Genomic DNA, 115,343 nt, shown 5'->3' on the forward strand with positions numbered 1-115,343 from the left:
ACGGCAAACGTAAAATTGACGTGGAGCCAGTTTTCGGATTTTTGAAGGCTAATTTAGGTTTCACTCGTTTTTCCGTTCGAGGAAAACAAAAGGCGACAAATGAATTAGCCTTTGCATTAATGGCGGTGAACTTGAGGAAGTTCACCGCCAAAAACTCCAAAAAAATAAATAACGATGATAAATTTCTATCAAAAAAGAATCCAAGCCGCATTTTAATGACTTGGATTCTTTTTTTATATTATACTTCCACAATACAATGAAAACTATTTATGTGAGGCTATGAATGAACACTCTGAAATTCAGAAAAAAATCGTTCGATAGAAAAAGCTGCCATTCCAATTGCAGGAGAATATACGTTCAACTCAGAAAAATCCAGTTTTAAATTTTGATGCTGAAATCCAATTCTTTCATTTTCTATCCTATTTGTTATAGATTCAACAATCCAATCTTTGGCAAAGACCATGCGATTACCAATTATTATTTGTTCGGGATTAAATATATTTATGATATTATTAATTCCAGTTCCCAAATCATCACCGATTTTTTCAAAAAGCTTAATAGACTGTTTATTTTCGTTTTTCGCAAGTAATATAAGATCATCAAGTGAAATTTTGTCATTATTTTCTTGGTTAACGATGACCTTTTTTGCATTATTAATAAGAGCTTTTTCAGAAGCGTAGAGTTCCCAGCAGCCTACATTTCCACAACCACAGCCTTCACCATCATCTTTTATTGTCATATGACCTAGTTCACCAGAGAAACCATTATATCCTTTAAATAGCCCACCATTTAAGATCAATCCTACTCCTATACCGATTCCTACACTAACGTAAATAATATTATTTGCATCTGCTCCCAAACCAAATTTCATTTCACCAAAAGCACCTGCATTTGCCTCGTTTTCAATAGTGACCGGCAAATCAAACTTTTGTTCAATGATATCGATGAGATCTACACTTTTCCAATTTAAATTTGGTGCTAACAGTAACATCCCTCTATTGTTAACGATTCCTGGAACTCCTACGCCTACTCCGATTATTCCATAAGTGCTTTGTGGAGCAGAATTAATTAACAGCTCGATTATTTTAAATAACTTTTCTTTTACCACTGGAAAGTGAGTCTCATTTAATGTGATAGCTTCCTCTAAGATTACGTTTCCGTCTAGGTCGGTTAGAACGCCTAGTATATAATTCACGTCCAAATTAATGCCAATTGAGTAACCGGCAGTTTTATTGAATAACAACATCACGGGTCTTCTACCACCGCTTGACTCTCCCGGGCCAGATTCATAAATGAGGTCTTCATCTATTAACTCAGAAACTAAAGATGAAACAGTTCCTTTGTTAAGACCTGTCATGTTGGCTATACGGGCTCTAGATATGGGAGATTTTTTTTTAATTGTATTTAAGACAATTCTTTTATTTTCTCTTTTCACAATTTGTTGATTCCAAGTTTTAGTCTTCATCACAATTCCTCCTTAATAATTATTGTAACACAAAAAATAGTCTAAATACTTTGATTATCGAATAGACAAACTAAGATATGTTTGCTATAATCAAATAAGAGCGCTTACAAAAAGGTTAGGTTATGACTTTGATTGTAAGGTTTCATTTAAAAATTATAATAATCAAGAGATGAAAGAATACAACTTTGTGTATTGGTTAAATGAACTTATGTAAAGTTTTCAGATTTATTCAAAAATAATGCACTCCATAGATAATCCTAAGGGGGTTGGTAATTTGTGAATAGAAAATGAAGGTAATGAATGATTACGGTAGGGTTATACAAAAAGGTCAATATTAAAAAGAATGGGGGATTCATTTATGAAAATTAATTGGAAACAGGTGAAATTGCCAGATTTTAGTGTTTCAGATGACATGCCTAGAATACCTAAAGAAATTTATGAGGCAAGAGCAGATGAGTTCTACAAACAGGCTAACCAGAAATGGTTAGTTGTTTATGGAGACAGAGAACATTTTGCAAATTTATATTATTTGACAGAATTTGATCCAAGGTTTGAAGAAGCTATTCTCATTCTTGGTCCAGATAAAAGTAGATACCTACTTGTAGGGAATGAAGGATTAATGTACAAAAGTGTAATGAAGTTAGATGCTGAAGTTATCCTAAATCAATCCTTTAGCCTAATGGGACAAGATAGGAGCAAATCTCCTAAACTAACAGAAATATTGGAGGAAATCGGGATTTCAAAAGGCGATAGTATAGGTGTTTGCGGTTGGAAGTATGCGGGAGATAAAACCAAAGAAGACTTTGTAGAGTTTTATGTCCCTGCATTTTTAATAGATTGTATGAAGCATGTAATTGGTGGAGCTGAAGGTATTGTAGATATTTCATCCGTTCTCATGCATCCCGTAGAGGGATTGCGAGCATATAATGAGCTGGAACAAATCGTCGCTTTTGAATGGGCGGCAGCGAGGGCTTCTGCAGCGTTGTTAAGAATTGTCAATTCAACAAAAGAAGGCATTTCTGAATTTGAAGCAGTTTCAAACATGAAGTATGCCGGTGAACCTTTAACCACACATGTAATGTATGCTTCTGGAAAAAATAATTTGGCGGGATTACGTAGTCCGAGTTCAAAGATAATAGAGAAAGGTGATGCTATCTTCACAGCGTTTGGATACCGTGGAGGGTTGAGTGCGCGTGGTGGGCTTGCAGAAACAGAGAATCCGCAATTTTTAGATGAATGGGCTATCCCATATTATAAAGGAATTGTTGCATGGTACGAGTCAGTTAAAGTTGGTTCAATCGGTGGGGAGGTTTATAAACATGTTTTTGATGTCCTGGAGCAGGGGGGATTGCAACCTGCATTAAATCCTGGACATCAAACTAGTGCAGATGAGTGGTTACACAGTTCATTCAGACCTGGTAGTCAAGAGAAAATTAGTTCAGGAATGGCTATTCAATGTGACATAATTCCCGAACCTATGCCAGAAGGAATTAATTTAAATTGTGAAGACTCTGTTGTAATCGCTGATGCAGGGCTAAGAGAGGATATTGCAAATAAGTATCCAGATGTATGGGAGCGAATAAAACGAAGACAAGATTTTATGAGAAATGAACTGGGCATCCAACTAAGCGATGATATTTTGCCGATTTCGGCAACACCTGGTTACTATGCACCTTTATTTTTATCACCTGATTTCGCTTTAACTAAACTTTGAAATATAAAAAATAGATTACCTTATTAAGGAGGAAAGCATATGAAAGCTATTAAAAGAGGAATGATAGTACTAGTTTTAATCGTGGTGTCAACTCTTGTGGTGGCATGTGGACAAGATGCAGCTAGCGAAAATGAAGGCACTTCAAGTGGCGACTCAGATACATCATTAAAAATTGGACTATCTGTAGTGGATTTAACATTAGAACGCTGGCAACATGATAGAGATATTTTTATAGAAAGGGCAGAAGAGCTAGGAGCTGAAGTAATCGTCCAATCAGCTGATGGAGATGCTGATAAACAGTTATCACAAATAGAAAATATGTTATCTCAGAATGTGGATGTTCTTGTGATTATCGCAGCGAATTCAGACGCGCTCGCCCCTATAGTCGAACAAGCAAAAGATCAGGGTGTGATTGTAGTCGCACACGATCGTTTAATTAATAATGCTGAAATTGATGCTTATGTTTCTTTTGATAATGAAGGTGTAGGAGAAATGCAAGCGCAGTATTTAATTGACAGGGTACCACAAGGTAAGTACTTCTTGCTGGGCGGAGAGCCAAGTGACCATACCGCACATATGTTCAGGCAAGGTCAGATGAATATTTTACAACCACTTATCGATTCTGGTGATATTGAAGTTATTGGGGATCAATGGGCAGACGGTTATAGTGGAGAACAAGCGTTATCTATCATTGAGAACGCTTTAACTGCAAACAATAACGATATAGACGCAATTGTAGCTCCGAATGACAGTACAGCTGGAGGAGCCATCCAGGCATTAGAAGGACAAAGTCTAATAGGAGAAATATTGGTCACTGGACAAGATGCCGACTTGGCTGCAGTTCAAAGAATAGCTGAAGGCAAGCAATCTATGACAGTATATAAGCCGATAAAAGAGATTGCAACAACAAGTGCGGAAGTTGCTGTTAGGTTGGCTGAAGGAGAGGAACTAGAAGCGGATGTGACAATAGATAATGGAATCAAAGAGGTTCCATTCGTACAATTGACTCCAATTAGTGTCGATAAAGATAATTTACTTGAAGTGATTGTAGAGGATGAATTCCATTCATATGAAGACGTCTACAAAAATGTACCGGAAGATGAAAGACCTGCAAAACCTTGATCTAATTTTTATTCGTATAACTCCAATCATAAACTTGTAAATAACTTTATGAGAAAGGTTAAGGCTAACCTTTCTCATAAAGCACAAAAGGAGGAGAAATTTGTGGATCGTAAATTCGCGTTAAAAATGATGAATATCACAAAGGAATTTCCAGGTGTTAAGGCTCTAGAGAACGTGAATTTAAAAGTGAAAAAGGGAGAAGTACATGCTTTATGTGGCGAGAATGGAGCCGGAAAGTCTACTCTTATGAAAATATTAAGTGGCGTATACCCCTTTGGTTCTTATATAGGAGAAATCTTCATTAATGATAGAGAAGTTCAATTCCTTGATATTAAAGCCTCGCAGGAGGCAGGTGTAGCTATTATTTACCAAGAGCTTGCATTAGTTCCGGAAATGACGGTTGCAGAAAATATCTTTCTCGGCAGTGACCTAATGAGAAGCGGCATTATAAGTTGGGAAAAGCTATATGCTGAATCACAAAAATGGCTTGATATGACTGGATTGGATATCGACCCACAGATGAAATTGGGAGATTTAACCGTTGGTAAACAACAATTAGTTGAAATTACAAAAGCACTTACTAAGAATGCGGATATTTTAATACTAGACGAACCGACTTCAGCATTAACTGAAAGTGAAGCTGAAGTGTTATTCAGCATATTGGCCAGATTGAAGGAAAGAAATGTTACTTGTATCTATATATCTCACAAATTAGATGAAGTTTTAAAAATAGCCGATTCAGTGACAGTATTACGAGATGGTCAAACGGTCAGTACTGATCCAATCAGTAATTTAACGGAAAATGATATTGTTTCCAAAATGGTAGGTAGGGAATTGACCGAGTTTTATCCGTTTGAAGAACGACCTTTCGGTAATGAGATTTTTCGAGTTAATAACTACTCTTTTTACGAAAATGAAACTCAAGAAGAATTGGTTGCTAATGTATCTTTCAATTTGAGAAAAGGAGAAATCTTAGGGGTTTCAGGTTTAATGGGCGCGGGGAGAACTGAATTGTTCATCAGTTTATTTGGAGGCTATAACGGAAAGAAGACTGGAGAAGTTTACCTGGAAAATGAACTTATAAGTATTAATAAGCCAGCAGATTCTATTAAGCATGGAATAGCATATGTTTCAGAAGACCGGAAAAGATATGGTTTAGTACCAGAAATGAATATCATAAAAAATACTACTCTCGCATCGCTTGATAAGGTGAAGAAGAACCGTTTGTTAGATGCCGACATGGAACTTGAAAAAGCGGAAGAGTATGCGAAAAAAATGAATCTTAAGTCACATAGTTTGGAAGCATTTATGAGTCAACTGAGTGGTGGAAACCAACAAAAAGTAGTACTCAGTAAATGGCTGCTAACAAATCCAAAAGTTCTCATTTTAGACGAACCAACAAGGGGTATTGATGTTGGGGCGAAGTTTGAAATATATAAGGTTATCGTTGAACTGGCAAAAGAAGGGGTTGGGATTGTTCTAATATCCTCTGAATTACCAGAAGTCTTGGGTATGTCTGATCGAGTGATGGTAATGTCTGAGGGTAGGATAACCGGAGAATTGCCTCGAACAAAGGCGACGCAAGAAGAAATTATGAAACTGGCAACGATAGGGAGTGATATATAATGACCACCAACAATGAAAATAAAAAAACAAAAGAGAGTAAAATTAGCTTTAAATTTAACGCTCAATCGTATGCACTAATAATAGCTTTAGTATTAATAGCGGTGTTATTTGCCGTGCTAACTGGCGGCGAGTTTTTATCATCGAGAAACTTATCAAACCTGTTTACTCAGATGACTGTTATATCTGTTCTGGCTATTGGGATGACTTTTGTCATAGTGACAGCTCACATCGATCTATCTGTTGGATCATTGGCAGGTTTAACTGGTGGTATAGCTGGGATATTACATGTTTGGTATGACTGGAATACAGGAATTGTAGTTTTGGCTGCGGTAATGGTTGGGGCTCTACTGGGATTGTTTCAAGGTTGGTGGGTCGCATATAGGGCAGTACCTGCGTTTATCGTAACCCTGGGTGGAATGCTCATTTTTAGAGGTATATTAGTGGGTATCACGGGCGGACAAACAATTGCTCCCATGGATCAAAGCTTTAGATCCATAGCAGGGAGTTACTTGCCATTCTCATTAGGTTATATATTAGCCGTTTCAGGGATAATTCTATTATTCTTCTTTACCATCAGAAGAAGAGCTAGAAGAAGAGAACTTCAATTACAATTACCTTCCCCGTTTATGGACTTTGGCAAAATATCTTTGTATGCGGTTGGTATTTTACTAGTTACATATATATTGAGTCGTTACCAAGGGATTCCATTACCATTAATAATCGTAGTAGTGCTAGGTGGTATATTTATATTTGTTTCCTCGAAAACGGCGTTTGGAAGAAGCATATATGCAATTGGCGGAAATAAGGAAGCTGCAGCATTATCTGGCATAAACATAAAAAGAAATACATTTTTAGTCTTTGGCTTAATGGGGGCTCTTGCAGGTATTGCTGGGATCATACTTACAAGCAGATTAAATGCGGCAACTACTGGAGCGGGAGATATGTATGAATTAGATGCAATTGCCGCTTGTGTAATTGGTGGAACTAGTCTAGCGGGCGGTAGAGGATATATCGTTGGTTCAATAATTGGTGCATTAATTATGGTAAGTATAGATAATGGAATGAGTATGATGAATATACCTACATTCTGGCAGTATATCGTTAAAGGTTCAATCTTAATTGTGGCTGTATGGGTAGATATTGCAAGCAAGAATAAAACATCTGCATCTGTAGCTTAATAATAAACTGGAGGTAAAAACCTAGATACGATTGTAGCGCTGATTAAAGCTCTTACATGAAAGATAGCAATACTAAGCTTTTGTGGAATACAGTGAACAACTTCTTCCAGTCGCGTTTTCACGGGGCAGCTTCATCCAACGATGCAGATGTGTTTGCTTATGCAGCTGCAAAAGTGAAAAAAGGGTTGGAAGTCGGAAAAGAGTTAGGATCTAAAAACTATGTGTTCTGGGGAGGTCGTGAAGGATATGAGACTCTCTTGAATACGATATGAAACTGGAATTAGATAATCTTGCACGGTTCTTCCAGATGGCTAATGATTATGCAGAAGAAATTGGCTTTGATGTACAATTTCTCATTGAGCCAAAACCAAAAGAGCCGACTTCTCACCAATATGATTTTGATGTAGCGAGCGGCTATGCATTCTTACAACATTATGACTTAGAAAATATATTCAAATTTAATATTGAAGCAAATCATGCGACACTTGCTGGGCATACATTTGAGCATGAATTACATTATGCAAGAATCTATAATATGCTTGGATCAACAGAATAGAATATACTTTTGAAATGCAGTCCGTACGATTGAAAAATGTGGCTGGAACACAAGTATTATACAATTTCCGAACGATACCTTACATTTATTCGGATTTTGTATAAACTCTCGATATCCTTATTTTTGGATCGTGCAAAGTACGTCGTTTCGGAATATTGTTCATTAGGAGGAGTTTATGGTGATATACAAACAACTTGGTAACACGAATTTAAACATTAGCACACTAAGTTTTGGAACATGGGCAATTGGCGGCGCATGGGGAAAGGTGAATGACACAGAGGCCTTAAAAGGCTTAGACTGTGCGATGGATGCAGGTGTGAATTTCTTTGATACAGCAGATGTTTATGGAGATGGACATGCAGAAGAGCTTTTAGCAAAAGCAACGAAAGGGAAGGAGACGGAAATACATATTGCTTCAAAGTTCTGTCGATCAGGCGATATTTCCGATCCACAAAATTATTCGAGAGAACAGGTGAGTATATATCTGGATAATACGTTGAGACGATTGAATCGTGATACGCTTGATTTATACCAAATCCACTGTCCGCCACTAGAAATTTTAAAAGATGGTAGTGTGTTTGAAGTACTGGAAAAGCTAAAGGAAGAAGGAAAAATCCGTTATTATGGTGTGAGTGTAGAAACAGTGGAAGAAGGATTATACGTCCTTGAAAACTCAAACGCAAGTGCGCTACAGGTCATTTTTAATATTTTTCGTCAAAAACCGTTGGAGGAGTTATTTCCAAAAGCAATGGAAAAAGGTGTCGGGATTCTTGCTCGAGTACCACTTGCAAGTGGATTGCTAACAGGTAAATTCAGTAAAGATGCAACCTTTGAAGAGGATGATCACCGCCACTTCAATAAACAAGGGCAATCATTTAATATAGGAGAAACCTTTGCTGGCATTGAATTTGAAAAGGGTGTAGATCTAAGTCGCCAGCTCGAGTGGATTGCAGAAGGAAGAGGGAATATGACCCAAGCCGCATTAAAATGGATTCTCGAACAAGAAGCCGTAACGAGCGTGATTCCAGGATTCCGTAATGTGAAGCAGGTCGAAGATAACTTAGGTGCCCTTAACGTCAAGGATTACACGCCTGAAGAACAAGAGCGTTTGGTGAAATTCTATGAAGATCATGTTAGAGAATATATTCGAGGAGCATATTAATACAACGCTGAGAACGCTATTATTAAGATGAGATTGAAATACAAAGAGGAGCCACAGGCCATATAATTGTAACGAAAAAAGATATGATTTCCGTAGAAAACTGGAAATCATATCTTTTTTGGACGTTTGGTATTGTCGGTCCTCTTAGTTGCGTTTTTAGCGAGATATATAATAACCCACTAGCGTCGCATTAAAAAATAAAAGTATAGAGTAAAATACTGAATTTTCTTTAACTATATTTTTCCATAAAAAAATCCTTTATAATGGGTTTAGTAGTAAACTATCCAAATCCAATATAAAGGACATACACATGGATAAGTTTACACGAAAAACATCATTTGAACAATGGTTTTCACCGATTTCGACTGAACTTTTTAAGGAAATGGTTGAAAACCTTCGATTAGATTACTATACAAAGAAGCTTTATATGGCTCCATTCATGAAGTTAATACTGTTTGCGCAGCTTCATGGCACCGAAAGTTTACGGGTGTTAGCTGACGCTGTTTTTTCAGATGATCTTCAAAAAGCGGTTGGGTTTGAATCCATTAGCTTTTCACAATTAGGCAGAAGACTAAATGAAGTGCCTACTTCTTTTTTTGAAGCCATCTTCTTAAATCTAGTAGCGCAAATTCATGAAAAAACAGACTTTCAGCACAGAAGAAAAATGTCTACACCTTGGATGTTGATTGATTCTACCACATTACCTTTAAATTTAACGAATCACAGATGGGCTGAATTCCGAAAAACAAAGTCTGGCGTAAAGCTTCATCTGCGCCTTGTATTTATGGAAAAAGGCCTGTCTTATCCAGACAAAGCAGTCATGACGAACGCAGTAGAACATGACCGCGGACAGCTAGAAATATTTGTCAATGATAAGGAATGCATGTACGTCTTTGACCGTGGTTACTTGGATTACGAACGTTTCGATCGCATGACAGATGACGGCTATTTCTTTGTATCACGTCTCAGAAAAAACGCTGTTGTTCGGGTGATTGAAACGTTAGAAGTTCCACCTAACTCATCAATTTTATCTGATGAAATGGTCGTTCTTGGTTCGACTCAAAACCGAACAGAACACGTTTTTCGCAGAATCAAAGTACTGGATGATAAAGGTAAAGAACTCACGTTAATTTCAAACCGATTTGACATCAGTGCAGTTGAAATCGCCGATATTTACAAGTCAAGATGGGCAATTGAACTCTTTTACAAATGGATGAAACAACATCTCTCGATCAAAAAGTTCTACGGGCATAGCGAACAAGCAGTCCATAATCAAGTGTACGTGGCAATGATTGTCTATTGCTTAAACGTACTTGCGCAGCTAAACACAAACAGCCCGCGGACTTATCTCCAAATTAGTCGCTATTTAAAGGCTGCGATTTGGAAGTCGGCCCATATTTGAATTCGTAAAATCAAAGGAAAAGGTGTCCCGTAAAGTTTTTAAATTTTTGTCGTACACGTCTTAGGTTATAGTCAAAAGAAATGGATGTTTACTACCTTTGTTTAGGTGCTTTCAATTTTTTCTTTAAAACCAGAAATGTAGTTCAGAACATTCTGTATTTATTTATGCGACGCTAGTGATAATAACCATATTTATAATATTGCACTAAAGCGGGAGTTCTACGGACACGAGATAGCGGGTATCAAGCTGCATGCTGCCATTGACGTACAAATATACGAAAATCGTATTCATGATTGTTCTTTAGGGACTTGGTTAGATTGGCAAACACAAGGAACTAGAGTTAGTAAAAATATCTATTATCGAAATAACCGTGGCTTGTTTGTCGAAGTTAGTCATGGTCCCTACTTAGTCGATCATAACATTTTAACTTCCGAGTATGCTTTAGATAATCATGCTCAGGGCGTGGCTTAAGTGAACAATATAATCGGTGGAAAAATGGTTCATCGGAAAATGCTTGACCGATCAACACCATATCATGTACCTCATAGCACAGAGGTTGCAGGGTTTGCTGTTACTTACGGAGGAGACGACCGCTTTTACAACAATATATTCATCGGTGACAGTTCTTTAGAAGATGTAGGAACTGCTCATTACAACGGTTACACTAAGTCACTAGAAGAATATATGGAGACTGTTAATGAAGAAATTGGAGACTTGGAAACATTCCTAAAGGTGGAGCAACCAGTTTATATTAACAATAATGCCTATTTAAATGGGGCAGTTCCCTTTGAGGATGAGAATGAAAGGATAGTAGTCAATCATTTTAATCCCGAATTAAGGATAGTAGAAGAAGGGAATGAAGTATACCTCTATTGTGAGCTCCCCGAAGAGTTCGAGAGAATATCTGGTGAGATTCAAACTACTAAAACATTAGGGAAGGTAAGGATTGTTGATGCAGACTTTGTAAATCCAAATGGTGAAGAACTGGCTGTAGATACCGATTTCTTAGGGGGAAAAAGGTCAGAAAACAGTGTGCTTGGCCCAATCGCGGATTTACAAAAAGGCAAAAACCGTGTGAAAGTTTGGGAGGGAATGGGAATTCACTCTAAAATAGAATCACATTTGACTTATTGAGGGGGCGGTAAATTTACGATAGTACACCGCATCATGCAATTGATGCAGATGAGCGTAAAGCAGGTTAGTTATGAAAGGTCATTGCCAATTAATCCGCCGGGGGTATTAAATGTCGTTACCGGTTATGGGGAAGCAGTTGGAGCAGTATGGGGAAATAATCATCTCCACTAGTCAGCGAAATGCCTCATGGTGGCTCTAAACTATCTGGATATGGGAATGAAAAGCTAGCGTTACATTAACATTAAGCTGAAACAAACCCAGTAAATAAAATTAAGGCGTTGGAGTATACATTGAAAAACAGTGTAAGCTCCAACGCTTTTTTAAAAAATTATCGTGTTCATTGTAGAGATATCCCTTATTCACAAAATAGGGCGCCACTTTTATTCTTGATAAGATCAAACACTCGGCTTATCTTAAATAGATAATGCCATTTCAATTAGATATTTTATCAGTAGAATAAAAAGTTAATATTATTGTATTATTGGGAAAATTATGTATTATTTAATTATAATAAGAAACAGGGGGGATTATCGATTGACGACTGAACTTGCTTACAAATCACTAAAAGAGTTATCTGAGTTAATCAAGGATTTGAAACTATCACCAGTTGAGCTGTTAGAAAAACCAAATTAAACGTATTGAAGAAAGAAACCCTAGTATTAATGCATTTGTTTTTACTGATTTTGAAGGGGCACGCGAAAATGCCAGACAAAAAGAGAAGGATATTCTTGATGGAAAATATCGAAGTGCTTTACATGGTATTCCAGTGGCCATGAAAGATTTATTTGATTTTAAACCAGGCTGGCCGACAACCTTTGGTGGCATTGAATTATTTAAAGATAATATTGCAGATCATTATTGTGTATTTGCTGAACGTACCGAAACAGCAGGTGCAAACCTTATTGGTAAAACAAATAGTCCCGTTTTTGGGGCGAGAGGCGTTACGGATAATCCCCTATTCGGACCGACCCGGAATCCATTTAATATCGCCAAAAATAGTGGCGGCTCTTCGGGGGGGAGTGGTGCAGCAGTTGCAGATGGTTTAATAACACTGGCTGAAGGTACAGATGCAGGCGGCTCTATTCGAATTCCTGCCGCTTGGTGTGGAATTTATGGGTTTAAGGCTTCGTTTGGTAGGGTTCCTTTTGTAAGTAGACCAAATGCGTTTAAAGCTGCAAATATTTTTATCCATGAAGGGACAATGACAAGAACCGTTGAGGATGCTGCTATTGCTCTTAATTTAATTACGGGAATGGATCACCGGGATCCATTTAGTGTAAGTGATAAATTAGACTATCTATCTGCGCTTGGACGGCCTTTAAAGGGAATGAAAATCGCATATAGTCCAAACTTGGATATTTATCCAGTAGATCCGGAAGTTGCTTCTGTTATCGATTCAGCAGTTCAGTTGTTTGAACAAGCAGGCGCAATAGTCGAAGTCGTATCTTTAGGTTTAAAACGAACCCATAAAGAATTAAGTGATTTATGGCACCGTTTAGTTGGTTTGTCAAATGCTGAACTTTTAGAGGGATTAAAAGATGCTGGATTAGATATATTAAAAGATCATCCAGATGCTTTACCTTCAGAAATAGTAAATTGGGTGGAAAAAGTAAAACGACTAGGTGCAATGGATGTGCTTAAAGATCAACAAATGCGTACAGAAGTATACGATACGATTCAACATGTATTCCATGACTATGATCTCTTAGTCACGCCAACCGTCGCAAGCCTGCCTGTAGATAATAATAATAACCGTAATACAGTAGGCCCTACAAGTATTAATGGGGAGGAAATCGATCCATTAATCGGCTGGTGTATGACTTATTTTACAAATTTCTCGGGTCACCCAAGCGCATCGATTCCAGCAGGGTTATCTTCCACTCAATTGCCAGTAGGTATGCAAATTATTGGAAATCGTTTTGCAGATTTAGATGTAATAAAGGCTAGTGCTGCTTTTGAAAAATTAAAACCATGGCATGATATTTATAAAATAGTTGAGAACCGAACATTAGAAGTTCAGAAGGTATAATGCTACCGTAAAACTTTAGGTAATATAATAGATAGATTAACTGCCATCTTCCGTGTTTAAAGTATGAAAAAAAGGAAAGATACCAGTAGGGACGTTTTCTTCTACAGAAGAATTAACCTATAAAAAACTCGGAGGTGTAGAAAGATGGCAGACAACACATTCAAAACAGGTGAAAAAGCGCCGGAAAGCGGTGAATTTAAGGTGGATCGTTTAGTGGATGGTGGATCAGCAAATAACGATAACACAACGATCACAATCGAAAAAGGGGAGCAATTCCCGCCATCCCCTTCCAGTAATGAAGCAGCTTATTGGGTAAAAGTATAAACATACAAACAAAGCGGACCCTCTTGGATTTTTTCAAGAGGGTTTTGATTATGGGAATGGGGCTTTTTAATAGAAGATGGAGGAGGGAAAAGATGCCGCTTTTTCCTAAAATAAAAACAAAGGAACAAGGGAATCAATATGATTTGGAGATAACATACGGCAGATTCAGACTTTACATCATTAAAAAATATGACAGCATTCAATTAATAGGGGATATATTGACTGGTATATCTTTTGTATCGGGAAGTATTTTAAATTTAACAGGAGCGCCTAGTATGTATGGTCAGATTCTTTACTTAATCGGAAGTTTGGCACTTACGGTTCGACCAACGATCAAAGTTATTCGCAGGTCTAAATTAAATAAGGATAAGTAGTGATAATGTAATAGTGAAATGCTGAGAAGATATGAGAGCGATTACAGAGGTTGAACTGCCTATCCACTCGAGATTCCTCGAAAAAATCAAATTTGAATAACAAACTAGGAACGATGTAGATGAAAACCACTGGTGCTCCTAGTTTTTTCTTTGCTTCAATCAACAAGAATGAATTTCATAATTACCAAAGTCGGCTATTCCATCACCATATGTAGTTGGGAACGAACCAACTCAACTACATATGGTGATGGTAAAGCATTATATACGTATTATGAAATTTATTAAACAAAAGAGAAAATTGATAATAAAGGATTCAACTAGCGAGTAGTAAATGAAAAGTTGAAATTTTGTATGTAAAGACATTGGAACGGCGCTGAGTTACGGTGCAATAAAGGGAATTCCGAATAAATCATGCTAACGAATCTTGCTTACTTCCATTCTATAAGCTCCTCTTCTCATTCAGATTTAATAGACCCTAGCGGAATAGAGCAGATTCATAAGCGCATCACACTCCTCTCCTAAAAAATGAAGTTTGCAAGTTAGCCAATTGGGTATAGTCTACCGGAAGTGGTATAAATTTCTAGGGGAGGTTTTATTATCAAACGTTTTTCTTATCTATTCACATTTTTTATTGGTTTTCTATGCTTAGCAGGAACCGTTTCCGCTGAAAAGGACCATACGGTATTGCCGGGAGAGAGTTTATTTCGAATTTCCCAACTCTATCAGGTGGATAGGAATACATTAATTGCGGCGAACTCGGAGATTACGAACCCGTCAGATATTAAATTTGGACAGACGATAAAAATACCGGATGGAGATGGTGTACCATTTCGAGTAACGGCATACACAGCAGGTTATGAATCTACGAAAAAACGCCCAGGGGATCCTGGTTACGGAATTACAGCTTCAGGAGAAATTGTTCAAGAGAATCACACGATGGCATGTCCACAATCCTTGCCATTCGGTACAAAAATACATATTCCAGCATTGAATGAAACCTATGTCTGTGAAGACCGTGGAAGTGCGATTACGAATGGACGCTTGGATATTTATATAGCAGACTTGGATGATGCATTGGAGTTTGGGGTGCAGGATTTGGAGGTTAAGGTTTGGACCTATTAAATAGAGGATACTTTTAGATAAAAAAGCAATAGTTATTTTTTTTAGGCGAACTCGTCACCTTTCGTGTTTAAATGATGAAAAGAAGGAAAGACACTAGTTAAGGAGCGTTAACTTATAAACTCGGAGGTGAAGGAAGATGGCAGACAACGCATTCAAAACAGGTGAAAAAGCACCCGAAAGTGGAGCGTTTAAGGTGGATCGTTTAGTAAATGGTGGATCGGAAAATAACGATAACACAACCATTACGATGGAAAAGGGGAGCAATTCCCGCCATCCCCTTCCAGTAATGAAGCAGTTTATTGGGTAAAAGCATAACCATACCAACAAAGCGGACCCTCTTGGATTTTTCAAGAGGGTTTTGATTATGGGATGGAACTCATTTAATAGAAGATAAGGGAGGGGAAATATGTCATTTCTTCCTATAATTAGAACGAAGGAACAAGGGGATCGATATGATCTTGAGATAACTTACGGCAATTTCAGGCTATAAGTCATAAGAAAGTATGATAGCATTCAATTAATAGGAGATATATTGACCGGCATATCTTTTGTAACGGGAAGTATTTTAAACTTAATGGGAGCACCTAGCATGTATGGCCAGATTCTGTATTTAATTGGAAGTCTTGCCCTTACGGTTCATCCAACGATAAAAATTATTCGAAGAACTAAAATAAATAGAAATACGTCGTGATAGGTTTGAAGGAGCGTATATCTGGAAGGAAATGTAAAAACTTTTCATCGCATAGGCTATCTTATAGAACATTTCTTGTTTTAAAACGGCGAAGAAATTCTTCCTAGAGACATTTGGAAGAGCTTAGAAAAATTTGAAATCGGTTATAAAAATTGGATCTGCTTGTCACCACACAAAATCATAGAAATGGAAGGGATCCGTCTCTAACTAAATGTTAGCAGGGATAGATCCTTTTTAATAATTTCATTTACGAATGCTGAGCAGGCTTCCCGTCTATTTCTATGCCCGGTTAAACGCTACATCATCGCTCATAAATCCGTTCACTGTAGAGAACAAACTGAAACCATTCAATCTGCCGCTCGGGAGACATTTTCCTTTATTAATAAAGCCAGTTAGCTGCTCAGAATCTCGTTAAAAAATCAATCTCTCTATGTAAAAACTTTAATTTAAATTGAAATAATTCAATGAAACTGTTATTATTTTCGATGTGTCTATTATTTTTTATGGACTTAAAAGTGAAAATACAATAGAAACCTGCCTGAGATAGGAGTACGGTGGAAAATAATATAGTTTCATAGGTCCTCATTCAGGAAGAAGAGGAATGAGGGACTCCCTTAGCTTTTTAGGTTATAATTTTCACAATATTTTAGCGTGTAGGAGGGAAATGTTGTATGGCAAAACAGAAAAAGGGACTATTTCTGCGCTCTTTGGATAGAATTGAATTAGCTGGAAATAAATTGCCACACCCAGCTACTTTATTTGCAATTTTGGCTCTTTTAGTTCTTTTACTATCTGCAGCGTTACAGCCGTTGGGGATCAGTGTAGAGCATCCCGGAGAAGAAGGAACAATGGTAGAGATTAAAAATCTATTGAACTCAGAAGGAATTCAATATATATTCACGAGTATGACCGATAACTTTATTGGCTTCGCACCTTTAGGTGTTGTTCTTTTAACAATGCTTGGGATAGGAGTCGCTGAACGGACTGGACTGATCAGTGCGTTACTTAGATTGTTCGTTTTATCCATACCTAACCGATTCATTACGCTAGGATTGGTTACTGCAGGTATTATGTCTAGTGTGGCAACGGATGCGGGATATGTTGTATTGCCGCCACTTGGAGCCTTAATTTTTGCAGCACTTGGCAGACATCCATTAGCAGGACTCGCAGCGGCATTCGCTGGAGTATCTGGAGGGTTTAGTGCCAACTTATTAATATCGGGTACAGATGCCATGCTTGGAGAGATGACAATTGCAGCCGCGGCGATTATCAATCCTGCCTACGCAGAAAATATGAACATTGCAATGAACTGGTTGTTTATTGCCGTTTCTGTATTTGTATTAGCGGTGATTGGTACCTGGGTGACAGAAAAAATTGTAGAACCTCGCCTTGGATCCTATAAAGGTGAGCACAAAGAAAAACTCGAAGGGCTTGAAGCAATAGAGAAAAAAGGTCTTATCTGGGCTGGAGTAGCAACAGTAATTGGTGTTGTACTTGCTTTATTGCTCGTATTGCCTGAAAATGCACCATTGCGTGGTACAGAAGGCGATGCAATGTTCCAAATTGTCCAGTCTCCATTTATGAGTTCATTGGTGCCAATTATCGCGATTATATTCTTTATTCCTGGTCTTGTTTATGGAATGGTCACGAAATCCATTCGAAGTGATAAAGATGTAGCAGCTCAAATGTCGGATACGATGGCCTCCATGGGAACCTTCATTGTTTTGGCTTTTACGGCAGGGCAGTTTGTCGCATACTTTAATGAAAGCAACATGGGGTTAGTGTTAGGTGTATATGGAGCGGAGTTATTAACGAGTGTTAAATTAACAGGTATCCCATTAATCTTACTATTCATCTTGATTACAGCATTTATTAACTTATTTATTGGAAGTGCTTCAGCAAAGTGGGCGATGATGGCGCCGGTTTTTGTACCGATTATGATGCAGCTTGGATATTCTCCGGAGCTGACTCAGATGGCTTATCGAATTGCGGATTCTTCCACAAATATCATTTCACCATTAATGACCTATTTTGCAATCATTATTGCATTCGCCCAGAAATATGATAAGAAAATGGGGATTGGTACCTTGATTTCTACGATGGTGCCATATTCGATGTTCTTCCTGATCGGTTGGACAGTGATGTTGATTATTTGGATGCTGCTTGGTATTCCTTTAGGGCCAGGTGGGCCGTTGATTTATCAGCCGTAAATTATTAAGAGCTGGCAGCGGATGCTTCAAATTCCATTAAATTCGGTGCGAAAATACATATCCCGGTATTGGGTGAAACGTATTTCTATGAAGGCCGCAGAAGTGCTATTACAAATGGGGGCCGGTGTATAGTATCAGTTCGAACCCATTGGCAGATTAGTCACGAAGTATAATAAAATGCAGTCTCTAATTGAAGGGACTGCATTTCTATTAGATTCGAAAAGTGCAGGAAGCTTTTGTGCAACGTTTTTTTATTTAAATAACTTTTTAATCAAACCGAATATACTAAATGACGTTTTCTTGTAAACTTTATTATAAGCCGCTTTCCTGGGATGACGTGCCCAGCCTGTTCCTTTCTTACCGTATACAGGATTGATAGCGGATTTTACCCTACGTTTCACCTTGCCAGTTGTTCGTGCTTTAAAGCTCTTTTTTAGGCTAGGTTTTCTCACTCCGAATTTCATGTAATGCTCCTTTCATTATGCTAAGCGTGTAGATTTACCTTAACCGGGGTACTTAATAACAAGTATCCAAAGGGAACCCTTAGGAATTTGCTTAAATCTGTCAGTTGATTAAAAGTCGGACTCAATTCATTGTTAATCCACTTGTTAAATGTTTTAAACCTTTTTTCCACATCTTCCATACTTCGGTTAGACTTAGAAATAGCATCAAGAATAACTTCAGGGTTTACATCTACCCTAATGGTACTCATTATTTTCCCTCCTTTTCTAAATGTGTTTAATTCTATTCAGTATATGCTATCTGTAGGTAAATTCTGACATAAATACAGAACTAATGGTCTTAAGTTCGCATTAATCGCCCTTTGTTTATAAAAATGCGGTTAAAGGTGGTAAAAGGGGCTGGTTGTTATAACCAAGCTCCCTTATCCGTATTATTAACCATGTATATTTTAAGAAGACAATCGAAGTAGCAGTAACCGCTCTCTAGTCTCCATCCACTTAAACCTCAACAGAAAAATTATCCGTCACCCTCGCTTCAATCATCCCCCGCTCCTCTATGTAATTACTAATCAACTCCACCATATCCTGCTGAATCTCTTTTACAACCGGTTTATCTTTAAACATATCAAAATCGCCGCCCCCGCTTGCACGGTAATTATTCATGACAACATCGTAACTCTCTTCCATATCGAGCGGTTTCCCTCTATATGTAATGCTTTCCACTTTACTTCCTTTAGGATTCGATACACGAATGGAATACTCGATACCTTCCCACATATCATAGTTATAATGCTCAGGCTTCGGAATGAGATAATCTGGATTTACGGTCATATCTCCATTCGCGTCCAGCGTGAAATATTCCGCACTTTTTTCTAGGGCTTGTTTGATATCCTCTCCAGTTAACGAAAGAACGACGAGTGTGTTTGGGAACTTATAGTTTGTAACGATATCACGCATGGTTATCTTGGCAGGAAAGCCGGTTGCTTCATTACCAAGGAGAGCGGTAACTGAAATAGCTGCACCTGACGCGTCCATTTGCACTTTTTGAACCAACTCAATAAAAGGATGCTTTCTCACTCTCGCTTGGAATGGATCGCGAATAATCATATCGCCTTGTATTTCTCCGATTGGTTCGTCCAGCCAATTTTGCGTGGATTGCTCTAATTCTTCCATTTCTTTTAAAATAATAGGATCCGCGGGTACACCTTCTAACGTTTTTACGTTTGCTTGCTTCGTTGCTGTGACCCATCTGTCTTCCTCCCATCTGAATGTCACATCAATTTCTCCATAAGCCTCGCCATTATTTCCTGGCTGAATGACGAGACAATCACGAATTGTTCCCGTTACGTTGCGGTGTTGATGGCCGGTTAGAAGAATGTCAATCCCATCAATTTTATCTGCCATTTCATACGCTTGATTCTCACCCGTTAAGTTTTCCGTTACTTCTCCTGTTTCCATATCCCTTTCGAAACCACCATGGTAGAGGGCAATAAGGAGATCATAGTCTTCATTAGATTGTATTTCTTTTACGATCTCTTTTAGAGTGGTAAAGGCATCGGCGAACTGAATGCCTTGAATATGCTCCGGTGTTTCCCAGTTTGGAACGTAATGCGTGGTCACGCCGGTAATGGCTACTTTAACCCCATTACTTAATGTTTTGATGATATAGGGGGAGCCAAAATAGGGTTTACCCGTTTTTTCATCTACTATATTAGCGGATAACCATGGATAGTTCGACTGATCGACAGCGTCCTGTAAAATAGCTTTTCCGAAATTAAATTCATGATTGCCGGGGACACCTGCATCGAGACCAATTTGATTCATAATCGCAATCATCGGATTCGGTTTCTCCGCATGATTTTTTACGTAATGGGCCATGAGTGGTGTGCCTTGAATCAAATCACCATTATCGAGGACGATCATATGCTCATTTTCCTGTCGTTTCTTCTGGACAAGTGTAGCGTATGTTGCCAAACCGAGCTCTGCCTTTTCGTTTGTTCCATAGTTAATCGGCATTACGCTCCCGTGAATATCGCTTGTATACAGCACTTTAATCGTTGTTTGTTTCGTCAAGTGTGTTCATCCTTTCTTGAAGATCTATCCTAATAGTAGTTTACCAAATAAAAACGGTATGATTGTAAACTTTTGTTAAGCAAAACAGAGCGTTATAAAATCTCAATCGCTATTGTAAAAAACCAAGACATAAGACATAATAAGAATGTAGGGTTTGTCTGCTAGTTATTATGGAAGGAAAGCATCTGTTTTAACCTTAACACAAGAAGTTATCCTCGTAATCTAGTATTGCGAATCGCTTTCGGATGAACCTTATCGATTAGAAAGCGAGCGGTTTCTATACGTAGGAACCTCGTTACTTTAGACAAAAGGGGGCAGTTACCAAGCACTGGGGGAAAGGGGAGAGAGATTAGCATTTATAATAAGAAAAAATGTAAACGTTTTATGTAAATGGAACTTTACAAAAATTTACAAATGTTTACCTGACGTTTATATTTTTTTAAGCTTCATTTTATAAAATGGGGTCTGTAACTAAAAATAGATGAAGAGAGGAAGATTACAGTGAAAAAGATCTTATATTTATTCCTGGTAAGTGCAATTATTGTTGTATTAGCAGCTTGTGGGGAAAATGAGGAAGAAAGCTCTACATCTGGGGAAAATGGAGAAACATCGATTGATAGTCTATCGGTTGGCTTTGTTCCTTCACGAGAGCCAGATGAGATTATCACGGCAACAGAACCGTTGAAGAACTTATTAACAGAGGAAATGGCTGAACTAGGATATGAAATAGGTGAAGTAGATATTACAGTAGGGACAAACTACGAGGCGGTTGGTGAAGCACTTTCTGCTGGGACAACGGATATTGGGCTAATCCCGGGTGGTACATATGTGTTATATGATGACGGTGCAGAGGCTGTGTTGACAGCAACACGTGCTGGCTTAAGCATTGAATCGGATGATCCAAAAGAGTGGAATGATAACAAGCCGACAGAAGATTCCGATGAACAGACGACAAGCTATCGTGCGTTGATTATTGCTGGTCCATCTGAAAAAGGTCAAGAGCTATCAGAAAAAGTCAATAACGGGGAAGAGTTAACATGGGAAGATGTGAATAGTGCGTCTTGGGCTGTTATGTCTTCCTCTTCACCAGCTGGTTATATTTACCCTGCATTATGGCTGGATGAAAACTATGGAAATACGATTACGGATCTTGATAACGTTGTACAGTCCGATTCTTATGGGAGTTCTTTTGCACGACTTGCAGCAGGTCAAATTGATGTCATGGTAGCTTATGCAGATGCAAGACGTGACAATGTCGACCAGTGGCAAGAAGAGTTCGGCGGAGAAGGAACGATTTGGGATGAAACGAATGTTATCGGAGTAACTCCTGCTATTTATAACGATACGGTTAGTGTCAGCAAGAACTCTGAAATTATGGATGATGATTTGAAAGCAGCCATTCAGCAAGCCTTTATCAACATTGGTGAGTCAGAAGAAGGACAAGAAGTCATTTCCATCTATAATCATGAAGGTTATCAAGAAGCCGATTCATCCGATTATGACAATGAAAGAGATGCGCAGGAAATGGTTCAGAGTCTGAACTAATAACTATATACGATGCAATAGAATGCTAGTTAAACGAGAGCATCACTTACTGATGCTCTCATTTTTCAAGATTGGAGAGTAAGAGATGATAGAATTTATCAACGTAGGAAAAACCTATCCAAATAAAATGAAAGCACTGGAAGATATTAATTTGCAGATTGAAAAAGGTGAATTTGTTGCGGTTATCGGTCCTTCGGGTGCTGGAAAATCCACCTTGCTTCGTTGTATCAACCGGATGCATGATATAACGGAAGGACAATTAATTGTTGACGGTGTGGAAGTAAATTCATTGAAAGGAAAAGAGATTCGCACATTCAGACAGCGCATTGGCATGATATTTCAATCGTATAATCTTGTTACGAGAATCTCCGTTATAAAAAATGTCCTCGTGTCATTTGCTCCCAAGCTTCCCATTTGGCGGAAAGTGCTCGGGTTATTTTCGAAAGAGCATAAAGTGAAAGCACTGACGGCGCTTGATCAAGTGGGTATTTTAGATAAAGCGTATGTCCGCGTCGATCAATTGTCTGGTGGACAACAGCAGCGTGTGGCGCTCGCGCGGACGCTTGCACAGAGTCCTGACATTATTCTAGCTGATGAGCCGATTGCCTCTCTCGACCCTGTAACGGCCAAACAGGTGATGGATGATTTTACAAAAATAAATAAAGAAACGAATATTTCTGTTATCATCAACATTCACCATGTTGAAATCGCACTGGAATATGCGGACCGAATTATCGGTATTAGAAAAGGAAAGATTGTTTATGATGGTACAGCGAAAGATTTAACAGAGGAACATCTTGATTACATATATAAAGGACAGACAGAAGAATTACACGATAAGGAGAGGGAGGAGAAAATGAATGTATGATAAAATTTTCCCTCCAGCTGAAATTACGCTTCCAAATGGAAAGGTCGTTTATGAGAAGAAATCAAGGACACCGATCATTCTCGTTCTATTAGTTATCGCAACGATTCTTTCGGTTCGGTTTACGGATTTTGATATGAATATATTGCTAAAGCGATGGAATGAATTTTTTGTGATCATCGGTCAGATGATTCCGCCGAAATGGGAATATTTAAGTCATGTGTGGCAGCCGCTCCTTGATACGATCAAAATGTCTCTCTTAGGTTCCATTCTTGGATCGATCGCTGCCGTTCCAGCGGCTTATTTCGCATCTTCCAACATCGTAAGTAAGCCTGTAGCTTCGGTGGCGAAGTTTCTCCTGAGTATTCTCAGAACATTACCGACACTTGTTACGGCTCTGATTGCTACGTTCATATTTGGGCTCGGAACCTTGGCTGGTACGGTAGCGATTTTTCTATTTACAGTCGCTTATGTTGGGAAACTGCTATATGAGCAAATTGAAAATGCGGACATGGGATCGTTTGAAGCGATGGAATCCATTGGAATGGGTCGCCTGCAAGCATTTCGGTATGCAATCTTCCCCCAGGTCTTACCTAACTATTTATCAACCTCGCTATTTTCTTTCGAGGGAAACGTCAGGTATGCCGCAATTTTAGGATATGTTGGTGCGGGCGGAATTGGCTTACTGTTAAATGAGTCCCTTGGCTGGCGTGATTATGCAAGTGTTGGGACGATTTTGCTCATGCTGATTATTACGGTATACCTCATTGAAAAAGTCAGCGAGCATTTCCGTAAAAAGTTAATCTAAAGGAGTCTAGTTATATGGATGCAATCGAAAAACAGCTTCATGCTTCACCGCGAAATTTACGTTATATCCTTACGATAACGATACTCATCCTAATTTTATTTATTTGGTCACTTACGACTGTGAATCTAGATAATATTGCAGAAAGTGGGTTGGGGATTGCTGCAGGGATTATTGGAGGAATCCTGAATCCAGATCTTGATTTATTATTTAGTTTCACATCCCAAGGTGTCCTCTATTTATTAATTGAAACGATCGCCATTGCTTTTCTTGGTACGATTATCGGCGCGATCCTGGCGATTCCACTTGCATTTCTGTCGGCCACCAAGATTGTGCCAAAACCTGTTGCGAGCGTGACGAGACTATTGTTAATCGTCATTCGAACCATTCCAGCGCTTGTTTATGGATTAATGTTTATTCGGGTTACAGGGCCTGGTCCATTTGCCGGGGTGTTGACCATTTCACTTGCATCAATCGGAATGCTTGCGAAGTTATTCGTCGACATCATCGAAGAACTCGATACGGATATCTTGGAATCTCTTGACTCGATTGGCTGTAATACTTTTGAGAAAATCCGTTACGGTATATGGCCACAGCTTTTTTCTATGTTTCTATCCATCATCATTTACCGTTTCGATATGAATTTAAGAGAAGCTTCGATTCTTGGGATTGTAGGTGCAGGAGGAATTGGCGCGCCGCTAATCTTTGCGATGAATGCTTACAGATGGTCTGAGGTTGGATCGATTCTGATTGGTTTAGTTGTGCTTATCTTATTGGTCGAATTTTTCTCGAACCGAATTCGAACGAAACTTGTAAGAGGGTAGGATATCCATTTTGTTTAATGAATTTCATAATACGTATTTAATGCTTCACCATCACCATATGTAGTTGAGTTGGTCCGTTCCCAACTACATATGGTGATGGAATAGCCGACTTTGGTAATTATGAAATTCATTCTGTTGTATAAACTATAATTTACAGATATTTAATAGGAATACAACAATGATTTGATAGAGTGGATATGAAAAATAAATGATCTGACTAGGAGGGTAAAAGTGAAAAGAAATGCTTATGCTTTATGGATGTTGCTGTTAACGCTCGTCGTAAGTATTACCGTTTTACCACTGCCGTTTCAGGCGGAGACAATGGATGATCCAGCTCCAGTTATTCAGCCGGAAAACCCGAATGGAAAGAAAGTATTATTTGACAATACTCACGCACAAACAGCTGGACAAGCCGATTGGGTGATCGACGGGGCATTCTCCGATTTTGCTGAAGGGATAGCAGCTAATGGATATCTTGTTGAAGAGTTTCGTAAAAACGGTCCACTAGCTGTAGAGGACTTGGAAGATTATGATGTCTTTGTCATCCCGGAAGCGAATATCCCGTTTAAAAAAGAAGAACAGGATGCGATGATTACGTATGTTGAAAATGGCGGCAGTATTTTCTTTATTTCTGATCATTACAATGCGGATCGAAATAAAAATCGCTGGGATTCTTCGGAAGTTATGAATGGCTACCGTCGCGGGGCACATAACGATCCAACGAAAGGGATGTCAGAAGAAGAAAAAAATGCTGAAGCGATGCAAGGCGTGGAAAGCTCTGATTGGTTAAGCGATCACTTTGGTATCCGTTTCAGGTACAATGCTCCGGGAACCGTTGTGGCCGATCAAGTAGTGGATCCGTCAGAGACATTTGGAATTACGGAAGGTGTTAAGGAAGTAACGATGCATGCTGGTTCGACGATGGCTATTACCGATCCAGAAATTGCAAAAGGTATCCTTTTCTTACCGGATGGTCTGGATGAGAGTGACAAATGGGGACCAGCAGTAGACGAGGGAATTTACCATGGTGGTGGCGTAGAAGAGGGGCCGTATGCCGCTATTTCCAAATTAAGTGAAGGAAAGGCAGCCTTTATTGGGGATTCCTCTCCTGTAGAAGATGCGACACCGAAATACCGAAATGAAGAAACCGGTGCAAAGAAAACAACGTATGATGGGTTTACAGATGCGGATAACGGAGAATTATTATTAAATATGATCGATTGGTTAGCAGAAGACGAATCCTATGAAAGTTTTGCTGAGGCAGGTATCCCGTTAGATGAGCGATCTCCGCTCTTGGATAAGGAAATACCTGAAAATTCAACAGAACCTCAAGCAGAACCTTGGTCCAAACCGTTAGAATCATATGATTGGTTTGACCCCTCTACATTTGCACCAGGCTCTTTTGGTTCATCCGTAGATCCGGTTAAAGAACCAGAAATGTCCTTGGATTTTGCGTCAGTTTTACCAAATAATGAAATCTTTACGATTGAAGTAGTGGCTGAAGGTCTGGATCCTGGTCAAACGGTTACTGGTTACAATCTAGGTATCTACTTAGAAGGTGGACAACAAGTAGCCAAAGTTCAGAACCTTGACGGAAGCTGGCCTGCTAATTATGGATATAGTGAACATTTTTCACTTACAGCAAATGAAGAAGGAATTGCAAGGCATACGCTAAATGTCCAGCTGAATGAAAATGTGGATGGAAATGCGAATGTCCGTCTGCGTCAAGGTTCAACAAACGTTATTACAAATCCTGCGGTTATCGGTGAAGCGGAAGAAGATAATGAGGAAACGGTAACCCGTTCGATTCAGGAAGCTCGAAATCTAGCGGATGGTAAGTCTGTTGCAGTCGAAGGGGTGATTACAACAGAACCAGGACTTTTCGGTGGGCAAGGATTTTATGTACAAGATGAAACGGCAGGCATTTATGTGTTTCAACATAATGAGGCGTTTCGTCCTGGAGATAAAGTGAAACTTGAAGGAGTCGTCTCGACACATCAAGGGTTAAAGCAAATTTCAGATCTTGAGCTAATTGAAGTTATAGGAGAAAGTGAACTCCCAGAATTTGTAGCGGTCGACAAAATAGATGATGCCAACCAAGGCGAGCGTGTTACGCTTCAAGGTGAAATTGAAAACATCGTGTCTTACTGGAATGCCTTTGAATTTGATGTAAGAAACGGTGAAAATTTGACGAGAGTGCGCGTCGATGATCGAACGAATATTTCTTATGAAACATTTGTAAGCAATTATGAAGAAGGGGAAAAGGTCTCGGTATCTGGTATTGCTTCGATTTTCCAAGATACGTATCAGTTATTAGTAGTGGATGAAGACCATATCCAAAAGACGGCAGGTGCTGGTTCTGCACCAATCATTCATCCTATATCTGATTTCACGACATTTGATATTACAGGATCCTATCAAATTCCAGTTGATGTGTACGATGAAGATGGGGACTTAGCTGAAGTTATCATTGAGATGGAAGACAATACAATGGAAGATGAAATTTCTATTGAACCTTTAGATTATACACCTGGAAATTATGAAATAACAGTTATTGCCCGGGATGAGGCAGGCCACGTCACGGAGGAAGTGTTTCCTGTAGAAGCGATTCTCTCCTTAGCTGAACTGGAGAAGTTAGTGGAACTGGGAGAAGATCAAGGTTATCTTGATGAAAAAATGGAAAAACGGTTATTAAAGAAAGCGCTGGATGTTCAAACTGCGAAAAACGAACAAGCGAGAAATGGGAAATGGAATGCACTGGTTAATCAGATTGAAGCGCAGTCTGGTAAGAAAATAGTACGGGGTTATATGGATTATTGGGAAAGGCCAGTTGAGATGCGGTAACGAATAGCGGAAATAAAAACTTAATGTTCGGTTCGCTGTATCTATTGTGAAAAGATACTGGTATTGGAAGATATGTAGAAACATGCTAATAGAAAGATGAAAAAGGAAGCTAGGCACTTCAGCCAAGCTTCCTTTTTCATTTTAATATAGCAAATTACGCTCCCCGAACCATCCTGCATGCTAACCGGGCAAAGCGCACTATCCCTAAATAATCACACACCATAAAATTAAGCATAAGCCACTATTGCCATTCACTAATTCTCTCCAATTTTTTCACAAAAATAGCTGACATTGATCTTGTTCTCGCTTTGAGCAAATGTTGCCTTCCTTCTTTCGTGCGGGTATCGTCGCTTTATTCAACCGAAGCATGATCTCAAGGCCCAGCACGGTCTTCCCTGAACCAGGAGGTGCCACTAAATGGAGCTTTCCAGTATGTAAATGTTCATGTACCTCATTCAGCGCCTTTGTTGAAAAGAACGCCATGGATAGCAGAATTCGATATCATTCCGAAAAGCTTCCATATGGTTATTTTCCTTTTTTGAAAGTGGTTTAAGATTAAACTGTAACGATCTTTTTTGCATCTGATTCATCGAATGAATTTCATAATTACCAAAGTCGGCTTTTCCATCACCATATGTAGTCGGGAACGAATCAACCCAACTACATATGGTGATGGTGAAGCATTAAATACGTATTATGAAATTCATTACATTATGAAGTAATTGAAAAAAAGACCAGGATAGGTCTCTTTTAAGGTACAAATAATATCGTAGTATATTGTTTAGCGTCAAAATAGAGTATGTGTGCTTGTGCTCTATTTTAAACGTTTTGCTCAAAGTTGGAAAACATCTGATAAATTTAGCTCTAAGGAGGGTACTGTTTTTGATCTTATACTCTCCTCAACATGTAAAACATCATATCTGATTTCATTGTTTTTGTCTCTGTTGTATACCAATATATGTCTCTGGAGTGGATCGATAATCCAGTATTCCTTTACATTGTTTTTCATATAAAGGTTCAGTTTCGTGACAATATCATGGGATATGTTAGATGGGCTCAAAATTTCTATGATGAAATCAGGCGCTCCTATGTGTTCGTTCTCTGTTAGATTGTCTGGATTGCACGTAACAAATAGATCTGGAACAACTATCTTTTTATCGTCATGATTAACTGCGTCAAATAGAACATCGGTAGGTGCAGAAAACACTTCACATTTTTTATCTTTGAGTGCGTTGTACAATTCACCTTGTAAAAAAGTTGAAATTCGTTGATGTTTTATATTCGGCGAAGGAGACATATACACAACGCCATCAACATATTCAAGAACATCATTTGTTTCTTTTCTCATATTTATGAATTCGTTGTAGCTACTGTGTTTTTCATTTAATAAACCCAATATAAACACCGCCTTTATTACATTATACTTGATTGTTCGGGGGAATGAAAGTGGAGGAGACATGGGCTTTATGACTTTAATATTTAAATTCGGTACCTATATGTTTGTTTTGTTTTCTTATCTATTTTGGCATTTTTTGTGAAAATGGATATTTCCCCCTTTAGTGACATCCCATTATTAACCCACCATGAATAATATTAACCCCACCTTAATCCCTTGTAACGATTTTGTAAATTTAAACTTTTTCCTAAAAAAATATGGTTTAATAAAACTTGTTCAATAAAAGGAGGGAGACATATGGGCCAAATTGATTTGGGGGATATTTCAAAGTCATACGATAAGCAGAAAAACGTATTAGACGAAATTAATTTATCCATTGAAGAAGGGGAGTTTTTTGTACTGGTTGGTCCGTCTGGATCTGGTAAAAGTACGTTACTTCGCATGATTGCGGGCCTTGAGGATATTACATCCGGCACATTGAAAATTGGTGACGAGATTGTGAATCACCTGCCACCAAAAGATAGAAATCTGTCGATGGTCTTTCAAAATTATGCGCTATATCCACATTTATCTGTGGAGCAAAATATTCTTTTCGGTTTAAATGCGAAAAAAGTAGATAAAGAGGAGCAACAAAAGAGACTTATCGAAACTACAGAAATGATGGGGCTAAGTGAGCTGTTAAAACGGAAGCCAAAGGAGCTTTCAGGAGGACAGAGGCAGCGTGTCGCATTAGCGAGATCGGTCGTGAGTGAGGCGCCACTTTGTTTAATGGATGAGCCGCTTTCCAATTTAGACGCTAAACTTCGGGGGCAAATGCGAATGGAGATTCGTCGTTTGCAAAAAAGGCTGGGGATGACGATGGTGTATGTGACCCATGATCAAGTCGAAGCGATGACAATGGGGGACCGAATTATGGTGTTGAATGATGGGAAGATTCAGCAGGTCGGAAAACCGATTACCTTATATAATGAACCTGCAAATTTATTTGTAGCTTCTTTTATCGGCTCACCGAAAATGAATATGGGGAAGGCTGTTTTTCATGCTGACCGGAATCAACTTGTGATTGATGATGCACTTCATCTAGAGATAGATCCCGTTATCAACAATGTACCACGCTACCCGAACGTAACGATTGGTATACGAGCGGAACATCTTTTTCCAGGGACTGCAGGCAACACGACGCACACGATAGAAGTGATAAATGTAGAACAGTTGGGAAATGAAACGTTAGTTGCGTTTGAAGTCGGTGCGGAAGTTTGGACGGCTAAATGGCCGGGACAATGGGACGTGCAAGTAGGGGAGAAGGTTCCAGTACATATTGCAATTGAAAATCTATGCTTCTTTGATTCGGATACAGGATTATTGATCAAGCCGGCAAGAGCGGGCAAACAGCAAGAGGTCGTAACGGCATGAGTATGAATAGTACAGCGATTCAACAAACGCCTAAAAGCCAAATAAATTTTGAACAAGTGAAAAAGAAGCAGCGGATGAAAAACTTTTCTAAAGGCATGTTGTTCTTACTGCCTTCGATTGTTCTGTTTAGCGTGTTTCTATTCTACCCGCTCGCTCGCACCATTTATTTAAGTTTTTTCCTAACGGATGCCGCAGGGGCAACAACTGTTTTTGTTGGTTGGGAAAATTACGTGACGATGTTCACTTCCCCGATTTTCTTGCAGAGCATGAAGTCAACCTTTTTATTTGTTCTATACACCGTTCCAATTACGATTATTATTAGTTTGTTTTTGGCGGTGATTGCAAATGAGAAATTAAAGGGAATCGGTTTTTTCCGTACGATTTATTCATCAACCATGGGAATTTCGGTTGCGGCAGCGTCTGTCTTCTGGCTTTATTTATTTCACCCGTCCATGGGTCCGTTAAATCTGTTGTTAAACGCCATTGGTGCAGAGGGGATTGGCTGGCTGACAGACCCGTCTTGGGCACTGTTTGCGATAGCCATTACAACGATATGGATGAATATCGGTTTTACCTTTCTCATTTTATTAGGCGGGCTGCAATCGATTGACTCTTCTTTATATGAAAGTGCGGATATTGATGGTGCCGGTTATTTTTATAAGTTAAGAAGAATCACAATCCCGATGCTTTCGCCAACCTTATTCTTTGTGGTGACCGTAACGATTATCAATGCCTTTCAAACCTTTGGGCAGATTGATATTTTAACACAAGGCGGTCCGGTGAATTCAACGAACCTTGTCGTCTATTCCATATACCGGGAAGCGTTTGTAAACTATAAGTTCGGATCGGCAAGTGCTCAGGCGGTATTATTGTTCATCATTATATTACTCATGACTTTCCTGCAATTCAAGTTTGGTGAAAGGAAGGTTCATTACCAATGACAATTCCAACAGGTCGAAAAGTTATATTTTATATCTTACTGATTATTTCAGGATTTCTCGTCTTTGCGCCAACATTAATGGCGTTTGCCATGAGCTTTATGTCGAACAAAGACATTATGACGGGAAGCCTGCCTACATCGTTATCCTTTGATAATTATGTCAGGGCGTTCGGGCAGTTCCCATTACTTAAATATCTGTTGAATAGCTTAATCATTTCCTTAGTGATTATGCTTGGACAATTAATTTTATCAAGTTTAGCCGCTTATGCCTTTGTCTTTTTAGAGTTCAAAGGGAGAGATCTCTTATTCTTTGTTTTCATTGCGACGATGATGGTTCCTTTTGAAGCATCGATTATTCCGAACTTCCATATCATCCGTGATTTAGGGTGGATTGATACCTATCCGGGACTGACCGTTCCATTCTTTGCGATGGCGTTTGGGACATTTTTACTCCGGCAGAACTTTAAACAAATACCGAAAGAATTAAGAGAAGCGAGTCAGATTGCTGGGATGGGGGATTTTAAATTCTATCTAACAGTCGTTTTACCTGTTGCGAGAACTAGTTTGCTAACTTTAGGTGTGTACGGGTTTTTAACCTCGTGGAATATGTATTTATGGCCACTCCTCACAACGACGAACGACAATGTTCGTACCGTACAAATCGGCTTAAAGCAATTACAAACACAGGAGCAATTAAATGACTGGGGTGTCATCATGGCAGGTGCTGTTATTGTCGTGATTCCTACTTTAATTCTTTTATTCCTCGGTCAAAGCAAGCTGCAAAAAGGATTAACGGAAGGTGCTTTGAAATAAGTTGGAGCTGCTCAAAATGAGCGGATGAACGAAAATTTTTATAAAAAAAGGAGTGTAATGAAAGAATGAAGAAGATACTTGCGATACTTATGTTAGGGTTCGTATTATTCCTTGCAGCATGTGGTTCAGATGGAAACGCGGACGAGGCAGCTGATAGTGCTACTGCTGGCGCGGAAGGTACAAGTGAGGGATCTGGAGATAACGAAAAACAAGTCGTTACATTCTGGCACTCGATGGGTGGGGCTGGTCAGGAAGCATTAAATGCGATTGTTGACAGCTATAATAGTTCCCAGGATGAAGTTCAAGTGAATGCAGAATACCAAGGTTCATATGATGAAGCATTGACGAAATTTAATAGTGTTGCCGGTACAGACAGTGCACCAACTATTATCCAAACGTTCGAAATTGGCACGATGTCGATGATTAATAGTGGCAGCATTTTACCAATTCAAGAATTGGTTGATGCAGATGGTTATGATATGAGCGGTTTAGAGGAAAATATTATTAACTATTATTCCTTAGATGGAACGTTCTACTCGATGCCATTCAACTCTTCCACACCGGTTATGTATTATAATAAGGATGCTTTTGAAGCAGCGGGGCTAGACCCGGAAGCTCCACCAGAAACATTTGAGGAAGTAGAAGAAGCAAGTAAGGCAATTGTGGAAGCTAATCTAGACATGAAAGGATTTGCACTGCAGGCTTATGGCTGGTTATATGAACAACTGCTGGCCAACCAGGGCGCCTTATTATTAAACAATGATAACGGAAGAACGGATACACCAACTGAAATTGGCTGGACAGAAGAAGAAGGGAAATCAATCTTTGAATGGGTAGAGCGTATGGTTAATGATGAAACATTCGCTAACTATGGAACGAATGGTGACAACATGGTTTCCGGTTTCTTAGCAGGGGATGTCTCGATGTTCTTACAATCTTCAGCTAGTTCAAGAGATGTGATTGATAACGCACCATTTGAAGTAGGTATCGCATTTTTGCCACACCCGGAGGAAAAAGAACGCGCAGGTGTTGTCATCGGCGGGGCAAGTCTTTGGATGATTGACGGGAAGCCGGAAGCAGAAACAAATGCTGCTTGGGACTTCATGAAGTATTTACAAACACCGGAAATTCAAGCAGAGTGGCATGTGGGAACAGGTTATTTTGCAATCAATCCGGCTGCATATGATGAGCAAGTTGCCGTTGATGCACACGAAGAAATGCCACAATTAAACGTGACGGTTGAGCAATTACAAGCAACAACGTCATCGTTCGCAACCCAAGGCGCATTAATGGATATGATTCCAGAAGGCCGTAAAATTATGGAAACAGCACTTGAAACGGTTTATAACGGTGGCGAGGTAGACGACGCGTATAACACAGCAGTCGATCAATTTAATACAGCAATCGAACAAGCAAACGCAGCACGAGGAGAATAATTTTTAATAAAAGAATGAGAGGGAATAAAGTATGATCAGATGCTTTATTCCCTTTCTGATTATCCATGAAAGGGAAGTGTTACGATGACAGAGACGAAGATTTATGGGCATCGCGGGTGTATGGGAACGTTCCCGGAAAATACGTTACTCGGATTTCTTCAAGCGATCCGCCAAGGCGCAGATGGGATTGAACTGGATGTACAACTTACAAAAGATGGGGAGGTTGTCGTTATCCATGATGAGACGTTAGAGCGAACGACAGATGGAACCGGATTTGTAAAAGACCTGACCTTACAAGAAATCAAACAATATAGTGCAGGTGTAAAGTATGCTCATCTTAAGAATTATGATCGAGTGATTTGGTCTGCAGAACGTGTGCCAACCCTTCAGGAAGTGCTGGAGCTGTTAGCACCGTATAAAATCGAATTAAATATTGAATTAAAGACCAGTCTCTTTCAATACGAGGGCATCGAAGAGAAAGTATTAGCCCTCGTAAAGGAATATGGGAATGGTCGCAAAGTCATTTATTCCTCTTTTCATTTACCTAGCCTCTTGCGGATGAAACAGTTGGACCCGGATGCAGAAATTGCTTGGTTACTGGATCAAAGGATAGCGCATCCCGAGGATTATTTACATAGTTTGGAGCTTGAGGCATTACATGTATCCAAACGGATTGCATTTTCCGATACCTTTTATGGGAGAGATATAGTAAAGAAATTGCGGATTTGGACGGTTAACGAGCAGGATGAAATAAAACAATTACTCGATTTGGGTGTGGAAGCGATTATTACGGATTTCCCTGAAGAAGCCCTAAACGATCGAAATAAAAGGAAATCCCTTGCTTAAAAAGGTAATCGGTATCTTATGTGTAAGTTGTATTGTTTTCGCTGGTGCTTATCTCGTTATGGAACGGGAAGTGGAGCCCGAACCAGCCATCGTTGATTCCCCAAAAGTTATTGCACATCGCGGGGCGAATGATCGCTTTAATGAAAGTACGATTACGGCGTATAAAATAGCTGCTGAAGACGGTGTTGATGCCCTGGAGATTGATTTACGAATGACGGCAGATGGTGCACTCATTGCTATGCATGACGAAACGATCGACCGGACAACGAATGGAACGGGGAATGCAACGGACTATTCATTGCAGGAAATAAAGGAACTTGAAACGTCGGAAGTGTTTGGAGAGCAGCGAACAATGGAAGAAATCCCTACATTAAGAGAGATTCTCGAAACGTTTCGGGACACGGAGCACTATTATATTGAAACGAGATTGGTTCATGGGGAACTTGTCATGGAAGAACCGTTAATCGAGCTGTTACTCGAATATGACTTACTCTCCCAAGATCTCGTCACAATCCAGTCTTTCTCAGAGGAAAGTTTAGAAAAAATCCAAACGTTAGCACCAGAAATTCCGCTCACCCTTCTGTTTGGCAAAGAAAAATTCAATTTAAAGAAAAGCAAAGACGTCTGATTATCCGATTATTGGCATAGAAGCAACGGACGTTACAATGAAAAGTGTTAATGAATTACACCGGCAAGGAAAAGAAGTGCATGTGTTTTTCAATGATGAGGTGACAACGAGGAAAGAGCAGGAGCGGGTGTATGAGCTGAATGTAGATGGTTATTTTACTGATGATATTCGGTTTACGCAAGAGTTACTCAAGAAAGATAAGGATTGATGAAGAAGAGGTTAGGACATAACCTTTAGGTGTAGTGTAAAGCCCTATGTCTATTATTATAGATTTATAGTAAACTAAGACTATCGTTATTTAAAGTAGTTTTAGGAGGCTTCCAGTGAAAGAAATAGTTATTATATTGGCGGAAATTGTGAATGATATCCATGATATATTGACCGATATGTTCGGTTTACATATGACAGATAAGCAGCTTCATTTCTGGATCATCGGTATTATTGGAATGGTAACGTTCTTCATGGTGTATTTTTTCTTTAAAATCATTGAAAAAATGAAGTGGAGTACGATGATTCTTTCCTTTGTTTATACATTTACCGTTATGGTTGTCCTCGTCTTTGCAATCGAGCTGCAGCAAGCAATCACGAACAGAGGAAATATGGAGTTTGCGGATGCAGTAGCGGGGTTATGGGGATTTATGGTGATGTTTATGATTTATGCGGTGGTGGCAATACTCATTTATTTCCTATTTAAGACATTTAAAAAGAAAAAGTGAAAATGGCGTTTTCATAATTAATGTCAGAAATTACAAAGCTCGCTATTGAACTTATATACAATAGCGAGTTTTTTGTGGTAAGCTGATTGAATCAAAACAGTTTAATGAATTTCATAATACGTATTTAATGCTTCACCATCACCATAAGTAGTTGAGTTGGTTCGTTCCCAACTACATATGGTGATGGAATAGCCGACTTTGGTAATTATGAAATTCATTCAGTTCGAAACATAATAAAACTATACAGACTCCTTTTTTTGTCGGGACACTATGCTTACTCCTCTTATTTTGTTGAATGATATGCTTATAATAGAAACATACGTTTGGTGTAATGAATGAGCAGCTGAATATTGTGAGGGGGGGTGGTTGTCATTCTTCTTTTCTTGTCTAAATGGACAAGGAAGGAGGTGATAATCACGGAAACATTTCTTGAGTTTTTTAAAGAGGTACTAAAAGGAGTTGTTCGTGCAATGAGTGCGCACATCTTCAAAAAAACCTTTCTAAAACAAAAGAAAACCACCCCAAGCCGTCAGAAGCAAAAGGGTGGTTCTCAAAAGTAACCAATTTGACAACCGTCACCCTGTCGGTAGAGGCTGCATGGAGAAGTGTTAGCGCACTTCTCCGTTTATCTATATCCATTGTACATGAAAATATGCAATGTTTCCAGTTATTATCATTGTGATCTGGCCAATTACGAATGACTTATCCCAATGTATATCGACCACGATTATTAAGACAATCGGACAACAAGCCTGTCTCTCCGACTTAAAAAAATAAAAACAGCTCCGTTCATTATGAATAATGAACGGGGCTGAATGAACGCTTGATTAATAATTAAAGAGTTTTAGGAACTAAGTTAAAGCAACGTTTGTAAATCCACTGATAATCTTTTTCTGTCAAGTCGCGTGGGTTACCTACTGTTTGCGGATCTTTCATCGCTTCTTTTGAAAGTCTGTCAATCATGTCAGGGGATACGCCTTGTTCTTCTAAATTCGGGATATCCAAGTCTTCTGCAAGTTTATAAACTTCATTAACCGCTGCTTTTGCTGCTTCGTCTGTTGTCATATTGAATGTATTCACGCCGAGCGCTTGTGCGATTCGAGCAAATTTAGCTGGATGACCTTTCCAGTTATATTCCATGACAGGGCCCATCATCGTTGCAACACACTGACCATGTGCAACCGGGATAATACCACCGAGTGTTTGAGACATTGCATGCGCTGCTCCTGCTGATTCACTTCCGTAAGATAATCCTGCAAGCATGGCAGCTTGAGCCATTCCGTATCTTGCTTCAATGTCACCGCCATCTGCGTAAGCACGACGAATATATTTTCCAACATATTCGATTGCAAGTAGTGCGACTGCATCTGTAACCGGTTGGGCATAATGCATCGTGTAGCATTCGATCGCATGTGCAAGTGCATCAATACCTGTCATTGCTGTTACGTGTGGGGGCATGGAAACATGTAACTCTGGATCAATAATCGTTAAGTGCGCAGCGATAAGTGGCCCGCCTGTATTAAATTTGAATTCACGTTCCTCATCTGTAATCACTGCCCATTGTGTTACTTCCGAACCAGTGCCAGCTGTCGTAGGGATTGTAGTTAATGGTGGAATTCGGTTTTCAAGTGGCTTTTTGCCTTCTGCTGCTTCATATTCTAAAACGGGAGCGTTATGAGCTACTTCAACACCAATTGCTTTTGCTGTATCCATGGAGCTTCCGCCTCCGACTGCTACGAGTCCATCACAATTATCTTCCTTGTACTGTTTGCTGCCTTCTGCAATAAGACGTACAGGAGGGTTTGGTTCTACTTTATTAAATAAAGAAATTTCGATTCCAGCCTCTTTTAAAGATTTTTCAATTGACTTTGTTACACCAGCTTCATAGATTCCAGGATCGGTTACGAGTAACGCTTTTGTCACACCAAGATTTTTAACCTCTTCTCCAATATGCTTGATGGATCCAATGCCGTGTTTGATTGCTGTTGGTAATTCGAATTGATGGAAATTATACATTTGTTCTACTTTCATATTTAAACTCATTATTAAAATCCTCCTGTAATTTTGATTAAAGTAATTATAATTTTTACTGTAGACTATTTATAATGTAACAGCCGCATCCAATCTGCGCCCAGCAACTAGCAAACTTCATTCTCCTCCAATCGATAAGTCAACATCGACTCAAAACTAAAGGAAGGTCGACTAAGTTCGGGCCAAGGCTCAACTCACGTCTACCCCTAAAGGGGCGTGTTTCCTTTATCTCATTGCGGAAAGGGGAAGTTCGATTAAGTTCACCCCATCCTGGGGCAACATCGAACTACCTCACGTCCTGGGAGGCACAGTTTGTACGTCGCTGCGACTACTGGATGTGCTAGTACAGGCGTTGCGAAGACGATCGCGAACTTAGCCTGTAAGGGCATTTACGCTCTTTTGATTAGAACCAGTTCATTGTTTCTGGTTTTAAATTATGGAAAATATGTTTTGTTTCTTGGTATTCTTCCAGTCCCATGACTCCTAGTTCGCGGCCATTTCCTGATTGTTTATAGCCACCCCAAGGTGCATGCGGGAAGTAGATGTTAAAATCATTAATCCATACGGTACCCATGCGCATTTTAGCGACACAACGTTCCGCTTTGGCGATATCTTTAGTCCATACACCGCCGGATAATCCGTAAATCGAATCATTTGCCAGTTTAATAGCTTCTTCTTCGGTCGCGAATTTTTCCACTGTTATAACAGGACCGAATGCTTCATCTTGCACCACACGCATGTCAGTCGTACAATTTGTCAAAATGGTAGGTAGATAGAAAAATCCATTTTGGAGTTCTGCATCATCTGGACGTTTGCCCCCGACCGCGACTGTTGCACCTTCTTTGATGCCTTGTTCCACATAATTTTCTACTTTGTTTAAATGCTCTTTAGAAATAAGTGGTCCCATTTGTGTTGATTCATCAAAACCATTTCCTAGCTTAATCTTTTTCACTCGTTCCGTCAGTGCGTCGATAAATTGATCGTGGATGCTTTCTTCAACAATGATTCGTGTTCCAGCAGAGCAGATTTGTCCAGCATGGAAATAAACAGCGTTTAACGCCTGATCGATTGCTACTTCTAAATCAGCATCCGCGAAAATAATATTCGGGTTCTTGCCCCCGAGTTCGAGTGCGATTTTTTTCATATTGTGACTTGCAGCTTGCATAATCGTTTTTCCTGTTTCAATTCCGCCGGTAAATGAGATTAAATCCACATTTTCGTGATTGGAAAGCTCTGCGCCAACTGTGTTTCCAGGACCGAGTACAAGGTTCGCGACACCTTTAGGTACACCAGCTTCTTCGATTAGTTCAAAGATTTTAATATGTGTAAGTGGCGTAATTTCACTCGGCTTGATGATGAGTGTATTTCCAGTCACGAGTGCTGGAGCTAGTTTCCAAGAAGCTTGAAGTAGCGGGTAATTCCAAGGAGTAATTTGCCCACAGACTCCAACAGGTTCTTTCACTACTTTGCTGATCGAATTTGGGATGGGAGAGTTTATTATTTCGCCACCATCTTTATCGGCAAGCTCGGCAAAGTAACGGAAGACACCAGCAATATCTTCCATATCCCACCGGCTTTCTTCCAGCGTTTTTCCGGTATCTAATGATTCAAGCTTCGCAAGCTCTTCTTGATCGCGTTCAATAAGATCCGCAATCTTGTGAACAATCTTTGCTCGCTCTGTTGCCGGTGTATTTGGCCATTCCCCATGGTCAAATGCTTCTCTTGCTGCAGCGATTGCTTTCTTGGAATCTTGCGCGTTCCCTTCCGCAACCACTGCAATGACCTCTTGATTATATGGATTGATAATATCTCTTGTATTACCAGAGATAGCTTCCACCCATTGGCCATTTATATATTGTTTTCTAATATCCAATACCGAAACCTCCTCGTACATGATTACTTGTCGTTAAGTTTGTTAAGAAAAAATTTAACGTTTTGAACAAACTTAATCTAGCATATAAAAAAACATGTGTCAAAGAAAATTAAATGTATTTTGATTAGCAGGCTACAAATTAAATATACTTTTTGAAAAAATAATTATTTGGTCATCCCTTGATAGATAAGGAGTAGAGCAGGTTTTCCTTTATTTTTAACTTGACATTTATTTTAAAAACAGTAACATTAAATTCGTTAAGAAAAAATTTAACAAACTGAACAATGTACAAGGAGAGTAAGCCATTGGAAAGCTTAAACAATAAAGAAGCAAGAGAAAAGTTGGAGTTTGCTAAGGATCAAGTCATTGGCGCTATCGCTGAGACAATGGATTTATACGGAGTGACACCAGCCGCCGGTAGGTTGTACGCCACAATGTATTTGGAAGATAAAATGAACTTGGATGAGATGCTTGAAGAAGTCGGGATGACTAAAGCAAGTATGAGTACCAGTGTACGTAAATTGCAGAACATCGGTTATGTAAAACGTGTGTATACAAGAGGAACCAGGAAACATACGTATGCAGCGGAAAAAAATTTCTTCAATACCTTCATGTCCTTCTATTGTCAGCAGTGGGAGCGTGAAGTGAGTATGAACTTGGATGCCGTTCAACTTGCTGAAAAGGAACTGGATGAAATTATAAATGACGAGTCTGTAGCTGAAGAAATAAGGGAAGAAGCGAAAGAACATTATAAATTACTGAATGAATCGAAGGTATATTATCGATGGCTAAGAAAATTAGTAGCAAGTATTCGTTCAGGAGAAATATTTGAATTTTTACCAAAGGAAAATGAAGATACTTAATAATTATAGGAGGCAATTTGATTCATGAGTTTTAGAAGGGGAATATTATTTGTCGTTACATTATTGATTATAGGTGTTCTTGCAGCATGTGGAAATGGAGATGCAGAAGACGCGTCGTCAGAAAGTGCTGCTGCGGAAAGTACGGATGAAACGATAGATATGGGACAAATTAGTTGGGCAGAAAATATTGCTGTTACTAATATGTGGAAAGTCATTCTGGAAGAAGAAGGATATGATGTTGAGTTTCACTTATTAGATATGGGAACACAAATGGCGGCACTCGCAAATGATGAATTGGATGTCAACTTGGAATTTTGGCTTCCGGTTCAAGATAAGAACTATTTTGAGAAATATGAAGAGGAAATCGATTTTTCAGAAGAAGTTTGGTATGACAATGCGAAGGTTGGATTAGTTGTACCTGCTTATATGGAAGATATCAATAGTATTGAAGATTTAAATGAGAACAAAGAACTGTTTGAGAGTAGGATTACAGGCTTCGATCCGGGTGCTGGAACGATGGATACTACCGAAGATATGATTGCGGAATATGAGCTGGACTTTGAGCTTATACCAAGTTCCGAACCAGCGATGCTTACAGCAATTGAGGAAGCAATCCGAGCGGAGGAGCCGATTGTCGCTCCATTATGGAACCCGCATCGTGTGTTTTCAGAAATGGATTTAAAATATCTGGACGATCCTAAAAACATGTTCGGAGAAACAGAAAAAATTCATCACGCGAAACGATTAGGTTTCGCTGACGATTACCCGGAAGTCGATCAGTGGTTGAAGAACTGGAAGATGGATGATGATTCCATTGGTGCATTAATGAGTTATGTAGCTGAAGCCGAAGAGGCAGGAGAAGATCCAATCGTTGGTGCAGAAAAATGGGTAGACGAAAATCAAGATTTAGTTAATGAATGGTTAAGTGAATAAATCGCAAGAGCGGGAACGTAATCCACTCATCCCTTGTTCAAGGGGAGTGGGTTCGTTCTTTTTTTATTGTTTAGAAGGGCTTGGATAAATTAGTGGAAGGGAAAAGAGGTTTAAGATGATGTTTTTATTATAACGGTCTTTGCTCCAACTGAAAAATTAGAAGATGGAATCTCCATATGGATCTAGATCGGAGTTATCTTACACGAGCGTAGTTAGTCTGTCAATTCTCTTTCTCCTATCTGTTTTGCCGCAAATGATATAAATGTTTTTGGCGTCTGTGTAATCTTGCTTCATCGATTTTTCAACTCCTTCATTATAGTTTGAATGATATGCTCATCCACACCATTAAAGAGGGAAAGTTCAAGACTCCCTGATTTCATCGTCCAAACAGGAGCTGCCGAGGAAACGGGTGGAATGGCTAACGTAGATTCTGTCTCTTAAAGATGGAGTGTTATGGGGACGATGATCACTTCTTCAGGTGACATAGAAAAGCACCTCCTTCAATTGATATTTCTATCTTAGCAGGAAGTGCTTGATTCTTGTATGCGTTGTTTGAATACGGGTTTACAACTTACTCCGTCTCCAAATGTTGACCCAAATAAGGTTAATTAGTTAACCAAAATAAAACGATAAAGTTATTTATATGAAATGCTTTTTTACTTAAGTTTCCCACAATCAAGATTGTTGCTATTATTACCAACATAAGTTCCTCTTTACGCCTGGTTTACACAAATAGAAAGGGTCCACTTTACGTAAACTCTCTCATGTATTCCAGTTCCTTATCTGTTATCTTAAATCTATTTGAACAGTGTCTAAAGTATAGTTGTCGACTTCTACACTAAGCTGATACATCCCTTTTGCCAGTGATTTTGTATTCCAGTTGAAAATATACTTACCATTCCCTGCAGAACGGAAGAGGTTCCCTATATTTGCTTTCCCACTAGATTTGGCCTCTTCTTTAGAACCCAATGTCCCATCATCAGATACCTCTGTAACATAAAGTTTTGCCTCTACACCTATTGCATCATGACCTAACTCATCTGTTAACTTTAATTTCACTGGAACTGTTCGCCCTTGTTTAATGTTGTTTAATTCATTTGATTTGATTGGTGATAAGAAAGTGCTAGAATAATCCCTGGGATCCTTTAGCCCCATTATTGCATAATAAGCAGGTTTTACATTGTATTTTGTATCAAAGGCGAAGGGGGCATCCTTTCCTCTTCCATCATCACTATATTCCTTGGCGCGGTCGTCTAACCAAGTATGGTTATCGGCAATTCCCCAAAACGTTACATTGCTGATAGCATCATCCATTTCTTCATATAAGCTGAATAGTTCTCTATATCGATTTGCCTGTTCTTCAAGAATGCTTGCTGGAATTTCATCTTCTGTTTCATATTCTCCGCTTGGTGGCTAACCATAGATACTAACATCCAGTTCCGTTATTTGAACATCTAAACCTAAATCCGAATACATTTGAATGGCCTCTCTAGTTTCCTCAATGGAAGGCCAATTAAGTTGGATATGTGACTGTAAGCCAACCCCATCAATAGGAACCCCTTCGTCAAGTAATTCCTTTACTAGATTATAAAAGTCATCTCTTTTCACACTGTCTACTTCGTTATTATAATCATTGATATACAGCATGGCATCTTCGCCAGCATATTCTCTTGCCGTCTCGAAAGCTACTTTAATAAAGTCTGTTCCAGTAATTTGATACCATTCCGACTCTCTTAATCCGCCACCGTCATCCATCACTTCGTTCACGACATCCCAGGCATCCACCTCATCTTTATAACGCAATACAACCGTTTTAATATAATCTCTCATTCGGTCTAATAGAAGTCGTTTATTTACTTCCCGTTTTTCAGGATCTTCTTCTTCAACCATTGGGTTTCCTTCTTCATCTAGAAAGAACCAATCTGCCACTTGGCTATGCCAAACAAGTGTGTGGTACCGTAAGTACATGTCATTCTCTTTAGCAAAATTAACAATCTTGTCGGCATCTTCCCAGTAAAATTCTCCTTCTTCCGGCAGGATATACATCGGTTTCATAGTATTCTCTGCAACAATGCTATTATAGTGGTATTTTAATACCTCAGCTGATTCACCCTCCAATTGAAAGGGTTCCACCGCTGCCCCAATTCCAAAAGAACGTTCAAATCTTTCATCCATAGGAGCAACGTCTGTCGCATAAATTGACTCAGAATTTTGAGCAAGTACATGGCCTGCTCCAATTGGTAATAATAAAGCTAAAACCATACCGAAAATAATAGTTTTCTTCAAGACTTTTAACATGGAATAAAATCCCCCTTAGTAGATTAATCGCTCCAAGCATCGGTCAATTAATGGATATACTAATTAGGTTGTAAGAAAATCGATGTATCACCTCATTTCATGAGTTTGGTTTAGATACCAATCCTTATCTAATTTGGATAGAATCACTTATAACTGTCAAGCGTTGCTGATAAAGGAAACCCCTTTATTGTAAATACAGCACCATACTTTCTTCTTCAATTAGAAAATGAATATTCAACCTCCTTTGCGTGAGCATTCTCTATTCGTTCTAACCTCTAATCTATCTTCTTCAAGCTGATAACCTTGCAATTTAATTTTGACTAATTCCCTTCATATTACGGTTGGGCAATCACAAAATTGTTATATGCCCTCGAACATTCTCTTCATATATTCATGATAAAATGATTCGTTTAAGTTATGTAGAACTACCTTCTGATTCGTCAAAAACAGTCAGCAATGTAAATTGAAAAAAACTGAATTGTAAATGCTTTCTAATTTTTATAATAACAAATTGAACTTTATTTGTCTAGTGGATGAACAAAGTTCAAAGTATAAATAGTTGCAATGTCGAACTGCGGACACGATATTTTGTGTTCTAAGACACGTCACAACATATCAAGGATACTTACTACAGGAATAGTATAGTGATTATTTAGAATACTATAATATAATGTGAGATGATTTGTAATAAGGGGTGATTATATTGAATCAGACAATTCCTAGTAAATTAAAACCTATATTTACAGTTTCAATGGATATTGACCAAATATGTTCTTCAGAGCAAATAGCAAATCGCATGGATCCTTATGTTTTTTAACAAAGAATAACGAATTAAGTGCGTACTCCTTATGCAGCACAGCTTGCCTCACAAGGAATCGCTAAGCTCATTCAAGATAATCCAGCGATACGCTCTGGTGTTAATACAATTAATGGAAAAGTACCCTTCAAGCGGTGGCGGATGATCTTGGTTATCATTATGTTCCAGCTGAAGAAGCACGGATTGAAACGGCTAATGTATAACGATAAAAAATACCCTTCTGATTTGTTTAGAAGGGTATTTTTTATAAGGGTGAGCGTTGACTAGTAAGGGCGCGAGATATTTAAAAAATAGTTATCTGTATTTTTTTATTCTATATTTGTTAACGAAACCCCATCAGCCTCTGTTTCTACGGTGTAATTCCAATTATAGTCACTCGTTTCCTCTTCACCGCTGCTATAAATTTTCTTAATGGTTTCATCTGTTGTTACGTTCCAAGAGTCACCATTTTTTTCGATATTTGTTACCGTTGCATGGATGACCTCTTGCTTCATACCGCTTTCTGCTAAGCGATTTACTAGATCTGTTTGCATGCCATGGAGGGCACTATCATCTTTGATATAAGGACGAACAAGCTCATAATCCTCCGCGTTAATGGCCTCTACAAGATTGTAGATATAATTTAAAGTTGCTTCTTCTATTTGCTCATCTAAGTCATTACTTGCTGGAGCTGAAGCTGATTTGGTAGCCTGATGTAATTCTTGCGACCCATCCAATGTTTCCGTAGCTTTAAAATCATTACTGCTAAATAAACCATACGAATTCGCTTCATCAATCAGCCACTTTTCTTCATCTGAATCAAACACCATTCGGAGTGTTACCGTGTCGATTCGTTCTTCTAAATCAGGCTGGTCATCACTATTGTGAGTGGATGCTGTAAAATGGAAATTTGCTGGAATGGAAACTTCATTTTTATCATAGAAAGTTAGCCCTTCATAATTTATTTCTATTTTATCTAATTGGCCAGTGAAGTTCTTTCCGTATTCTATGTTATAAGCGAAGTTGTCTTGAAAAACTTCACTTAAATTTTCCGTGACAGCTGTATAGATGGCAGCATCGTTTGCCGCATGGGCCTGGACATATTCCTCTCCATACAATAAAATCACTTCTGATAATTGATCCATCAGTTTTTTACTAACCGTATGTAATGTAAGTTCATAGTAATCTTCTTCAATTTTTATATCTTCTAATGTAACCTTACCCCATTCGGTTTCAATAACAGGAGTTACTGTGACAGAACCATCCAGATTCAGCGGGCCAAATGCGTCAATATGCAGGCTGTCATTGAAAGGTATCTGCTCTTCATTTACTTCAATGTATGCATTTTTAATCGGACTATCATTCTGATTAAATAAATGGAAGGTTGTCGATTCTGCGTCCAGTTGGATATCATGATAAACCGTATCACTATAGCTGTCTCCAAGAATCATCACATCCTCTGATTCAGCTTCCGTAAATTCCCCGCTGTAGCTGCTATGTATGTTGTATTTACCTGGAGCCAATGGTCCGTACACCATATTTTTTTCATCTGTCTTTTCGGCAGGGAATGTTTCTTCATTAAAAGTAGTTTCTATATTTTCAAATGGCAGCTCAAGATCTGCGTATTGCGGTACTAAAGAAAATAGATAGCGAGGGAAAATAAAGAAATGCTTCCCGTTCTCTGTTAGTTTCATAAGGTCATTCTGATAAGAAAAATCTTCTAGATTCGTCGTGTCTATATTGATATAATGAGCTTCATCTTTTGCAAGTGTGACAAGGGCTTCTGCCTCGGCTGCTGATATCGTTTCACCTTGCATCCTTGTCAAATCCTGAACTTTTTCATAATCGTCTTCAATGATTGCCGTGACGAATCGCTCTGCCGTTTTTTCTGGAGAGAAATATGATTTCCCCCATGTATAGCTGCCAATTAGTATCACTAAAAGAGCAGCAGCTGCACCCATCACTATTTTTTGTTTTTTCGTATAATTTCTTGGTTGCTTTTTGGGAGGAATAACTGTATCTCTGTCCCGCTCCGGAGAGGCATCCAATTTATGTCCGCAATTCTGACAGAATGTTAAGGACTCATCGATTGCTTCTCCACATTCCTTACAGTACTTTTCCATGTCTGATAGACTCCTTTATATTAAGTATTCTTTCAAAACCCTCATTGTCAGGTAATCGCCTCAATTATTCACATACTTTAGCACCTGAACGTATCACTTTCGATCATAAGTAGTATAGACTAATATTACCGATTTGTTAAGCATATTTTACTAATTTATGCCTATCAAGCGATTGAATATACGCGAACAGAATGACGGAGTAAATCTAAAGAACTATTATCATCTTTACAAAAGATCTATTCCTGTGTATGATTATTTAGTTGTAGGTTAATCATACTAGGGAAAGAGTGAGAATATGCGTGAATGTTTTGCTTGCCACAAAGAAATTGGTGATGTTAAATTTTGTGGTCATTGTGGGGAAAACCAAGTTTGTCAGGAATGCGGAGAACAATTTGATCGCCCGAGTGCTTTTTGTTTGAACTGTGGTACAAAGCGAGCCGGCGGGAGCGAGGGTGCAGATCAATCAACTCAAGTGATTGCTGATACAGAGCAAACAGGGAATATGAATCAGAATCAAGCAGAGGAGTTGCCGCAAGCCAATTCATCTGGTCAGCAATCGGAGAAACAAGAGCAAGATCCCGAGGAACAGACACTTCCAGTCCAGCCGGAACAAAAGAGTAGTTTTGTAGATTCAGTGAAGCAAAAGGTGCAAAAGCTAGGCAAAAGAAATCTTTCCATTATCGGCGGGATTCTTATTGTCTTGATTGCTTTTTTCATTTTCCAAGGGTCTGGTAATAGTCCAGAGAAAGTGATAGAAAAGTTCTTTGCAGCACTTAGTGACGGAGATGCGGAGAAAATAGAGCAGTATGTCGATCCACTCATTTGGGAAGAAATGTTAGATGAAGATGTGATGGATGCGCTGGAGATGTTGAACAGGCTAGATGTGACGATGGAATTGCTTCATCTTGAAAAAGTAGACACTGGCGAGGATTACATCGATTTTGTCGCGACCGTTAAGTATGACTCTGTTTTTATCGATGGTGAAGATGAAGAGGAAGAAGTATCCATAGAAGTGATGCAATACGGTGGTAAATGGTATATTTCGGATATGTATTGATTTAGTAACTGTACATCGTATTTGATTAGCAAAATAAGCGTTGGTGCTTACAAGTTTAACTTTTGGATGAAAGACATGAAATACCCCCACCAAGTGGTGGGGGTATTTCATGTCTTTGCAAATAATTTTAGATTGGATTTAGTATGAGTTGTGAAGAGCTCTCACTTTATCTATTATCCACTTTCTCTGGATACATATCATGCTTAAACATTCGTTCTCTTGCCATTTCCTCATATATCGTATTCGGTTTACCATAATTGCAATACGGATCAATGGAAATCCCGCCGCGTGGAGTGAATTTCGCCCAGACTTCGATATACTTCGGATCTAATAAATTAATCAAGTCTTTCATGATTATATTTGCACAGTCTTCATGGAAGCCGGGCTGGTTTCTGAAACTGACCATATACAGTTTCAGCGATTTGCTTTCCACCATTTTCACATCAGGCATATACGAGAGGTAAATCGTCGCATAATCCGGCTGCCCCGTCATTGGACAAAGGCTCGTAAATTCAGGGATATTGAATTTAACGAAATAATCATTTTCTCGATGCTGATTTTCAAATGTTTCTAAAATGTCGGGATTGTATTTGTAATTGTATTCTGTATTTTGATTTCCTAGTAATGTTAAATCGTTTGTGTCGCTTTTTTGCATGTTTCATCCTCCTCTAATTTCCTATCAGTAATATTCGGTTCATACAGATCCATTTTAATAACAACTTTCCTGATTCCGCCAGCAACTACTAATTGCATCACAACCTTGGCAATCCATTGACCTAATATGGCATAGGGCACTAGACTCCATGGAACGAATTCTAATCCTAGCGGTCCTATTCCAATAATGACGAAGATTGCTGAATCCAAAAATCCTGCCACAATTCCTGAATACATGACTCTTTTTACAAAGGGAAATTTAAAACGAGTATAAATCTCTGTGTCAGCTGTCTCAGAAATAATGAAACTTAATGTACTTGCAAAAACGATCCATAACGGATCTCCCAGTAAATAACTTGAAAGAGCTGAGAGTAGCAGGGCTAGCCCAATGAGCAGATAAGTCCGTAATCTGCCGAATCTATTTTGCACCATATCTCTCATGACAAGGGTTAATCCGATCAGCAAGGTACCATACGGGATGATGAGTGGGCCTAGTTCCAAGGGAGCGAATCTTGCAGTAATGACATTTGCTAGAATGATAGATAATAAGTAGATAGCTATTCGAATCATATTACAGACCGCCCTTGTAGATAGGTTTCTAACCCATCATTTCTTAGTTTACAAGCAGGGCAATTCCTACAACCATCCCCTATTATCCCGTTATAGCATGTCAACGTGTTTTCCCTAATATACGCTAGACGATCCATCCGATCCGCCATTTCCCAAACCTCTGATTTATCTTTCCACATGAGAGGGGTGATTACGTTAAAAGGAAAATCCATTGCGAGATTTAACGTCGTGTTGAGTGATTTTATAAAATCATTTCGACAATCCGGGTATCCGCTGGACTCTGTTTCACTGACTCCGGTGATAATATTTTTAATGCCCATTGATTTTGCATAAACCGCAGCAAATGAAAGGAAGATATGATTTCTTCCTTCTACATATGTATTTGGTATAGTTCCTTCCTCTATTTCCATTTCTTTTCTCGTTAAGGCATTTTCCGTTAATTGATTCAGAAGATCCATCTGAATAATTTTCTGATTGACACCGAGATCTTTTGCTATATTCCTCGCGCATTCGACCTCCGATTCATGTCTTTGCCCATACAAAAAAGTGACGGTCTCTACTTGATCAAATTCTTCCAATGCCCATAACAAGCATGTGGTCGAATCCTGTCCGCCACTAAATACAACCATTGCCTTTTCCATTGTACATTCCTCCATAGTTTTTATTTAAGAGGGGATGGTTTCGAACCCTCTATGAGTAGTCAGAACGAGATACCTGTATTGTTGGGGTTGCTTGTTCTAACTGTATCCTGTATAGGATGTCTTTTGAAATAACCAAATTTATATACTTACAATTATAAGGAAGGGGAAGTGTGAAAGCAACAGTAATAAATGATTCGTTTCTTTCGTTAATGAATTTCATAATACGTATTTAATGCATCACCATCACCATATGTTGAGTTGGTTCGCTCCCAACTACATATGGTGATGGAAAAGCCTAGCCGACTTTGGTAATTATGAAATTCATTCTAGTGTTAATCCTAGTTCCTTTAGCCATTTGAATTCTAAAAACAATAGTCATTCGCTTTCAAAAAAGTCTCGATTTCATACTAGATCAGAATCGCAAATATAGGGAGCGATCATCAAATGAAAAAACCATTAATCGGTGTTCTACCTTTATATGACGACAAAAAAGAAAGCTATTGGATGCTTCCATGATATATGAAAGGGATTGAAGATTCCGGTGGGATTCCAGTCATGTTGCCATTAACCACGGACGAACCAGTCATTCACAGGTTAGCGGATAACAGTTCATTATTTCAAATCCTAGAAGCAGATACTTTTAAGTTAAACAGTTATCATCATCAAGGAATCAAAAAGTTATCGGAGGAGTTAGAACCTGTAGCCACAGCTGCTGATGGATTGATCGAAACTGTTGTCATGCCTGGCAAAGCATTTATATTGGCGGTTCAATGGCACCCGGAATTCAGTTATAAACATGATGCCTATAATAGCAAATTATTTTCAGCCTTTATCGATGCATGTTAATTTACATTACGAGAAAGGAAGAAGGCTCTCCAATTCTATAAAAGATTATAAAGGGCGGCACAATAGCTATTTACATACTAATTTCCTAGCCGCCCATTTATCCTCCCCCATAAAACACTCGACAAAATAAAACATTGATGCTAAGATAAATGTGTAACCGGTTCCAGATAAAGGTGGAGATGCTATGGCAGTGACAATCCGAGATGTGGCGAAAGCGGCTGGAGTTTCAGCTGCGACCGTATCACGAGTGATAAATAATAGTGGATACGCGCATGAAGATACGAGAAAAGCCGTATTGGATGCGATTCAAAAATTAAATTATAAACCGAATGAAGTGGCTCGTTCCTTATATACACAAAGGTCAAAGTTAATCGGCTTAATCCTTCCCGATATTACGAACCCATTTTTCCCCGCGTTAGCTAGAGGAGTGGAAGATTGGCTTCGGGAAGAAGGCTACCGCTTGATTATTGGGAATAGTGATGAGCAGCTTGAACAGGAAATGGATTATCTCGATACATTTATCCAGCATAATGTGGTTGGTATTATTGCTTCCATTAATGAAGCGCATAGTGACATGCTCAAAGACTTGAAGATACCAGTTGTGATGCTTGACCGAACGATAGAAAGTTTGCCTGCTGTTTATGCTGATCAGTTAGAGGGTGGTAAGCTAGCTGCGGAGAAGATTTTAGAACTAGGAAGTAAGGAAGTGACTGTTATAAGAGGCCCTGTTGAAGTGAGACCGGTTTATCAGCGGTTTGTATCTTCTTTTCAGCTGTTAAAACAAGCAGGAATCAAGATCAATGTGTTGGACTCCGAGCTTACTTTTGAAGGAGCAAGTGAATCGGTGAAAACATTGTTCGATAAATATCCGAATACAGATGGAATTCTAGCATGTAATGATATCGTTGCGGTTGCAGTGATGAATGAGGCAGAGCGCAAGGGCCGAAGTGTTCCAGAAGATGTTCAAATTATCGGGTTTGATGATATTTCGATTAGTGAACTCGTCAATCCAGGATTATCAACGATTCGCCAGCCTGCTTATGAAATGGGTGCAAGAGCTGCAGAAATACTTATTAAAAAAGTAAATCAAGAAGTTTTAACTGATATTCACCATAAGTTACCTGTACAATTTATCGAAAGAGGATCAACAAGAAAGGTAGGAGATTAATATGGTTCATATTGTTGTTGTAGGAAGTACTTCAATGGATTTAGTTGTGACCGCTAACAAAAGACCAGGAGCAGGAGAAACGATACTTGGAGAATCGTTTTACACGGTACCGGGAGGGAAGGGGGCGAATCAAGCGGTAGCCGCAGCACGCCTTGGTGCTGAAGTATCTATGGTTGGATGCGTTGGCGGGGATGCTTTTGGTGAGAAGATTGTCCATAATTTAAAAGAAAATGGTGTTTCTGTAACGAATGTGGAACCCGTTCCACATTTAAGTTCCGGGACGGCTCATATTACGCTCGCAGAAGGCGATAATAGCATTATTTTTGTAAAAGGTGCCAATGATGAGGTTACTCCTGCGTATGTTGAAAAAGCGAGTTCTACTCTGATGGATGCGGATATCATTATGGTTCAGCAAGAAATTCCAGCTGAGACCGTGGAATATATTGCAGATTTTTGCAAGAAGCATCATAAAAAATGGTTATTGAATCCAGCGCCGGCACGTGAAGTAAGTGAGAAGACCATTGAATCTGCAACGTTTCTGACACCGAATGAACATGAGTTTGCCGTCATGTTTGGTGAGGAGTTGCGTTCCGAGGTCCTTGCCCGTTATCCAAATAAGCTCTTGATCACAGAAGGAGAAAATGGAGTCCGCTATTTCAATGGTATACGTGAAGAGGTGGTTCCTTCTTATGTTGTGGAGCCGGTAGATACTACAGGGGCGGGGGATACATTCAATGGGGCTTTTGCAGTTGCGATTGCAGAAGGGAAAGCGATCAATGAAGCAATACGTTTTGCGAACCTTGCAGCATCTATATCGATTACAAAGTTTGGAGCTCAAGGTGGAATGCCGATGCGTGAAGAAGTGGTAGGAAAATTATAAAGATGAAAAAACATGGAATATTGAATAGTCATATAGCAAAAGTGTTAGCAGATCTCGGTCATACCGATACGATTGTAATCGCCGATGCAGGCTTGCCTGTTCCTAATGGGGTATTAAAAATAGATGTCGCACTGACGCCTGGTACCCCTTCTTTTCAGGAAGTGGTAAAAGTAGTTGCGGCTGATATGGTAATTGAAAAGATGTACCTCGCGTCCGAAATGAAAGAAATAAATCCAGGACAATATGAATTTATGAAACAGTTTCAGGAGATAGATGCGGAATTTGTGGAACATGAACGGTTAAAACAAATGACAGCGAATGCAAAAGTAGTAATTCGAACGGGAGAAACGACGGCCTACTCGAATTGTATTTTTCAAGCAGGTGTCTTTTTCTAAAGAGAGAGGTGACGTTACATGCATATTTTGATGGAAAATATTCATAAAGCATTTGGTGCCAATAAGGTGCTCCGAGGAGTAGATTTTGAACTGAAACCAGGTGAAATTCATGCACTAATGGGTGAAAATGGTGCCCATAACGATAAGATGGCGCTAGGTGCTTTGGAAGCGATTAAAGCAGCTGGAAGAGATATCGTTATTATTGGCTTTGATGGAGTGGAAGATGCGATTGTTTCTGTTGAGGCTGGAGAATTGACTGCAACGGTTGCTCAGCAGTCGGATATGATGGGACAAGAAGCAATTGCTGCAACGGAAAGTGTACTCGCTGGCGAAGAATTGGAAGAAATCATTAAAGTTCCATTGGAGTTGAAGAAGAAGTAGAGAGAGGGAAGTATCCCAATGCTCATTCTCTCATCTATAAAAACTACCTAATTGAATGAATTTCATTAAATTAGAGGATAACTCAATAATTAGGTAGTTTTTTATGTGGTTTTTACTTAATGCGATATCCCGCCTAAACCAAATTAGCCAAATTCATAATCGTCATATCATCCATAGGCGGATTATGAAGCCCTGCACGAACATCCCGGTAATAACGTTGCAATGGATTTTTCTCAGACAGACTCCGGGCACCGACAATCCGCATCGCTAGATCCACGACATGAAGTGCTTTATTGACAACCGATAATTTAACAGCACCAAGCTCTGGTCCCATTGTTTGCCGTATGCTTTCATCTGACTCATCCCATTTTCTAGCTACAGAGAAAAGGAAGTGTTTGGATTCTAATATCGCTAACTCCATTTCTCCCATCTTTTGTTTGACGTTTGGCAAGTCAGAGATGGTTCCGGTTATGCTGTTAGGTGAATAGTTTCTAGCAAAATGATTGGCATAATCCTGAGCAGCACGAGCGATACCGAGATAACAAGCTGGGATATGGAGCAGCCAACCTGTTGCCTTTCTTTTTCCCCCTGTGAGTTTTTCCACGAGATCATCTTTTTCTACATGTACATTTTCTAAGACAAGGTCATGACTTCCTGTCGCTCTCATTGCAATGGAATCCCAGGTTTCATCAATACTTACCCCTGTATTTTCACGTTGAACTAAAAAGTTACCTATATCATCTGTTCCATCGATGGATGCACTCACTACAAAATAATCGAGGACGGGAGCGAGTGTTGTAAATGTTTTTCTACCATTAATGACCCAGCCTTGTTGCGTTTCTTTTGCATAGGTTTCCGGTTTGCCACCGCGTGTCGGACTGCCAGTAGCCGGTTCGGATGCTGCGTTGTTCAGCAAGGAACCAGTTGCAACCACGTCTTTTGCTACACTAGCAAACTTATTCTCATCCCAAATATTATTCTCACCAAGATGTTTCATAATTCCCATATGCCAGCCGATGGAAAGGGCAGTTGACCCGTCTGCTTTACCGATAATCGCTTGCAGATAAAGCATTTCACTGAGAGAAATCCCGCTGCCTCCATATTTTTTAGGCAATGTAAGAGCTGGATAACCAATATTTTTTAACTCATCGAAGTTTTCATGAGGAAAAGTGCTGTCCCTATCATGCTGTGCAGCCCGATCTGTAAAAGGAGCAACTGTTTTCCTAAGTAAATCAGCGCGTTTTTCCATCGTCTGAAGTTCTGTGATTTTCATATGTATCCCTCCGTTAAATTGTGTTTCTTGCCATACGTTAAATTCTTATTGATTTAGTAGGTTTTATATGTTCATTATGTCATTGGAGGAAAGGAAATTCAATTAATAAAACGGATGGGACAGCGACCTGTCTGCACAAGAACCAGTTCCTCGTCTCATGCTTGTATAACCAAAAGCAAAATTTCCTTGGAATTAGGAATTATGCTGTTATAGAGGTACCTGAAAATTATTGTGTTAGTTGAAGTAGATGAAGAGCAGGAAAGCAGTGTTTATGGAACATTCCTATCCCATGATACAGAAAATAAGGGGATGTATCCTGAACGTGTCGTGAATCGGAGCAGGCGTGCAGACCATCGTTAAGCAATTCTTAGAAACAGGGAAGTGCCAGGAGTAGTACTTCTCTGTTTTTTTTAGATTCATTCATGCCATACATTTCCTCATGTATAGGTAATCTTGATACAAAAATAACCGGTCCAGTTTACTCCATATACTTGTTTAATAAGTAATCAGGTCGGGAAGAAGTCAAATGATTATAAAAATAGGTTTGCTAAAGGATGTGTACGACGATGGATAATAAAAAAAACGACAGATACCAACAAAAATCAACAGATGAAAAAGATGCACAGCTGGGGCAAGAACGGAAGAGAAATACGGGTGAAGACCGAAAATTGACAGACGATAATGGTGTGAAAGTATCTAACTCTGAAACTTCTTTGAGGGCAGGCAGACGCGGTCCGTTGTTATATGATGATTTTCATTTTTATAGAAAACAAACCCATTTCAACCGGGAGCGCATTCCTGAAAAAGTGGTGCATGCTCGCGGATTTGGAGTGTATGGAGAATTTGAAACGTATAAGTCATTAAAACATCTGACGAAAGCTCACTTTTTGCAGGAAGCAGGACAGAAAACTCCAGTATTTACCCGTTTTTCAACGTTCCAAGGAAGCAAAGGTTCAAAGGATACAGCGGTAGATATCCGTGGCTTTGCGGTTAAGTTTTATACAGAAGAAGGAAATTATGACTCGTTATCCCTGCAATTCCCTGTATTTATTGTGTCGGACGCCATGAAATTTATGGATGTCGTCCATGCTGCGAAACCAAATCCTGCAACCGACGTTCCGCAAGCAACAACTGCACACGATAATTTCTGGGATTATGTTGCTAATAACCAGGAATCCGCCCATATGATCATGTGGTTGATGTCTATGCGCGGTCGTCCAAGAAGCTGGCGGATGATGGCGGGCTGGCCAATTAATACCTTCCGTTTTGTTAATGAACAAGGAAAATCAACCTTTGTCCGCTTTAAGTGGCAGCCGAAACTCGGTGTTCATTCGCTGCTCTTAGATGAAGCAAATCTGATCGGCGGGGTCGACCCAGACTTTCACCGGAACGATATGATTGAAGCGATCACAAAAGGGATTTATCCCGAATATGAGCTAGGTGTGCAGTTGATTGAGGAAGAAGACGAGTTCAACTATGACTTTGACATCTTAGATGATACAAAGTTTTGGCCAGAAGAAGTCGTACCAGTTCAAACTATTGGTAAAATGACGTTAAACCGACTCGTTGATAATTTCTTTGCAGAGGAAGAACAAGCTGCATTTGACCCTAGTAGCCTTGTTCCTGGTATTGATGTTACGAATGATCCGGTTCTCCAGGGCAGAGCTTTTGCTTATCGGGATACCGAACTCTACCGCCAGAATACAGCAAACATTAACGATATACCTGTAAACAGACCGATCAATCAAAGAAATGACAACCTGAGAAACGGCTATCAGAAACATCCGATTGATGTAGATTCTGTTCATTATCATAAAAATTCACTTGCAGAAAATACACCGAAAGAGGCGAGTGAAGAGGAAGGAGGCTATGCCAACTATCCTGAAAAAGTGGAAGGACAGAAAACAAGAGAAGTTCCAAGCGATTCCTTCGAAGATTACTTTTCACAGCCGAGAATGTTCTGGAACAGTTTAACGTCTGTCGAGAAGAAGGATTTGCTTGAGACGCTAACATTCCACTTGCAAAAGGTGAAATCGGAGTCCGTCCGGGAGCAAAATGTGAACATGTGGGTGAATGTAGATAAGGAATTGGCGACAAAACTTGCGGATAACCTTGGTGTCGCGCATCCGACAGGAACCCATGTTTCTGTAACAGACCGTTCCGAAGCGATCAGCCTAGCAAATTCACCGCAGTCTGCCTCTACGAAAAAACTTGCTGTACTGATTGGTGATGAATTTAATGAGGAAGAAGTGGAACGGACATTAAGCTATCTCAAGCAGCAAGGTGTGTTTGTCCATGTTATCAGTGATCAGCTTGGCGAAGTAAAAGGATCAAATGGATCGGTGCTTCAGGTAACCGACACATTCCTGACCACCCATCCAACTCTCTTTGACAGTCTGTATGTTGTCGGTGGAACAAGCAATGAACAGCAGAAGTTCGATGATCAAATTATAGAGTTTGTAAATAATCAGTATAAATACTTTAAGCCGATTGGAGTAGCTACTACGGGAGAGAAATATGTAGCAGCTTCGAGTCAAGATTCTGTACCCGGTGTTGTATTTGCTGAAGAGAGCAATAACTTTGCGGAAGGTTTTGCTGATGCGGTTGCACAGGCGCGTTTCTGGGAGAGGAAATAAGCGGTTAAGAAAATATTAAATTTAGGAAGTTGCTCTGGTACGCAGTCCTGCCATCTTGCAGGAACAAACGTAGACAGAGCAACTTTTTTAAAATGAGAAGGTCGGGGATAATCAGTCCGTAAATCCCTGATTCTGTTCAACTAATATTCAGTGTGGGAGGTAAGGACCCCCCCACTGAACAAGTAATTTCCTGAAACCACCCCTATCGTCCCCCAGCCTAAGAACCGCAAAATCCACAACTAGTAATTTCCTCCTAAAAAAATTTATACTCTTTTTACTAGTCTGTAACCGGAAATCAATATCCGTTTGTTAACCTCAAGTTGCAGTCAAAATTGGAGAGGAGAGGTTCATATGTTCGACAAGATTGGTAAGAAATTTGGAGTGGTTGCACTTAGTGCTGGGCTAGTACTTTCAGGATTAAGTATAGGGGCGGTAGATGCTGCCAAGCCGGATTATGCTAGCAATAATGGAAAAGGCAATAATAAAAAGGTAGAAAATGTTATCTATATGATTCCGGATGGTTTCAGTTCTAACTATGCAAGTAACTATCGCGTTTATAAAGGCGAAGATGCTGTATGGGACGAGCATTTAAAAGGAATGTTTACTACATATTCTGCTGATTCGGATATTACCGATTCTGCTGCAGCTGGAACAGCAATGGCTACAGGTGAAAAGACGAATAATGGTGTCGTTGGCCTCGATACAGAAGGGAACGAGCTTCAAACAATCTTAGAAGCTTCCCAAGAAAATGGAAAAGCATCTGGTCTTGTCGCAACTTCGACAATTACCCACGCAACACCAGCTTCCTTCGCCTCCCATGTTGAAAGCCGAAATAACGAAACCGAAATTGCTAGACAATTGCTTGCAAATGAAGTGGATGTGTTACTTGGTGGCGGAAAGAATAATTTCCTGCCAGACTCTCAAGGCGGGAACCAAGAAATTGACTTAATCGAGCAAGCGGAAGAACAAGGCTATGAATTTGTTGAAACGCGCAGTGAGTTACTGGCAAATAAAGATCTCGCTCTTCAAAAGGGAGAAAAGCTTTTAGGATTATTTGCAGATGATGCACTTGCACCGGAATTGCACCGTGCTGAAACAGACGAACCAAGTCTTGCTGAGATGACGGATGCTGCAATTGATATTCTGGAGGAAAACAACAAAGGATTTTTCCTTGTCGTTGAAGGCAGTCAAATCGACTGGGCAGGTCATGCAAATGATGCAGGTTATGCAATGACAGACGTTGCTGCATTTGAAGAGGCAGTAAAAGAAGCAATGGAATTCGCCAAGGAAGATGGAAAAACACTCGTCGTTGTTGCTGGAGATCATGATACTGGCGGAATGACAACCGGTTCAAAAGATTCAATGGATTTAAATGCCAGCATGTTAAAAGATGTAACAGCTACAGGTGATTTTATGGCAGCAGCGTTAAACGCCAATCGTTCGAATGTGAGTGAAGTAGTAGAATTGTATACTGGATTTGAATTAACAAGCGAAGAAATTCAAACGATTCAACAAGCGAACAACGCATCACTTGCGATTAATACGGTAATAAGTGACCGGTCAAATATTGGCTGGACAAGCACGAATCATACAGGTGCAGATATTCCTGTCTATGCTTATGGACCACAAGCAGAGAAGTTTGCAGGTTTCTTGGATAATACGGATCTGCCTAAAATAATGGCTAAGGCGATGAAGTTGAAGTAAATGTAATAAAAAGTAAATATACTCGTTCCATTCCCCTCATGCATCGCTGTTTTATAAAAAATCTTTGTATAAAAAACAAGTTCACCCTACGCGTAGAGGTGAACTTGTGTAAATGACTAGTTAGAATACAGGCTGGGTTCTTGTATTTTCAAGTTATCCAATGTATGCAACAATACCTTCCACATCATCTAATTCCAATCGAATCCCGGCAAAAGGGTCCTCGTTAAGAAATTCATCTAACCATAAGCGCAGGGCTTCGATAATAGTTGACATGACGAGTACTTGTTTTCTGTTATTCCAAAACGATTCTGCAGTAAAGCCGGTATCATCGTCAAACAATAATTCTACCTCGACTTCTTCTGGCTTTATTTGCTTTTTTCGAGAAACATAGACACAAATTGCATTTATAATATCTTGTTCAGGAATCACTAGTTTCTCCATACATTAGCTTCCTTTTTCTTTTTGAAAAACTGATAGATTTTCATTGCGATTGAAATCAAGAATACGATTGCCAGTCCATTGATTATCAAGCCGAGAAGCGACCCTAAAATCCCCATGTTGCCAAGTAAACCACCAAATAATAATCCAGCAAGTCCTCCCAGCATGAGGCCTTTCATTAGACCGCCTGACATCATGCCGCCTTTATTGTTCGTATTTTGTTTTGTCGCAGATTTATTGACGGTAGAATCTTTTTTATTATTTTGGAAGAATGAATTGTTGTTGTTGGAATTAATACTACCATTACTTGGGTTAAATGACTTCTTCCCAGATTTATAACGTTTTGCCTCAACGGTTGTTCCAGCATCCTGGAAAACAAAATCTCCAATTGGTGAAAATACAAGTGCGATTGCACATAATGCTACTATCATCTTTTTCATATATCTTATCCTCTCTCATGCTGTCTTTTTTATGGTGTTTTTTTATTATAATATAAATTCACTTGTTTTGGGTGTTTAGTGTAACTTATTATTTATTATCTAGTTCTTATTATTAGATTCATTTATCCTGTACTTATAATAAAGTAAGGGAAGAGGTCACGATTAGCAGAAAACAATGAAGTACCATTGAATCATTTTCAGATTAAATAGAAGGAATTGCTAATACGGATAAAGAATAGTTCTAATATAAAATAAAATGATGGAGGCGTTTGCATGAAGCGAATTGGTAAATTTGCGATGCTAAGTGGAGCGATCCTATTAGGAGCAGGAATAGCAAGTCCTTTGGTTGATTCGCCAGTTATTTCCCAAGCATCCGAAGTAAAAAAACCGCCTGTTGCTGGATTCATAAGTCATGACGAGCTAACAAGAGAATTGAATCAAATCGAGCGAACGAGCAATGGGAAAGTTCAAGTAGAGGTGGCTGGCTATTCCAATCAAGACCGTGAGATCTATAAGACTACGGTGGGTACAGGGGAAAAAGTAGTGTTCATACAAAGTGAGATTCATGGAAATGAAAAGGTAGGTACAGTAGCGCTATTAAACATGATAAAAAAAATTGGTAAAAATAACTCCCCGGAAATGAGACAACTTAGAGAAGAACTAACTATTGTCGCTATGCCAATGATGAATCCGGATGCATCAGAAGCTAATCGCCGAGGGAATGAGATGAGGTGGGAAGAAGTAGTAGACGAATTTCCTGCATTGGAAAATGCAAGCCCGACCTGGAATTATTACACCTACATCAATCAATATTGGGATTATGCTTCCAACCCTGGATTTGATGTAAATAGAGATTTTAACCCTGATCTGGATTATGTGCCTCAACCAGAGGATTTCCCTGGCAGTTCTTCCCAAGCTGGTTGGTATATCACCCCGGAATCTCAGTCCGTTCGTGATGTCTATAAGGATTTACAGGAACAGTTTGGCACAGTTGATGTCTTTATCGATTTGCACCATCAGGGAGAATATGTAATCGAGGGTTCAGGCGAGCCAGTTACCTTATCGCTTTCTGGTGTATTTGTTCCTAATCCTGATACGGCAGAAGGTGAAAAATATAGTGAATATGCCGACCGATATAACGAAGAGTTTTCAAAGCAATTAAACGTTGCTGCATATGACGCATTGCAACAAATGGGTAATTCACCATTTGGAAACGTATCACTTTATCAACAGAATCTAGATTTACCAGGAACTGCACTCGGTTCATTTTCGTTAAATGGTAGTGGAACTGTATTATTTGAAGTTACTGGCCAGACACAAAGTTTTGGTCAGAAGAAGATGGGGCAGTTGACGAAGGCGGTTGAAACTGGACTGTATGGTATTCTAAATAGCTTGGCGACAGATGAAGTCTATGAATTAAATCCCGAAGATTATGATGACATTCCTTTAACAGGACGCTAAGTGTGAACGTTTTAAAATAACATAAAGTGAAAGTGTTATAAAAAATCTTGATACCCATTCGTTTCTTTAATAATATAGTTGAAGCTGGAAAGGTACTGCACCCCCGAAGGTAGAGCTTAAAATCTAACTTTGGGGGTGCATTTGTATCATAAATCCCGAATTTCGGAGAATGGGAACGTAAAGCACCCATTCGTAATCTTATATGGAAGATTCAGATTAAACACGAGCAGGCCACCAATCTACCAATAAAAAAACTTGCCATATCCAATTTATAGTGAAGTAGTGTTCCTCAAAGTTAATGCGTCATTCACTTAAAAGGTTATGGCAAGCTGTCTTCTTTTTTATATTAATTGATCGTATCTTTCGTGAGTATTCTAGGCTCGAGTAAGATCGTTGGGATATCTTCGAGTCCATTATTTATCGTTGCATCTGTCTGAATATCTTCTCCATTGGCTACCTTCATCGCCATTTCAGCGGCATGCGCTGCAATAACTTCGGTTGGTTTTTCAACAGTCATTGTTTGTGTTCCGGCCTTTATCCGCTCCAGTGCATCATTTTCAGCATCCTGGCCCGACACTGGAATTTCTCCAGCTAATTGTGCTGCTTCCAATGCTCTAATAGCCCCACCTGCAGTTCCATCATTTGCTGCTATAATAGCATCGACCTGATCCCTATTTAGAATCTCTTTTACGTTTTGTTCCGCTATAGCGGGCTCCCAGTCATCGGTATACTGGTCAAAAATGATATTGATATCACCAGAATCAACCAGTGGTTGTAGGATATTCATGGCTCCATCTCTTAAAAGAACAGCGTTATTATCCGATTCAGCCCCGCCTATATACACATAATTACCTGTAGGGGCATGTTTTAATATTTCTGTTGCTTGGAATTCTCCTACTTGCGTGTTGTCAAAAGAAATATAGTAATCAACTGCGGCATTTCTTATTAAACGGTCATAAGATATAATCTTGATTCCTGCTTCATGTGCCAACTCAACAATTGGAGCAGCAGCTTCTCCGTCGAAAGGTACAACGACAAGCACATCGACACCTTCTGCAATCAATAGTTCCGCTTGTTTAATTTGCACTTCTGTGTGACCATTTGCAGCAAGTGTTTTCACATTTCCGCCTAATTCAGTTATTTCATTTTCAAAAGCTTCTTTATCTCCATACCAGCGTTCGTCGCGAAGTGTATCAAGAATAAAACCGACATACACTTTTTCCTCGTCATCAACAAGTTTTATTTTTTCATTTTCTGGTAGTTCCTTCGATGAAGTACGATCAGAACATCCAACCATAACTAGACAGAGAAATAGGATGAAACCAATTAATATGAATCCTTTATGTTTGGCAAATAAATTCACTTCTTTTGCTCCTTTTTTAAAAATACTAAAGTTTAAATCTTTGAATCAATCGATTCATTCTCTCAACCATACTGGCCAAGTCTTGTGCACTTGAAGAAATATTATCAACTGATGCAGCTTGTTCATGTACCGAAGCTGATATTTCTTCTGAACCTGCAGCAGACTCCTCAGAAATCGCAGCAATCTGTTCTACAGACTCGTTGATTGTACTGCTGGAATCTTCAATCGTTTGAAAAATAGTTGACATGGTTCTTATTTTATCTGTCATCTCTTCTACATTAGCGTTTATCGCAGAAAAGCTTTTCCCGGTTAATTGTATTTGCTCAGCACCTTTATCTACTTCCGTGTATCCAAGGTTTAGTTCCTCGGATATTTGTGCTGTCTCTTCTATAATTGAAAACACGATATCACTGATTTTGGTTACAGATTGAGCAACTCCTTCAGATAAATTTCTGACTTCTGTTGCTACAACAGTAAATCCTCGACCTGCTTCCCCAGCTCTTGCCGCTTCAATGGAAGCATTCAATGCTAGTAAGTTTGTTTGATCCGCAATAGACTGTATAACATCTACTAGTTCTGTAATGGATCGCGTTTTGTGCTCAAGGCTTGTAATTCTTTCTAATGACTCTTTCATTACGTCATGGATAACGGCCATCTGTTGAACAGTTTCCTTCATGAGTTTATCCCCGTTCGTTGACGCTTCAAGAACCTCATTGGAGAATGTATTTAATTCGTTGCTTTGCTCACCGGCACGTATGACTTCCAAGCTGAATTGCTGCGTGCTCTCAGAAATTTCAACAGAATTATCTGCTTGGCTGGTAGAACCTTTAGCCATTTCTTCAATTGTAGCAGCAACCTGTTCACTACCTACCTTTACCTCAACAGAAGATTCTAGTAATGCTGTACTTTGTTGATCAACTTCTCTAGAAAGTTCCTGAATTTCTGAAATCATGTCACGTAAGCTGCTTCCCATATGGTTCATTGCATTTGATAATTGTGCAATCTCATCTTGACCTTTAACCTTCAATGGTTCAATATTCAAGTTTCCACTTGCAATCTCCCCACTGTGTTGAACAATATTACGCAAACCTTCACTTATATTTCGGCTGATAAAGAATAAAAGTATGATCGAAATAACGATCGAAATTGAAGCAGATAAAATCAAGATAAATGTAACTTGTTTCAAATCGTTTTGCGCAGTATGTAGTGATTTCTCACTCTCTTCGGTTGCAGTGTCCATGAGCTGTTGTCCTAGTTCTGCCGTTTCGTTTTTCAGTGTGCTTGCAACCTGTTGTAGTTCTGCAAATTCATCTGTATTGATTTGCTGTACATTAGGGACAATCATACTAAAAAAGTATTGATCTAATTCATGATTATTTGCAATCATTTGATCAAAGCTTGCTAACTGTTCTTTATTTAAAAGGGGTTTGATATTTTTCGCGACATCTACAAATTCTATACTTTTATCCATATACTGTGAAAGCATCTCATCATCAGATAACAATATGTATTCTGGGATAAATAAATATTTCTCTTGATAAATTGTAACAAGTTCTCCTGCATAGCTCGAAAGCTCATTCTTAATGGTCGTATCTTCCATTCGATGATCGGTTGTCTGTAAAAACAAAAACGTGATAAAGATAGATACAACAAATGCTAGTGCCATAAAAGCAAATACAACTGTATATTTACCACCTATCTTAATATTCTGCCAAGCAAATTTTCTTAACAATAGAATCCTCCACCTAACCCTGTAGATATTAGTAACTATTACTTTATATCGGCTGATATTTATTTTTTTGTAATCAAACCATTTTATTTTTAGGATATTCTGTAGGTAACGGTTTCAATTAACATTTCGTTCCGATTCGGATTGTTTAGAGGAAGGAATTGTCTTTATAAATAGAATCTCTTCGGCAAAACTAAGTTCACCAAGAGAAAGAGGTGACATCATGGAAAAAAATGAAATGTATACAGCATCTGGTACCAATATTGAAGCTGTAAAACAGGCAAATGAAAATTCTGGTATGTCTTATAACGAAGCAAAAGAGTACATTGCAAGAACAACTGGCGGCCATGGAACTCAAATTTATAGTGACACAAATGCTGAACAAATTCGGAAAAAGAATCAACAGGGATAAAACAGCATTTCCTGCTGGTCTACGTTCAAACCAGCAGGAGGATTTTTATTTGTTTGTCATCTGTTCTTTGGCTATCTCAATCATTTCTTTAACCATATTGCCACCAATTGGCCCACCAATTTTACCTGCTTGTCTAGAGGTGAGTTGTCCATTATCCCCCTCATCTAAAGGAATTCCTCGTTCTTTAGCAACTTCGTATTTAACATGATCCGGGTTATCAGGATCCACCTTATACCCTGTTGCATGCATGACACGGCCTTTGAACGGACTCAGATTTTTCTTTGCCACGTCAAACACCTCCTTATAAATAGAATTTCCGAAAGTTTTAAGTTTATCCGGTTCTCATTTTTTGATTTCCGATGTACTTTATGGAAGCTCTCTGATGTTTTTGTGATCGAATGTATGTCATGTATAAAGGAAGAGTGGTAGAATCGGGGCATATGAGGGAAGTGTTTGCCCGGCCTGCACATGCGTATTCAAAGGAATTACTCATTTAATCCCTTTTTTACAAGCGGGGAAGAAAATAAAATCTAATCTTGATGTTTCGGTGCAAGCACAAATTTTGGATTTATTAGTGAACTTGCAGGAAGAGTTTGGAACGAGTTATCTCTTTATCTCCCATGATATTCGTGCAGTCAATGATGTAGCTGACTATGTTGTTGTCATGAAAAATGGGGAGGTAGTAGAAGAAAGGGACGCAGAAAGCGTGCTGTTCAACCCGGAGCATGATTACACGAAAACATTAATCTCGAGTTCGTTTCTATCAGAAGAGGGTGAAATATATGCAATGTAGAGTAATTGGAATATGGGGTGGCTTTCCTAAAAAGGATGGTCCCTGCTCCGGATTCCTGATTCAACAGGACGATTTTTCATTATTAATTGATTGCGGTACGGTGTTGCTCAGCAAGTTCAACATTATGCCGACTTGAATGACATCCATCATGTTGTCCTGTCGCATTATCACTACGATCATTTTAGTGATGTTGGTGTCCTGCTATTTTCCAGATTGGTGAATACACAATTAAAGAAAGTGAACAAGCCATTGTCCATCTACGGCCCAATTAGTGAACAGATGGCAAAAAGAGTGGAAGAAGTACCACACGCAACATTCACTGGTTATCATGAGGAAAGTCAGCTAAAAATCGGCCCGTTTACATTGGAGTTCAAAAGAAACATGCATCCGGTGGAGGCTTATTCGATTAAAATTACTTCAGGTAATAAAACGATTGTTTATACATCGGATACGAGTTATACAGAAGACTTGGTGAACTTCGCAAGTGGAGCAGATTTACTGATTACGGAGTGCAGTTTATATGAAGGGATGGACGGTATATCTTCCGGACATATGACGTCTAAAGAGGCTGGTATCTTAGCGGACAAGTCAGAGGCAAAGGCTGTTTTGCTGACGCATCTTCCTCATTACGGCGATTTGAATGAATTGGTGAAGAGCGCGAAGAAAGAGGGGAATTTTAATATTCGGCTTGCAGAGGTTGGGATGGTTGTTGGGGTTTAGTGTATCGCTTTATGTTCTTTACATACCTGTCTAGCTTAGCGTTGTGACCGGTAAAAGTCTATATTTAACAATAGATATAGACTTTTATCGGTTTTTTTATTTAAATAAAATTTCATTCACTTTCATTTGCCAATTCGTGTATTCCAGTAACAACTTAATGTATAAATCGATTTTGATGGATCCATTCGAATCAGCCAGAATGGTAAAATTATATTATTCTTTCGGTGATGACTCATGTGATTCAAATCTCATGAGTAAGGAATTATTTATATCATAAATATAGAATACAGTTAATTTGTTCACATCTCTTTCACTTGCATCTTTCTTCTCTATGAATACAAGTTTTTCTTTACCTAAGGCATAGAGAAATAATAAATTTTTAAGTTCATTATTAATCTCATCTTTTATCATTCTGACTTTATAGAGATTTAGAGCGTTACTAGCTAATTGATTCTTTATATACGTCATCAGCCAAATTAAGATTAAATAAAAAAATGCAAAGGGCAAACTAATAAATATTAATGTTTCCCAATCTCTATACGTCAAATTACCTGTCAAATTGAAGGAAATATGAATAAAAATTAACAGAATGAATAAAGAAATACTGCTATATTTATTAATATTAAATAAGAATTGAGAATTAACGCCTTTGTTAATCATAAATGGACAAATGCTAACTAGTATTAAGAATAAAGATATGGCGATAAAAAAGATTGATGCAGCAAGTGGTAAAAGGTTTAGTAGAAAGTTATTTAAAACATGAGGTAAACTTTCTTCAATTGTTGAAGTTGCTGTGATAGAAAATGCCATAACAATGGACAGAATCAAGGTCTCCGTAAAATAATATAATTGCTTTTTGAACTTATCTTCTAATAATATTTCTATTTTAGATCGATTAAGTAATTTGATAAAGAGAAAGATGATAGATCCGATAAATGTAATGATTGGAATATAGGTCGCTAGGTCTTGAACAAACGCCATCCGTATGATGCTCCTTCTATATTGTTAGTTGCAAATAGGTGTATGGGTTACTTTGGACATGCATTATTTCTAAACCATCTCCCCATCTCCTCCCCAGAAACAGAAGGACTAAAATAAAATCCTTGCACTTCCATACAACCGAACGCTTTTAAAAGATCAAGCTGTCCTTTTCTCTCTACACCTTCCACAAGTGACTTTATCTTCAAGTTTTTACTCATTTCGAGCACGTTTCTTAATACGATTTGTTGTTCCTCGTTATCTTCCAAGTTATCAATTAAGCTACGATCGATTTTTAGCGTATCAAATTTTAAATGAACCAGGTCTTTGACCGATGCAAAGCCATTTCCCATATCATCAAGGGAGAATTGAATGCCTAGGGATTGGATTTTTTCGATTGTATTCTTCATCCTGTCCCTGTCCGTCCGCATGGAATCTTCCGTTACTTCAATTTCTAGATGATGAGGAGATACATCATATTTTTCAATGGTTACCTTAATCAAATCATATAAGTGGGGATTGCAAAGATTATGTGGTGCTAAATTAAAGGAAACACTGGGATGAGATACACCTTCTTTCTCCCATTGCTTTAATTGCCGAATCGTCTCATCAATAACAAAAACAGTGATATATTCTTCAAAACCAGTTTCGATTGCAATCGGGATAAACGCTCCTGGTGAAATATTTCCAAGCACCGGATGCTTCCAGCGAATTAACGCTTCTGCTCCGGTCACCTGAAGGGATTTTACATCTATCTTTGGTTGGTATTCCATGTACAGTTCGCTTTGCGTGATACTTTGGTGAAGGTCGTTTGCTAATTGAAACCTCTTCAACAACTCTTCACTTTGATTCGGGAAATAGTGCCCGATTTTTCCTGTACCTAAACTGGTAGCATTGGCAGTTGCAATGGTCACATATTTAAGTAAATCCTCTTCCGTCGTCCCGTCGTCCGGATAAGCACTGATTCCAATGTTACAGTTAAGAAGGAAGGTTTGACCATCGATTTGTAAAGGGCGCTGTATCCATTCAATTATTTCCTCGGCAATTTTTTGGGGGTTATCCCCTTCATAAATGACAAACCAGCCATCCAGATAGGAAGAGAATAGGAAATTTCCTTCAGAAATATGCTGTTTCAACCTTTCAGAGGTTTTGATTATTACTTTATTTCCTGTCGTATAGCCAAATGAGTTGAGGATTTTTGAGAAATTCGTGATGGTGATTTTTAACAAGACAAAGGAACGCATGTCAGCTTTCTTTTCATCCATTCGTTGGGCCAGGACTCTCCTGCCATAGGTAAAGTTAGGTAATCCTGTATGTTCATCGACAAGAATCGTAGAGGTAAATGAGTTGAGGGCCCCTGAATGAAAAGAACGGTTATTTTTGTATTTAGAAATGGTATAAACCTCCCGGACAATAGAATGAATTATCTTGAGTATATCAAACAACAAATAAAAGAGGGAAGGAATCGTTCGTTAAAATGTTTGCTCAATAAACTAATTATTTCCTCTATTCCTGGCATCCTTCAATAATAGTTTAAAAGACCGATATAAGGGATAAGGAATCGATTTGGAATCTATTACGTTGAGGATCATTCTTCTTGTATATTTTATTTGAATCGAGAGTTTTTCGGTGGAGGGATAGAGATGGATAAAACATCAATTATTGGTATTATCTTAGGGATTATTTCGGTTGCGGTTGGAATGGTTTTAAAAGGTGTCGGTGCTGAAGCGTTGATTAACCCGGCAGCTCTTATCATAATCTTTGTAGGAACGGCTGCATCTGTGTTGATTGCATTTCCTGCAAGTACGATTAAGAAGATTCCTTCTTATTTCAAAATCTTGTTTAAAGAAGAGAAGCAAGAGGATTTAGGGTTGCTGATTGAAGACTTTTCCAAGATGTCAGATCAAGCGCGTAGAGAAGGATTGCTGTCTTTAGAAACGGAAATAGAAGCATGGGATGATGATTTTATTTCATCCGGTTTACAGTTGACGGTTGATGGCCATTCACCAGAGTTCATTCGTGAGGTCATGTTGGAAAAAATTGATGCCATGGAAGTGAGGCACGAGGAAGGTGCTGCGGTTTTCGCACAAGCTGGTACGTATGCGCCGACGCTTGGGGTTCTAGGTGCTGTTATTGGACTAATTGCAGCACTTGGTAATATGAATGATATGGAACTATTGGGTGAGGCGATAGCCGCTGCGTTCATTGCAACGCTATTAGGTATCTTTTCTGGTTACGTATTGTGGCATCCATTTGCAAATAAATTAAGGCAGAAATCGAAGAAAGAAATCCAACGAAAGGAAATCATTGTTGAGGGAGTTCTTTCTGTTGTGAACGGAGACTCTCCCGCGGCAGTAAGGGATAAGTTAAGCTCGTACCTCACTTCAAAAGAAATTGCCAAGATAAAGCAGGTGACAGCAGATGAGTAGACGCAGAAGAAAAAAGACGGAACAGCAATCAGATGATGCATGGCTGCTTCCCTATTCTGATATGCTAACTTTGCTCGTCGCACTATTTATTGTATTATTTGCCATGAGCGAAATCGATGCGCAAAAATATGAACAGCTTTCCAATGTATTTAAAAGTGAGTTCTCCGGTGGAGGTTCCATTTTACTGGAACGGGCTCCAGCGGATGATCCATCAGAAACTGCAATCGATGAAAATGAGCCAAATACAGAAGATGAGGACTTCATCGAGGATTCAACGGAAGAAGCCATAAGTGATGGCAGGAGAGAAGTGGAGAACCTTAGAGAACTTCAAGCTCGTATCAACGGGTATATCGAAACAAATGAGTTATCGGGAGCACTGTCCACGGAATTAAGCAATGAAGGGTTAATGCTGACGATTTTAAATGATGTGACGTTTGATATGGGAAGTGCGGAAGTTAACGATGAGGGTAGGGAGATTATCACCGAAGTCTCCAGGTTGTTAAACACCGATCCGCCACATCATATTGAAATAAGTGGTCATGCGGACGACCGGCCGATTAATAATGAAGAATTCCCATCGAATTGGGAGCTAAGTGTGATACGGGCCGTTAATTTCATGGGATTAATTCTCGATAATGACGACCATGACCCAGCTCGTTTCAGTGCGAAGGGATTTGGTGAGTACCGTCCAATCGTGCCGAACACGAGTGAAGCAAACAGGGAGAAAAATAGGAGAGTAGAGGTTCTTATTTTGCCTAATTATGAAATCGATGTGGATGAAGAATAATTAAATCCAAGGAAATGGAGTTTAGAAAAATGACGAAAGCTACAACTGATCGAAACAGAACAATCACGGTTTTATTAAATGGGACAAATCATACGTTACAGTCGATTGTGCCGATCCCATTTCAAATGAGTAAACCTAGTTTATTAGGAAATACGCTGCATCTGGAATTTGGGGTATTGATTGGGATTACAGGTGACATTAAGGGCAGGTTGATTTTAGCTGGTGACCAAGCAGTCTTCCGTTCCATTGGTGAAAGCATGTTCGGCATGCCGGTGGGAGATGAAATGCTACCTTCTTTTAGCGGGGAACTAGGTAACATGCTTGCTGGTGGGATAGCAACGGTTATTGTGGAGAACGACGTGACGACAGATATTACTGCCCCAACCATTATGCAAGGGGATACGACATTGTCGGGGTATGAGAAATCGATCCGCTTGACTGCAACATTTGATGGAATTGGAGATTTGCAGATTTATTTGTTGATAGACTGATTATGTATCAAAAAAATGAATATCTAAAAAGTAAAAAGACAACATCAGCCTGTTCTATAGCCGATGTTGTCTTTTTCATGCATAAGTAATAAAGGTAATAATACAGTAGTAAAGGAAAGATATATCAAAATTGCGTTTATGCTTATCTTTTACAGGTTATTTTCATTTAACTAGTCCTACAAGTGTATGTATGGCCTAATAGATGTATGCTAGCTAGTAAAATAACTATCAATATGTACGCTTTCAATTAGTGAAATTTATGCGAAATGGAGCGTGAGGTAAATGAGCATTACGGTTCAAGAAATAGTAAACCTTCCTATATTTAATGCGACTAGAGTGATAACCGGTATCGATATTTTAGATCAGCGCCAAGTAGAGTGGATGGCTGCAATTGAAGGTCCCGTGGAGAACTTTGTACGTGAACATGAATTTGTTTTAACTACTGGGATGGGGACTGAACATGATGCTAATTTGCTTTATGAATTCGTTAAAGATGTATATGAATCAGGAGCCTCCGCGTTGGGGATAGCAATTGGCCGCTATATATTTGATATTCCCGATGCAATAATCGACTTTGCCGAAGAGAAGAAATTTGTTTTAATTGAACTTCCTTGGGAATTAAGATTTTCAGATATTCAAAGAGAGACGATGAAAGAAATCAATCAAAGGCAAGAAAGTTTCTCGGAAAAAGCAAGGGACACGCAAAAAACGTTAATTGACTTTGTTATCCAAGGGAAAGACTTAGCCGAAATTATTCAGCATGTTGAAAGGGAATTGCACTTTAAGCTAGTTTTTGCAGACCGGAAAGGCAGATTAAAGTCTACACATGCAGGTGCGGAAGAAATGATTCGTTTATGGGATATACTGGAAGAAAATAAGGCATGCCATGTTGATGAATTATCCTTTCATCATATTCAGAAAGTACCGTATAAAAATGGTTTTTTACTAAAAAAGGAAATAACTTCGGGTTCGAATAGTTTTGCAGAAGGTTATTTTATTATTTGTTTACGAGAACAAAAGCTACTTACGAGTAGTGCACTGCAAGTGTTGGATAGTTTGGCGGCTGCAACAGCACTGTGGATTTCCAGGGACGATGCGATTGTGCAAACGGAAATGCGTCTGCAGAATGGATTTATTCGGGGCTTAGCCAAAACTCCTCCTATTCATTTGGACAAAAATGTGCAATCACGTGCCAAATTATTTGGATATAATCTTCATGTTCCATACCTCTGTATAGTGGGATACTCTGAGAACTTAGATGAATTAACGGAAGGGCATTATACTGATCAAGGCTCAAGTTTTAAGAGTATTATTTATTATATGGAAGAAGAGGTAAGGTATGCCGCAACGGTTGTTGGAAAGCATGCCGCATTCACCTATGATGAGGACCAGATCATCATTTTTTTAGAATCGAAAAATGAAGAACAAAGTTCCGTCCATCATTTTTTAGATTTAGTTGATAAACGATTACATGCGCTTATTCCTGGTGTGCTTTTTTCATGGGGATTTGGCATGCATCAAGATGGGCTGATGACGTTTCATGAAAGCTATAAAAAGGCAAATTCCGCATTGGATTTAGGATTAAAACAAAAGAAACCTGGAGACCGAATGGATTTTCAGGATACGCAGCTTAATCGGCTATTACTCCATCTAGCCAATCATCCGGAAATAAAAGAGATCACATTATCAACGATTGCTCCATTAATTGAATATGAAGAAAAGAGGAGAATGGATCTAATTGATACATTTATTGCCTATGATAATCAAAATGGAAATGTTAGCCAAGCTGCACGTATATTACATCTGCACCGACAATCCTTATTGTACCGGTTAAAAAAGATAGAAAGCTTAACAAACTTATCACTAGATAATCCCGACGATGTATTGTTATTAAATATCAGTATAAAAGTTTGGTTAACAGGTGTCCTCGAAACAAAAGAATGAGAGAACGAAAGGTTCATACAATTTGTATAGAGTTGTTCATAAAAAGTTCATACAAAATTACAATTGTCGCGCTTCATTGAAGCATCATATAATGGTTTAACAGGAACCGGGGTACAAAATTAACAGGGATAAAGTGAGTGATGTGTTATGAAAATAGTAGAAGGAGCTGAATCCTTATTTGACAAATTAACGTTATGGCGTCGCTATTTGCATGAGCATCCGGAACTAAGCTTTGAAGAAGTAGAGACAGCGAAATTTGTTGTGAATGAATTAGAAAGAATCGGTAATCTCGATGTCGAAACAAATGTGGGTGGATATGGAATCGTCGCAACCTTAACAACCGGTCACGGACCAACAATTGCACTCAGAGCAGACATGGACGCTTTGCCTATCCATGAAGAAAATACACATGCTTTCGCTTCTAAAAACGACGGCGTTATGCATGCATGTGGACATGATGCACATACTTCCATGCTGTTGGGAGCGGCTCATTTGCTTAGTGAACAATTTAGAAAAGGGAAATTGACTGGAACGGTGAAGTTTATTTTTCAGCCAGCAGAAGAGAGTACGGATGCTCGCGGCAGGTCCGGCGCCTCGTATATGATCGAAGCTGGCGCGTTAGAACAGGTGGACGCTATTATTGCGCTCCATGTATGTCCTTGGCATCCTGTTGGAGTCATTCAGATGAACAATGGAATAAGTATGTCAAATATTGATGGATTTGAGGCAACGATAAAAGGGACTGGGGGGCATGGCGGATATCCACATTTAGCGATTGATCCATTATGGATGTTAGGAACGATATTGCAAACATTCTATGGATCGGTAGGAAGAAGAATCTCACCGCTTGATATCGTTGCAGCGAGTATTGGAAAGATTGAGGCGGGAGCTGCAAACAATGTGATTCCTTCTGAAGTGAAAATAGAAGGCACCTTACGATCGTATTCTCCCGAAGCGAGGAAAAAGCTTGCAAAAGAAGTGGAAAATGTATTTAAAATGGCTGAACATTTTGGTGGTTCGTATGAATTCCATTTAGAAAAGGGAGAACCAGCCTTAAATAATAATATGGAAGTCAATATGCTTATTGAACAAAGCCTGAAAGAAATTTATCCGGAGATGGCAATTCATTGGGAACCATTTGGCATGGGTGGGGAGGACTTCGGATATATGACAGAACAGATTCCAGGTTCCATGTTCTTTCTCGGATGTTCCTTGGAAGATGGGTTAGACCGGGATCTTCATACCCCAATATTTGATATCGATGAAAGATGTTTACCGATTGGAACCGCTATTTTTGTGGCTGCCGTAAATCAGTTTTTAAACCGGAAAGAAGTACCTCATCCTATAAAAAGAAATTCTATTCAGAGAGGTGCGTGATGATATGGAGACCGTTACCAAAGGGAAAAAGATGCTTCTAGGTGGAAAATGGCTGGGAAGAGAAGAAACAATCACGGTATACGACCCTCAAGATAATACGGTCATTACAACGGTGCCAAAAGCTTCCAAAGCGGATATGTTACGAGCAATTCAAGCGGCAGAAGAAGGCGCAAAAACAGCAGCAAATATGCCCGTCCATGAGCGGATTTCTGTCATTCAGAAAGCAGCGGATTATATCGCTCGAAAAAGTGAAAGGTATGCAGAAATAATTGCACGAGAAGGGAGTAAAACAATAACGGAGGCAAGAAAGGAAGTCTCCAGATGCATTACGACATTACGCGTATCGGCGGAAGAGGCTAGACGAATGAATGGGGAGACCATTGCTTTTGATCAAATGCCGGGACATGAAAATCGTGTAGGATATTATTATCATTTTCCAATTGGAATTATCGCAGCGATCACCCCTTTTAATGACCCATTAAATTTAGTCGCACATAAAGTTGGTCCAGCGATTGCATCTGGAAATGCGATTATCGTTAAACCAGCGACTTTAACACCACTAAGTGCACTACTATTAGCAGAAGCTTTTGATGCTGCTGGACTGCCGAGTAAAATTCTTTCTGTTGTAACCGGAAGTGGTAGTGAGATTGGTGATGTATTGGTTATGCACCCATCGATTCGAATGGTTTCGTTCACTGGTGGGCTTGAAACTGGAGAAAGAATAGCAAGAATTGCGGGGTTAAAGAAACTAAGCATGGAATTAGGCTCCAATTCACCAGTCATTGTTTTAAAAGATGCGGATATTGACGCAGCAGTTAGCAGTTGCATTACGGGTGCATTTGGAGCAGTCGGGCAAAATTGTTTAGGGGTACAACGAATTTTCATTGAAAAAGAGCGGTTTGATTCCTTTGTGGAAAAATTCGTCGAACAGGCGAATCAATTTAAAGTTGGCGATAAAAAAGATGTGACTACGGATATGGGACCATTGATTACAGAAAAAGAAGCAATTCGAGTAGAGGAATGGGTGGCAGAAGCGCTCGAAGGAGAGGCAACCCTTTTAGCTGGCGGAAAGCGGAATCGTGCCTTTTATTCCCCGACGGTTCTAACAGATGTTCCGGCAGATGCTAAGATAGCAAAAGAAGAAATCTTTGGTCCCGTCGTGATTTTGTTTCCAGTTGAAACCCTCGATGAAGCGATTGAAAAAGCAAACCATGTCAATTACGGACTGCAAGCAGGAATTTTTACGAAAGATATTGATCTTGCATTCACGGCCATTAAGCGATTAGAGGTTGGCGGTATCATGATCAATGACAGCAGTGATTACCGTATTGACGCAATGCCATTTGGCGGCGTGAAGGGATCAGGATTGGGACGTGAGGGAGTAAGATCTACGATGCAAGAAATGACTGAACCTAAAGTTGTGAATTTTAATTTAAAATAACTTAAGCCTTTCACTAGAAAATATTATGTAATACACATCAAAATGAATGACTGATCACACGAAGGGATAGCTTACTGTTTCAGTCTGTGAAAAGTTGAGAAGGTAATAGTTGAATCTCCCATGTATAGTTATTCATCGGACGGAAGCTCCGTTCATTCATAAGGAGGATATAAAAATGACTTCATCTTTAACCGGTAACGAGTTGAAACAGGAGTTGACAGAACTGGATAAAAAGCATTTTATTCATCCGACCTCTAATATGAAACAATTACAAGAACAAGGGCCCGCCTTTATTTTTACGGAAGGAGACGGCATTTATTTAAAAGATGTTGAAGGCAGACAATTAATGGACAGTTTATCTTCGCTTTGGAATGTGAATATAGGTCATGGCAGGGAGGAGCTTGGAGAAGTAGCAAAAGAGCAAATGGGAAAACTAGCTTTTACATCTACATTTAGCAATTGGAGCCACGAGCCTGTCATCCGCCTTGCAGAGAGAATAGCGAAATGGACGCCAGGTGACTTAAATGTAACCTTTTTTACCTCAGGTGGTTCGGAAGCAAATGATACCGCCTTCAAAACAGTTCGGCATTATTGGAAAATAAAGGGACGTCCAGAAAAGAGAAAAATTATTTCAAGAAAACAGTCGTACCATGGGGTTGCGATGGGTGCCACAAGTGCAACGGGAATCCCGGAGTTCCATACGTTTACGACTTCGATTGCACCGGATTTTTATTATGTCGATAGTACGCTCGATGCATTAAAAGATAGGATTGAAAAAGAAGGAGCGGATACCATTGCAGCCTTTATTTCCGAGCCCGTGCAAGGTTCAGGAGGCGTAAACTTACCACCCGAGGGCTATTTTGAAGAGGTACGTAAAATATGTGATGAACATGATATTCTGATGATTGCAGATGAAGTCATCTGCGGATTCGGACGCACTGGAACAAACTTTGGAATGGAAAACTTCGGGATTGTACCTGATATTATTACGATGGCCAAAGGGGTAACAAGCGGTTATGCCCCGCTCGGCGGAATGGTTATTTCTGAAAAGCTTCACAAAGAAATCTATGAAAATACACAAGGAAACTTCTGGCATGGTTACACGTATAGTGGCCATCCGACCGCTGCAGCTGTTGCACTTAAGAATCTCGAAATTATTGAAAGGGAAAACTTAATCGAAAATGTCCGCACGATGGGTCAGGAAATGCTTAACGGATTTAAATGGCTTCAAGAGCAAAACGAGAACGTGCTAGATGTGAGAGGGATCGGATTACTCGGAGCGATCAGCCTGGAAAGAGAGTCAGCTGCAGTAGAACCGATTGGACCAAAAGTAGTGGCTGAAGCTTTAAAAAGAGGATTGATTTGCCGTTCGGTTGTCTATGGAGGTCAAGATACTTTAGCATTCGCTCCACCGTTCATCATTAATAAAAAGCAAGTTGACGATATGGTAACCATTGTTAACGATTCGATCAAAGCAGTCATAAAATAATATATATGCTGAACTTAAGTTTTTCACTGCTGTCTAGGAGCAGAGCCATCTATTAGAAAGTGATGTTGCTTGAAATTCTCTTTTGTCCGGTGGAACTCTTCCATGAGTTAGTCTAAGAGACGGTTTTCGCGGCTTTAGAGCTATGTCTAATAGAACTCCTCTCTGAGGCAGCTTTCGTGGAATTAGAGGTTATTATGTCTAATAGAACTCATCTCTAAGCTAGCTTTCGTGGAATTAGAGCATATTATGTCTAATAGAACTCAACTCTAAGCCAGCTTTCATGGCTTTAGAGTCAAGTATGTCTAATAGAGTACCCGTACCAAATCAAAATTACAGGAAAACGTTTGATAAAAAATCTAGTTGAGCTCATATAGGTGGATTTATCCATACTGACTGGAGGGGGTTGAATTGTTAGCGTTTAAAAAAATTGAATATGAGGAAAGAGTTCAAAAAGTTAAGCGTGTGATGGAAAAGCGGGGAATAGAAGTATTATTAATAACGGATCCATCCAATATAAACTATGTAACAGGCTATGATGCAATATCTTATTATGTCCCTCAGGGCGTTATTCTGGCATTAGAAATAGAAGAACCAATCGCCATCATTCGATTCATGGATCGGCATTGTGCGATCGAAACAACATGGATGTCCGAGGAACATATTATTGCCTATCCTGATAAATATTTATGGGAACCAAAACAATTACATGTCATGAATTTTATTGGGGATGTTTTAACGGAAAAAGGATTGCAAAATAAAAGAATTGGTCTGGAGTATGATGCTTATTATTTTAATGCGCATTGGAAAAATAAATTACTCGAAGCCTTGCCAAATGCGCAATTTTTGGATGCTACGAAACTCGTAAGTTGGGTAAGAGCGGAAAAGACAAAAACGGAATTGGAATATATGCAAGTTGCAGCGAGAATAGTAGAAAAAACGATGCGCAATGCAATTAGAAAAATTGATGTTGGCATCAGAGAGACGGATGTTGCAGCAGGAATATATCACGATTTAATAGAAGGAACAGATGCGTTTGGTGGTGAGTATCCCGCATTAGCGGCAATTATGCCAACTGGAGACCGAACAGCGGGAGCCCATTTCTCATGGACGACAGAAGGGAAATATCAAAATAATCAACCGGTATATATCGAAATATCCGGTTGCTATAAGCGCTATCATGCACCACTCGCTAGAACTGTATTTATTGGAGAACCCCCAAAACAATTAGTAGAAACTACTAAAATTGTAATAGAAAGTTTGAACATCGCTCTTGCGACTATTAAACCAGGTGTTACGTGTGAAGAGGTGGAGCGTGTTTGGCAAAAAGAAATAAATAAGTATGGACTCGAAAAAGAATCCAGACTGGGTTATGCAGTCGGTATCGGTTATCCACCGAGTTGGTCGGAAGATACGGCTTATTTCAGACCGGGTGATCAAACGGTTTTAAAACAAAATATGACGTTTCATATGATGCCAGGTATGTGGCTGGACGGTTATGGTGTTGCAATTACGGAAACGTTACGTGTTACGGGGAAAGGGTGTGAAACGATAACACAGTTTCCGAGGGAGTTGTTTATTAAGTAAGTTATTCATCTGCATGAACTTCCAATCGTCCCGATCTTAAAAATGGATCGGGACGATTTGAAGTTTAGAGGGTTAGATGAAATTCAAGTAGAATGACTGCAACATTAGAGGAGATTTGATTATAGGGATTTATTTGTCGGTGGAATGACTACCTCAGTTTGAAACAAAATGTTGACTAACAAGATGAAAAATAGTAGCATGACAAAATAACTTTTCATCTCTTATTTTGTATATTTTCTGGTAGGAGGAGAGAAAATGAATGAAGACAAAACCGAGTTAAGTGCAGCGATGGGCAGGATGTTCGGTCAAATTGTAAAAGAACGTGTAGCGACGGAAGCACTTGCAAATCTATTAATCGAAAAAGGCATCATTACAGCTGAGGAGCTGGATGAATCTTTTAGGAAAGTATATGAGGAAAAAGGGAAAAAGTATTCTGCGGAAGCTTTGAATATGTCGGAAGAAGAGTATAGGGAGATTATTGATGGGGAGTAAACTCTCTCTTAAAATCCCACTCGTTATTTAAATTACCGAGTGGGATTATACTTTATGATATGGTTTGGCTTGCTTCTTGCATAGCTATCTGTTGTTGCGTGTATATCTTACAAAATCGTTAACAAATAGCAGTCGCTTACATATATGATGATTCGCTTGCTTACGCAATCACTTTTTATCATAAAGTGAAAGAACAGTCTAGAACATTGAGCCACTTCGCTAGTAGAGGGAGGATAGTCCCTGAGCATAATGATGATGATGTTAGAGAAATATTCATTCATCGTTACCGTCTAATCTATAAATACGCGATGAAGACATCGTGATAATTGCTTTTGTTCATGGTGCACAACTATATAGAAAAGATTAATCTGTATCTTAATTCTAGGCACTTGAGAATTAGAAATTTATCAACTCCAAAATATTTATTATAATTTAGTCTTATTTTAAGCAGTTGCTTTGCTAATTTCTCAATCGTAAATTATAATAATTTCGTAAATATAAATGAGCTGGAGGTAGTTAGTATGGCAAAGGTAGCATTTCTTTTGGCGAGCGGATTTGAGGATTCCGAAATGAAAAATCCATATGAAGCTATTAAAGAAGCAGGGCACGAAGCAATTATTATTGGTTTGGAAAAAGGTGCACAATGCGACGGGAAAAAAGGAACAGTCTCCTATACTGCTGATCTTGCGGCATCTGAGGCAAACGCTAATGAGTTCGATGCGGTTATTATCCCAGGTGGAGGCGCTCCGGAAGCATTGCGTGTCAATGATGATGTTATTCGTTTTGTGAAGGAAATCAATCAAGACGACAAATTAATTGCTGGTATCTGTCATGGACCACAAATCATGATCAGTGCGGACATTCTAAAAGGAAAAGAAGCAACATGCTTCATCGGAATTCGCGATGATGTAAAACTAGCAGGCGCGACTTATCACGATAAAGAAGTTGTGGTTAGTGAAAATTTGATTACCTCACGTACACCTAAAGATGAGCCTGTGTTTATCCGTGAGATTCTGGCAAAGTTATCCTAAATTTAATCATGGAATACATAGAAAATCGGTTTCTACCATTGAGAAACCGATTTTTTGCATTAATTTGTATGGAGCCCCTCATTCTCTAAAAATTCCCGCGCGACTTCTGCAGCACTTCTTCCTTCCACTGCCACCTGATAATTCATCTCTCGCATCTCCTCATCCGTTATTTTCCCAGCTAACTGATTTAAGATACCTTCCAGTTCCGGGTATTCCTCGAGTGTTTCACTTCTCAGTAAAGCAGCACCTTGATAAGGCGGGAATAATTCTAAATCATCCTCCAATACGGTGAGATTATAACGCCTCAGCTCACTATCAGTAGAATAAGCATCCAATACATTGATATCCCCTTGCTCAATCGCTGTATAACGCAATTTCGGTTCCATTGTCACGAGATCAGGGAATTCGAGGCCATAAAGCTCTTGAATACCAACATATCCATCTTCGCGATCTGTAAATTCCAAGGTGAATCCAGCTTTCACTTCATTTTCTAACCCCTGTAAATCAGAAATTGATTCTATGTTGTGCTCGCGGGTAAACTCTTCCGATACAGCTAGTGTATACGTATTATTATAATCCATCGGTTCTAACAGGACTAAATCGTTATGCTCGAGTAAGCCGGATTTCGCTTGTTCGTACACTTCCTGTTTATCATTGCTAACCGGGGTTTCATCTAGAAATTGGGTTATTGCCGTCCCTGTAAATTCTGGATAAATATCGATGTTTCCGGACTCTAAAGCATTGAATAAAAAGGTTGTTTTCCCAAGGCTAGGCTCTAATTCCACGTTCAAATCGGTTTCGTCTTCAATTAGAATCTTATACATATTAATTAAAATCTCAGGCTCGGGACCTAATTTGCCCCCAATTATGATTGTTTCTTCGTCTCCAGCGAGTAAATTGGGAAGAACGGATATACCGAATGTAAAGACAACAATGATTCCAATCGTTACAAGTGTCTTTTTATACGAAAGCTTTTGGATACCGCGTAGTACAAGGTCAAATAAAATTGCAAGTAAAGCTGCTGGAATAGCTCCAAGTAAAATAAGTGCAGAATTATTCCGATCGATTCCAAGCAGAATTAAATCCCCTAATCCCCCTGCACCGATTAATGCAGCAAGGGTTGCCGTTCCAATAATTAATACCATCGCCGTCCGAATTCCTGCCATAATCACTGGCATCGCAAGCGGTAATTCCACTTTCAACAATCTTTTTCTTGTGTTCATCCCCATTGCCATCGCCGCTTCAATTAAAGAGGCATCCACTTCTTTAATTCCAGTGTACGTGTTGCGGAGAATGGGTAGTAAAGCATAGATGACCAACGCAATAATAGCAGGAACTTTACCAATCCCAAGCAAAGGAATGAACAAGCCGAGTAATGCTAAGGAAGGAATCGTCTGCAACATCGCAGCAATCCCGATGATGCTCTCGGCAACACGAACTTTTTTCGTTAAATAAATCCCTAATGGTACAGCAATTAAGACTGCAAAAAAGAGCGCAATAAACGAAATTTGAATATGTTCAATAAGTGCTTGGAACAATTCATGCTGGCGATTTTGGAATACTTTAATCAAGTTATTCATCGCTATTTCCCTCTTTCGTTATATGTTGGGAGAAATAATCAATCATGATTTGCCGATTGACTACACCAATCGGAACACCGTTTTTTTCTACGGAAAGTGAATCATGTTCGGATAACCGGTCTAACACTTCGGCCAATGTTGCGGAAGCGGAAATAGCGGAGGGTTCCTGCCCTGTCAGATTGGGGATGGGATGAATGTATTGTTCTAAATCAAAATCTGTCCCCAGGTGACTAGCACTTCCTACGAAATCGCGGACAAAGTCATTCGCTGGCTCATTTATTAATTCGTCCGGTGTTCCTAACTGAATGAGTTTCCCTTCCTTCATTAAACAAATCCGATCTGCCAGTTTCAGTGCTTCTTGAATGTCGTGGGTAACAAATACAATTGTTTTCTTAATCGTACGCTGCAAGTGAATGATATCCTCTTGCAATTTTTCCCGGCTGATGGGATCTAGCGCACTGAATGGCTCGTCCATTAATATGATTTCCGGGTCGGCTGCTAAAGCACGAACCACACCTACCCGCTGCTGCTCCCCACCAGAAAGCTCATGGGGCATCCGGCTCCGGTAAGTAGTAGGGTCAAGACCTACCATATCCAATAATTCTGTTACACGATTGCGGATTTTTTCTTTGTCCCATTGTTTGAGCTCAGGCACAATTGCAATGTTTTCTTCAATCGTCATATGTGGAAATAGCGCAATCTGCTGTAAGACATACCCGATATTCCAGCGAAGTTCATCGATCTTATAGTCGCTAATCCTTTTTCCATCCATATAAATGGTTCCAGTTGTCAAGGGGATGAGGCGATTGATCATTTTTAGCGTCGTTGTCTTACCGCTGCCACTCGGACCAATTAATACAAAAAATTCCCCTTTATTAACTGTAAAGTTGATGGCATCTGCTGCAAGAGTATCACCATTATATTGCTTCGTAACATTTTCAAATGAAATCATTAGGAGTAATGTCCTTTCTGCATAGGAGTTGGTTGACTTTCTATTAGTGTAATGGGAGTTGGTTGAAAGCTCAATGAAAAAGCAAAGGGTAGACAGGAAGGGGTTAAGTGTCTTGTTCCTTTTTATTTTCGTGTGCATTACCTATCGACATTTACCACAATTATTGAATTTAAAACATATTATTTCTTTCATAGAGTGATTCTGGTAAACGATTATAGTAACACAAATCGGGAAGAAACTATATATATTGATAGAAAGGGAGTGTCTTTGTGAAAGCATTAATCTTAAACTGTTCTCTAAAACCTTCTAATGAAGTATCCAATACGGATGCTTTATTACAGGAATTTATTGATGTCTTTAAAGAAAAGCAAATCGAAACAGAAACGGTTCGGGTAGTTGATTACAATATAGCGTTTGGAGTCGAGGTGGATATGGGCGATGGAGACGAGTGGCCAGTAATCGCGGAGAAAATAAAAAATGCTGATATTCTGCTCTTTGGCACACCCTTGTGGATTGGTGAAAAGAGCAGTGTCGCTAAAATGGTTCTGGAACGGATTAGCGGTTCTGGCTCTAAGACGAATGATAAAGGACAGCCTGTCTATTATAATAAGGTTGCCGGTGCTGTAGTGACTGGTAATGAAGATGGTGCCAAGCATGCGGCGAGAGATATTCTCTTCAGCTTAGGACATTTTGGATTCTCCTTGCCACCTAATCCGCTGTCTTACTGGGTGGGAGATGCTGGTCCAGGCCCTTCCTATATTGAGGCAAAAGGAAAAAATAATGAATTCACACAAAAGAATGCACGGATTGCGAGTCATAATATTGTTCACTTAGCGAAGATACTGAAGGATAGTCCAATCCCTGCGGAGGGGAATGTAAGTGAGTAAGTGAAAAATCAGGAAATTCCCCAAAGGTTAGAGACAATGACCTTTGGGGAATTGTTTATATACTATGCCATTTTAAGGATCGATAATCCAATGAAAATTTATCAAGATGTTAGCTGTATATGTGGTGGAATTGCTCAACCCACTCGTAGACAGTCACTAGTTCTGGTGATAGGCCCGTTAAATGGAGTATGGACGATATATTCTAACATAACCTGCTAGATTACTGTACTATTCAAAAATAAGCACAGAAAATGAGCATTAGGCTCGTTATTCTCTGTTTGAATCAAATCTTGTAAAGCTATAACATAGATTGTGTTGCTCTTTTATATGAATGATTATCCCATATGATTAGAGCAGCAAAACAGAGAAATAGGGGTGTTTGTTTTTTTATGGTTAATTTTAAGAAAATAGGTATAATTGCTGGGCTTTCCTTTACGTTGCTTGCAGCAGGTTGTGGAACTGCAGCAGAAGGGGAAGAGAAGCAAGAGAACGTCAGTGCGGCACTGAAATATACAATAACTGGAACGGAGCCAGGTGCCGGACAAACGGAAAAGAATGAGGAAGCCATGGCGACATATGACAGTCTTCAAGGCTGGGAACAAGATCTGTCCTCAGCGGGCGCCATGTTAACGGAATTAAGTGAAGCGATTTCTAATGAAGAGCCGATTATCTTTTCCGCGTGGTCTCCTCATTATAAGTTTGCGAATTGGGACCTGAAATATTTAGAAGACCCACTGAATATATACGGAGAAGAGGAAGAGATTAGAACAATTGTAAGAAATGGATTAAAGGATGAAATGCCCGAAGCATACACTATCATTGACCGAATAGAACTTGAACTGGAAGATGTAGAAGAAGCTTTGTTAGAAGCGCTGGACAGTGAGTATGAAACAGTGGCGCAAACATGGATTGATGAAAATCAAGAAACCGTTGCAGAATGGACAGAAAACGTTGCCACTGTGGATGGAACTTCTATTGAGTTCGCGCTGCTCCCTTGGGATGATGCGACGTTTACAGCTAATGTAGCTAAGGGGGTTCTAGAAGAGCAAGGGTTTGATGTAACACTTACACCAGTTGATCCTGCTATTATGTTTGAGGCAGTCGCAACAGGAAGTGCAGACGCTTCAATGGCTGTTTGGATGCCGTCAACCCATGAACCATTATACTCTAAATATGAAGATGACTTTGAAGATCTTGGGCCAAATTTGGACGGTGCAAAAGTTGGATTAGCAGTACCAGCTTATATGGATATTGATTCATTAGAGGACTTGGAACCAAAAAAATAAGATGAAAAGGGTGCGGGTAGAACCTGTATCCTTTTTAATTGCTAGGAAACTACGCTATCATTGCATTAAATTATTAAACTGAAGTCAAGGAGCAATATAACAACCTACTATTTTGAATAACAATAGTTTCAGTTGCCAACTTTCATACACAAACTTAAACAAGGTATGGTAGCCCTGTCCAAATCCTTAATTATAGGGTTCTGATACTAATGGATAAGTAATTTCCTTTCTCCGGATATTCCTCTATATCCAGGGAACATTTCATTTTTATTAAACTATATAAATTAAATTAATTAACTATTGACAATGCATAGGTGAAAGCGTAACCTTATAATTGTAAGAATTATAAATATTATTTCAAAGATATAAATACCACGCCTACTGAGCATGTCAATCCATCGGTTCACCCAGTTTTAAAAAACTAAAAAATACTGTGAGGAGAAATGAAATGACATACACTGCATATCGAACAAAAGAAAAAATAGTTATAGATGGTAAACTGAATGAAAAAGCTTGGGAGCTAGCTCCTAAATCTTCTCGTTTTGTAGATATTGTAAATGGTGAACCTGCACTTTACGATACGAAATCAGCTGTACTTTGGGATGATGAATATTTATACATTGGTTTTTGGGTGGAAGAACCCTTTGTACATGCAACATTAACAGAAAGAGATAGTCTGCTATTTAATGAAAATAATGTGGAGATATTCATAGATGGCGGAGATACTTATTATGAATTTGAAATTAATGCATTAAATACGATTTATGAGGTCTTTTTCATTTGGAAAGATGCCTATAATCGGGGGGGCAAGTTCGATGTCCCAGAATTTGATTTATATGATCGTGATATGTACACATTCGGTGGTAACCACGATAGAACGGGAATACATTTTTGGAAAGGGACACATCCCCGTGGATTAAGATATGCGTTTAGAGATTGGGATCTACCAGGTTTAAAATCCGCAGTACATATCGATGGAAAATTAAATGACCATGCACATAGAGATAAAGGTTGGACCGTAGAACTAGCCTTCCCTTGGGAAGGAATGAAATGGCTGGCAAATGGCCGAACATTACCTCCTACGAGAGGTGACGTTTGGAATCTGCAATTTTCAAGGTATGAAAAGCTGGTTGGATTAAATAAGAATGTAGGTTGGGCTTGGGATCCAGTTGGATCAGATGATAACCATAAACCAGAAGCATTTACGCCGATTACTTTTTCTGATGTAAATATTGAGGAACTTTAGTAGATAGTATTCTTGAATAAAAAACGTCCCACTTCTTTCATTAATATAAATGGGACGTATGGGGTAACCATTAAAATTTAAGCTGTTCCATGTCAATTCAGTTTGGCAATCGAATCGCTATAAATGTGTTTTCTCAAAAAACCTTCAACAGAAAATGCTGCGACTCCTAAACAAGTGGAATAGGTTAAAAGAGTTGAAAAGTCAATTTTTAAATCCTTTTGGCTAAACCATAGTGTTTGTTCATGGATAAAATAATTTAATGGTTTCGTTAGCCAGTTTTCTGCCTTTGCCATGCGGTTACCTATAATTACTAGTTCTGGGTTAAAAATGTTGATAATGTTATTAATCCCAACACCTAAGTATTTCCCAGTTCTTTCGAAGAGTTGAATGGCATCAGCATCCCCCATTGTGGCGAGATCAGTGATAGTCTCCAGCGTCAGGTTATCTGGATCAATCTCTAACCCCGAACGTTTAGCATCTAACATTAAGGATTTTTCCGAGGCATACAATTCCCAACATCCTTGATTGCCACAGCTGCACTTAGCTCCATCAACCTCAATCGTCATATGTCCAAATTCACCGGAAAATCCGTTATTCCCCCGATAAAGCTCTCCATTTAAGATAAGTCCGACACCTAAACCAACCCCAACACTTACGTAAATAATATTGTTAAAGTATTTACCAGCACCGAATTTTTTCTCTCCATATGCTCCTGCATTTGCTTCGTTTTCGATAATTACTGGAAGGTGGTATTTCTGTTCTAGTAATGACCGGAGATCTACATTCCTCCAATTCAAGTTTGGAGCGAGTAAAATCTTCTTGTCTGAATCAACAACACCTGGCACACCGACCCCTATTCCTATAATGCCATAATGACTCGTTGGTGCAGTGGAGATGAGTAGATCGATTACCGTGTATAGTTCTTCTAAAATTTCCTCATAGGTTAAAGCAGTAAAGTTCACTTGTTTTTCGAAGTATATATTTCCTTGTAAGTCAGTTAAAACTCCAAGAATATAATTAACTCCTAAATCAATACCTACCGTATAACCAGCTAATTGATTAAAAAGTAACATTACAGGCTTTCTCCCACCGCTTGATTCACCAGGTCCCAATTCACTAATTTATTTATCATTTAACAGCTCAGTCACTAATGAAGAAACCGTTCCCTTATTTAACCCGGTAGAAGTAGCAATATCTGCACTGGAAATACTGGAGTTTTCTCTTATTGTTCTCAAAACCAGAAATTTGTTCTCTTGCTTTACAATATGCTGATTCCAAGTTTTATTTACTTTGATTTTTCTCTCACCTCTTTCGCCACTATTAAATAATATAGCATTATTTTATCATAAACTTTGTTTGACCGCTATACAATTTGAAAAGTGAGTTTGGAAAGTATTATAGCGTACACTAGAAATGAAGATAAAATTAATCAAGGCCAAGGAATTTATAGTTAACTTTATGGCGATGGAATAAAAAGAGAAAGTAAAATTATTTAAAATAATTCTATTATTTATATTGACAACGTTTTCATACTTCTGTATACTAAAATTCACAAGAAACTTAATTTAACCAATGAACAAAGAAAAATTTATTAAGTAAAATTAGGTTGATTGAATAATTTTACATAAAATTAAAAGGAGGAGACTATTTTTTTATGTAAACTTAGTTCACTGGATGGACTAAGTTATGAATTGTTGGAAGAGGACAAGGCGGAATAAGCAGGCTAGGATTTCTACTAAAAAGATTCTTGATATGTATTCTAAGAATGAAAAGGAGGCTAATAGGATGGAATCGTTAAACACAAATCAAAATGGAGTCAGTAATACTGGGAAGTTGAGCCTAAAGGAAAAAATGAGCTACGGAGCGGGGGATATTGCTTCTAACTTTGTTTGGGGGATGGTCACAAGTTACTTACTTTTTTTCTACACGGATATTTTTGGCATAACAGCAGCTGCCGCCGGGACGCTATTTTTAGTAACAAGGCTTTTGGATGCAATTACTGATCCAATGATGGGTGTGGTTATCGATAGGACAAAAAGTAAGCATGGAAAAACGCGCCCCTATTTATTATATTTACCTATTCCACTGGGGATTGTCGCAACCTTGATGTTTATTACACCTGATTTCTCATATACAGGGAAATTAATCTATGCATATGTTACGTATATCTTGTTAGTGTTGATTTACACAGCTATTAATTTACCATACGGTGCACTCATGACAAGAATGACGAGAGATTCAGGTGAGAAAGGTGAACTAAATAGTTTCCGAGGGATAGGAAGAACGATTGGTGCAATTGCTGTTTCAGCCTTAGTTCTCCCTTTAGCAACATTATTCGGTAATGGAAATCAACAAATCGGCTTTCCAATCACCATGGCGTTATTCTCCGTAGTCGCTGTAGGCTTGTTTTACATTACATTCAAATATTGTAAAGAGCGAATTGAGGATGCTCAGACACAGCAAGCAAGAGTTACAACATCCATACGAAATATGTTTAAAAATAAATACTGGGTTATTATTGCTGTAAGTACAATATTCTGGTTTTTAAGAATGGGAGTAATGAATACAGCGCTCATCTATTATGTTACGTATTATCTTGGACAACCAGGTAAAACACCGCTTTATTTGACACTATTGAATATAGCTAGTTTCGTAGGTTCCCTAATAGCATTGTTCGTACTGAAAAGATGGGGGAGCAGAAATACAAGTATCATTGCTTATACCCTCGCAACCATTTTACTTATCTCCATCTTTATGCTCGGTGAGAATACGGGATTATTATTTGTCATCCTGTTTTTCTTAGCTAATGTCTTTATCGGTTTTGGAGATCCTGCGAACTTAACGATGTTAGCAGAAACGATCGACTATCATGAGTGGAAGTTTGGTGAACGAGTAGAAGGTCTGCTGTTCTCTGGATATAGCTTTGCTCTTAAGTTTGGTGTTGCTATCGGTTCGGCATTTGTTGGATACGCTTTAGCTTTTGCAGGATATGATCCGGATGCGATAACTAGTCAAGCTACTGATGTTATTCGGATTATAACATTTGGAGTTCCTATAGTTTTAACTGCTATCCAAGTTATTGTGTTGCTATTCTATAAACTGGAAAAGTTACACCCGAAAATTATTAAAGAATTAGTTTAATGAATTTTATAATACGTATTTAATGCTTCACCATCACCATATGTAGTTGAGCTGGTTCGTTCCCAACTACATATGGTGATGGGAAAGCCGGCTTTGGTAATTATGAAATTCATTCAGTTGAATAAATAATACCTGATTATCACTCACGATCACTCCACTTTTTACAATAATGAAACTGAAACATGAGGTGATGAAATGAATATTGTAGTTGGCGGATTATTTCATGAATCAAATACGTTTAATCCAATTCTAACAGATAAAGATAATTTTAATCTTCATGAAGGAGATGAAATGTTGGAGAAGGTTGCCAGTACGAAAGTGTTTAAAGAGGCTGGAGCTACAGTTATTCCAACAATCCATGCATTTGGATTACCGTCTGGAGTCGTGAAGAACGAAGTATATCGATATTTCGCAGATAAGATACTTGGTGTTTTAGAAAAGGAAACCGAAGTTGATGCGATATGGCTCCACCTCCACGGGGCAATGACAGTCGAAGGGATTGGTTCAGCGGAGTTGCAACTATTGAAGGAAATAAGAGAAATAGTAGGTGGAGAAATCCCTATATCATTAACACTTGATGCTCATGCGAACAATACGGATGAATTGACAGATTATGCAAATATTATTCGTGCTTACCGATCGGTACCGCATATAGACCAGAGTGAAACGGAAATCATTACAGCACGGCTTCTGCTAGAAAGCTTGAAAAATAATTCGTATCCAAAACCAGCCTTTAAAAGGTTACCAATGTTAATAGGTGGAGAACAAGCCTTAGGGGCGAGAGAACCTTTAAAATCGATTTACAGAAAGATAGAGGAAATGGAAGCGTTGGATGGGATAGCGACTGCTTCTTTCTTTATCGGATTTTCCTGGGCAGATACTAGAAACTCAAGTCCCTCTGTGATAGTCGTACCGGAATCTGATGAATATAGAGAGCTGGCAAATGAAAAAGCCCAGGAATTAGTTGATTACGTTTATTCTAAAAAAGAAGAATTTAGCTTTGCAGTTCCTGCTCTTCAACCGGAAGAGGCAATTCAAACAGCTTTGAACGCAGAATCAAAACCCGTATTTGTTACAGACTCTGGGGATAATACGACTGGCGGAGGTATGGGGATATATACGTACTTGTTAGATATGTTCTTGCAGAAAGATGTAGGAGATAAAAAAATATGTATAGCGTCTATTTTTGATAAGGAAGCATCTCGAGAATGTGCTAAATACAACATTGGTGATGAAATTCATGTGAGTGTTGGAATTAATTACGATGTGTATAGTAAGAGCATTCCAGTAAAAGGTTTTCTAAAGGCAAAAGGCGATTTGATGGGATTCTTAGGTTCAACAGATGTAAAAGTTGGAGAAGTTTATGTCATATCCATCGGCAGTATCGACCTAGTGGTAGCAAACAGTGGTGAATCATTTATAACGATTGGCCATTTCGAAGCCGCCGGATTAGATTTATCAGAGTATGACATTATTGTTGTGAAACAAGGTTATCTATTTGCAGAGTTAAGTGCGATTGCAAAATTAGAAATATTAGCATTGACTCCAGGGGCAACGTATCAGGTTTTAGAGGAGCTGGAGTATGAAAATATTCCTAGGCCAGTTTACCCCTTAGATCAGTTAGTAAAGGAAAGATAAATTGTAAAGAACCTGATAAATACTATCAACCAACAAAATCTAGAAGGTAAGGTGAAGGAAATGAAAATCGTAGTTGGTGGATTCTATCATGAATCAAATACATTTAACCCATTCTTACGGATAAGGATAATTTCACACTTTATGAAGGAGAAGAAATGTTGGATCGGGTTGCAAGTACCGAAATATTTAAAGAAGTGGGTGCTACTGCCATTCCAACGATACATACATTCGGTTTATCTTCTGGGGCTGTAACAGAAGAGACTTATCGATATTTTGCAGATAAAATCCTTCATGTATTAAGAAACGAAACGGACATTGACGGAATTTAGAAATATTAGCACTGACTCCAGGAGCAACGTATCAGATTTTAGAGGAGCTGGAATTTGAAAATATTCTTAGACCAGCTTATCTCTTAGATAAGTAATAGTTTAGTAGGGTTCTACTTAACTAATTTACTATAAATAATATTATTCATAAAGGAGACGTATACAAATGAACTTAGAATTAAAAAACATCAAGCTGCCTGACTTTGGAATACCAGAAGATAGACCGGTGATTCCTAAGGAAGTTTATGAAGAACGCTGTAGCAAATTATATGAAGCGGCAAAATGTGATTGGATTTTTATATATGGTGATAGAGAGCACTTCGGAAATCTATACTACCTATCAGGATTTGATCCTAGGTTTGAAGAAGCAGCGCTTGCAATTGGACCAAAAAACAAAAAGTATTTATTAGTCGGGAATGAAGGCTTTGATTATAGTTTCAAAGCGAACAAAGTCGATGCTGAAGTATTATTGACTCAGTCGTTTAGCTTGCTGGGACAAGATCGTACACAAGCGCCACGTCTAGATAATATCCTTAGAGAAATCGGGATGAGCAAAGAAGATACTATAGGTGTTATTGGATGGAAGTATCTTGAGGAAACAGAAACAATCCCTCATGCTTCCAATATATTTATCCCAGCTATGATTGTAGACGGTATAAACAGTATCATAGAAAAACCGGTAGTAGATGTTACAAAAGTATTGATGAATCCAACAGATGGTTTACGTGCAATTAATGAAGTAGAAGAAATAGTAGGTCTTGAATTTGGAGCTGCACGTGCTTCGATGGCCGTCAATCGAATTATTGAAGGTTCAAACAATGGAATGACTGAATTCCAAGCTGTTTCTAACATGGGTTATGCGGGAGACCCATTATCCGCTCATATTATGTTCTCATCAGGAAAAGACAAAATTATAGGATTGTCCAGCCCGACAGCCCGTGAACTATCAAAAGGTGATGGAGTAACGACCGCCGTAGGTTACTGGGGAGGACTAAGTTGTAGAGCTGGTTTGCTGGCTGATTATGATGAAGAATTTTTAAATGAGCAAGCCATTCCATATTTTAAAGGAATCGCTGCCTGGTATGAATATGCAGCTATTGGGGTTTCTGGTGGAGACCTATTTGAAAAAGTGTCTGAAGTTTTAGCTGAAGGTGGATTAAGGCCTGCACTTAACCCTGGTCACTTGACAAGTATGGATGAATGGTTGCATACGCCAGTTCGACCAAACAGTCAAGATGTAATTCAATCTGGTATGGCTATTCAGTTAGATATTATCCCTGCTCCATTAGTCGATGGTGTTATTTTGAACTGTGAAGACAGTGTTGTATTCGCTGATGAAAACTTACGGAAGCAATTGGCAGAAAAGTACCCGGAAGTTTGGAAACGTATTACGCTTAGACAGAGGTTTTTAAGAGAAGAAATTGGACTGAATATTGATGATAGCTTACTTCCGTTATCATCAAACCCTGGATATTATAGCCCGTTTTGGTTATCCCCTGAAAGTGTACTAACTGCGAAGTAAGTACCGGAATTTAACTAAAAAAGTAACCTAACCTTTGATTTATAGGGTGTGTAAACAGATTCAAGGGTTAGATTATCCTAGAATTATTGTTTGGCCGAATATTAACGAAATATATAATACTAGAACATCTTGGAGGTATCTACTATGTCCTATTTTAAGAATATCAATACCATTACTTACGAAGGCCCTAAATCAACAAACCCTTATGCCTTCAAGTTCTACAACCCAGAAGAAGAAATAAACGGAAAAACAATGGAAGAACACTTACGCTTCGGTATCGCTTACTGGCATACTTTTACGGAAGACCTCTCGGACCCATTTGGTGCAGGAACAGCGATTCGACCTTGGGATAAATATAAAGGGATGGATCTTGCGAAAGCACGTGTAGAAGCAGCGTTTGAATTCTTTGAAAAAATCAATGCACCATTCTTCGCATTCCATGATGTAGATATCGCACCAGAAGGGGATTCATTAAAAGAGTCTAATGAAAACTTAGATACAATCGTTGCAATGATTAAAGATTATATGAAAGACAGTAAAACGAAGCTACTTTGGAACACGGTGAACAACTTCAGCCACCCACGCTTTGTACACGGTGCAGGTTCATCGAACAATGCTGATGTGTTCGCTTATGCAGCTGCAAAAGTGAAAAAAGGCTTAGAAGTTGGAAAAGAACTTGGAGCAGAAAACTATGTATTCTGGGGTGGCCGCGAAGGGTATGAAACACTGTTAAACACAGACATGAAGGTCGAAATGGATAATCTTGGTCGTCTATTCCATATGGCGAAAGATTATGCGAAAGAAATTGATTTTGATGCTCAATTCTTGATTGAACCAAAACCGAAAGAACCAACCTCTCACCAATACGATTTTGACGTAGCAAGTGGCTATGCATTTTTACAACATTATGGCTTGGAAGATATATTCAAATTTAATATTGAAGCTAACCATGCGACATTAGCTGGTCATACATTTGAACATGAATTGCATTATGCTAGAATTCATGGCATGTTAGGTTCCGTCGATGCAAACCAAGGACATCCATTACTTGGGTGGGACACGGATGAATTCCCGACAGATCTTTACTCTACCGTTCTAGCAATGTATGAAATATTGAAAAACGATGGCCTGGGTCGCGGAGGATTGAATTTCGACGCGAAGGTTCGTCGAGGTTCATTTACACCGGAAGATTTATTCCATGCACATATCGCAGGAATGGACAGCTTTGCGGCTGGTTTAAAAGTAGCGCAACGCTTAATCGATGATAACGTCCTTGAAGACGTGATTGGCGAGCGCTATCAATCCTACCAACAAGGAATTGGTCTTGATATCGTGCAGGGCAACACGGACTTACGTAAACTTGAGGAGTATGCACTAGGTTTAACAGAAATCAAGAACGAATCCGGAAAATTAGAAAGTATGAAGGCAACGATCAATCAATATTTATTAACAACATTTGCTAGTAAATAAGAGTGACGTAACGTGAAGAAAGACGAAGCCCTTCATATAAGTTGGCTTCGTCTTTGTACTTATCGGAAGGGGAGATCTGTGATGAAATATGTAATTGGAGTAGATTTGGGAACAAGTGCTGTTAAAATATTATTAGTGAACCAGCGAGGGGAAGTAACCCAAGAAGTTTCAAAGTCTTATCCGCTCATCCAAGAAAAAGTCGGTTATAGTGAACAAAATCCTACTGATTGGGTAGAGCAAACGGTTGTAGGATTAGCTGAATTATTAGCAGAATTTAATGGGAATCCGGAAGATATTGAAGGAATAAGCTTTTCTGGACAAATGCATGGCTTAGTATTGCTGGACGAAAAAAGAGAAGTTTTACGAAATGCGATCCTTTGGAATGATACGAGGACGACGAAAGAATGTGAGGAAATTTATGAAAGAGTAGGGAAGGATCGTCTGCTAGAAATTACTAAAAATCCTGCATTGGAAGGATTTACTTTACCAAAGATTCTGTGGGTGAAAAATCATGAACCGGAATTGTTCGAGCAAACCAAGGCTTTTATATTACCGAAAGACTATGTCCGCTATCGATTAACTGGAGAACTGCATATGGAATATTCTGATGCTTCAGGTACGTTGCTTTTGAATGTCGCTAGGAAATCATGGAGTGAGGAAATCTGTAAACGTTTAGATATTCGTCCAGAAATATGTCCACCACTTGTTGATTCTTATGCTGAAGTAGGTGCGATAACAAAAGAGATTGCAGAAGCGACGGGGCTTAGTGTTAAAACTAAAGTATTCGCAGGTGGAGCAGATAATGCATGTGGGGCGATCGGTTCTGGGATTTTAGAGGATGGAAAAACATTAGTGAGTACAGGGACATCTGGAGTCGTTCTGTCCTATGAAATGGATGAAGACAAGTATTTTGAAGGGAAAGTTCATTATTTTAACCACGCAGTACCAGGAGCTTTTTACACAATGGGAGTAACACTTGCAGCAGGTTATAGTTTGTCTTGGTTTAAAGATATCTTTGCAGAAGATATCGGTTATGAAGAATTGTTAGCTGATGTTGAAACAGCTCCGATTGGATCTAATGGCCTTCTTTTTACCCCCTATATCGTAGGTGAAAGGACTCCGCATGTTGATGCCAACATTCGCGGAAGCTTTATTGGAATGGATGCATCGCATGAAAGAAAACATTTTACCCGTGCTGTTTTGGAAGGAATCACTTACTCCTTAAACGAATCCGTTGCAATTTTCCGTAACCACGGTAAAACGATTGATACGATTGTGTCTATTGGGGGAGGGGCGAAGAATGAAGCTTGGCTGCAAATGCAAGCTGATATTTTTGATGCGAATATTATAAAGATGCAAAGTGAACAAGGGCCTGGTCTAGGTGCTGCAATGCTTGCCGCCTATGGTTGTGGCTGGTTTAGTTCATTACAAGAATGTGCAAATGAATTTTTGAAAGAAGACGAGACCTATTCACCGATTCCGGAAAATGTAGAACGATATAAGAAATTGTTTAAGATCTATAAAGAGGTTTATGGGAAGACAAATGAATTAAATGAACAGTTAATGGAATACAGAGGATAGGGGTAAAATACACTAAACGAACAAGTAAATTAAAAAGTGGTTCCGAATGATTGATTCGCTCGGAATTTTTTAGTGTGCCCCACTGTTGCACAATCTAGTGGTTGAAATCCACAAGGTAACTTTATCCCTTTAAAGTACCGTAGCCGAAGTAACATCCTCTTCGAATAAGGAAGGATGGACAGGGGTGTCTCTCGCGAGAGGGAATCTGAAAGGTCTGCAGGCAAAATCCAGCCCGAAACAACATGTGAACCAGAGGTGGTGGCGAAGGGACCTACTTCGTCAACATTGTGAATAGAAGTGAGTGGGAGGCGTAACGCATTGAATGAAAAGGTTCATCAAGGGGCGCGTCCCGCCGAACATGAAAAGCCATGTAAGGATATAGATGAACTTGCGCCCTGAGTACGTCCTAACTGGATAGGAGCGATTGACTATGTCTAAACACGCAATCCAATAGGTTGGAACAAGACGGGCTAGTATCCATGGTCGACTTACTCACCAACCGTTCCTGATTCGTGGGTGAAATAAAGTAAGGACTCACTCCCGGAAATGGGGAACGGACGAAGAGAAAGCCGTATGCGGGAAAACCGCACGTACGGTTTGACGAGAGGTCGGAGGGTGAAACCCCTCCTCCTATTCTACAAAAAAGTGGATTCTACAGATGAAGTTTTCGTTAGGGTAAGCAATAAAAGGGTGTATTCTAAGAAATCATCTAATGTTTGTATTTATAGAAAGCAACAAGATATGGTTGATAGTAAAATTCAATCGATTGCCCTTTATAGACGTACAGTATTTGGTACGTCTTTTTGAATGCTTGCTTCAGATTAGTGATGGAGACTTCCCGTAATATCTCTTACCTAGTGAGCCTCCATCTTTTTTAAAGAATCATTACAAAACATTTACAAAAAATATCACGCTAAAACAAACACCCCGTTAGGTGGCTCTACATCAATCTCTAAGGCGAGTTTTTTAATGAACCCCCAAAATTGAATCCGCAGTTATGCAGACAATCAGCTACTATTTACCAGTTATTTATAGACATTCGCCCGTGACGGTAATCTAATCCAGTTTAAACCTGTTTAATCCTACTATATACTGATTTATCCGTTTTGACGTAATTTTTGATTAACGTTAAGCTTTAAAAGAATTAAAAATTAAAATTTAATTTAGGTGGTGGAAGCATTAAAACGTTAGAAACGGCTGAGAAGCCAATTGTCAAAAAAGAACTTCATTTTAGGAAACCGAACAAGGAAGATGGGGCAGCTGTTTGGGAACTGATTAAGCAGACTGGCAACCTCGATTTGAATTCTTCTTACAGCTATATTATGTGGTGTGAGATTTTTTCCGAAACATCCATTGTAGCAATTGAAGAAAAGGGGTATGTTAGAAAGCCTGTTGCATTTGTATCTGGATTTATTCATCCAGATAATCCCGACACACTATTTATTTGGCAGGTTGCTGTTCACGGGTCACAGCGCGGGCAAGGGTTGGCGACGCGAATGCTGAATCAGCTTTTAGAGCGCAAGTCTTGCGAGAAAATTCGGTATATTGAAACTACTGTGACGACATCGAATACAGCTTCAAATAATCTATTTATTGGTCTTGCGAGGAAACATCAAGCCAATTATAAGATCAGTAAATACTTTAACTCGGAAATTTTTCCAGAAGCAGAAGATGAAACGCATGAAGAAGAATGGCTATACAGAATTGGGCCTGTTAATAAATAAAAAAATGATAAGGGATGAGTAATTTGACAACAGCAGTAATGAATAACGAGAAAATGAAAACTTTTGAAGAATTGGAATCAGCAGTAAGGAGTTATAGCCGCGGCTGGCCGACGGTTTTTGAAAAAGCGAAGGGCTATCGTTTATGGGATACAGATGGCAAGGAGTATATTGATTTCTTCGCTGGGGCAGGCGCATTGAATTATGGGCATAACAACGACGTGATGCAAGATAAATTAATCGAGTACATACAGGATGATGGAATTCTGCATAGTCTCGATATGGGAACGACTCCACGAAAGAAGTTTCTTGAAAAGTTTCAGGAAACCATCCTTAAACCTCGAAACCTCGATTATAAAATTATGTTTCCAGGTCCAACCGGGACAAACACGGTAGAAAGCGCACTTAAAATTGCAAGAAAAGTAACCGGAAGAGAAACAGTCATCAGTTTTACAAACGCTTTCCACGGCATGACAATCGGGTCTCTATCCGTAACTGGTAATGCAACGAAGCGAAAAGGTGCGGGAATTCCGTTAAACCACTCGGTATCCATGCCGTTTGATCAATTTGTCGATGATCAAGATACGATTATTTATTTGGAAAGTTATTTAGAAGGAAGCAGTACAGGTGTTGATTTACCGGCTGCAATTATTCTAGAAACGGTTCAAGGGGAAGGTGGCATTAATGCTGCTCGAATGGAGTGGCTGAAAAGAATCGAAGAAATCTGCAATCGCTTTGATATTTTATTGATTATTGATGATGTGCAGGCGGGTTGCGGAAGAACTGGAACATTCTTTAGCTTCGAACCAGCGGGCATTAATCCAGATATCGTCTGCCTGTCCAAGTCAATTGGCGGAATCGGCCTGCCAATGGCGATTACATTGATTAAGCCGGAGCATGACCAGTGGACGCCAGGTGAACATAATGGAACATTCCGTGGCAACAACTTGGCATTTCTTGCAGCAACAGAAGCGCTAACCTACTGGGATACTGATGATTTTTCTGAAGATATTAAGGAGCGCGCAGACTTCTTGAAAGAGACTGCCGAATCCATCGTTGAAAAATATCCGGAATTAAATGGAGAAGCACGTGGACGAGGCTTGATGCAAGGGATAGCGGTGCATGTTGATGGTCTTGCGGAAGAAATCTGTTCTGAAGCATTTAAGCGTGGCCTAATCATTGAAACAGCAGGACCAAAAGATGAAGTGGTGAAATTCCTTCCACCATTAATAATTGATGAGGAAGGATTAAGCAAAGGTTTAGAAATTCTCGAAGCTAGTATCAAGCATGTGCTTGCTTAAATTAAAATAAACGATACAAAAGCAGACGCAAAAGGAGAGGTAAACATGATTGTAAAATCACTTGAAGATATTGTAGGCACGAAAGACGACGTAGCAGATGGGAATTGGAGAAGCCGCAGATTCGTTTCCGCACATGATAGATTAGGATTCAGTGTGAATGATACGGTAATTAAAGGCGGTACGAAAAACTATTTCTGGTATAAAAACCATATCGAAGCTGTCTATGTCATTGAAGGCGAAGGAGAAATCGAGCAGATCGAAACCGGTAAAGTATGGCAGCTGAAACCAGGTACCATTTACGTACTGAATGAAAATGATAAACATGAAGTTCGAACAAAAACGGATATGCGCATGGTTTGCGTATTCAATCCGCCGCTTGTCGGTACAGAGACGCATGATGAAGATGGAATTTATCCTGTATTGACATTGGAAGAGGTTCAGGAATAACGACTATAATAAATATAGAAGGAAGGGTTACAGCATTTAGCTGTGGCTCTTCCTTTTTTGGGTTATATAGGAAACTATAAAAATAAAAATGCAGGGGATAACTTGCATATCCAGGGCTAGCCACGTCCGGCTCCAGCGCCCAGCAACTAGCAGATCTTTTGGTGGGGCGAGCAGTGCGCAGTCCCAAACTTCACACTCCTCCAATCGATAAAGAAGACTTGCCGAGCGGTCTTTGTAAGGCTGAGTCGCCCTTATACCCAAGTAGTGAAAGTCAACATCAACTCACTATCGTCGCCTGAGTTTCCTTTATCTCATTACGGAGTGCTCTAGTTTGTACGTTGCTAAACGGGCGCTTGCGCCTTTGTTCTTATAAATAAAAAGTGCCCTACCGGCTCTCTCAACCTCTATCTATTGATGTTCAACCAATAAATAGTGGGGGGAGTTAATAGTAGAGTACCGGCAAGACACGAGCTTAAGTATAACAGATTAAGTAAATAAATGGAAATTAGAATGTGGGGTAATTTTGGGGTGATGGAATTGGTAGAAAAAAAGAGTAGTATTTTGGATTTCTAATTTCTTAAAATGCAAATAATTCTTCCATCCTCTATTGACATTATAAAAATTATCTGTACTATTGAACTTAATTAAATTAATTAAGAAATATTTGAGCAAGAAAAATTACTTCTTTTCTCTGTTTGGAAAGCGTTCACTAATACGATGTCTAGATTAGAAGAAATCGCGGTGGGGAAGTGGATGACACCGAGTATTAAAGCGGAGGAGTCACAAGCTGGAAAGTGGACGGTTGTACCGATTCCGCGATTGCCGGTTGACGGTGCAGTGAATGCTTCCAACCAAGGTGGAAGTTCATTCTATGTATTAAATATTCCCGGGAAAGAAAAGGCTGCGGAATTTTTGACAAGTACCTTTGGTTCTAATGTTGATCTTTATCAAGACTTAGTTACAGATATAGGTGCAATCGGTACATATATACCTGCGTTAGATGAAGAAGCATTCAATCAACCTGATGACTTCTTTGGAGGTCAAAAAATCGTTTCGGATTTTCACGTGGATGGAAGAAATCCCGAGTGTGAACTATGGAATGCATACGTACGCGATTATGGATATATTGATTGGTGAATTACAGAAATATAAAAGCGGCAAGGGTCTAGAGGAGGCTCTAGATGATGCGCAGAAACAAGCTGAAGGACGATTAAATTAAATCTATTTAATTATGGTCTTGGGTATTTCCAGCTTTTTTAGAAGAACCCTTCTGTGCTCAAAACTTTATTTAAACATCAATGTTTGGAGTGGTCAACATGAAGCCTATAAATAGTAAAAGCTTAATAGGTTGGGGATTTATCCTATTAGCAACCATTTTCATCACGTTATTTTATTTTTATCCGATGATATCAAGCACTGATTCTATCGTTCCGCTCCGGGATGGGGGTCAATCTTGAATCGGTTGATATTACCCAAGGAAGCTTATTACCAGGCACACATATTTTTGAAAATATAAGGAATCTCTTTGAAAACTATAATGTTGGTTCTGCATTGTTTAATTCATTTTTTATTGCTATCATTGCTACAGTGCTATGTTTAGTAATCTCTTCTCTAGCAGGTTATGGTTTTGAAATCTACCGAAGTAAAGGAAAAGATATTGTGTTTAATATTCTGCTCCTTTCGATGATGATACCGTTTGCAGCTTTGATGGTTCCGTTATTCCGCTTCTTTGGGAATGTTTCTCAAGCAATTCCCGCTATTGGTGTGGATACGCTGTATGCCGTTATTTTGCCATATGTAACGACTGCATTTTTTGTCTTCTTCTTCAGACAGAATACGAAGATGTTTACGAGAGATTTAATCGAAGCAGGCAGAATTGATGGTTTGAGTGAGCTTGGCATCTTCTTTAGAATTTATATGCCGTCGATGAAAAATACATTAGCAGCTGCTGGGATTATTTCATTTATGAACAACTGGAATAATTATTTATGGCCGCTCGTTATGTTACAGTCGTCTGATGTTCAAACTATCCCGCTTTTAATTTTTCTAATTTAGGTTCAGGCTATACACCGGATTATGGCGTGATCTATACGGCGATTGTAATTGGCACGATTCCAACTGCATTAGTGTTCTTCTTCTTACAGAAATACTTTGTCGAAGGTATGACAGGATCGGTGAAAGGATAAGCCAAGCATTATTAAATGAGATAAATGGGGGATTTGCATGGAACGTGGTTCATTTCAATTAATGAAATCAGTCAATAAATCTCTTGTATTGAATAAGATACGAACGTCAGAACCAATATCGCGTGCGCAAATTGCAAAGGATACAAAACTAACACCCCCAACAGTGAGCAGTATTGTGAAGGAACTGTTGAAGGATGGGGTGGTTCGAGAGAGTGAGCTCGGTGAGTCCAGCGGTGGCCGGAAACCGAAGATGCTTCATATTAATAGTAAAGCCTTCTATGTGATCGGAATGGATGCTGGTCCGGAAACGGTGGATTGCGCGTTAACCGATTTGACAGGGAAAATCTTACAGCGAACACCATCCGAGGATTTAACAAAAACATTAACGAATGAGAAGTTTCTTGCTATATTAACAGAGAAAATTGAGACGATTATTGCTTCTACGGACATCGATCATGAAAAAATTATCGGGATCGGTATTGCAATGCACGGGGTAGTGGATGTTGAATCTGGAACATCTTTGATTGCTCCCAACTTGAATTTAACAGATATTCCGATTAAAGCTACATTGGAAGAAGCGTTTGATTTAACCGTACGGGTGGAAAACGATGCTCGCGCCATGGCTCTTGGGGAGTCATGGTTCGGTGGAAACAGTGACGCGGGCAGTATGGTTGCTGTGAACTTTGGTAGCGGTGTCGGCGCAGGTATTGTTATCAATGGTGAGTTATATCACGGGGCTCAAGATATCGCCGGGGAATTTGGTCATATGACGATTGATCTCCACGGAGAGATATGTGAATGTGGCAATCCTGGCTGTCTGCAGACATTTGCTAGCGGGGAAGCACTTGCCGAACGCTATAAAAGACAAGTGAGTTCGGAAAAAGATTTGAACGGAGAAGAAATTTATGAACTCGCGAAAAATGGTGAAAAGCAGGCTATTCAATTTTTGCAGGAAACCGGTGAAATCATTGGGATCGGTTTAACGAATCTTATTCATTTAGTGAACCCGAGCCGAATTGTCCTCGGTGGCGGGGTCATGAAGAGTCAGGAATTCATTTTCCCAGAAATTGACAAAATGATCGAACAGCGGGCATTGACAAAAGAAGCGAAGAAAACGGAAGTAAGTGTCTCGCGACTCGGAGATGATGCAACATTGCTCGGGGCCGTTTCGCTGCTTTTAGTGGAATTATTCGCTCCAGATCGCAAGAAATAAAAAAGCAGTTAATCCTAGTGAGGGGTTAACTGCTTTTTTATTGTCTTTATTTATTCAGCGTTTCAATAAAACGTTCAAATGCTGGCTGGTCTTTCAACACTCCTGCATCTTCTAATATTCGAGCAAATTTTTGTCCGAGCTCTTGGTGGATAATTTCTTCAGCTTCTTTTTCATTTGCAACTTGTGGATATTTTTCCTTCAATTGTTCTGCCCATGTGTGGTGATGGGTAGCTATATTACATGATTTTCCTTGTAAATTCTCTTGAATCGCTTGTAATTCATCTTTTAATCGGGGAGGTAAAACTGCGAGTCCCATTACTTCGATTAGCCCGATATTCTCCTTCTTAATATGTTGTACATCAGCATGCGGATGGAAAATTCCGAGTGGGTGTTCCTTCGATGTTCGGTTATTACGCAAGACAAGATTCAGTTCGAATTTTCCATCACGATACTTCGCAATTGGTGTAACTGTATTATGTGGTGTATCGTCTGTGAATGCCAGGATATTGGCATCTGGATCGAAATAATTGCGCCACGTTTGGAGGACATGGTCCGCAGCCTGAACAAGGCTATCTAGCTCTTCTCCTTTTAATCGAATAACCGACATCGGCCATTTCACGACAGCTGCAGTGACTTCAGGGAAATCCTTCAAGTGAAAAGTAAAGGCATCTTCTGCTTTCATCATGGAAAATTCATATCTGCCAGCCTGATAGTGATCATGACTTAAAATCGATCCACCGACAATTGGCAAATCCGCATTGGAACCGATGAAATAATGCGGGAACTTCTCTGTAAATGTAAGCAATCGTTTGAAGGCATCGCGATCAATTTTCATGTCTCGATGTTCCTCAGAAAGTAGAATGCTATGCTCGTTATAATAAACATATGGAGAATACTGTAAATACCAGTTTTCACCTAATAGCGGAACTTGAATAATCCGGTGGTTCGCCCGAGCAGGATATCCTGTCCTCCCTGTATAACCTTCGTTCTCTACACAGAGCAGGCATTTTGGATAATTCCCGGTCTGTTTCATTTCCCGCTCCCGTTTAATTTGCTCCGGATCTTTTTCCGGCTTGGATAGATTAATGGTAATATCCATTTCACCATACGTTGTTTCTGCTTGAAAGGAAATGTTTTTCTTGATGCGATTCATTTGGATATAGTTGCTGTTCTTGCTTAAATTGTAAAAATAGTCAGTTGCTGCTGTTGGTGATGCTTCATATTTTTGCTGGAATGTATGATTAATTACGGATGGCCTTGCGACAAAGCAGTTCATGATATTCGCTGCCAAAATCTCCTTTTCATCGAAGACATTTTCAATTACACCATGTCGGGTTGCATAGATAATGATGTTACCCAGAATGTTCGGGATTGTATCTATAGTTGGATTATCTATCGTCTCCGGGTAGGAATCTAATCCTAATAGATGGATGACTTGATTTCGGACGTAGTGGAGATCTGCCGCTTCAATTAGATCTATTTTTAATGCTTGTTCGATTAGTCCTTCAATATGGTTATAAATCATGGCTACTCTTCCTTTCCGTATCCACTCGGATGTGTGATATGCCAGTTCCAAGCATCTTCAAAGATTTTCGTAATGGATGTTCGGGACGGGTTCCAGCCGAGAATACGTCTCGCTTTATCTGAACTAGCTACCAACGTGCTTGGATCTCCTGCACGCCTTTTCCCGATTTTCGCAGGTATTTCTTTACTGGTTACGTTTCGCGCCGTCTCAATCATTTCTTTTACGGAAAATCCATTACTGCTTCCGAGGTTGAAGACATCGCTTTTTCCGCCATTACTCAAATAGCTTAAAGCGAGTAGATGAGCAGCAATCAAATCTTCCACATGGACATAATCGCGAATGCACGTGCCGTCTGGTGTATCGTAATCGTCACCGAAAATGGTGATGTATTCTCGCTGATTCAATGCCGTTTGTAAAATAATCGGGACGAGATGTGTTTCCGGACGGTGATCTTCACCGATTTCCGCATTCTCTCTTGCGCCGGCGACATTGAAATAGCGTAAGGAAACATAAGTGATCCCGTGGGCTTGTTCCGTCCATTTCATCATTTTTTCCATTGTAAGTTTTGTTTCTCCGTACGTGTTTGTTGGATTTGTAGGCATCGTTTCTGTAATCGGTACGGATTCTGGTTCACCATACGTCGCGGCGGTGGAAGAAAAGACGATATGTTTCACATCCGCTTCCGCCATCGCCTGCAGTAATACTTGTGTGCCATACACGTTATTGTCAAAATATTGGAGTGGTTTTTCCATCGATTCTCCAACAAGGGAATGGGCAGCGAAATGAATGACCGCATCGATTTCTTCCTTTGCAAAGATGGAGCGAAGAAATTCAAGATCTCGCAAATCCCCTTCATAAAATGTCGCTTCTGAATGCACTGCATTTTTGTGACCGGTCGTTAAGTTATCAATAACAACTACCTGTTCCCCCTGATCAATTAATTGATAAACAGCATGGGAGCCGATATAACCGGCCCCACCTAAAACTAAAACACTCATCGTTTTGCTCCTTTCATAATTTCTTTCGCTCCATCCCCAATTGTTGCGGTGTAGAATGTAGCTTCATAGCCTAGCTTTTCTTGATAGACTGCATTGATATATTCTTTGGCTTCCTCTGTTTTATCTTTTTCAATGATTGCAATCGCACATCCGCCAAATCCAGCGCCTACCATTCGTGCACCTAGCACACCATCAACTTCCCAAGCAGTTTCCGTAATGGTGTCGAGCTCTCGTCCGGTTACTTCATAATCATCACGCAAGGAGAGATGGGATTCATTTAACAATTTTGCAAAAGCATCTAAGTTTTCTTGCTGTAGTTGATTGAACGCCTCTAAGGTGCGAGCGTTTTCATAAACGACATGTTTAGCCCGTCTTTGGTTCGTTGAATTGGTAATTGCCTGTTTGTTCTCTTCAAATTGTTCTGGTGTTAATTCCCCTAAACTGTGGATTTCTAATTTGTTCTGTAAATCATGTAAAGCAGCCTCACATTCAGCACGTCGTTCATTGTACTTGGAGTCGGCCAATTTTCGTTCTTTGTTCGTGTTCATAATCATGATTACATGGTCGGCTAAATGTAATGGGGCATAATTATACTCCAATGTGTCACAATTTAATAGAATTGCATGATTTTGCTTGCCCATTCCAACGGCAAATTGGTCCATAATGCCACTGTTGACGGCAATATACCGGTTTTCTACTTTTTGTCCAAGTTTAATTAGTTCTAGACGGTTAATTTCTTTTTCGTATAACCCTTCCACCAACACACCGGTTACAAGTTCAATCGAGGCGGAAGAAGAAAGACCGGCTCCGTTTGGAATATTTCCGTAGTAAAGAATGTCAGCACCAGTCGAAATGTCGAATCCAGCTTCGATTAAGTAGAGAAAGATCCCCTTTGGATAGTTCGCCCAGTCATGTTTTTCTTGAAACTCCAAATTTTTCAAGTCGCATTCGATGATTCCTATTTTAGGAAAATTCATCGAGTAAAAGCGTAATTTCTGGTCATCGCGTTTCGCTCCAAGCGAATAGGTGCCATAGGAAATGGAGGCAGGGAAGACATGGCCGCCATTATAATCGGTGTGTTCTCCAATTAAATTGATCCGTCCCGGAGCGAAGAACATTCTTGGTATTTTTTTAGTATGAAACGTATGTTGAAAATCGCGTATTAAATTTTCCGCTGTTTTCATTTTACCCTCCTGCAATTTTAAAAGTATTGATAATTCATTTGATTGATAGTACAATAGTTATTACAATTAACTTTATTAATTAATTTAATTAAGTAAACCTTAGTTTACTATTATTCTTTTCGTAACGCAACAGGGCAGAGAATAAAAAAACAAAATGTAGGCGTTATCATGATGTGAAAAATTTTATTTGGAGGTTATTATGGTACATCTAAATGAATTTCAACATTTATCCGTATTAGAAAAGAATCGTTTAAAAGATCGCTCTTATTTCATGTCATACAATAACGAGCAAGATGCACTTACATATGAAAGAGGGTAACTTCTGGAGAGCACCAACAGATAACGATCAAATCGGTCAGGAAGAATTTAGTACGAGAAGTGAAGAAAAAGCGTGGGAAGCTAGCGGTGTCCACATGCTACAGCAGCGTTTAGTTGATTTTAAATCGGAGCTTTCAGCCGAGAAAGATTCTGTCCTCATTACAGTGACTAAGAAAATTTCTCCGCCTGGATTCAACTGGGGCTTTAAAACTTCCATTAAGTATGAAATTGCACATACTGGGATTGTGACTGTAAAAGTCGATGGTAAGAAGTTCGGGGAAGGATCGATCACCCTACCAAAAATCGGCTTACAATTTTACTTGAAAAAAGCATTTGATCAAGTCGATTGGTATGGTCGCGGTCCGGGTGAGTCCTATGTGGATAGTAAACTAGCGAACCGTGTTGGACGTTGGTCTGCACCGGTTAAAGAACTATTCACACCATATGTCGTCCCACAAGAAAACGGTAATCGTACCGATGTAAAGTGGGTGTCGCTTACAACTGAATCTGGTGCAGGTCTATTAGCAGCAGGTGATTTATTCAACTTCAGCGCGCACCACTATACGACGGAAATTCTTGAGAATGCCCGTCATACGATAGATTTAGCAGAACAAGATTTCATTGAATTCAATCTGGATCACCAGCAAAATGGCCTTGGTTCAGCTAGCTGTGGGCCGGGTGTGCTCGAGAAATATGAGTTGAAAAATGACGATTTCGAATTTTTTTTCCATGTTGGTGGGTTTTCGAAGAGAGAAATTTCGCCGAATAGTTTGTGGAAGAGAATGAGGTAGGGAATAGTGTTGAAAGAACTCCGGTGAAGGTGCTGGAGTTCTTTTTATGCATCTGGTTCGAAATGAGTTTTTTCGAGTGTAAAAGAGACTTTGTCCCTATTATCAAAATAATGTAACCGTTGACATTGGGAGGAAGTTGTGGTAAATTAAAATTACAAAGCTAAATAAGTAATATATTATTAAGGAATGTAACCTTGATTGGGCATAACCTGAATTGATTTGAGAGCGCTATATGTGCTTTTTCAAATGATTCAGGTTTTTTTATTGCCAAGCTATATCCATGCATGAAGAAATTTGAAGGAAAAATAAAATGGCTTTCAAAAAGGGGGGTATAACTACACTTAACTATGTATCGGTTTTCCAGAAGCATAAACAAAAGAAGTGATTTCTTGTTTAACCTTAATGAATTTCATAATACGTATTTAATGTATCACCATCACCATATGTAGTTGAGTTGGTTCGTTCCCAACTACATACGGTGATGGGAAAGCCGACTTTGGTAATTATGAAATTCATTCAACCTATCTAAGTTATTTCAAATGAACACTTAGAAATTAAAATAAAATATCGTTCAGGTGTGGGTAAAATGAAAATCAAAAAAATATTAAATAACAATGTAGCGTTAACTTATAATGAAATAAATCAAGAAGTCGTCGTTATGGGACTGGGCTTGGCTTTTCAGAAAAAGGAAGGCGATTCCATTGATCCGGAAAAGATAGAAAAAACTTTTATACTGGAGCATAAAGGTGTATCCAATAAGATTGCTGAGCTATTAAAAGAAATACCAGAGATTTATTTGGAATTAGCTCATCAAATTATTGAGCTCGCTAAGTCCAAACTGTCCTATTCATTAGATGATTATTTATATGTCGCTTTAATTGATCATTTGAGCTTTGCCGTGGAACGTCATAAACTCGGATACGACTTGAAAAATGCATTGTTATGGGAAATTAGAAAGTATTACAAAGAAGAATACAAAATAGCTTTAGAAGCACTGGATATTATTAATCAAGAATTAACTATAGAATTACCAGAAGACGAAGCAGCTTCCATCGCATTACACTTTGTTAATAGTCAGCTTTCTGGTGAGAATATGACAAAGACCGTCCAAGTGACGGAAATGGTTAATGACATCTTAAATATCGTTAAATATTATTTTCAAATGGACTTAGATGAAGACTCAGTCAATTATGAGCGATTTTTGACACACTTGCGCTTTTTTGCCATGCGCTTTATTCGCAAAGAAAAATTGGAAGACACATACGATGAGTTCTTATATGAGCAGATTAAATTAAAATACGATAAAGCATATCAATGTGCAGAACGCATTGCTTCGTATATTAAAAAAGACTATAATTGGTCCATTTCGCATGATGAAATATTATATTTAACGCTGCATATTCATCGGTTAACGAATCGAATTTAAGTAGGTATATATAAACTTCACAACATTTATAAGAAATGCTAGGGAATGTAACCTTAATTGGGCATAACCCGAATGTTTTGTAAAGAGGGATTTTGGACTTTACAGAGACCGAGAAAAGTAATTTTCTTGGCTGTAAAAGTGCAAACAAACATGATAGAGAATCATGTTACCCTGTTTGCAAAAACATTCGGGTTTTTATTTTAAATAAATAGATTGATATTGGAGGGTTTTAAATGAAATATGAAAAGTTAGCAAAAGACATCATCGAAAATGTCGGCGGTAAAGAAAACGTTAACAGTGTTGTCCATTGCATTACCCGCTTACGCTTTAAATTAAAAGATGAAGGAAAAGCGAATACAGAAGTGCTGGAAAATATGGATGGCATCGTTACAGTTAGACAAAGCGGCGGGCAGTACCAAGTTGTTATAGGTAACCATGTGCCGGATGTTTATAAAGCAGTTGTCATTGAAGGCGGTTTCGAATCAAATAGACCGGTGGATGACCCGGACGATAATGGTGATAAAGGCAGTTTATTAGACCGATTTATCGATATGATTTCTGGAATTTTCCAGCCGATCTTAGCTGTATTAGTTGCTTCAGGTATGATAAAAGGTTTTAATGCCTTATTTTTAGCAGCGGGCTGGTTGAATGAAGCAAGTGGAACCTACCAAGTTTTAAACGCAATTGGAGATGCACTGTTCTACTTCCTGCCAATATTCCTCGGATATACAGCAATGAAGAAATTTGGCGGAACACCATTCTTAGGGATGTTGATAGCGGGTGCACTCGTTTATCCAGCGCTTGATCCGAGTGCTCAAGCAGGAGAACCTTTATACATGTTATTTGCGGGTACTTTACTTGAATCACCCGTTTATATTGAATTCTTTGGTATTCCGATTATTTTAATGACGTATGCGATGTCGGTTATTCCAATTATTTTATCTACATTTTTCGCTGCAAAGCTGGAAAATTACTTTGCGAAATTGATTCCAGACGTAGTAAAAACGTTTGTAGTTCCGATGTTGACGGTACTGACCATTGTTCCATTAACATTCATTGTCATCGGCCCAATTGCGACATGGGCAAGTCAATTGCTCGGAGCAGGAACCATTTGGTTATATGAGCTAAGTCCTGTGATTGCTGGGGCAGTTATAGGTTCCTTCTGGTTGGTATTCGTTATGTTTGGATTGCATTGGGGTCTTGTTCCAATTGGAATTAACAACGTTGTGAGCCAAGGTTGGGATCCAATCCTAGCATTAATGTTTGTCCATTCCTTTGCTTTAGCAGGTGCGCTCACCGCAGTATGGATTCGAACAAGAAAACAAAAGTTGAAAACACTTAGCCCTCCAGCAATCATATCAGCCGTATTTGGTGTAACAGAGCCTGGTATGTACGGTATTGCTTTACCACTTAAAAGACCATTTATGTTCACACTAATCGGATCAGGAATTGGCGGTGCATTATTAGGGTTGTTTGGTACAGTTGCTCATGTCATGGGTGGACTTGGAATTTTCCAAATACCTAGCTTTATTCATCCAGAGGAAGGTATGAATATGGCGTTTATCGGTGCTCTTATCGCCGCTGTCGTTGGAGCTGTATTAGCTTTTGTACTGACTTACTTCTTTGGTGGCGCAACTAAAGAGAATGAAGAATCAGCTCAACCAGCTCCACAAGAAGAAAACAAGGATGAAAATATAACAAATGAAGTAATTGAAAGTCCAATGAATGGAGAAGCGGTCAATCTAGCTGACATTTCTGACTCGGCATTTGCATCCGGTGCATTAGGGAAAGGTGTAGCAATTAAACCATCAGAAGGAAAATTAATTTCACCTGTATCTGGTACGGTTACAGCATTATTCGATACCAAGCATGCGATCGGTATTATCACCGAACATGGTGCGGAATTACTCGTCCATATCGGAATGGACACGGTTCAGTTAGAAGGAAAGTTCTTTAACGCGCATGTTGCTCAGGGAGACAAAATTGAAAAGGGTCAATTGCTTATTGAGTTTGATATAGAGGGTATTGAAAAGGCCGGCTATGAGATTATTACCCCCGTTGTTATTACAAACTTTGATCAATATACGTCCATTGAAACTGCAGAAGAGGGAACAATTCAGACCGGTAAGCCAATAATGTTTTTAAATAAATAGAATGAATTTCATAATTACCAAAGTCGGCTTTCCTATCACCAGTAGTTGGGAGCGAACCAACTCAACTACATATGGTGATGGTGAAGCATTAAATACATATTATGAAATTCATTAAAATAAACAAAAGAAAAGCTTCTATGGAAATCGAGAAAAAATACACAATAGAATGAATTTCATAATTACCAAAGTCGGCTTTTCCATCATCATATGTAGTTGGGAACGAACCAACTCAACTACATATGGTGATGATGAAGCATTAAATACGTATTATGAAATTCATTAAATAAAAAGAAAAACTTGTTAGGAAGACATAGGAGGAATTAAAAATGATAAAGAAGAGTAAGTTCATATCTATTTCATTGTTGGTATTGTTGTTATTGTTAAGTGCCTGTTCCGGTAATGATTCCACTAAGGAGAAGGAGGAAAGTCAAGACAGCAAGGAAAACAAAGAGAACCATGAAACTGAAATTGCAGGGGATCTTGATTATCAAGAGTTTTCCGATGGTGAAACGACATTTGGTGTAGTGGAAAACTCTGGCGATGGTCCAGCTATTAGTTTTTCATTAAGTAGCGGTATTAATATTTTAACTGAAGAAGTTGATGGGGAGACTTATTACTTTAAAGACTTGAATAATAATGGGGAATTGGATACCTTTGAAGATTGGCGCGAAGATACAGAAACCCGTGCAACTGCTTTGGCAGAGACATTATCTGTAGATCAGATGGCTGGTTTGATGTTGTTTAGTGAACATGAATGGGATCAATCAGCGGGTATAACAGATGACCAAAAAGCATACTTGGAAAATGATAATTTGCGGAATGTATTACATGCAGGACCTAATGATGTAGAAGCAAGTGTGAAATGGGCGAACCAGATGCAAGCATATGCTGAAGGATTGGGAACTGAAGATGAACCAATTATCCCGGTAAATTTCAGTTCTGACCCAAGAAGTACAGCTGAAAGTGGTGGAGTCTATAATTCAGAAGGGAACGATATTTCCCGCTGGCCATCAAATCTAGGTTTAGCTGCAACATTTAATCCTGATATCATGCGTCAGTTCTCTATGATGTCATCGCAAGAATATCGTGGTCTAGGAATTACAATGGCATTGGGACCACAAATTGACTTAGCAACTGAACCTCGCTGGTTAAGGGTAGATGGGACATTTGGTGAAGGAAGTAAATTAGCCACTGAATTTGCTGAAGCATACACAAACCAGTCTCAATCCACATTTGATGAAGATGGGAATGATGTAGGTTGGGGTGATGATTCTATTTCTATTATGTTGAAGCACTTCCCAGGTGATGGTGCTGGAGAAGGTGGTCGTGAATCACACACGTTCGAAGGTAAATATGCTGTATTCCCGGGTGATAATTATGAAGAACATGTACAAGTATTTACAGATGGAGGACTAAGCTTAACGGGTGAAACTGGTGAAGTGGCGTCCATGATGACTTCTTATTCCATTCAAATAGACGCTGAAGGAAATCCTTTGCATGGTGATCAATATCTGGCGTCGGCTTACAATTCCGATGTAGTCAATATTTTACGTGAAGCGAATGATTATGATGGCGTTTTGGTTACGGACTGGGGTGTTACAAGCGACCCTTCTAATGAAAAAGGTTATGACATGAGTTATATGGGATCTGCTTATGGTACGGAAGATAAAACGGTAGAAGAACGTCATTTCCAAGCTATTAAGGCTGGGATTGATATGTTTGGTGGTAATAATGATAAAGCCCCAGTGCTAGCTGCGTATGAAATGTGGGAAGAAGCTTATGAAAATGGAGAATTAGATGAGTCAGCTGACGAAAGATTCCGCACAAGTGCAAAACGAATTGTAAGCACATTTTTCAATGTAGGAATATTTGAAGATCCATACTTGAATCTGGAAGAGTCACAAGAAAAGGTAGCAAGCGAAGATAAAGTTGAAGCTGGTTACCAAGCACAACTTGATTCGGTCGTTATGGTCAAGAATAAAGATAATACGATTCATTCTTCTGATGATTTGAGTAAATATAAAGATAAAGTTGTATATATCCCTTCAACAATGCGGACACCTTTTGATAGTATGTTTGGGCCGGGTGAACCATATAAAGGACCAACAATGAGTGTTGAAGTTGCTGAGGAGTACTTTAAAGAAGTAGTAACGGATGAAGAAGTGCTGGATGAAGACGGAAATGTGATTGGTTTTGAACAGCCGGAAAATCTAGACAACGTTGACTTAGTAATTGTTGGAATGACAAGTCCTGATAATGGTGATAATTTCTCTTTTGCTGGGCTAGAAGAAGATAATGAAACGTTTTACCCGCTATCACTCCAGTATCGTCCTTACACAGCAGACGGAAAAAACGTTCGTCAGGAATCAATAGCTGGCGATGTATCAGAGGATGGTTCTAAAGAGAATAGAAGTTATTACGGAAACACTTCTAAAATCTCTAACGAATATGATTTGGATGCAGTATTAAACGCAACCGAATTAGTAGAGAAGTCAGGTAAAGATATTCCTGTAGTCGTTGCAATGAAAGCTAAGAATCCAGTAATCATGTCTGAGTTTGAAGATAAGGTTGATGCGATTGTTGTAGGATTCCAAGTATCAGATAACGCTTTGTTTGATATCATCTTAGGAAAACAAGAACCAACTGGCTTGCTACCAGTTCAATTCCCTAAAGACATGGACACGGTAGAAGCTCAGTTTGAAGACGTTGCAAGAGATATGGATCCATATGTGGATAGTGAAGGAAACAGTTATGATTACGGATTTGGTTTAAATTATGATGGTGTTATTGACGATGAAAGAACAGAAAGCTTTGTAAAGTAAGTTTACGAAAGATGTTATCCAAGCGTTAATCATAAAAATAATGCTTGAATGGCATTATAAAATCAGGAGGTTATCACATGACAAAAAATACAAGATTTCCAGAAGGATTTTTATGGGGAGGAGCAACGGCTGCAAACCAATTAGAAGGCGGCTTCGGTGAAGGGAATAAAGGATTGAATATTGCCGATGTCTTGCCAGGTGGTAAAGAAAGGCTTAAAGTATTAAGTGAACCAGGGTTTGACTGGGAGATTGACAAAGATAAATATTACTACCCGAACCATTTAGGTATTGATTTTTACCACCGTTATAAAGAAGATATCGCTCTATTCGCTGAAATGGGCTTCAAAACCTATCGCTTGTCGATCGCATGGTCCAGAATTTTCCCTAACGGAGATGAAGTGGAACCGAACGAAGAAGGGCTAGCATTCTATGATCGTGTCTTTGATGAATTGGCAAAGTATGATATTGAACCACTTGTCACGTTATCACACTATGAGATGCCATTAAACTTAGTGAAAAATTATGGCGGTTGGAGAAATCGTGAGGCGATTACATTTTTCGAAAGATATGTTGAAACGGTGCTAGATCGCTATAAAGATAAAGTGAAGTATTGGTTGACATTTAATGAAATAAATAGTGGATTTATGATGCCAATCATGGGTCTTGGGTTTTCGATTCAAAAAGAAGAGGATAGGTATCAACCAACATTCCAAGCCTTACATCATCAATTTGTCGCAAGTGCACTAGCCGTTAAAGCGGCACATCGAATTATCCCTGGTTCTCAAGTAGGCTGTATGATCATTTATGCTCCAGTCTATTCCTATGATTCCAATCCGGAAAATATCATGTATGCACATGAAGAGAGCCGCTTATTTAATAATTTCTGTACCGATGTTCAAGTGCGTGGAAAATATCCTACTTTCATTAATCGCTATTTCAAAGAACATGATATCCATATCGAAATGGAAGATGGCGATGTAGAACTGATTAAAGAAGGAACTGTTGACTTTATTTCGTTAAGTTACTATATGTCCCGTACAGAAAGAAAAGAAAAAACGGCAGAGGAAATCGGTCAAGGTAACATGATTGGTGGCGTTAAAAATCCTTTCCTTGAAGCAAGTGACTGGGGATGGGAAATTGACCCAATAGGTCTCCGTGTTACACTTAATGAACTTTATGACCGTTATGAAGTACCGTTATTTGTAGTGGAAAACGGCTTAGGTGCTTATGACAAAGTGGAAGAGGATGGCAGCATTCAGGATGACTACCGTATCGAATACTTAAGAGAACATATTAATGCGGTAGGAGAGGCGATTGAAGATGGTGTGGAAGTAATGGGCTATACTTCATGGGGATGTATCGACCTTGTCAGTGCGTCAACCGGAGAAATGTCC

100 protein-coding genes and 3 pseudogenes (1 of these 103 running past the window's edge) are annotated in these 115,343 nt (G+C 39.1%); 75 read left to right on the plus strand and 28 right to left on the minus strand.

All coding sequences use genetic code 11. From position 1 onward, the window contains the following. The coding region (locus LZD48_RS06465) for a transposase (protein ID WP_235761931.1) at nucleotides 1-260 on the plus strand (260 nt) is incomplete at its 5' end. 17 nt (nucleotides 261-277) lie between these two features. On the opposite strand, the gene LZD48_RS06470 is transcribed toward LZD48_RS06465, so the two are convergent. Then, nucleotides 278-1,465 carry an ROK family transcriptional regulator gene (locus LZD48_RS06470; RefSeq protein ID WP_235761932.1) on the minus strand — a complete coding sequence of 396 codons (1,188 nt, stop codon included), beginning with the start codon at nucleotides 1,463-1,465 and terminating at the stop codon, nucleotides 278-280. Between the two features lie 358 nt (nucleotides 1,466-1,823). On the opposite strand from LZD48_RS06470, the gene LZD48_RS06475 reads away from it, so the two are divergent. The 16 genes and pseudogenes from LZD48_RS06475 to LZD48_RS06545 all read left to right on the plus strand — a co-directional run bounded on the left by LZD48_RS06475 (nucleotide 1,824) and on the right by LZD48_RS06545 (nucleotide 18,109). Continuing rightward, nucleotides 1,824-3,179 (plus strand): M24 family metallopeptidase, encoded by a 1,356-nt coding sequence (locus tag LZD48_RS06475; protein WP_235761933.1) that lies wholly within the window; start codon nucleotides 1,824-1,826, stop codon nucleotides 3,177-3,179. Between the two features lie 60 nt (nucleotides 3,180-3,239). Then, complete coding sequence (gene xylF / locus LZD48_RS06480) at nucleotides 3,240-4,301, plus strand: D-xylose ABC transporter substrate-binding protein (RefSeq protein ID WP_235761934.1); 1,062 nt, start codon at nucleotides 3,240-3,242, stop codon at nucleotides 4,299-4,301. Between the two features lie 126 nt (nucleotides 4,302-4,427). Further along, a complete protein-coding gene (locus LZD48_RS06485; protein ID WP_235762107.1) occupies nucleotides 4,428-5,927 on the plus strand; it encodes a xylose ABC transporter ATP-binding protein in 1,500 nt (499 codons plus the stop codon). Next, the gene (locus LZD48_RS06490) at nucleotides 5,927-7,105 is read left to right on the plus strand and encodes a sugar ABC transporter permease (protein WP_235761935.1); all 1,179 of its coding nucleotides are present in this window, start codon (nucleotides 5,927-5,929) and stop codon (nucleotides 7,103-7,105) included. Before LZD48_RS06485 ends, LZD48_RS06490 begins: the two co-directional genes overlap by 1 nt. 15 nt (nucleotides 7,106-7,120) lie before the next feature. Next, a pseudogene (locus tag LZD48_RS06495) lies at nucleotides 7,121-7,658 on the plus strand (xylose isomerase); the annotation flags it as partial. Nucleotides 7,659-7,839: 181 nt separating this feature from the next. Then, a complete protein-coding gene (locus LZD48_RS06500) occupies nucleotides 7,840-8,823 on the plus strand; it encodes an aldo/keto reductase (RefSeq protein ID WP_235762108.1) in 984 nt (327 codons plus the stop codon). A 310-nt stretch (nucleotides 8,824-9,133) separates the two neighbouring features. Then, nucleotides 9,134-10,225: an IS4 family transposase gene (locus LZD48_RS06505; RefSeq protein ID WP_235761936.1), complete on the plus strand. Its 1,092-nt coding sequence runs from the start codon at nucleotides 9,134-9,136 to the stop codon at nucleotides 10,223-10,225. A gap of 189 nt (nucleotides 10,226-10,414) precedes the next feature. Further along, nucleotides 10,415-10,696 carry a right-handed parallel beta-helix repeat-containing protein gene (locus LZD48_RS06510; protein WP_310739794.1) on the plus strand — a complete coding sequence of 94 codons (282 nt, stop codon included), beginning with the start codon at nucleotides 10,415-10,417 and terminating at the stop codon, nucleotides 10,694-10,696. Further along, nucleotides 10,697-11,359, plus strand: a complete 663-nt coding sequence (locus LZD48_RS06515; RefSeq protein WP_235761937.1) for a hypothetical protein — start codon at nucleotides 10,697-10,699, stop codon at nucleotides 11,357-11,359. It begins immediately after the preceding gene. A 658-nt stretch (nucleotides 11,360-12,017) separates the two neighbouring features. Continuing rightward, nucleotides 12,018-13,388, plus strand: a complete 1,371-nt coding sequence (locus LZD48_RS06520) for an amidase (protein WP_235762110.1) — start codon at nucleotides 12,018-12,020, stop codon at nucleotides 13,386-13,388. Between the two features lie 144 nt (nucleotides 13,389-13,532). After that, nucleotides 13,533-13,712, plus strand: a complete 180-nt coding sequence (locus tag LZD48_RS06525; RefSeq protein WP_235761938.1) for a YjzC family protein — start codon at nucleotides 13,533-13,535, stop codon at nucleotides 13,710-13,712. Between the two features lie 92 nt (nucleotides 13,713-13,804). Next, complete coding sequence (locus LZD48_RS06530) at nucleotides 13,805-14,086, plus strand: YrhK family protein (protein WP_235761939.1); 282 nt, start codon at nucleotides 13,805-13,807, stop codon at nucleotides 14,084-14,086. 684 nt (nucleotides 14,087-14,770) lie between these two features. Continuing rightward, entirely contained in the window at nucleotides 14,771-15,208 is a 438-nt protein-coding gene (locus tag LZD48_RS06535) for a LysM peptidoglycan-binding domain-containing protein (RefSeq protein WP_235761940.1), read from the plus strand. A gap of 136 nt (nucleotides 15,209-15,344) precedes the next feature. Then, nucleotides 15,345-15,515: a YjzC family protein gene (locus LZD48_RS06540; RefSeq protein WP_235761941.1), complete on the plus strand. Its 171-nt coding sequence runs from the start codon at nucleotides 15,345-15,347 to the stop codon at nucleotides 15,513-15,515. Between the two features lie 204 nt (nucleotides 15,516-15,719). Then, nucleotides 15,720-15,899 (plus strand): YrhK family protein, encoded by a 180-nt coding sequence (locus LZD48_RS19025; RefSeq protein WP_369010253.1) that lies wholly within the window; start codon nucleotides 15,720-15,722, stop codon nucleotides 15,897-15,899. 671 nt (nucleotides 15,900-16,570) lie between these two features. Beyond that, on the plus strand, nucleotides 16,571-18,109 hold the full coding sequence (locus tag LZD48_RS06545; protein ID WP_235761942.1) for an AbgT family transporter: 1,539 nt from the start codon (nucleotides 16,571-16,573) through the stop codon (nucleotides 18,107-18,109). A gap of 251 nt (nucleotides 18,110-18,360) precedes the next feature. Here LZD48_RS06545 and LZD48_RS06550 read toward each other — a convergent pair whose 3' ends face one another. The 3 genes from LZD48_RS06550 to LZD48_RS06560 form a co-directional block, all read right to left on the minus strand. After that, a complete protein-coding gene (locus tag LZD48_RS06550) occupies nucleotides 18,361-18,573 on the minus strand; it encodes a hypothetical protein (RefSeq protein WP_235761943.1) in 213 nt (70 codons plus the stop codon). 20 nt (nucleotides 18,574-18,593) lie between these two features. After that, complete coding sequence (locus LZD48_RS06555) at nucleotides 18,594-18,821, minus strand: hypothetical protein (RefSeq protein ID WP_235761944.1); 228 nt, start codon at nucleotides 18,819-18,821, stop codon at nucleotides 18,594-18,596. A gap of 247 nt (nucleotides 18,822-19,068) precedes the next feature. Further along, entirely contained in the window at nucleotides 19,069-20,643 is a 1,575-nt protein-coding gene (locus LZD48_RS06560; protein WP_255770786.1) for a bifunctional metallophosphatase/5'-nucleotidase, read from the minus strand. A 501-nt stretch (nucleotides 20,644-21,144) separates the two neighbouring features. Here LZD48_RS06560 and LZD48_RS06565 point away from each other — a divergent pair. The 6 genes from LZD48_RS06565 (at nucleotide 21,145) to LZD48_RS18740 (ending at nucleotide 28,248) form a co-directional block, all read left to right on the plus strand. Next, nucleotides 21,145-22,188, plus strand: coding sequence for a phosphate/phosphite/phosphonate ABC transporter substrate-binding protein (locus tag LZD48_RS06565; protein ID WP_235761945.1), 1,044 nt, complete (start codon nucleotides 21,145-21,147; stop codon nucleotides 22,186-22,188). 85 nt (nucleotides 22,189-22,273) lie between these two features. After that, nucleotides 22,274-23,056: a phosphonate ABC transporter ATP-binding protein gene (gene phnC / locus LZD48_RS06570; RefSeq protein ID WP_235761946.1), complete on the plus strand. Its 783-nt coding sequence runs from the start codon at nucleotides 22,274-22,276 to the stop codon at nucleotides 23,054-23,056. After that, entirely contained in the window at nucleotides 23,049-23,861 is an 813-nt protein-coding gene (gene phnE / locus LZD48_RS06575) for a phosphonate ABC transporter, permease protein PhnE (RefSeq protein ID WP_235761947.1), read from the plus strand. The genes phnC and phnE (LZD48_RS06575) overlap by 8 nt, the downstream gene beginning before the upstream one ends. A gap of 14 nt (nucleotides 23,862-23,875) precedes the next feature. Further along, nucleotides 23,876-24,682 (plus strand): phosphonate ABC transporter, permease protein PhnE, encoded by an 807-nt coding sequence (gene phnE / locus LZD48_RS06580; protein ID WP_235761948.1) that lies wholly within the window; start codon nucleotides 23,876-23,878, stop codon nucleotides 24,680-24,682. A 231-nt stretch (nucleotides 24,683-24,913) separates the two neighbouring features. Further along, entirely contained in the window at nucleotides 24,914-27,526 is a 2,613-nt protein-coding gene (locus LZD48_RS06585; RefSeq protein WP_235761949.1) for an endonuclease, read from the plus strand. 593 nt (nucleotides 27,527-28,119) lie between these two features. Next, nucleotides 28,120-28,248, plus strand: coding sequence for a hypothetical protein (locus LZD48_RS18740; protein WP_255770789.1), 129 nt, complete (start codon nucleotides 28,120-28,122; stop codon nucleotides 28,246-28,248). A 110-nt stretch (nucleotides 28,249-28,358) separates the two neighbouring features. Here LZD48_RS18740 and LZD48_RS06590 read toward each other — a convergent pair whose 3' ends face one another. Next, nucleotides 28,359-28,922, minus strand: a complete 564-nt coding sequence (locus tag LZD48_RS06590) for a Uma2 family endonuclease (protein WP_235761950.1) — start codon at nucleotides 28,920-28,922, stop codon at nucleotides 28,359-28,361. Nucleotides 28,923-29,219: 297 nt separating this feature from the next. Between LZD48_RS06590 and LZD48_RS06595 the strand changes: the two genes are divergently transcribed. The 8 genes from LZD48_RS06595 (at nucleotide 29,220) to LZD48_RS06630 (ending at nucleotide 35,714) form a co-directional block, all read left to right on the plus strand. Then, nucleotides 29,220-30,335, plus strand: coding sequence for an ABC transporter ATP-binding protein (locus LZD48_RS06595; protein ID WP_235761951.1), 1,116 nt, complete (start codon nucleotides 29,220-29,222; stop codon nucleotides 30,333-30,335). Nucleotides 30,336-30,337: 2 nt separating this feature from the next. Beyond that, nucleotides 30,338-31,276, plus strand: a complete 939-nt coding sequence (locus LZD48_RS06600) for a carbohydrate ABC transporter permease (RefSeq protein ID WP_235762112.1) — start codon at nucleotides 30,338-30,340, stop codon at nucleotides 31,274-31,276. Beyond that, nucleotides 31,273-32,088 (plus strand): carbohydrate ABC transporter permease, encoded by an 816-nt coding sequence (locus tag LZD48_RS06605; protein WP_156857758.1) that lies wholly within the window; start codon nucleotides 31,273-31,275, stop codon nucleotides 32,086-32,088. The genes LZD48_RS06600 and LZD48_RS06605 overlap by 4 nt, the downstream gene beginning before the upstream one ends. A 65-nt stretch (nucleotides 32,089-32,153) precedes the next feature. Next, complete coding sequence (locus LZD48_RS06610) at nucleotides 32,154-33,524, plus strand: ABC transporter substrate-binding protein (RefSeq protein ID WP_235761952.1); 1,371 nt, start codon at nucleotides 32,154-32,156, stop codon at nucleotides 33,522-33,524. A gap of 84 nt (nucleotides 33,525-33,608) precedes the next feature. Next, on the plus strand, nucleotides 33,609-34,370 hold the full coding sequence (locus tag LZD48_RS06615; protein WP_156857756.1) for a glycerophosphodiester phosphodiesterase: 762 nt from the start codon (nucleotides 33,609-33,611) through the stop codon (nucleotides 34,368-34,370). Next, nucleotides 34,363-34,998, plus strand: a complete 636-nt coding sequence (locus LZD48_RS06620; protein ID WP_235761953.1) for a glycerophosphodiester phosphodiesterase — start codon at nucleotides 34,363-34,365, stop codon at nucleotides 34,996-34,998. Before LZD48_RS06615 ends, LZD48_RS06620 begins: the two co-directional genes overlap by 8 nt. A gap of 37 nt (nucleotides 34,999-35,035) precedes the next feature. Then, a complete protein-coding gene (locus LZD48_RS06625; protein ID WP_235761954.1) occupies nucleotides 35,036-35,206 on the plus strand; it encodes a hypothetical protein in 171 nt (56 codons plus the stop codon). A 115-nt stretch (nucleotides 35,207-35,321) separates the two neighbouring features. Next, entirely contained in the window at nucleotides 35,322-35,714 is a 393-nt protein-coding gene (locus LZD48_RS06630) for a hypothetical protein (RefSeq protein ID WP_235761955.1), read from the plus strand. 834 nt (nucleotides 35,715-36,548) lie between these two features. Here LZD48_RS06630 and gbsB read toward each other — a convergent pair. Beyond that, a complete protein-coding gene (gene gbsB, locus LZD48_RS06635; RefSeq protein WP_235761956.1) occupies nucleotides 36,549-37,757 on the minus strand; it encodes a choline dehydrogenase in 1,209 nt (402 codons plus the stop codon). A gap of 391 nt (nucleotides 37,758-38,148) precedes the next feature. Then, the gene (betB, locus tag LZD48_RS06640) at nucleotides 38,149-39,639 is read right to left on the minus strand and encodes a betaine-aldehyde dehydrogenase (RefSeq protein WP_438822748.1); all 1,491 of its coding nucleotides are present in this window, start codon (nucleotides 39,637-39,639) and stop codon (nucleotides 38,149-38,151) included. Between the two features lie 284 nt (nucleotides 39,640-39,923). Between betB and cudC the strand changes: the two genes are divergently transcribed. Both cudC and LZD48_RS06650 read left to right on the plus strand, forming a co-directional pair. Further along, nucleotides 39,924-40,481 carry a choline uptake/conversion transcriptional regulator CudC gene (gene cudC, locus LZD48_RS06645; protein WP_235761958.1) on the plus strand — a complete coding sequence of 186 codons (558 nt, stop codon included), beginning with the start codon at nucleotides 39,924-39,926 and terminating at the stop codon, nucleotides 40,479-40,481. Between the two features lie 24 nt (nucleotides 40,482-40,505). Beyond that, entirely contained in the window at nucleotides 40,506-41,414 is a 909-nt protein-coding gene (locus tag LZD48_RS06650; protein WP_235761959.1) for a glycine betaine ABC transporter substrate-binding protein, read from the plus strand. A gap of 786 nt (nucleotides 41,415-42,200) precedes the next feature. Here LZD48_RS06650 and LZD48_RS06655 read toward each other — a convergent pair. The 3 genes and pseudogenes from LZD48_RS06655 to LZD48_RS06665 all read right to left on the minus strand — a co-directional run bounded on the left by LZD48_RS06655 (nucleotide 42,201) and on the right by LZD48_RS06665 (nucleotide 46,631). Continuing rightward, nucleotides 42,201-42,569, minus strand: a complete 369-nt coding sequence (locus LZD48_RS06655) for a PxKF domain-containing protein (RefSeq protein ID WP_235762113.1) — start codon at nucleotides 42,567-42,569, stop codon at nucleotides 42,201-42,203. A 57-nt stretch (nucleotides 42,570-42,626) separates the two neighbouring features. Beyond that, nucleotides 42,627-43,712: pseudogene (locus LZD48_RS06660) on the minus strand (endo-1,4-beta-xylanase); the annotation flags it as partial. 1,125 nt (nucleotides 43,713-44,837) lie between these two features. After that, nucleotides 44,838-46,631 (minus strand): zinc ribbon domain-containing protein YvbJ, encoded by a 1,794-nt coding sequence (locus LZD48_RS06665; RefSeq protein ID WP_235761960.1) that lies wholly within the window; start codon nucleotides 46,629-46,631, stop codon nucleotides 44,838-44,840. A 295-nt stretch (nucleotides 46,632-46,926) separates the two neighbouring features. Between LZD48_RS06665 and LZD48_RS06670 the strand changes: the two genes are divergently transcribed. After that, nucleotides 46,927-47,688, plus strand: coding sequence for a zinc ribbon domain-containing protein (locus LZD48_RS06670; protein WP_235761961.1), 762 nt, complete (start codon nucleotides 46,927-46,929; stop codon nucleotides 47,686-47,688). 166 nt (nucleotides 47,689-47,854) lie between these two features. Here LZD48_RS06670 and queF read toward each other — a convergent pair whose 3' ends face one another. The 3 genes from queF to queC are packed head-to-tail and all read right to left on the minus strand — an operon-like array spanning nucleotide 47,855 to nucleotide 49,568. Continuing rightward, a complete protein-coding gene (queF, locus tag LZD48_RS06675) occupies nucleotides 47,855-48,343 on the minus strand; it encodes a preQ(1) synthase (RefSeq protein ID WP_235761962.1) in 489 nt (162 codons plus the stop codon). After that, the gene (locus LZD48_RS06680; RefSeq protein WP_235762114.1) at nucleotides 48,316-48,909 is read right to left on the minus strand and encodes a VUT family protein; all 594 of its coding nucleotides are present in this window, start codon (nucleotides 48,907-48,909) and stop codon (nucleotides 48,316-48,318) included. The genes queF and LZD48_RS06680 overlap by 28 nt, the downstream gene beginning before the upstream one ends. After that, nucleotides 48,909-49,568 carry a 7-cyano-7-deazaguanine synthase QueC gene (queC, locus tag LZD48_RS06685; RefSeq protein ID WP_255770798.1) on the minus strand — a complete coding sequence of 220 codons (660 nt, stop codon included), beginning with the start codon at nucleotides 49,566-49,568 and terminating at the stop codon, nucleotides 48,909-48,911. Before queC ends, LZD48_RS06680 begins: the two co-directional genes overlap by 1 nt. Before the next feature lie 540 nt (nucleotides 49,569-50,108). Between queC and LZD48_RS06690 the strand changes: the two genes are divergently transcribed. From LZD48_RS06690 to LZD48_RS06710, 5 genes are all read left to right on the plus strand, one after another. Further along, nucleotides 50,109-50,399 carry a gamma-glutamyl-gamma-aminobutyrate hydrolase family protein gene (locus tag LZD48_RS06690; protein WP_235761964.1) on the plus strand — a complete coding sequence of 97 codons (291 nt, stop codon included), beginning with the start codon at nucleotides 50,109-50,111 and terminating at the stop codon, nucleotides 50,397-50,399. Nucleotides 50,400-50,583: 184 nt separating this feature from the next. Next, nucleotides 50,584-51,567, plus strand: a complete 984-nt coding sequence (locus LZD48_RS06695) for a LacI family DNA-binding transcriptional regulator (protein WP_235761965.1) — start codon at nucleotides 50,584-50,586, stop codon at nucleotides 51,565-51,567. A gap of 1 nt (nucleotide 51,568) precedes the next feature. After that, the gene (gene rbsK, locus LZD48_RS06700; RefSeq protein ID WP_235761966.1) at nucleotides 51,569-52,447 is read left to right on the plus strand and encodes a ribokinase; all 879 of its coding nucleotides are present in this window, start codon (nucleotides 51,569-51,571) and stop codon (nucleotides 52,445-52,447) included. Between the two features lie 2 nt (nucleotides 52,448-52,449). Next, nucleotides 52,450-52,842 carry a D-ribose pyranase gene (rbsD, locus tag LZD48_RS06705; RefSeq protein WP_235761967.1) on the plus strand — a complete coding sequence of 131 codons (393 nt, stop codon included), beginning with the start codon at nucleotides 52,450-52,452 and terminating at the stop codon, nucleotides 52,840-52,842. Between the two features lie 18 nt (nucleotides 52,843-52,860). Further along, nucleotides 52,861-53,223 carry a substrate-binding domain-containing protein gene (locus tag LZD48_RS06710; protein WP_235761968.1) on the plus strand — a complete coding sequence of 121 codons (363 nt, stop codon included), beginning with the start codon at nucleotides 52,861-52,863 and terminating at the stop codon, nucleotides 53,221-53,223. 133 nt (nucleotides 53,224-53,356) lie between these two features. Here LZD48_RS06710 and LZD48_RS06715 read toward each other — a convergent pair whose 3' ends face one another. After that, on the minus strand, nucleotides 53,357-54,496 hold the full coding sequence (locus LZD48_RS06715; RefSeq protein WP_235761969.1) for an acyl-CoA dehydrogenase family protein: 1,140 nt from the start codon (nucleotides 54,494-54,496) through the stop codon (nucleotides 53,357-53,359). A 566-nt stretch (nucleotides 54,497-55,062) separates the two neighbouring features. Between LZD48_RS06715 and LZD48_RS06720 the strand changes: the two genes are divergently transcribed. Both LZD48_RS06720 and LZD48_RS06725 read left to right on the plus strand, forming a co-directional pair. Further along, nucleotides 55,063-57,132 carry a catalase gene (locus LZD48_RS06720; RefSeq protein ID WP_235761970.1) on the plus strand — a complete coding sequence of 690 codons (2,070 nt, stop codon included), beginning with the start codon at nucleotides 55,063-55,065 and terminating at the stop codon, nucleotides 57,130-57,132. 351 nt (nucleotides 57,133-57,483) lie between these two features. Continuing rightward, nucleotides 57,484-58,836, plus strand: coding sequence for an alkaline phosphatase (locus tag LZD48_RS06725; RefSeq protein WP_235761971.1), 1,353 nt, complete (start codon nucleotides 57,484-57,486; stop codon nucleotides 58,834-58,836). 153 nt (nucleotides 58,837-58,989) lie between these two features. Here the strand turns inward: LZD48_RS06725 and LZD48_RS06730 are convergent, their stop codons facing one another. Together LZD48_RS06730 and LZD48_RS06735 are read right to left on the minus strand one after the other, a co-directional pair. Further along, nucleotides 58,990-59,277 (minus strand): YxcD family protein, encoded by a 288-nt coding sequence (locus LZD48_RS06730; protein ID WP_235761972.1) that lies wholly within the window; start codon nucleotides 59,275-59,277, stop codon nucleotides 58,990-58,992. Further along, nucleotides 59,265-59,714 (minus strand): hypothetical protein, encoded by a 450-nt coding sequence (locus LZD48_RS06735; protein WP_235761973.1) that lies wholly within the window; start codon nucleotides 59,712-59,714, stop codon nucleotides 59,265-59,267. Before LZD48_RS06735 ends, LZD48_RS06730 begins: the two co-directional genes overlap by 13 nt. Before the next feature lie 273 nt (nucleotides 59,715-59,987). Between LZD48_RS06735 and LZD48_RS06740 the strand changes: the two genes are divergently transcribed. Beyond that, entirely contained in the window at nucleotides 59,988-61,175 is a 1,188-nt protein-coding gene (locus LZD48_RS06740; protein WP_235761974.1) for a M14 family zinc carboxypeptidase, read from the plus strand. Between the two features lie 346 nt (nucleotides 61,176-61,521). Here the strand turns inward: LZD48_RS06740 and LZD48_RS06745 are convergent, their stop codons facing one another. Both LZD48_RS06745 and LZD48_RS06750 read right to left on the minus strand, forming a co-directional pair. Then, nucleotides 61,522-62,538, minus strand: a complete 1,017-nt coding sequence (locus LZD48_RS06745; protein ID WP_235761975.1) for a sugar ABC transporter substrate-binding protein — start codon at nucleotides 62,536-62,538, stop codon at nucleotides 61,522-61,524. A gap of 25 nt (nucleotides 62,539-62,563) precedes the next feature. Next, the gene (locus LZD48_RS06750) at nucleotides 62,564-64,270 is read right to left on the minus strand and encodes a methyl-accepting chemotaxis protein (protein ID WP_235761976.1); all 1,707 of its coding nucleotides are present in this window, start codon (nucleotides 64,268-64,270) and stop codon (nucleotides 62,564-62,566) included. Between the two features lie 220 nt (nucleotides 64,271-64,490). On the opposite strand from LZD48_RS06750, the gene LZD48_RS06755 reads away from it, so the two are divergent. Next, nucleotides 64,491-64,679, plus strand: a complete 189-nt coding sequence (locus LZD48_RS06755) for a gamma-type small acid-soluble spore protein (RefSeq protein WP_235761977.1) — start codon at nucleotides 64,491-64,493, stop codon at nucleotides 64,677-64,679. A 45-nt stretch (nucleotides 64,680-64,724) separates the two neighbouring features. Here the strand turns inward: LZD48_RS06755 and LZD48_RS06760 are convergent, their stop codons facing one another. Then, a complete protein-coding gene (locus LZD48_RS06760; protein ID WP_235762115.1) occupies nucleotides 64,725-64,928 on the minus strand; it encodes an alpha/beta-type small acid-soluble spore protein in 204 nt (67 codons plus the stop codon). 298 nt (nucleotides 64,929-65,226) lie between these two features. Here LZD48_RS06760 and LZD48_RS06765 point away from each other — a divergent pair, with 298 nt between their 5' ends. Together LZD48_RS06765 and LZD48_RS06770 are read left to right on the plus strand one after the other, a co-directional pair. Continuing rightward, a complete protein-coding gene (locus LZD48_RS06765) occupies nucleotides 65,227-65,472 on the plus strand; it encodes a hypothetical protein (protein ID WP_235761978.1) in 246 nt (81 codons plus the stop codon). Between the two features lie 90 nt (nucleotides 65,473-65,562). Then, nucleotides 65,563-66,192 carry an MBL fold metallo-hydrolase gene (locus LZD48_RS06770; RefSeq protein ID WP_235761979.1) on the plus strand — a complete coding sequence of 210 codons (630 nt, stop codon included), beginning with the start codon at nucleotides 65,563-65,565 and terminating at the stop codon, nucleotides 66,190-66,192. 213 nt (nucleotides 66,193-66,405) lie between these two features. On the opposite strand, the gene LZD48_RS06775 is transcribed toward LZD48_RS06770, so the two are convergent. Together LZD48_RS06775 and LZD48_RS06780 are read right to left on the minus strand one after the other, a co-directional pair. Continuing rightward, nucleotides 66,406-67,173 (minus strand): hypothetical protein, encoded by a 768-nt coding sequence (locus tag LZD48_RS06775; protein WP_235761980.1) that lies wholly within the window; start codon nucleotides 67,171-67,173, stop codon nucleotides 66,406-66,408. Between the two features lie 47 nt (nucleotides 67,174-67,220). Beyond that, a complete protein-coding gene (locus LZD48_RS06780) occupies nucleotides 67,221-68,618 on the minus strand; it encodes a putative bifunctional diguanylate cyclase/phosphodiesterase (protein WP_310739791.1) in 1,398 nt (465 codons plus the stop codon). Nucleotides 68,619-68,813: 195 nt separating this feature from the next. Between LZD48_RS06780 and motA the strand changes: the two genes are divergently transcribed. The 10 genes from motA (at nucleotide 68,814) to LZD48_RS06830 (ending at nucleotide 80,235) form a co-directional block, all read left to right on the plus strand. Beyond that, nucleotides 68,814-69,599 carry a flagellar motor stator protein MotA gene (gene motA / locus LZD48_RS06785; protein WP_235761982.1) on the plus strand — a complete coding sequence of 262 codons (786 nt, stop codon included), beginning with the start codon at nucleotides 68,814-68,816 and terminating at the stop codon, nucleotides 69,597-69,599. Beyond that, on the plus strand, nucleotides 69,592-70,386 hold the full coding sequence (locus LZD48_RS06790) for a flagellar motor protein MotB (RefSeq protein WP_235761983.1): 795 nt from the start codon (nucleotides 69,592-69,594) through the stop codon (nucleotides 70,384-70,386). The genes motA and LZD48_RS06790 overlap by 8 nt, the downstream gene beginning before the upstream one ends. Nucleotides 70,387-70,415: 29 nt before the next feature. Further along, nucleotides 70,416-70,877, plus strand: a complete 462-nt coding sequence (locus tag LZD48_RS06795; RefSeq protein ID WP_235761984.1) for a chemotaxis protein CheX — start codon at nucleotides 70,416-70,418, stop codon at nucleotides 70,875-70,877. Between the two features lie 282 nt (nucleotides 70,878-71,159). Further along, nucleotides 71,160-72,821, plus strand: coding sequence for a PucR family transcriptional regulator (locus LZD48_RS06800; RefSeq protein WP_235761985.1), 1,662 nt, complete (start codon nucleotides 71,160-71,162; stop codon nucleotides 72,819-72,821). A gap of 147 nt (nucleotides 72,822-72,968) precedes the next feature. Beyond that, nucleotides 72,969-74,198, plus strand: a complete 1,230-nt coding sequence (locus LZD48_RS06805; RefSeq protein WP_235761986.1) for a M20 metallopeptidase family protein — start codon at nucleotides 72,969-72,971, stop codon at nucleotides 74,196-74,198. 4 nt (nucleotides 74,199-74,202) lie between these two features. Continuing rightward, nucleotides 74,203-75,639: an aldehyde dehydrogenase family protein gene (locus LZD48_RS06810; protein ID WP_235761987.1), complete on the plus strand. Its 1,437-nt coding sequence runs from the start codon at nucleotides 74,203-74,205 to the stop codon at nucleotides 75,637-75,639. 175 nt (nucleotides 75,640-75,814) lie between these two features. After that, the gene (locus LZD48_RS06815) at nucleotides 75,815-77,128 is read left to right on the plus strand and encodes an aminotransferase family protein (protein ID WP_235761988.1); all 1,314 of its coding nucleotides are present in this window, start codon (nucleotides 75,815-75,817) and stop codon (nucleotides 77,126-77,128) included. 408 nt (nucleotides 77,129-77,536) lie between these two features. Then, nucleotides 77,537-78,712: a M24 family metallopeptidase gene (locus LZD48_RS06820; protein WP_235761989.1), complete on the plus strand. Its 1,176-nt coding sequence runs from the start codon at nucleotides 77,537-77,539 to the stop codon at nucleotides 78,710-78,712. 255 nt (nucleotides 78,713-78,967) lie between these two features. Beyond that, complete coding sequence (locus tag LZD48_RS06825; RefSeq protein WP_235761990.1) at nucleotides 78,968-79,204, plus strand: nitrile hydratase subunit beta; 237 nt, start codon at nucleotides 78,968-78,970, stop codon at nucleotides 79,202-79,204. A gap of 521 nt (nucleotides 79,205-79,725) precedes the next feature. Continuing rightward, nucleotides 79,726-80,235 (plus strand): type 1 glutamine amidotransferase domain-containing protein, encoded by a 510-nt coding sequence (locus LZD48_RS06830; RefSeq protein WP_235761991.1) that lies wholly within the window; start codon nucleotides 79,726-79,728, stop codon nucleotides 80,233-80,235. Nucleotides 80,236-80,294: 59 nt separating this feature from the next. Here LZD48_RS06830 and opuFB read toward each other — a convergent pair whose 3' ends face one another. After that, nucleotides 80,295-81,815, minus strand: a complete 1,521-nt coding sequence (gene opuFB / locus LZD48_RS06835) for an osmoprotectant update ABC transporter permease/substrate-binding subunit OpuFB (protein WP_235761992.1) — start codon at nucleotides 81,813-81,815, stop codon at nucleotides 80,295-80,297. Next, complete coding sequence (locus LZD48_RS06840) at nucleotides 81,808-82,767, minus strand: ABC transporter ATP-binding protein (protein WP_235761993.1); 960 nt, start codon at nucleotides 82,765-82,767, stop codon at nucleotides 81,808-81,810. The genes opuFB and LZD48_RS06840 overlap by 8 nt, the downstream gene beginning before the upstream one ends. 269 nt (nucleotides 82,768-83,036) lie before the next feature. Here LZD48_RS06840 and LZD48_RS06845 point away from each other — a divergent pair, with 269 nt between their 5' ends. From LZD48_RS06845 to LZD48_RS06855, 3 genes are all read left to right on the plus strand, one after another. Continuing rightward, nucleotides 83,037-83,654 carry a flavodoxin family protein gene (locus LZD48_RS06845; protein WP_235761994.1) on the plus strand — a complete coding sequence of 206 codons (618 nt, stop codon included), beginning with the start codon at nucleotides 83,037-83,039 and terminating at the stop codon, nucleotides 83,652-83,654. A gap of 389 nt (nucleotides 83,655-84,043) precedes the next feature. After that, on the plus strand, nucleotides 84,044-84,940 hold the full coding sequence (locus tag LZD48_RS06850) for a glycine betaine ABC transporter substrate-binding protein (protein ID WP_235761995.1): 897 nt from the start codon (nucleotides 84,044-84,046) through the stop codon (nucleotides 84,938-84,940). 448 nt (nucleotides 84,941-85,388) lie between these two features. Then, nucleotides 85,389-86,186 (plus strand): carbohydrate-binding family 9-like protein, encoded by a 798-nt coding sequence (locus LZD48_RS06855; RefSeq protein WP_235761996.1) that lies wholly within the window; start codon nucleotides 85,389-85,391, stop codon nucleotides 86,184-86,186. A 92-nt stretch (nucleotides 86,187-86,278) separates the two neighbouring features. Here LZD48_RS06855 and LZD48_RS06860 read toward each other — a convergent pair whose 3' ends face one another. Both LZD48_RS06860 and LZD48_RS18865 read right to left on the minus strand, forming a co-directional pair. Then, nucleotides 86,279-87,259: an ROK family protein gene (locus LZD48_RS06860; protein WP_310739792.1), complete on the minus strand. Its 981-nt coding sequence runs from the start codon at nucleotides 87,257-87,259 to the stop codon at nucleotides 86,279-86,281. Nucleotides 87,260-87,307: 48 nt separating this feature from the next. After that, entirely contained in the window at nucleotides 87,308-87,517 is a 210-nt protein-coding gene (locus LZD48_RS18865) for a winged helix-turn-helix domain-containing protein (RefSeq protein WP_310739795.1), read from the minus strand. Between the two features lie 454 nt (nucleotides 87,518-87,971). On the opposite strand from LZD48_RS18865, the gene LZD48_RS06865 reads away from it, so the two are divergent. The 12 genes and pseudogenes from LZD48_RS06865 to LZD48_RS06920 all read left to right on the plus strand — a co-directional run bounded on the left by LZD48_RS06865 (nucleotide 87,972) and on the right by LZD48_RS06920 (nucleotide 102,732). Continuing rightward, the gene (locus LZD48_RS06865) at nucleotides 87,972-89,327 is read left to right on the plus strand and encodes an MFS transporter (RefSeq protein ID WP_235761997.1); all 1,356 of its coding nucleotides are present in this window, start codon (nucleotides 87,972-87,974) and stop codon (nucleotides 89,325-89,327) included. Between the two features lie 195 nt (nucleotides 89,328-89,522). After that, a complete protein-coding gene (locus tag LZD48_RS06870) occupies nucleotides 89,523-90,965 on the plus strand; it encodes a M81 family metallopeptidase (RefSeq protein ID WP_235761998.1) in 1,443 nt (480 codons plus the stop codon). Between the two features lie 110 nt (nucleotides 90,966-91,075). After that, nucleotides 91,076-91,294, plus strand: a complete 219-nt coding sequence (locus LZD48_RS06875) for a M81 family metallopeptidase (protein WP_310739796.1) — start codon at nucleotides 91,076-91,078, stop codon at nucleotides 91,292-91,294. Between the two features lie 163 nt (nucleotides 91,295-91,457). After that, nucleotides 91,458-92,813 carry a M24 family metallopeptidase gene (locus LZD48_RS06880; protein ID WP_235762000.1) on the plus strand — a complete coding sequence of 452 codons (1,356 nt, stop codon included), beginning with the start codon at nucleotides 91,458-91,460 and terminating at the stop codon, nucleotides 92,811-92,813. Between the two features lie 144 nt (nucleotides 92,814-92,957). Beyond that, nucleotides 92,958-94,283 carry a xylose isomerase gene (gene xylA, locus LZD48_RS06885; protein ID WP_235762001.1) on the plus strand — a complete coding sequence of 442 codons (1,326 nt, stop codon included), beginning with the start codon at nucleotides 92,958-92,960 and terminating at the stop codon, nucleotides 94,281-94,283. 81 nt (nucleotides 94,284-94,364) lie between these two features. Beyond that, nucleotides 94,365-95,864: a xylulokinase gene (gene xylB, locus LZD48_RS06890; protein ID WP_235762002.1), complete on the plus strand. Its 1,500-nt coding sequence runs from the start codon at nucleotides 94,365-94,367 to the stop codon at nucleotides 95,862-95,864. A gap of 1,208 nt (nucleotides 95,865-97,072) precedes the next feature. Then, nucleotides 97,073-97,588, plus strand: a complete 516-nt coding sequence (gene ectA, locus LZD48_RS06895; protein WP_310739797.1) for a diaminobutyrate acetyltransferase — start codon at nucleotides 97,073-97,075, stop codon at nucleotides 97,586-97,588. 38 nt (nucleotides 97,589-97,626) lie between these two features. Then, a complete protein-coding gene (ectB, locus tag LZD48_RS06900; protein ID WP_235762117.1) occupies nucleotides 97,627-98,886 on the plus strand; it encodes a diaminobutyrate--2-oxoglutarate transaminase in 1,260 nt (419 codons plus the stop codon). 45 nt (nucleotides 98,887-98,931) lie between these two features. Continuing rightward, entirely contained in the window at nucleotides 98,932-99,333 is a 402-nt protein-coding gene (locus LZD48_RS06905; RefSeq protein WP_235762003.1) for an ectoine synthase, read from the plus strand. Between the two features lie 717 nt (nucleotides 99,334-100,050). Next, nucleotides 100,051-100,470, plus strand: a complete 420-nt coding sequence (locus tag LZD48_RS06910; protein WP_310739793.1) for a hypothetical protein — start codon at nucleotides 100,051-100,053, stop codon at nucleotides 100,468-100,470. 318 nt (nucleotides 100,471-100,788) lie between these two features. After that, nucleotides 100,789-101,519 (plus strand): annotated as a pseudogene (locus LZD48_RS06915) (carbohydrate ABC transporter permease); the annotation flags it as partial. Nucleotides 101,520-101,556: 37 nt separating this feature from the next. Then, nucleotides 101,557-102,732 (plus strand): ROK family transcriptional regulator, encoded by a 1,176-nt coding sequence (locus LZD48_RS06920; RefSeq protein WP_235762004.1) that lies wholly within the window; start codon nucleotides 101,557-101,559, stop codon nucleotides 102,730-102,732. Between the two features lie 46 nt (nucleotides 102,733-102,778). Here LZD48_RS06920 and galT read toward each other — a convergent pair whose 3' ends face one another. From galT to LZD48_RS06935, 3 genes are read right to left on the minus strand one after another with little or no spacing between them, the layout of a single operon-like run. Beyond that, a complete protein-coding gene (gene galT / locus LZD48_RS06925; RefSeq protein ID WP_235762005.1) occupies nucleotides 102,779-104,257 on the minus strand; it encodes a UDP-glucose--hexose-1-phosphate uridylyltransferase in 1,479 nt (492 codons plus the stop codon). A 2-nt stretch (nucleotides 104,258-104,259) separates the two neighbouring features. Next, entirely contained in the window at nucleotides 104,260-105,255 is a 996-nt protein-coding gene (galE, locus tag LZD48_RS06930; RefSeq protein ID WP_235762006.1) for a UDP-glucose 4-epimerase GalE, read from the minus strand. Then, nucleotides 105,252-106,439: a galactokinase gene (locus LZD48_RS06935; RefSeq protein WP_235762007.1), complete on the minus strand. Its 1,188-nt coding sequence runs from the start codon at nucleotides 106,437-106,439 to the stop codon at nucleotides 105,252-105,254. Before LZD48_RS06935 ends, galE begins: the two co-directional genes overlap by 4 nt. A 305-nt stretch (nucleotides 106,440-106,744) precedes the next feature. On the opposite strand from LZD48_RS06935, the gene LZD48_RS06940 reads away from it, so the two are divergent. From LZD48_RS06940 to LZD48_RS06960, 5 genes are all read left to right on the plus strand, one after another. Next, a complete protein-coding gene (locus LZD48_RS06940; protein ID WP_235762008.1) occupies nucleotides 106,745-107,548 on the plus strand; it encodes a beta-galactosidase small subunit in 804 nt (267 codons plus the stop codon). 586 nt (nucleotides 107,549-108,134) lie between these two features. Next, nucleotides 108,135-108,974 carry a BglG family transcription antiterminator LicT gene (gene licT / locus LZD48_RS06945; protein WP_235762009.1) on the plus strand — a complete coding sequence of 280 codons (840 nt, stop codon included), beginning with the start codon at nucleotides 108,135-108,137 and terminating at the stop codon, nucleotides 108,972-108,974. 233 nt (nucleotides 108,975-109,207) lie between these two features. Beyond that, nucleotides 109,208-111,127: a beta-glucoside-specific PTS transporter subunit IIABC gene (locus LZD48_RS06950; protein WP_235762010.1), complete on the plus strand. Its 1,920-nt coding sequence runs from the start codon at nucleotides 109,208-109,210 to the stop codon at nucleotides 111,125-111,127. 326 nt (nucleotides 111,128-111,453) lie between these two features. Then, nucleotides 111,454-113,949 (plus strand): glycoside hydrolase family 3 protein, encoded by a 2,496-nt coding sequence (locus LZD48_RS06955; RefSeq protein WP_235762011.1) that lies wholly within the window; start codon nucleotides 111,454-111,456, stop codon nucleotides 113,947-113,949. A 77-nt stretch (nucleotides 113,950-114,026) separates the two neighbouring features. Continuing rightward, nucleotides 114,027-115,343 carry the 5' portion of a glycoside hydrolase family 1 protein gene (locus LZD48_RS06960; RefSeq protein ID WP_235762012.1) on the plus strand. The gene runs 123 nt beyond the window's last position, so only the first 1,317 of its 1,440 coding nucleotides appear in the window; the start codon lies at nucleotides 114,027-114,029; its stop codon lies beyond the right edge, outside the window.

The sequence above is a fragment of the Oceanobacillus alkalisoli genome, from assembly GCF_021556485.1.
GTDB classification, from domain to species: domain Bacteria; phylum Bacillota; class Bacilli; order Bacillales; family Amphibacillaceae; genus Oceanobacillus; species Oceanobacillus alkalisoli.

Excerpts from the sequence above, each read along its gene's own strand:
- LZD48_RS06470 (WP_235761932.1), bottom strand. The coding sequence starts at position 1,465 with ATGAAGACTAAAACTTGGAATCAACAAATTGTGAAAAGAGAAAATAAA.
- LZD48_RS06475 (WP_235761933.1), top strand. The coding sequence starts at position 1,824 with ATGAAAATTAATTGGAAACAGGTGAAATTGCCAGATTTTAGTGTTTCA.
- xylF (WP_235761934.1), top strand. The coding sequence starts at position 3,240 with ATGATAGTACTAGTTTTAATCGTGGTGTCAACTCTTGTGGTGGCATGT.
- LZD48_RS06485 (WP_235762107.1), top strand. The coding sequence starts at position 4,428 with ATGATGAATATCACAAAGGAATTTCCAGGTGTTAAGGCTCTAGAGAAC.
- LZD48_RS06490 (WP_235761935.1), top strand. The coding sequence starts at position 5,927 with ATGACCACCAACAATGAAAATAAAAAAACAAAAGAGAGTAAAATTAGC.
- LZD48_RS06505 (WP_235761936.1), top strand. The coding sequence starts at position 9,134 with ATGGATAAGTTTACACGAAAAACATCATTTGAACAATGGTTTTCACCG.
- LZD48_RS06525 (WP_235761938.1), top strand. The coding sequence starts at position 13,533 with ATGGCAGACAACACATTCAAAACAGGTGAAAAAGCGCCGGAAAGCGGT.
- LZD48_RS06530 (WP_235761939.1), top strand. The coding sequence starts at position 13,805 with ATGCCGCTTTTTCCTAAAATAAAAACAAAGGAACAAGGGAATCAATAT.
- LZD48_RS06540 (WP_235761941.1), top strand. The coding sequence starts at position 15,345 with ATGGCAGACAACGCATTCAAAACAGGTGAAAAAGCACCCGAAAGTGGA.
- LZD48_RS06545 (WP_235761942.1), top strand. The coding sequence starts at position 16,571 with ATGGCAAAACAGAAAAAGGGACTATTTCTGCGCTCTTTGGATAGAATT.
- LZD48_RS06550 (WP_235761943.1), bottom strand. The coding sequence starts at position 18,573 with ATGAAATTCGGAGTGAGAAAACCTAGCCTAAAAAAGAGCTTTAAAGCA.
- LZD48_RS06555 (WP_235761944.1), bottom strand. The coding sequence starts at position 18,821 with ATGAGTACCATTAGGGTAGATGTAAACCCTGAAGTTATTCTTGATGCT.
- phnC (WP_235761946.1), top strand. The coding sequence starts at position 22,274 with ATGATAGAATTTATCAACGTAGGAAAAACCTATCCAAATAAAATGAAA.
- phnE (WP_235761947.1), top strand. The coding sequence starts at position 23,049 with ATGTATGATAAAATTTTCCCTCCAGCTGAAATTACGCTTCCAAATGGA.
- phnE (WP_235761948.1), top strand. The coding sequence starts at position 23,876 with ATGGATGCAATCGAAAAACAGCTTCATGCTTCACCGCGAAATTTACGT.
- LZD48_RS18740 (WP_255770789.1), top strand. The coding sequence starts at position 28,120 with ATGAATTTCATAATTACCAAAGTCGGCTTTTCCATCACCATATGTAGT.
- LZD48_RS06595 (WP_235761951.1), top strand. The coding sequence starts at position 29,220 with ATGGGCCAAATTGATTTGGGGGATATTTCAAAGTCATACGATAAGCAG.
- LZD48_RS06600 (WP_235762112.1), top strand. The coding sequence starts at position 30,338 with ATGAATAGTACAGCGATTCAACAAACGCCTAAAAGCCAAATAAATTTT.
- LZD48_RS06605 (WP_156857758.1), top strand. The coding sequence starts at position 31,273 with ATGACAATTCCAACAGGTCGAAAAGTTATATTTTATATCTTACTGATT.
- LZD48_RS06610 (WP_235761952.1), top strand. The coding sequence starts at position 32,154 with ATGAAGAAGATACTTGCGATACTTATGTTAGGGTTCGTATTATTCCTT.
- LZD48_RS06615 (WP_156857756.1), top strand. The coding sequence starts at position 33,609 with ATGACAGAGACGAAGATTTATGGGCATCGCGGGTGTATGGGAACGTTC.
- LZD48_RS06625 (WP_235761954.1), top strand. The coding sequence starts at position 35,036 with ATGAAAAGTGTTAATGAATTACACCGGCAAGGAAAAGAAGTGCATGTG.
- gbsB (WP_235761956.1), bottom strand. The coding sequence starts at position 37,757 with ATGAGTTTAAATATGAAAGTAGAACAAATGTATAATTTCCATCAATTC.
- betB (WP_438822748.1), bottom strand. The coding sequence starts at position 39,639 with ATGTACGAGGAGGTTTCGGTATTGGATATTAGAAAACAATATATAAAT.
- LZD48_RS06650 (WP_235761959.1), top strand. The coding sequence starts at position 40,506 with ATGAGTTTTAGAAGGGGAATATTATTTGTCGTTACATTATTGATTATA.
- LZD48_RS06655 (WP_235762113.1), bottom strand. The coding sequence starts at position 42,569 with ATGGGGCTAAAGGATCCCAGGGATTATTCTAGCACTTTCTTATCACCA.
- LZD48_RS06665 (WP_235761960.1), bottom strand. The coding sequence starts at position 46,631 with ATGGAAAAGTACTGTAAGGAATGTGGAGAAGCAATCGATGAGTCCTTA.
- LZD48_RS06670 (WP_235761961.1), top strand. The coding sequence starts at position 46,927 with ATGCGTGAATGTTTTGCTTGCCACAAAGAAATTGGTGATGTTAAATTT.
- queF (WP_235761962.1), bottom strand. The coding sequence starts at position 48,343 with ATGCAAAAAAGCGACACAAACGATTTAACATTACTAGGAAATCAAAAT.
- queC (WP_255770798.1), bottom strand. The coding sequence starts at position 49,568 with ATGGAGGAATGTACAATGGAAAAGGCAATGGTTGTATTTAGTGGCGGA.
- LZD48_RS06690 (WP_235761964.1), top strand. The coding sequence starts at position 50,109 with ATGTTGCCATTAACCACGGACGAACCAGTCATTCACAGGTTAGCGGAT.
- LZD48_RS06695 (WP_235761965.1), top strand. The coding sequence starts at position 50,584 with ATGGCAGTGACAATCCGAGATGTGGCGAAAGCGGCTGGAGTTTCAGCT.
- rbsK (WP_235761966.1), top strand. The coding sequence starts at position 51,569 with ATGGTTCATATTGTTGTTGTAGGAAGTACTTCAATGGATTTAGTTGTG.
- rbsD (WP_235761967.1), top strand. The coding sequence starts at position 52,450 with ATGAAAAAACATGGAATATTGAATAGTCATATAGCAAAAGTGTTAGCA.
- LZD48_RS06710 (WP_235761968.1), top strand. The coding sequence starts at position 52,861 with ATGCATATTTTGATGGAAAATATTCATAAAGCATTTGGTGCCAATAAG.
- LZD48_RS06715 (WP_235761969.1), bottom strand. The coding sequence starts at position 54,496 with ATGAAAATCACAGAACTTCAGACGATGGAAAAACGCGCTGATTTACTT.
- LZD48_RS06720 (WP_235761970.1), top strand. The coding sequence starts at position 55,063 with ATGGATAATAAAAAAAACGACAGATACCAACAAAAATCAACAGATGAA.
- LZD48_RS06725 (WP_235761971.1), top strand. The coding sequence starts at position 57,484 with ATGTTCGACAAGATTGGTAAGAAATTTGGAGTGGTTGCACTTAGTGCT.
- LZD48_RS06730 (WP_235761972.1), bottom strand. The coding sequence starts at position 59,277 with ATGGAGAAACTAGTGATTCCTGAACAAGATATTATAAATGCAATTTGT.
- LZD48_RS06735 (WP_235761973.1), bottom strand. The coding sequence starts at position 59,714 with ATGAAAAAGATGATAGTAGCATTATGTGCAATCGCACTTGTATTTTCA.
- LZD48_RS06740 (WP_235761974.1), top strand. The coding sequence starts at position 59,988 with ATGAAGCGAATTGGTAAATTTGCGATGCTAAGTGGAGCGATCCTATTA.
- LZD48_RS06755 (WP_235761977.1), top strand. The coding sequence starts at position 64,491 with ATGGAAAAAAATGAAATGTATACAGCATCTGGTACCAATATTGAAGCT.
- LZD48_RS06760 (WP_235762115.1), bottom strand. The coding sequence starts at position 64,928 with ATGCATGCAACAGGGTATAAGGTGGATCCTGATAACCCGGATCATGTT.
- LZD48_RS06775 (WP_235761980.1), bottom strand. The coding sequence starts at position 67,173 with ATGGCGTTTGTTCAAGACCTAGCGACCTATATTCCAATCATTACATTT.
- motA (WP_235761982.1), top strand. The coding sequence starts at position 68,814 with ATGGATAAAACATCAATTATTGGTATTATCTTAGGGATTATTTCGGTT.
- LZD48_RS06790 (WP_235761983.1), top strand. The coding sequence starts at position 69,592 with ATGAGTAGACGCAGAAGAAAAAAGACGGAACAGCAATCAGATGATGCA.
- LZD48_RS06795 (WP_235761984.1), top strand. The coding sequence starts at position 70,416 with ATGACGAAAGCTACAACTGATCGAAACAGAACAATCACGGTTTTATTA.
- LZD48_RS06800 (WP_235761985.1), top strand. The coding sequence starts at position 71,160 with ATGAGCATTACGGTTCAAGAAATAGTAAACCTTCCTATATTTAATGCG.
- LZD48_RS06805 (WP_235761986.1), top strand. The coding sequence starts at position 72,969 with ATGAAAATAGTAGAAGGAGCTGAATCCTTATTTGACAAATTAACGTTA.
- LZD48_RS06810 (WP_235761987.1), top strand. The coding sequence starts at position 74,203 with ATGGAGACCGTTACCAAAGGGAAAAAGATGCTTCTAGGTGGAAAATGG.
- LZD48_RS06815 (WP_235761988.1), top strand. The coding sequence starts at position 75,815 with ATGACTTCATCTTTAACCGGTAACGAGTTGAAACAGGAGTTGACAGAA.
- LZD48_RS06825 (WP_235761990.1), top strand. The coding sequence starts at position 78,968 with ATGAATGAAGACAAAACCGAGTTAAGTGCAGCGATGGGCAGGATGTTC.
- LZD48_RS06830 (WP_235761991.1), top strand. The coding sequence starts at position 79,726 with ATGGCAAAGGTAGCATTTCTTTTGGCGAGCGGATTTGAGGATTCCGAA.
- opuFB (WP_235761992.1), bottom strand. The coding sequence starts at position 81,815 with ATGAATAACTTGATTAAAGTATTCCAAAATCGCCAGCATGAATTGTTC.
- LZD48_RS06840 (WP_235761993.1), bottom strand. The coding sequence starts at position 82,767 with ATGATTTCATTTGAAAATGTTACGAAGCAATATAATGGTGATACTCTT.
- LZD48_RS06850 (WP_235761995.1), top strand. The coding sequence starts at position 84,044 with ATGGTTAATTTTAAGAAAATAGGTATAATTGCTGGGCTTTCCTTTACG.
- LZD48_RS06855 (WP_235761996.1), top strand. The coding sequence starts at position 85,389 with ATGACATACACTGCATATCGAACAAAAGAAAAAATAGTTATAGATGGT.
- LZD48_RS06860 (WP_310739792.1), bottom strand. The coding sequence starts at position 87,259 with ATGTTACTTTTTAATCAATTAGCTGGTTATACGGTAGGTATTGATTTA.
- LZD48_RS06865 (WP_235761997.1), top strand. The coding sequence starts at position 87,972 with ATGGAATCGTTAAACACAAATCAAAATGGAGTCAGTAATACTGGGAAG.
- LZD48_RS06870 (WP_235761998.1), top strand. The coding sequence starts at position 89,523 with ATGAATATTGTAGTTGGCGGATTATTTCATGAATCAAATACGTTTAAT.
- LZD48_RS06880 (WP_235762000.1), top strand. The coding sequence starts at position 91,458 with ATGAACTTAGAATTAAAAAACATCAAGCTGCCTGACTTTGGAATACCA.
- xylA (WP_235762001.1), top strand. The coding sequence starts at position 92,958 with ATGTCCTATTTTAAGAATATCAATACCATTACTTACGAAGGCCCTAAA.
- xylB (WP_235762002.1), top strand. The coding sequence starts at position 94,365 with ATGAAATATGTAATTGGAGTAGATTTGGGAACAAGTGCTGTTAAAATA.
- ectB (WP_235762117.1), top strand. The coding sequence starts at position 97,627 with ATGAATAACGAGAAAATGAAAACTTTTGAAGAATTGGAATCAGCAGTA.
- LZD48_RS06905 (WP_235762003.1), top strand. The coding sequence starts at position 98,932 with ATGATTGTAAAATCACTTGAAGATATTGTAGGCACGAAAGACGACGTA.
- LZD48_RS06910 (WP_310739793.1), top strand. The coding sequence starts at position 100,051 with ATGTCTAGATTAGAAGAAATCGCGGTGGGGAAGTGGATGACACCGAGT.
- LZD48_RS06920 (WP_235762004.1), top strand. The coding sequence starts at position 101,557 with ATGGAACGTGGTTCATTTCAATTAATGAAATCAGTCAATAAATCTCTT.
- galT (WP_235762005.1), bottom strand. The coding sequence starts at position 104,257 with ATGATTTATAACCATATTGAAGGACTAATCGAACAAGCATTAAAAATA.
- galE (WP_235762006.1), bottom strand. The coding sequence starts at position 105,255 with ATGAGTGTTTTAGTTTTAGGTGGGGCCGGTTATATCGGCTCCCATGCT.
- LZD48_RS06935 (WP_235762007.1), bottom strand. The coding sequence starts at position 106,439 with ATGAAAACAGCGGAAAATTTAATACGCGATTTTCAACATACGTTTCAT.
- LZD48_RS06940 (WP_235762008.1), top strand. The coding sequence starts at position 106,745 with ATGAAAGAGGGTAACTTCTGGAGAGCACCAACAGATAACGATCAAATC.
- licT (WP_235762009.1), top strand. The coding sequence starts at position 108,135 with ATGAAAATCAAAAAAATATTAAATAACAATGTAGCGTTAACTTATAAT.
- LZD48_RS06950 (WP_235762010.1), top strand. The coding sequence starts at position 109,208 with ATGAAATATGAAAAGTTAGCAAAAGACATCATCGAAAATGTCGGCGGT.
- LZD48_RS06955 (WP_235762011.1), top strand. The coding sequence starts at position 111,454 with ATGATAAAGAAGAGTAAGTTCATATCTATTTCATTGTTGGTATTGTTG.